At 44.6% G+C, this 115,343-nt stretch carries 103 protein-coding genes, 1 pseudogene and 1 riboswitch (1 of these 105 running past the window's edge); of the genes and pseudogenes, 22 read left to right on the top strand and 82 right to left on the bottom strand.

What is annotated here, in order from left to right; translation table 11 throughout:
• The 23 genes from J0K78_RS13345 to rpoE all read right to left on the bottom strand — a co-directional run.
• Window positions 1-616, bottom strand: partial view of a serine hydroxymethyltransferase gene (locus tag J0K78_RS13345; protein WP_206947520.1) — the 5' end (the start) only. The gene continues 641 nt to the left of window position 1, outside the view; 616 of the gene's 1,257 nt are visible here — the first part of the coding sequence; it begins with the start codon at window positions 614-616; its stop codon lies beyond the left edge, outside the window.
• Window positions 617-639: 23 nt separating this feature from the next.
• Window positions 640-1,203 (bottom strand): TIGR01440 family protein, encoded by a 564-nt coding sequence (locus J0K78_RS13340; RefSeq protein WP_206947548.1) that lies wholly within the window; start codon window positions 1,201-1,203, stop codon window positions 640-642.
• A gap of 157 nt (window positions 1,204-1,360) precedes the next feature.
• Window positions 1,361-1,801: a ribose 5-phosphate isomerase B gene (gene rpiB, locus J0K78_RS13335; protein WP_206947519.1), complete on the bottom strand. Its 441-nt coding sequence runs from the start codon at window positions 1,799-1,801 to the stop codon at window positions 1,361-1,363.
• Window positions 1,802-2,450: 649 nt separating this feature from the next.
• Window positions 2,451-3,059: a low molecular weight protein arginine phosphatase gene (locus J0K78_RS13330; RefSeq protein WP_206947518.1), complete on the bottom strand. Its 609-nt coding sequence runs from the start codon at window positions 3,057-3,059 to the stop codon at window positions 2,451-2,453.
• A 71-nt stretch (window positions 3,060-3,130) separates the two neighbouring features.
• Window positions 3,131-3,658, bottom strand: a complete 528-nt coding sequence (locus tag J0K78_RS13325) for a manganese efflux pump MntP (RefSeq protein WP_242517878.1) — start codon at window positions 3,656-3,658, stop codon at window positions 3,131-3,133.
• Window positions 3,659-3,727: 69 nt separating this feature from the next.
• Window positions 3,728-4,762, bottom strand: a complete 1,035-nt coding sequence (locus J0K78_RS13320; RefSeq protein ID WP_483300001.1) for an L-threonylcarbamoyladenylate synthase — start codon at window positions 4,760-4,762, stop codon at window positions 3,728-3,730.
• A gap of 228 nt (window positions 4,763-4,990) precedes the next feature.
• Window positions 4,991-5,302: a hypothetical protein gene (locus J0K78_RS13315; protein WP_206947515.1), complete on the bottom strand. Its 312-nt coding sequence runs from the start codon at window positions 5,300-5,302 to the stop codon at window positions 4,991-4,993.
• A gap of 54 nt (window positions 5,303-5,356) precedes the next feature.
• The gene (spoIIR, locus tag J0K78_RS13310; protein WP_160910901.1) at window positions 5,357-5,953 is read right to left on the bottom strand and encodes a stage II sporulation protein R; all 597 of its coding nucleotides are present in this window, start codon (window positions 5,951-5,953) and stop codon (window positions 5,357-5,359) included.
• A gap of 88 nt (window positions 5,954-6,041) precedes the next feature.
• Window positions 6,042-6,902: a peptide chain release factor N(5)-glutamine methyltransferase gene (gene prmC / locus J0K78_RS13305; protein WP_206947547.1), complete on the bottom strand. Its 861-nt coding sequence runs from the start codon at window positions 6,900-6,902 to the stop codon at window positions 6,042-6,044.
• 1 nt (window position 6,903) lies between these two features.
• Window positions 6,904-7,974 carry a peptide chain release factor 1 gene (gene prfA, locus J0K78_RS13300; protein ID WP_160910899.1) on the bottom strand — a complete coding sequence of 357 codons (1,071 nt, stop codon included), beginning with the start codon at window positions 7,972-7,974 and terminating at the stop codon, window positions 6,904-6,906.
• Between the two features lie 219 nt (window positions 7,975-8,193).
• A complete protein-coding gene (locus tag J0K78_RS13295; RefSeq protein WP_160910898.1) occupies window positions 8,194-8,595 on the bottom strand; it encodes a lipoprotein in 402 nt (133 codons plus the stop codon).
• A gap of 870 nt (window positions 8,596-9,465) precedes the next feature.
• Window positions 9,466-9,753 carry a four-helix bundle copper-binding protein gene (locus tag J0K78_RS13290; protein ID WP_206947514.1) on the bottom strand — a complete coding sequence of 96 codons (288 nt, stop codon included), beginning with the start codon at window positions 9,751-9,753 and terminating at the stop codon, window positions 9,466-9,468.
• 15 nt (window positions 9,754-9,768) lie between these two features.
• The gene (locus J0K78_RS20315; RefSeq protein ID WP_206947513.1) at window positions 9,769-10,455 is read right to left on the bottom strand and encodes a Na-translocating system protein MpsC family protein; all 687 of its coding nucleotides are present in this window, start codon (window positions 10,453-10,455) and stop codon (window positions 9,769-9,771) included.
• Window positions 10,456-11,148: 693 nt separating this feature from the next.
• Window positions 11,149-11,772 (bottom strand): thymidine kinase, encoded by a 624-nt coding sequence (locus J0K78_RS13280; RefSeq protein ID WP_160910892.1) that lies wholly within the window; start codon window positions 11,770-11,772, stop codon window positions 11,149-11,151.
• 298 nt (window positions 11,773-12,070) lie between these two features.
• Entirely contained in the window at window positions 12,071-12,316 is a 246-nt protein-coding gene (locus tag J0K78_RS13275; RefSeq protein ID WP_160910891.1) for a type B 50S ribosomal protein L31, read from the bottom strand.
• 177 nt (window positions 12,317-12,493) lie between these two features.
• Window positions 12,494-13,780: a transcription termination factor Rho gene (gene rho, locus J0K78_RS13270; protein ID WP_160910889.1), complete on the bottom strand. Its 1,287-nt coding sequence runs from the start codon at window positions 13,778-13,780 to the stop codon at window positions 12,494-12,496.
• 463 nt (window positions 13,781-14,243) lie between these two features.
• A complete protein-coding gene (glpX, locus tag J0K78_RS13265) occupies window positions 14,244-15,212 on the bottom strand; it encodes a class II fructose-bisphosphatase (RefSeq protein ID WP_206947512.1) in 969 nt (322 codons plus the stop codon).
• A gap of 57 nt (window positions 15,213-15,269) precedes the next feature.
• On the bottom strand, window positions 15,270-16,556 hold the full coding sequence (locus J0K78_RS13260) for a UDP-N-acetylglucosamine 1-carboxyvinyltransferase (RefSeq protein WP_160910886.1): 1,287 nt from the start codon (window positions 16,554-16,556) through the stop codon (window positions 15,270-15,272).
• A 68-nt stretch (window positions 16,557-16,624) separates the two neighbouring features.
• Window positions 16,625-17,266 (bottom strand): fructose-6-phosphate aldolase, encoded by a 642-nt coding sequence (gene fsa, locus J0K78_RS13255; RefSeq protein ID WP_160910884.1) that lies wholly within the window; start codon window positions 17,264-17,266, stop codon window positions 16,625-16,627.
• A 121-nt stretch (window positions 17,267-17,387) separates the two neighbouring features.
• Entirely contained in the window at window positions 17,388-18,251 is an 864-nt protein-coding gene (gene fba, locus J0K78_RS13250; RefSeq protein ID WP_075037173.1) for a class II fructose-1,6-bisphosphate aldolase, read from the bottom strand.
• A 158-nt stretch (window positions 18,252-18,409) separates the two neighbouring features.
• Window positions 18,410-18,781: a response regulator gene (locus J0K78_RS13245; protein ID WP_206947511.1), complete on the bottom strand. Its 372-nt coding sequence runs from the start codon at window positions 18,779-18,781 to the stop codon at window positions 18,410-18,412.
• Between the two features lie 688 nt (window positions 18,782-19,469).
• Complete coding sequence (locus J0K78_RS13240) at window positions 19,470-21,074, bottom strand: CTP synthase (RefSeq protein WP_160910880.1); 1,605 nt, start codon at window positions 21,072-21,074, stop codon at window positions 19,470-19,472.
• 314 nt (window positions 21,075-21,388) lie between these two features.
• Entirely contained in the window at window positions 21,389-21,937 is a 549-nt protein-coding gene (gene rpoE / locus J0K78_RS13235; protein ID WP_206947510.1) for a DNA-directed RNA polymerase subunit delta, read from the bottom strand.
• 251 nt (window positions 21,938-22,188) lie between these two features.
• Between rpoE and J0K78_RS13230 the strand changes: the two genes are divergently transcribed.
• Complete coding sequence (locus J0K78_RS13230) at window positions 22,189-22,503, top strand: hypothetical protein (protein WP_160910876.1); 315 nt, start codon at window positions 22,189-22,191, stop codon at window positions 22,501-22,503.
• A 138-nt stretch (window positions 22,504-22,641) separates the two neighbouring features.
• Here the strand turns inward: J0K78_RS13230 and icmF are convergent, their stop codons facing one another.
• The 8 genes from icmF to J0K78_RS13190 all read right to left on the bottom strand — a co-directional run bounded on the left by icmF (window position 22,642) and on the right by J0K78_RS13190 (window position 34,158).
• Entirely contained in the window at window positions 22,642-25,887 is a 3,246-nt protein-coding gene (gene icmF, locus J0K78_RS13225; protein ID WP_206947509.1) for a fused isobutyryl-CoA mutase/GTPase IcmF, read from the bottom strand.
• Window positions 25,888-25,902: 15 nt separating this feature from the next.
• Entirely contained in the window at window positions 25,903-26,529 is a 627-nt protein-coding gene (locus J0K78_RS13220) for a TetR/AcrR family transcriptional regulator (protein WP_160910872.1), read from the bottom strand.
• 2 nt (window positions 26,530-26,531) lie between these two features.
• Window positions 26,532-27,470, bottom strand: coding sequence for a methylmalonyl Co-A mutase-associated GTPase MeaB (gene meaB / locus J0K78_RS13215; RefSeq protein WP_206947508.1), 939 nt, complete (start codon window positions 27,468-27,470; stop codon window positions 26,532-26,534).
• A 12-nt stretch (window positions 27,471-27,482) separates the two neighbouring features.
• Window positions 27,483-28,622, bottom strand: a complete 1,140-nt coding sequence (locus J0K78_RS13210) for an acyl-CoA dehydrogenase (RefSeq protein WP_089654847.1) — start codon at window positions 28,620-28,622, stop codon at window positions 27,483-27,485.
• Window positions 28,623-28,634: 12 nt separating this feature from the next.
• Window positions 28,635-29,780: an acyl-CoA dehydrogenase gene (locus J0K78_RS13205; protein ID WP_206947507.1), complete on the bottom strand. Its 1,146-nt coding sequence runs from the start codon at window positions 29,778-29,780 to the stop codon at window positions 28,635-28,637.
• 21 nt (window positions 29,781-29,801) lie between these two features.
• Entirely contained in the window at window positions 29,802-30,653 is an 852-nt protein-coding gene (locus tag J0K78_RS13200; RefSeq protein WP_206947506.1) for a 3-hydroxybutyryl-CoA dehydrogenase, read from the bottom strand.
• Between the two features lie 13 nt (window positions 30,654-30,666).
• Complete coding sequence (locus J0K78_RS13195; RefSeq protein WP_206947505.1) at window positions 30,667-31,854, bottom strand: acetyl-CoA C-acetyltransferase; 1,188 nt, start codon at window positions 31,852-31,854, stop codon at window positions 30,667-30,669.
• A 171-nt stretch (window positions 31,855-32,025) separates the two neighbouring features.
• Window positions 32,026-34,158, bottom strand: a complete 2,133-nt coding sequence (locus tag J0K78_RS13190; protein ID WP_160910863.1) for a heterodisulfide reductase-related iron-sulfur binding cluster — start codon at window positions 34,156-34,158, stop codon at window positions 32,026-32,028.
• 210 nt (window positions 34,159-34,368) lie between these two features.
• On the opposite strand from J0K78_RS13190, the gene cls reads away from it, so the two are divergent.
• Window positions 34,369-35,553 (top strand): cardiolipin synthase, encoded by a 1,185-nt coding sequence (gene cls / locus J0K78_RS13185; RefSeq protein ID WP_206947504.1) that lies wholly within the window; start codon window positions 34,369-34,371, stop codon window positions 35,551-35,553.
• Window positions 35,554-35,558: 5 nt separating this feature from the next.
• Here the strand turns inward: cls and J0K78_RS13180 are convergent, their stop codons facing one another.
• The 6 genes from J0K78_RS13180 to speE form a co-directional block, all read right to left on the bottom strand.
• Window positions 35,559-35,738 carry a XapX domain-containing protein gene (locus J0K78_RS13180; protein ID WP_206947503.1) on the bottom strand — a complete coding sequence of 60 codons (180 nt, stop codon included), beginning with the start codon at window positions 35,736-35,738 and terminating at the stop codon, window positions 35,559-35,561.
• A gap of 812 nt (window positions 35,739-36,550) precedes the next feature.
• A complete protein-coding gene (gene argS, locus J0K78_RS13175; protein ID WP_206947502.1) occupies window positions 36,551-38,218 on the bottom strand; it encodes an arginine--tRNA ligase in 1,668 nt (555 codons plus the stop codon).
• Window positions 38,215-38,655 carry a YwiB family protein gene (locus J0K78_RS13170; RefSeq protein WP_206947501.1) on the bottom strand — a complete coding sequence of 147 codons (441 nt, stop codon included), beginning with the start codon at window positions 38,653-38,655 and terminating at the stop codon, window positions 38,215-38,217. The genes argS and J0K78_RS13170 overlap by 4 nt, the downstream gene beginning before the upstream one ends.
• 84 nt (window positions 38,656-38,739) lie before the next feature.
• Entirely contained in the window at window positions 38,740-39,186 is a 447-nt protein-coding gene (locus tag J0K78_RS13165) for a hypothetical protein (protein ID WP_206947500.1), read from the bottom strand.
• 100 nt (window positions 39,187-39,286) lie between these two features.
• The gene (speB, locus tag J0K78_RS13160; protein ID WP_206947499.1) at window positions 39,287-40,159 is read right to left on the bottom strand and encodes an agmatinase; all 873 of its coding nucleotides are present in this window, start codon (window positions 40,157-40,159) and stop codon (window positions 39,287-39,289) included.
• Window positions 40,160-40,164: 5 nt separating this feature from the next.
• On the bottom strand, window positions 40,165-40,995 hold the full coding sequence (gene speE / locus J0K78_RS13155) for a spermidine synthase (RefSeq protein WP_206947498.1): 831 nt from the start codon (window positions 40,993-40,995) through the stop codon (window positions 40,165-40,167).
• A 139-nt stretch (window positions 40,996-41,134) separates the two neighbouring features.
• Here speE and J0K78_RS13150 point away from each other — a divergent pair, with 139 nt between their 5' ends.
• Window positions 41,135-43,186: a transglycosylase domain-containing protein gene (locus J0K78_RS13150; protein ID WP_206947497.1), complete on the top strand. Its 2,052-nt coding sequence runs from the start codon at window positions 41,135-41,137 to the stop codon at window positions 43,184-43,186.
• A 368-nt stretch (window positions 43,187-43,554) separates the two neighbouring features.
• Here the strand turns inward: J0K78_RS13150 and J0K78_RS13145 are convergent, their stop codons facing one another.
• From J0K78_RS13145 to J0K78_RS13115, 7 genes are all read right to left on the bottom strand, one after another.
• On the bottom strand, window positions 43,555-43,899 hold the full coding sequence (locus J0K78_RS13145; RefSeq protein WP_242517873.1) for a YolD-like family protein: 345 nt from the start codon (window positions 43,897-43,899) through the stop codon (window positions 43,555-43,557).
• 139 nt (window positions 43,900-44,038) lie between these two features.
• Window positions 44,039-44,266 carry a hypothetical protein gene (locus J0K78_RS13140; protein WP_206947496.1) on the bottom strand — a complete coding sequence of 76 codons (228 nt, stop codon included), beginning with the start codon at window positions 44,264-44,266 and terminating at the stop codon, window positions 44,039-44,041.
• 100 nt (window positions 44,267-44,366) lie between these two features.
• Window positions 44,367-44,909 (bottom strand): YwhD family protein, encoded by a 543-nt coding sequence (locus J0K78_RS13135; protein WP_206947495.1) that lies wholly within the window; start codon window positions 44,907-44,909, stop codon window positions 44,367-44,369.
• A gap of 79 nt (window positions 44,910-44,988) precedes the next feature.
• Window positions 44,989-45,558: a GNAT family N-acetyltransferase gene (locus J0K78_RS13130; RefSeq protein ID WP_206947494.1), complete on the bottom strand. Its 570-nt coding sequence runs from the start codon at window positions 45,556-45,558 to the stop codon at window positions 44,989-44,991.
• On the bottom strand, window positions 45,555-47,579 hold the full coding sequence (locus tag J0K78_RS13125; RefSeq protein WP_206947493.1) for an ABC transporter permease subunit: 2,025 nt from the start codon (window positions 47,577-47,579) through the stop codon (window positions 45,555-45,557). The genes J0K78_RS13130 and J0K78_RS13125 overlap by 4 nt, the downstream gene beginning before the upstream one ends.
• 101 nt (window positions 47,580-47,680) lie before the next feature.
• Window positions 47,681-48,181: a YwgA family protein gene (locus J0K78_RS13120; protein WP_206947492.1), complete on the bottom strand. Its 501-nt coding sequence runs from the start codon at window positions 48,179-48,181 to the stop codon at window positions 47,681-47,683.
• Window positions 48,182-48,194: 13 nt separating this feature from the next.
• Complete coding sequence (locus J0K78_RS13115; protein ID WP_206947545.1) at window positions 48,195-49,490, bottom strand: HD domain-containing protein; 1,296 nt, start codon at window positions 49,488-49,490, stop codon at window positions 48,195-48,197.
• Window positions 49,491-49,723: 233 nt separating this feature from the next.
• Here J0K78_RS13115 and lipL point away from each other — a divergent pair, with 233 nt between their 5' ends.
• Window positions 49,724-50,566, top strand: coding sequence for an octanoyl-[GcvH]:protein N-octanoyltransferase (gene lipL, locus J0K78_RS13110; protein WP_206947491.1), 843 nt, complete (start codon window positions 49,724-49,726; stop codon window positions 50,564-50,566).
• A gap of 82 nt (window positions 50,567-50,648) precedes the next feature.
• On the opposite strand, the gene pta is transcribed toward lipL, so the two are convergent.
• Window positions 50,649-51,620 (bottom strand): phosphate acetyltransferase, encoded by a 972-nt coding sequence (gene pta, locus J0K78_RS13105; RefSeq protein WP_206947490.1) that lies wholly within the window; start codon window positions 51,618-51,620, stop codon window positions 50,649-50,651.
• A 256-nt stretch (window positions 51,621-51,876) separates the two neighbouring features.
• On the opposite strand from pta, the gene hemQ reads away from it, so the two are divergent.
• The 4 genes and pseudogenes from hemQ to J0K78_RS13085 all read left to right on the top strand — a co-directional run bounded on the left by hemQ (window position 51,877) and on the right by J0K78_RS13085 (window position 54,609).
• Window positions 51,877-52,614, top strand: coding sequence for a hydrogen peroxide-dependent heme synthase (gene hemQ, locus J0K78_RS13100; protein ID WP_206947544.1), 738 nt, complete (start codon window positions 51,877-51,879; stop codon window positions 52,612-52,614).
• 755 nt (window positions 52,615-53,369) lie between these two features.
• Window positions 53,370-53,746, top strand: a pseudogene (locus tag J0K78_RS13095) (cell wall hydrolase).
• 42 nt (window positions 53,747-53,788) lie between these two features.
• Window positions 53,789-54,271, top strand: coding sequence for a spore coat protein GerQ (gene gerQ, locus J0K78_RS13090; RefSeq protein ID WP_370551131.1), 483 nt, complete (start codon window positions 53,789-53,791; stop codon window positions 54,269-54,271).
• An 89-nt stretch (window positions 54,272-54,360) separates the two neighbouring features.
• Complete coding sequence (locus J0K78_RS13085) at window positions 54,361-54,609, top strand: hypothetical protein (RefSeq protein WP_160910838.1); 249 nt, start codon at window positions 54,361-54,363, stop codon at window positions 54,607-54,609.
• Window positions 54,610-54,611: 2 nt separating this feature from the next.
• On the opposite strand, the gene J0K78_RS13080 is transcribed toward J0K78_RS13085, so the two are convergent.
• The 3 genes from J0K78_RS13080 to J0K78_RS13070 all read right to left on the bottom strand — a co-directional run bounded on the left by J0K78_RS13080 (window position 54,612) and on the right by J0K78_RS13070 (window position 57,406).
• Complete coding sequence (locus J0K78_RS13080) at window positions 54,612-54,980, bottom strand: DUF423 domain-containing protein (protein ID WP_206947489.1); 369 nt, start codon at window positions 54,978-54,980, stop codon at window positions 54,612-54,614.
• Window positions 54,981-54,992: 12 nt separating this feature from the next.
• The gene (locus tag J0K78_RS13075; protein ID WP_206947488.1) at window positions 54,993-55,292 is read right to left on the bottom strand and encodes a YwdI family protein; all 300 of its coding nucleotides are present in this window, start codon (window positions 55,290-55,292) and stop codon (window positions 54,993-54,995) included.
• 770 nt (window positions 55,293-56,062) lie between these two features.
• A complete protein-coding gene (locus J0K78_RS13070) occupies window positions 56,063-57,406 on the bottom strand; it encodes a sodium-dependent transporter (RefSeq protein ID WP_206947487.1) in 1,344 nt (447 codons plus the stop codon).
• A gap of 420 nt (window positions 57,407-57,826) precedes the next feature.
• Here J0K78_RS13070 and J0K78_RS13065 point away from each other — a divergent pair, with 420 nt between their 5' ends.
• On the top strand, window positions 57,827-58,543 hold the full coding sequence (locus tag J0K78_RS13065; RefSeq protein WP_206947486.1) for a YwaF family protein: 717 nt from the start codon (window positions 57,827-57,829) through the stop codon (window positions 58,541-58,543).
• A 592-nt stretch (window positions 58,544-59,135) separates the two neighbouring features.
• Here the strand turns inward: J0K78_RS13065 and J0K78_RS13060 are convergent.
• From J0K78_RS13060 to J0K78_RS13040, 5 genes are all read right to left on the bottom strand, one after another.
• The gene (locus J0K78_RS13060) at window positions 59,136-59,708 is read right to left on the bottom strand and encodes a cytochrome c oxidase subunit 3 (RefSeq protein ID WP_206947485.1); all 573 of its coding nucleotides are present in this window, start codon (window positions 59,706-59,708) and stop codon (window positions 59,136-59,138) included.
• Window positions 59,705-61,612, bottom strand: a complete 1,908-nt coding sequence (ctaD, locus tag J0K78_RS13055; RefSeq protein ID WP_206947542.1) for a cytochrome c oxidase subunit I — start codon at window positions 61,610-61,612, stop codon at window positions 59,705-59,707. Before ctaD ends, J0K78_RS13060 begins: the two co-directional genes overlap by 4 nt.
• Before the next feature lie 24 nt (window positions 61,613-61,636).
• On the bottom strand, window positions 61,637-62,335 hold the full coding sequence (gene coxB / locus J0K78_RS13050; RefSeq protein WP_206947484.1) for a cytochrome c oxidase subunit II: 699 nt from the start codon (window positions 62,333-62,335) through the stop codon (window positions 61,637-61,639).
• Window positions 62,336-62,625: 290 nt separating this feature from the next.
• Window positions 62,626-62,934, bottom strand: coding sequence for a phasin family protein (locus J0K78_RS13045; RefSeq protein WP_160910830.1), 309 nt, complete (start codon window positions 62,932-62,934; stop codon window positions 62,626-62,628).
• Window positions 62,931-64,595 (bottom strand): ABC1 kinase family protein, encoded by a 1,665-nt coding sequence (locus J0K78_RS13040; protein WP_206947483.1) that lies wholly within the window; start codon window positions 64,593-64,595, stop codon window positions 62,931-62,933. Before J0K78_RS13040 ends, J0K78_RS13045 begins: the two co-directional genes overlap by 4 nt.
• Window positions 64,596-64,819: 224 nt before the next feature.
• On the opposite strand from J0K78_RS13040, the gene J0K78_RS13035 reads away from it, so the two are divergent.
• From J0K78_RS13035 to J0K78_RS13025, 3 genes are all read left to right on the top strand, one after another.
• Window positions 64,820-66,937: a choice-of-anchor J domain-containing protein gene (locus J0K78_RS13035; protein ID WP_206947482.1), complete on the top strand. Its 2,118-nt coding sequence runs from the start codon at window positions 64,820-64,822 to the stop codon at window positions 66,935-66,937.
• Window positions 66,938-67,134: 197 nt separating this feature from the next.
• Window positions 67,135-68,034, top strand: a complete 900-nt coding sequence (locus J0K78_RS13030) for a GNAT family N-acetyltransferase (protein WP_206947481.1) — start codon at window positions 67,135-67,137, stop codon at window positions 68,032-68,034.
• 13 nt (window positions 68,035-68,047) lie between these two features.
• Window positions 68,048-68,914: a fructosamine kinase family protein gene (locus J0K78_RS13025; protein ID WP_206947480.1), complete on the top strand. Its 867-nt coding sequence runs from the start codon at window positions 68,048-68,050 to the stop codon at window positions 68,912-68,914.
• A gap of 1 nt (window position 68,915) precedes the next feature.
• Here J0K78_RS13025 and J0K78_RS13020 read toward each other — a convergent pair whose 3' ends face one another.
• Entirely contained in the window at window positions 68,916-69,884 is a 969-nt protein-coding gene (locus tag J0K78_RS13020) for a YbgA family protein (RefSeq protein WP_206947479.1), read from the bottom strand.
• A 195-nt stretch (window positions 69,885-70,079) separates the two neighbouring features.
• Between J0K78_RS13020 and J0K78_RS13015 the strand changes: the two genes are divergently transcribed.
• Window positions 70,080-71,432, top strand: a complete 1,353-nt coding sequence (locus J0K78_RS13015) for a YjiH family protein (protein WP_206947478.1) — start codon at window positions 70,080-70,082, stop codon at window positions 71,430-71,432.
• A 656-nt stretch (window positions 71,433-72,088) separates the two neighbouring features.
• On the opposite strand, the gene J0K78_RS13010 is transcribed toward J0K78_RS13015, so the two are convergent.
• From J0K78_RS13010 to ribD, 9 genes are all read right to left on the bottom strand, one after another.
• Window positions 72,089-72,754 carry a type 1 glutamine amidotransferase domain-containing protein gene (locus J0K78_RS13010; RefSeq protein WP_206947477.1) on the bottom strand — a complete coding sequence of 222 codons (666 nt, stop codon included), beginning with the start codon at window positions 72,752-72,754 and terminating at the stop codon, window positions 72,089-72,091.
• Window positions 72,755-72,811: 57 nt separating this feature from the next.
• Window positions 72,812-73,624 carry a GNAT family N-acetyltransferase gene (locus J0K78_RS13005; RefSeq protein ID WP_206947476.1) on the bottom strand — a complete coding sequence of 271 codons (813 nt, stop codon included), beginning with the start codon at window positions 73,622-73,624 and terminating at the stop codon, window positions 72,812-72,814.
• Between the two features lie 55 nt (window positions 73,625-73,679).
• Entirely contained in the window at window positions 73,680-74,696 is a 1,017-nt protein-coding gene (locus J0K78_RS13000) for an acyltransferase family protein (protein ID WP_206947475.1), read from the bottom strand.
• Window positions 74,697-74,867: 171 nt separating this feature from the next.
• Window positions 74,868-76,109 carry an aminopeptidase gene (locus J0K78_RS12995; RefSeq protein WP_206947474.1) on the bottom strand — a complete coding sequence of 414 codons (1,242 nt, stop codon included), beginning with the start codon at window positions 76,107-76,109 and terminating at the stop codon, window positions 74,868-74,870.
• Between the two features lie 74 nt (window positions 76,110-76,183).
• Window positions 76,184-77,608 (bottom strand): cryptochrome/photolyase family protein, encoded by a 1,425-nt coding sequence (locus J0K78_RS12990; protein WP_206947473.1) that lies wholly within the window; start codon window positions 77,606-77,608, stop codon window positions 76,184-76,186.
• 174 nt (window positions 77,609-77,782) lie between these two features.
• Window positions 77,783-78,250, bottom strand: a complete 468-nt coding sequence (ribH, locus tag J0K78_RS12985; protein ID WP_206947472.1) for a 6,7-dimethyl-8-ribityllumazine synthase — start codon at window positions 78,248-78,250, stop codon at window positions 77,783-77,785.
• A 16-nt stretch (window positions 78,251-78,266) separates the two neighbouring features.
• Window positions 78,267-79,460, bottom strand: coding sequence for a bifunctional 3,4-dihydroxy-2-butanone-4-phosphate synthase/GTP cyclohydrolase II (locus J0K78_RS12980; RefSeq protein ID WP_206947471.1), 1,194 nt, complete (start codon window positions 79,458-79,460; stop codon window positions 78,267-78,269).
• A 12-nt stretch (window positions 79,461-79,472) separates the two neighbouring features.
• Window positions 79,473-80,123 carry a riboflavin synthase gene (gene ribE / locus J0K78_RS12975; RefSeq protein ID WP_160910817.1) on the bottom strand — a complete coding sequence of 217 codons (651 nt, stop codon included), beginning with the start codon at window positions 80,121-80,123 and terminating at the stop codon, window positions 79,473-79,475.
• Complete coding sequence (gene ribD / locus J0K78_RS12970) at window positions 80,123-81,199, bottom strand: bifunctional diaminohydroxyphosphoribosylaminopyrimidine deaminase/5-amino-6-(5-phosphoribosylamino)uracil reductase RibD (protein WP_206947541.1); 1,077 nt, start codon at window positions 81,197-81,199, stop codon at window positions 80,123-80,125. Before ribD ends, ribE begins: the two co-directional genes overlap by 1 nt.
• Window positions 81,200-81,370: 171 nt before the next feature.
• A riboswitch (FMN riboswitch) is annotated at window positions 81,371-81,520 on the bottom strand.
• A gap of 295 nt (window positions 81,521-81,815) precedes the next feature.
• Between ribD and J0K78_RS12965 the strand changes: the two genes are divergently transcribed.
• Window positions 81,816-83,477: a glycoside hydrolase family 13 protein gene (locus J0K78_RS12965; protein WP_206947470.1), complete on the top strand. Its 1,662-nt coding sequence runs from the start codon at window positions 81,816-81,818 to the stop codon at window positions 83,475-83,477.
• A gap of 67 nt (window positions 83,478-83,544) precedes the next feature.
• Here the strand turns inward: J0K78_RS12965 and J0K78_RS12960 are convergent, their stop codons facing one another.
• The 5 genes from J0K78_RS12960 to pepT form a co-directional block, all read right to left on the bottom strand.
• Window positions 83,545-83,994 carry an OsmC family protein gene (locus J0K78_RS12960; protein ID WP_206947469.1) on the bottom strand — a complete coding sequence of 150 codons (450 nt, stop codon included), beginning with the start codon at window positions 83,992-83,994 and terminating at the stop codon, window positions 83,545-83,547.
• 17 nt (window positions 83,995-84,011) lie between these two features.
• Complete coding sequence (locus J0K78_RS12955; RefSeq protein WP_206947468.1) at window positions 84,012-84,467, bottom strand: GNAT family N-acetyltransferase; 456 nt, start codon at window positions 84,465-84,467, stop codon at window positions 84,012-84,014.
• Window positions 84,464-84,658 carry an SE1561 family protein gene (locus tag J0K78_RS12950; protein WP_160910813.1) on the bottom strand — a complete coding sequence of 65 codons (195 nt, stop codon included), beginning with the start codon at window positions 84,656-84,658 and terminating at the stop codon, window positions 84,464-84,466. Before J0K78_RS12950 ends, J0K78_RS12955 begins: the two co-directional genes overlap by 4 nt.
• A gap of 106 nt (window positions 84,659-84,764) precedes the next feature.
• Window positions 84,765-85,541, bottom strand: coding sequence for a TerC family protein (locus J0K78_RS12945; protein WP_206947540.1), 777 nt, complete (start codon window positions 85,539-85,541; stop codon window positions 84,765-84,767).
• Window positions 85,542-85,857: 316 nt separating this feature from the next.
• A complete protein-coding gene (gene pepT, locus J0K78_RS12940) occupies window positions 85,858-87,090 on the bottom strand; it encodes a peptidase T (RefSeq protein WP_206947467.1) in 1,233 nt (410 codons plus the stop codon).
• Between the two features lie 137 nt (window positions 87,091-87,227).
• Here pepT and J0K78_RS12935 point away from each other — a divergent pair, with 137 nt between their 5' ends.
• Together J0K78_RS12935 and J0K78_RS12930 are read left to right on the top strand one after the other, a co-directional pair.
• Complete coding sequence (locus tag J0K78_RS12935) at window positions 87,228-88,304, top strand: AI-2E family transporter (RefSeq protein WP_206947466.1); 1,077 nt, start codon at window positions 87,228-87,230, stop codon at window positions 88,302-88,304.
• 85 nt (window positions 88,305-88,389) lie between these two features.
• On the top strand, window positions 88,390-89,574 hold the full coding sequence (locus tag J0K78_RS12930) for an MFS transporter (RefSeq protein WP_206947465.1): 1,185 nt from the start codon (window positions 88,390-88,392) through the stop codon (window positions 89,572-89,574).
• Window positions 89,575-90,228: 654 nt separating this feature from the next.
• Here the strand turns inward: J0K78_RS12930 and J0K78_RS12925 are convergent.
• The 4 genes from J0K78_RS12925 to J0K78_RS12910 form a co-directional block, all read right to left on the bottom strand.
• The gene (locus J0K78_RS12925; protein WP_206947464.1) at window positions 90,229-91,248 is read right to left on the bottom strand and encodes a DctP family TRAP transporter solute-binding subunit; all 1,020 of its coding nucleotides are present in this window, start codon (window positions 91,246-91,248) and stop codon (window positions 90,229-90,231) included.
• Window positions 91,249-91,335: 87 nt separating this feature from the next.
• Window positions 91,336-92,601, bottom strand: a complete 1,266-nt coding sequence (locus J0K78_RS12920) for a TRAP transporter large permease (RefSeq protein WP_206947463.1) — start codon at window positions 92,599-92,601, stop codon at window positions 91,336-91,338.
• A 28-nt stretch (window positions 92,602-92,629) separates the two neighbouring features.
• Window positions 92,630-93,184: a TRAP transporter small permease gene (locus tag J0K78_RS12915; RefSeq protein ID WP_206947462.1), complete on the bottom strand. Its 555-nt coding sequence runs from the start codon at window positions 93,182-93,184 to the stop codon at window positions 92,630-92,632.
• Window positions 93,185-93,403: 219 nt separating this feature from the next.
• A complete protein-coding gene (locus J0K78_RS12910) occupies window positions 93,404-94,249 on the bottom strand; it encodes a GNAT family N-acetyltransferase (protein ID WP_206947461.1) in 846 nt (281 codons plus the stop codon).
• A 128-nt stretch (window positions 94,250-94,377) separates the two neighbouring features.
• Between J0K78_RS12910 and J0K78_RS12905 the strand changes: the two genes are divergently transcribed.
• Window positions 94,378-94,560: an SE1832 family protein gene (locus tag J0K78_RS12905; protein ID WP_089653638.1), complete on the top strand. Its 183-nt coding sequence runs from the start codon at window positions 94,378-94,380 to the stop codon at window positions 94,558-94,560.
• Between the two features lie 38 nt (window positions 94,561-94,598).
• On the opposite strand, the gene J0K78_RS12900 is transcribed toward J0K78_RS12905, so the two are convergent.
• A complete protein-coding gene (locus J0K78_RS12900) occupies window positions 94,599-96,464 on the bottom strand; it encodes a cation:proton antiporter (RefSeq protein WP_206947460.1) in 1,866 nt (621 codons plus the stop codon).
• A 552-nt stretch (window positions 96,465-97,016) separates the two neighbouring features.
• On the opposite strand from J0K78_RS12900, the gene brnQ reads away from it, so the two are divergent.
• Window positions 97,017-98,336 carry a branched-chain amino acid transport system II carrier protein gene (gene brnQ, locus J0K78_RS12895; RefSeq protein ID WP_206947459.1) on the top strand — a complete coding sequence of 440 codons (1,320 nt, stop codon included), beginning with the start codon at window positions 97,017-97,019 and terminating at the stop codon, window positions 98,334-98,336.
• Window positions 98,337-98,374: 38 nt separating this feature from the next.
• Here brnQ and J0K78_RS12890 read toward each other — a convergent pair whose 3' ends face one another.
• The 4 genes from J0K78_RS12890 to J0K78_RS12875 all read right to left on the bottom strand — a co-directional run bounded on the left by J0K78_RS12890 (window position 98,375) and on the right by J0K78_RS12875 (window position 103,351).
• Complete coding sequence (locus J0K78_RS12890; protein WP_160910802.1) at window positions 98,375-99,226, bottom strand: transglutaminase family protein; 852 nt, start codon at window positions 99,224-99,226, stop codon at window positions 98,375-98,377.
• Between the two features lie 23 nt (window positions 99,227-99,249).
• Window positions 99,250-100,212, bottom strand: a complete 963-nt coding sequence (locus J0K78_RS12885; protein WP_160910801.1) for an alpha-E domain-containing protein — start codon at window positions 100,210-100,212, stop codon at window positions 99,250-99,252.
• Window positions 100,205-101,665: a circularly permuted type 2 ATP-grasp protein gene (locus tag J0K78_RS12880; RefSeq protein WP_206947458.1), complete on the bottom strand. Its 1,461-nt coding sequence runs from the start codon at window positions 101,663-101,665 to the stop codon at window positions 100,205-100,207. Before J0K78_RS12880 ends, J0K78_RS12885 begins: the two co-directional genes overlap by 8 nt.
• 750 nt (window positions 101,666-102,415) lie before the next feature.
• On the bottom strand, window positions 102,416-103,351 hold the full coding sequence (locus J0K78_RS12875; RefSeq protein ID WP_206947457.1) for an NADP-dependent oxidoreductase: 936 nt from the start codon (window positions 103,349-103,351) through the stop codon (window positions 102,416-102,418).
• Between the two features lie 114 nt (window positions 103,352-103,465).
• Between J0K78_RS12875 and recQ the strand changes: the two genes are divergently transcribed.
• From recQ to kynB, 3 genes are read left to right on the top strand one after another with little or no spacing between them, the layout of a single operon-like run.
• Window positions 103,466-105,607, top strand: a complete 2,142-nt coding sequence (gene recQ, locus J0K78_RS12870; RefSeq protein ID WP_206947456.1) for a DNA helicase RecQ — start codon at window positions 103,466-103,468, stop codon at window positions 105,605-105,607.
• 19 nt (window positions 105,608-105,626) lie between these two features.
• Complete coding sequence (gene kynU / locus J0K78_RS12865; RefSeq protein WP_206947455.1) at window positions 105,627-106,904, top strand: kynureninase; 1,278 nt, start codon at window positions 105,627-105,629, stop codon at window positions 106,902-106,904.
• Between the two features lie 11 nt (window positions 106,905-106,915).
• On the top strand, window positions 106,916-107,548 hold the full coding sequence (gene kynB / locus J0K78_RS12860) for an arylformamidase (protein ID WP_370551126.1): 633 nt from the start codon (window positions 106,916-106,918) through the stop codon (window positions 107,546-107,548).
• Between the two features lie 92 nt (window positions 107,549-107,640).
• Here kynB and J0K78_RS12855 read toward each other — a convergent pair whose 3' ends face one another.
• The 3 genes from J0K78_RS12855 to J0K78_RS12845 form a co-directional block, all read right to left on the bottom strand.
• Entirely contained in the window at window positions 107,641-109,170 is a 1,530-nt protein-coding gene (locus J0K78_RS12855; protein WP_206947454.1) for a BCCT family transporter, read from the bottom strand.
• 158 nt (window positions 109,171-109,328) lie between these two features.
• Entirely contained in the window at window positions 109,329-109,502 is a 174-nt protein-coding gene (locus tag J0K78_RS12850) for a hypothetical protein (protein WP_206947453.1), read from the bottom strand.
• A 62-nt stretch (window positions 109,503-109,564) separates the two neighbouring features.
• A complete protein-coding gene (locus J0K78_RS12845; RefSeq protein WP_206947452.1) occupies window positions 109,565-111,043 on the bottom strand; it encodes a phytoene desaturase family protein in 1,479 nt (492 codons plus the stop codon).
• 298 nt (window positions 111,044-111,341) lie between these two features.
• Between J0K78_RS12845 and J0K78_RS12840 the strand changes: the two genes are divergently transcribed.
• A complete protein-coding gene (locus J0K78_RS12840; RefSeq protein WP_242517871.1) occupies window positions 111,342-111,887 on the top strand; it encodes an asparagine synthase-related protein in 546 nt (181 codons plus the stop codon).
• Window positions 111,888-111,935: 48 nt separating this feature from the next.
• On the opposite strand, the gene J0K78_RS12835 is transcribed toward J0K78_RS12840, so the two are convergent.
• Complete coding sequence (locus J0K78_RS12835) at window positions 111,936-113,183, bottom strand: aminopeptidase (protein ID WP_206947450.1); 1,248 nt, start codon at window positions 113,181-113,183, stop codon at window positions 111,936-111,938.
• Window positions 113,184-113,313: 130 nt separating this feature from the next.
• Complete coding sequence (locus tag J0K78_RS12830) at window positions 113,314-115,209, bottom strand: ABC-F family ATP-binding cassette domain-containing protein (RefSeq protein WP_206947449.1); 1,896 nt, start codon at window positions 115,207-115,209, stop codon at window positions 113,314-113,316.
• Window positions 115,210-115,343: the final 134 nt, after the last annotated feature.

The following is a 115,343-nucleotide window of genomic DNA, read 5'->3' as shown; positions in this document are numbered from 1 at the left end:
CAACCAGCCCTGCGATATGGGCCATATCGACCATGAGGTAAGCCCCCACCTCATCAGCAATTTCACGGAATTTAGCAAAATCAATTTCTCGCGGATAGGCGCTTGCACCTGCAACGATTAGTTTAGGTTGCACTTCCTTGGCCTTCTGAAGCACGGCCTCATAATCAATCGTTTCATCTTTTTCGTCTACACCGTATTCCTCAAAATTATACAACTTCCCACTAAAGTTGACGGGGCTGCCATGGGTCAAGTGACCACCGTGATTCAAATTCATACCGAGGACTGTGTCTCCATGCTCAAGCACAGTGAAATATACGGCCATGTTCGCTTGCGCACCAGAGTGTGGCTGAACATTAGCGTGATCGGCTCCAAAGAGTTCTTTTGCGCGGTCGCGGGCTAAGTTTTCCACAACGTCTACGTGTTCACAACCACCATAGTAACGACGGCCCGGATAGCCTTCCGCATATTTATTCGTAAGCACAGAACCCATCGTTTCCATTACTGCTTCTGAAACGAAGTTTTCTGAAGCAATTAATTCAATATTATCCTGCTGGCGTTGTCTTTCATCCTGGACGGCTGCAAAAATTTCTGCATCTGCTGATTTTACATGATTCATGGTCTAGCTTCCCCTTTCCATTCCTAATGATCACAAGAACCTGCTTCTTCTTGACTTACATAAACCGCACGTGCCCCACCGATGAGAGGAGGTCGAGTTTTCGCTGCCGTAATGTGGGCGTGACCGATGTTTTTTTGAGCGATACGAAGCGGTACGGCTACACGTTTTAAATGCATCCCGATGAGGGTGTCACCGATATCAAGCCCACCCTTCGCTTCAACCCTCTCCACTAGCACAGGATCTTTCATATGCTTATAAGCGAAGGATGCCATCGATCCGCCTGCTGTGGGCACAGGAATAGCCGAAACTTCTGTTAAACGTTGATCTTCCATTACTGCACGGTCGACAACTAATGAACGATTCAAATGTTCACAGCACTGGAACGCAAGTGAAACGCCGGAGCGCTCTGAAAGATTTTGCAGCTCACTGAAAACTACTTCAGCAATAGCTTCACTTCCTGAAGTGCCGATTCTTTCCCCTGCAATCTCGCTTGTTGAACAGCCAATGACAAAAACACCTGGTTGTAGGCTGTCTGTTTCCATAAGCTGATCGACCACAGCGCGAACATCCGCTTGAATCCTTTTCACATCCGTCACTTTCCTACCTCCTCTATGTGTCAGCACAAATAGGGAAATAACTCCCTATAAGCGGTTTATTTACAAAAAAAGGAGAAGCATCAGGCTCCTCCTTCAATTGTCAGCATCAGCTATTAAAAAAGCTTCAGCTTTTCTATATCCCATTGTATTACTTATTTTCATATTCGGCAATCTTACTTACACGTCTTTTGTGACGACCTGCTTCGAAGTCAGTAGACACCCATGTTCTAGCGATTTCACGCGCTAAACCTGGGCCGATGACGCGTTCACCCATACATAATACATTCGAATCGTTATGTTCACGAGTGACTTTGGCTGTGAAAAGATCATGCACCAATGCGGCACGAATTCCCTTTACTTTATTAGCCGAGATCGACATCCCGATTCCTGTTCCACAGATGAGGATCGCTTTATCAAATTCTCCATTCGCTACACGTTCTGCTGCAGGGATTGCGTAGTCAGGATAGTCGACGGAATCTTCACAATCACACCCGATGTCTTCGAATTCTACTTCAAGCTCATTCAAAACGTCTGCTACTTCTTTTCGTAAGTTCACTCCGCCATGGTCGGAGGCAAGGATCACTTTCATCTATAGACACTCCCGTCTTCTAATATCAATCTTATCGTGACAGTTTCCCTCTCCCCTGTCAATGCTCTCCATCCGACTCTTTTCATCTACCTGCCCTTCTGTTTTTATTGAAGAATTTGGCAGGATTGCGGAAGACTCAGTATCGAGATATTTTCGGGGTTCGTTATGCTATTGGGCGTCAGGGGTGGCTGGGAAATACGAACCCCTGTACAAAGTTGGAGGGTCTTCCACCGTCCAACTGTTAGAGGTATAAAGCGCTCTGGATCAAGCTTTTCAGTACTGGGGGAGATGTTCTATCATCCATTTCTCATAATCAAACGAACTCACCTTATAGTAATGGTTTCGAGAATCTTCCACATAGCAAAGGGGCGGAGGGGAATGGCGAGACTCCTGCGGGAAAAAAGTGCTTGGTGAGACCCCACAGGACGCAGTCCGAGGAGGCTCACCGCGCTCCCGCGGAAAGCGAGCTATTCCCCGCAGTCCCCATCCACCCAACAAAAGTCTCGAAACTGAGTCTTCCACAAACGGGAGCTTTTCTGGAATAGGAGGAATAAAAAATCCCAGAGGGGTCTCTGGGATTTTTAGATATGTATTAATGATGCCATAGAACAGCGAGACGACGAGGATGGTACGTCTGATAGAAACCCATTTATTCCTCGTCGCGAAGTTTTTCTACGAGACGTTCAATATAATGATTGAGCTCGTCACGGGTATTCCTGTAGATGGTGATGTTCCCGCCAAAAGGATCTATGATATTCAAATCAGGCAATTCTTTCTCCCGCTGATCGATTTCTTTGATTTCATCCTCCAGTTCGTCGAACAATTTTTGCTCAAGATCCTGGTCATCGATCTTGCCTTTATATTCATTCAAGATAGACAAACGTTTCTCTTCAAAGGCTGCATACAGTTTCTTTAGGTGTCGCCATTGATTTTCATCAATGAGTACATATTCCTTCAGCGTATAGTATTTTTCTTGATCGTCCGGGTACTGAAGGGCGAGGGTTTGTTTATGGCGGTCTGTCATGGTGAGAACAAGATCCGCCCATTCCAGAAGGTCACGATCGATAGGTTTGGTCTGGTGGTCCAGGTCCAAATCGATCTCACGAAGAACAAGTTCTGAATTCTCTGCCAGAGGTTCCCCTTTCCCTGCGAAAATTCCTGCGGATTGAACATTTCCTTCTTCATACTTCGATTTTAGCAATGCTTCTGCCATCGGACTTCGGCATGTATTTCCTGTACAGACAAATAATATATTCATAGCCACTCTTCCCCTCATCAATAGTCCATTTTCTCTATAGTACCATAGGTAAAGATCAGGTGAAAAACATGTCAAAAAATAGCATTTAACCCCAAGGCGCACAATATGCTTCCTCCAAGAAGTTCACTATATACCCCCAGTAAACCTCCTGCCCGGCGACCTATGATGAAGCCTGTCCATGTCAAAGTCATACTGAATACTCCGAAAGATAGGACGGATATGAACATTTCCGCTTCTCTTAAGCCTAAGCTGAAACCCACGGGGAAACTGTCAATGCTCACGCTTAGTGCGAATAACCACAAGCCGATGCCCGTCATTCGATATGAAATCGAGTGCTTTTCCGTGAACGAGGCAAAGACCGCATAAGCGCCTAAGCCGAACAACATTACTCCTCCAGCCAATTCAGCCCATTCAGCTGCACTATCAGACAGCCATTTACCAAGCAGGATGCCCAACCCCGGCATGACCATATGAAAAACCCCGATGACAATCCCGGCGAAAAAAGCGTGCTTTAACCTTATTGCCTGTAATCCCATTCCTAATGAAACAGAGAATGCATCAAGACCTAAAGCAATCGATAACAAAATTAGTGAAGTCATATGCTCCAACTGAATCTTCCCCTCCCCGGACATGCTATATCATCGTATGCATGAGTGGAGGGGCGTATGTCAGAAGGTCTGGATTCTTTTGACAGCGGCTTTATTCAATCGGTTCATAATGGCCGCTCCTACACCTTCTTCAGAAAAAGTTTCACATAAAATAAGATCTACATCCGACTCTTTAAATTCTCTTAAGGCACCGTAAAGTTTTTCTGCTACTTGATGAAGCTGAGATCTTGAACCACAACGTATAAGAGGATAGTGATCAAGTTTTTCAGCTAGTTCATCACTTGCAATGACCCCAACTCTGTTTCCATCCCCCTTCAATTCATGAAGTTGCCTGGAAAAGAAGTCATCATTACCCTCCACCAGCCAAAGCGGTGATTCCGGTGCATAGTGGGTGTACTTCATCCCGGGTGATTTAGGCTTCTGCTTTTCATCAGCGAGAGCAGGGTCCATCATGACTTGCTGGAGAACCCGTTCTAAATCTTCTTTCGTTACCCCACCCGGTCTTAAAATGATCGGCATTTCCGTCGTGCAGTCCACAACAGTAGACTCCACGCCAACACCTGTGGGGCCTCCGTCTAGTATGCCGGCAATTTTACCGTCCAGGTCTTGATAGACGTGCTCGGCCGTTGTAGGGCTTGGTCGACCTGAACGATTGGCACTTGGAGCTGCTAATGGTTTTCCTGTCTCTCGAAGCAAGGTTAGAGCAAGTGGATGATCAGGCATTCGAATGCCAATTGTGGATAATCCCGCCGTCACATTAACAGCGGCTGTTCCATTACTCTTCAGAACAAGCGTCAACGGACCGGGCCAGAATTCGTCCATCAGTTTCCGCGCAACAGGGGGAATCTCTGCCACTAATTGACCCACCTGCTCCTCATCTGCCACATGAACAATTAAAGGATTGTCTGCTGGCCGGCCTTTGGCTTCAAAAATCCGCTGTACCGCTTCTTCTTCCGTTGCATCCGCACCTAAACCGTAGACCGTTTCTGTAGGAAAAGCGACAACCTGCTTTTCTTTCAGAAGAGTCGAAGCTTCTTGGACTTGAGCATCCAAATCCCTTGTGTTTTCCGTTTGTTTCCACCATTTCGTTTCCATACTCATCGTACGAACCCCTTTATTCCGTATCTGCTGTCATTTTTATTATGATTAATTCTACAAAATATCGCAAATTTAGACATTATTCACAAGATGTCCTCAAGTTATCCACATTTTTACCCACATATCCAAAGAATCCGTTAGTAAATATGAGAATGAAATTTTTCTATTCACAACTTATTAACAATTAATACCCGTTTTGTGAGTAACTAAGCGACTTATACACAATTAACTGTGATTAACTTCATAAATCCACAACCTTTTTTCGACATCCTTTTTCTTGAACTGTTGATGCTGCAAAAGAAAGTCGAGTGTATCGGAATGACTTTCCACATGCAGCTCTCTTAAACCTACTTTCTCCACATAGGTCTGAATCACTTCAAACACCTCTAAAATTCTACCGGGAGAAATATGGTCTTTCACTTGGAGTTGTTCAAGCTTCCCCGCCCCCTTTGATAATTGGATCAGACGGAAGGATCCGATCGGCTGGTCAGCTTTTTTCAACTGATACAACTCATCTTCTATTTGTTCGATATACATAATAGAATCCACACCCCTTTGTTCTACTCTATGAAAAGGGGTGTGGATTCTATGCTAGGAAAAGATGCTTTCCCATATTTTTACGACAAAGAACTGTACTTCCTCTTCCTCTTCTTTCTCTACTTCTTCTTCTGTTACTTCTTCCGCTTCTGCTACACTCGTCCCATTAGAGAAATCAAGGAAACATAGTGGCGGGAACAGGACGCACCACCAGTTATCGCCCTCACCTTCTCCCAGTGTGATGAGAATGGCTTCATATTCCCCGGCTGGATAGATAAAGGAACCATACAACTTCGTCGGAAATTGAACATTGGAGTCGTAGTCGACCGTGTAATCCTGTTGGATCCCTTCCTTTTCAAGGGTTTGCCCTACAATCTCCTGAAGCTCGGGAAGACGCCCCTGAATCAATTCCCTCGCCGCTTCAATCGAAGTCAATTCAGCTACCCACTCGGTAATTTCAGCATTGACCTCGTCTCTTACCATACGTTTAACTTTCTGATCCGCTTGATCATTACTATCTGCTAATATGCGAAGACGAATGGCTTCATCCGGAATGACTTGAAATTCAGGTTGTGCTTGCGATTGTTGTCCCCACGGGAGGACCGCAATAATAATAGATAAGGATAAAAATAAGAGCCAACTGTTTTTCATTTTCATTTCCTCCCTGTCACTCTACTAGTCGCTAGTATGGACAGGGAGCCTACACTTTAAACCATAAATCTATCAATCTTCTATTTGGTTACTTGACAAAGGCAAAGACCATGCGATCCTTCCCGTTTATATCTGGACGTATCTCCGTATGAAATTCCGGCAGCATCTCCTGAATGAGTGCCGAAACCGAGCGGCCTTGCTCATGACCAATTTCGAATGCGATGCATTTGGGTTTTTGTTTCATATGTGAGATTTGAGTAAGGATGGTTTTGTATGCAGCCAACCCTTCCTCCTCAGCAAATAGAGCAAGCGCCGGATCGAAATCCACCACGGTATCGTCCATTTTATCTTTTTCTGAAAAAGCAATATAAGGGGGGTTGGAAACAATGATGTCGAACGGCTCTTCAAGCAGTGATTCCAGAAAGTTCCCTCGATACAAGCGAACATCAGCCCCATGCTGAGCAGCATTATTTTCAGCTATTTCAAGAGCTTCCTCCGAGAGATCCACACCACTAACCTCACTCCCCGGAAGTTCGGTAGCAAGTGTAATCGCAATGACACCACTTCCTGTGCCAAGGTCAATAATTCTTGGTGTCTGCAAATTTTCATCACGGACATAATCCATAACACTAAGGACCAGCTCTTCCGTCTCAGGCCTTGGAATCAGAACGTTTTCATTGACTTGAAATTCCCGTCCATAAAAGTGACCGACTCCTGTAAGGTGCTGGACAGGGATCCCTGTCTCCGCATGCTGTCTGACTGCCTGGACGAAACCCTTCTCCGCTTCATCAGGTAACCGTTGATCGTCAAAAGCAAGAAGTTGGGAGGGTGTCCATTTTAAAAAATGTTCGAGTAATAAAACAGCCACCCTCGGTTCCCGTTGATGTTGTTGTAAAAAAAGAGAAGCCCAGCGGCGGGCTTCCCGAATCGACGTAAAAGTAGGCTGCATACTATTCACCAATCTGCTCCATTTTTTTCGTTTGCTCTTCAATCAATAGAGCATCAATGATTTCATCCATATTTCCCTGGAGAATCTGATCAAGCTTTTGTAACGTTAGACCGATTCGGTGATCCGTCACACGTGTTTGCGGGAAGTTGTACGTACGGATCCGCTCGGAGCGGTCCCCTGTACCTACAGCAGACTTACGATTTTCATCGTATTCTGCCTGGGCTTCCTGTTGGAACTTATCATAAACACGAGCCCGAAGAACTTTCATCGCCTTTTCTTTGTTCTTAATTTGTGATTTTTCATCCTGACACGATACAACGGTACCCGTCGGTTCATGGGTCAGGCGTACAGCGGACATGGTCGTGTTGACACTCTGCCCTCCTGGTCCACTTGAAGCAAAGGTATCGACTCGAATATCCTTATCATGCAATTCCACCTCAACTTCTTCAGCTTCAGGCATGACAACGACAGTCGCAGTAGACGTATGAATACGCCCCCCCGATTCTGTTTCAGGTACACGTTGGACACGGTGAGCGCCATTTTCAAACTTCAGCTTGGAATAAGCCATATTCCCAGACACCATAAAGATGATTTCTTTATAACCACCAACGTCACTGGCATTCGCTTCAATGACTTCTGTTTTCCAGCCTTGCGCCTCAGCATACCGTGCGTACATTCGATATAGGTCACCAGCGAATAAAGCAGCTTCATCTCCTCCCGCTGCCCCGCGCACTTCCATGATGACGTTCTTATCATCATTCGGGTCTTTCGGAAGCATAAGAACCTTCAACCGTTCTTCAAGGTCTTGTTTGCGTGTGGAAAGTTCATGAATCTCTTCTTTGACCATTTCCACCATATCCGCATCCATTTTGTCGTCAAGCATCGCCTTCGCATCATCCAGCTGCTCTGCCACTTCTTTATACTCACGATAAGCGGTCACTGTTTCCTGCAGGCCGGATTGTTCTTTGGAATACTCACGCAGTTTATTCGTATCAGAAATAATTTCAGGATCACTAAGTAATTCGTTCAATTTTTCATAACGATCTTCTAATGTTTGTAAACGTTCGATCAATGGTATGCACCTCTTTCTCCATAACATTCTAATTATATTATAGAGAGGTCATGGATACAACCGCCCAACCCATTCCTCAAAAAAGATGTCTTCAACTGCGCTACTTTGGTAACCGTATCTCCATAGAGGCAGGAAAAGGGAAACAACTTTGGTCCACGGAATTTTCCGCAGACACTTAGTCATTCCCCTACCTATAGGACGGAGAGGCCATCCAAAAAGTTATTTGATTCTTACATGAATGTCATAGCGGGGGACAGCCTGGTAAACAGCTTCTTGAACTTGAGCTTTCCATTCGGCTTTTTCTTCTTTGGAGAGATCTTCATCCCCTTCGATGTGTACCGTCACCCATGCTTGGTTTGCTTCAAGCGTAACCCTCTTCACTTCGACTCCGGGTAGTTGTTGGGCTGCTGCTTTCATATTCTCCCTGTCCTGTTTCAGCCCCCATGTATATCCGACTTTGTTCATGGAACGTGGGCTCTCTTCTCCTCGAGTCACTTCATTATTGTAGCCCATGTTCTCTACATCATCACGACTGGTCATCCCTTGGTATTTATCTCCCTGCAACCCACATGCACTCAACAAAACGGCAGCCATTGCGGCCATTAGTAAGAAACTTCTCATCTCTAGCACCTCTTCTCTTTTTACCGTTATTGTCTCCGAAACCACCCCACTTATGCCCCATTCATTATTCAACATAATGGCAGGTTTCTTTAAGACTCAGTTTCGAGATGTTTTTTGAGTGGATGGGGGCTGCGGGGAATAACTCGCTTTCCGCCGGAGCGCGGTGAGCCTCCTCGGACTGCGTAGCCTGAGGAGGCTCACCGCCCGCCCCATGGAAAGTGTTCAAATGCGGAATCGTCCTGGTAGACACGACTGTCATAAGCAGAACAGCAATAGAATGTGCTTTTCATTCCTTTGCTGTTCTGCTTATGACGCGAGTGTCTGGACAATGGAGCAAGACGAACCTTTCCCGGAGCCCCTAGAATCACACGAACATCTCGAAACTGAATCTTCAAGAAAAGGGAGCTTTAGTGAAACAAGCATAAAAAAACCAAGCGGCAGGACCGCTTGGTTTGGTGAATTACTCCTGGATGAGTAACTGATATTTATTAGGAATGATATTTTCCTGTTTAATTTTCTTCAAATACTCTTCAGCATCTGCATATTTTTCAAAAACCAAATCCTTGTCATCTTTTCTAAACTCAATAACGACACGGTGGCTATCAAATCCAACTATACGATACAGAGCGCATACTCCTTTCGTTGAGCATAATCAGCTCAAAAAACGCAAAAAAGCCGAAAAGTATCCACTTGTCGAAAGAAAGATACTTTTCGGCTTTTGTCCAGCTCTATTGTCCAGATCAGTGTTACCGAATAATATATTAACATGTTATCAGCGTTCAATGGTTAAGCACGAGTAAGGATCAAACGTCTTCGTTTCATCCCAATTACTATTATAGTACAGAATGGACGATATGAAAACAGGTCTGCCTAAACTGATTTCTTCACGTCCTCTTGTTCAATCCTTTGATACTTTTCAAGCTCTTCACACAACTGGACATATTCTAAACACATGAGGTAGATTTTGTCGTTTTCCATGGTACCGAGAGTCAAGCATTCTTCTGCAGCCTTTTTACAAACTTCCGCACATGAAGCAGCCATGTCCTCCACTAGCAGGCTTTTTTTCTGTGCAGTTTCTACAGCATACTTATAAGCATTCATGCATTCTTCAAGTAATAATGTCTTCTCCAGCAAAGTGGTATCCTTTTCGCCGATCATTCTATGTCCCCCTCTTTAAGGTTTCAATATCAGAACCATGTAACTACGGTCTTTATCGAAATCCCAGTCTATAAAGACATCTTCTATGCTTGTACCAAGGATTGTTTCGAAAGAGGCATGATTTAGAAGACGCTTTTCCAACCTTCTTTTGGAAATTTTCAAAGGCTGTTCATATCCTGCACTGATCATTTCTTTTTCAATAGCGACCAATATTCCATTACGCTCGATCAATAACGTTCGATTGTTCAGCAAAAACGACCGAATGGAGGCAGGTGCTTTTTCCGCTTTCTGGCTCAGTTTTTCCACTTCTTCGTGTACCGCATCTTTGTGTTCATAAGATATTAACTCTTCACCTTCATCAGGGGTATCCGTAGTAATGACTCCAACAAGCACACCAGTCCGCCTGGATAAAGACCAGTCATAATATAAATGGTCCACATGGATACCCGAAGTGGCACGAAACGTTGCTTTTATATCAGGAATTAATTCTCTCATCATGAGATCCCGCGTTTCTTCCACTTTTTTATCATTTCTCTGCCCGACTAAAACACGTTCCATGGGTGCAAGAAAATCTTTCAAATAGATGGTAAGAAATTTCCCTTCGATGGAGACGAACACAGAGGAGGGTCCTTTTCCAAAGTGGTCACGTAACAGCTTACCAATATAGCTCGACATGTCTGACTGAATGGAACGCTTATCCACTTCTATCCCTCCATACCAAACGTTGTTTATCTATATTTAAAGTATCACAAAACACAGGTATTTAAACGAAACCAAGCACATCGAGTATATAAGAGAGCACATACATACATTCATTCAACTAACTGACAGGTTTCTTGAAGACTCAGTTTCGAGATGTTTGTTGAGTGGATGGGGGCTGCCGGGAATGACTCGCTTTCCGCGGGAGCGCGGTGAGCCTCCTCGGACTGCGTCCTGTGGGGTCTCACCCTGCACTTTTTTCCCGCAGGAGTCTCGCCATTCCCCTCCGCCCACTTACCCAAAGAAGATACTCGAAACTACTACTTAAAAAACAGCTTGTATGGTTGAGGGAAGTGGAAAATTAGAACACCTCCAAAGTACGAAAAGGCTGATCCAGAGCGCATTTAACCTATACATTTAAATAAGGTTTCAAATCTCGAGTTGTTTCGAGACACTTATAAGGTCAAGGGGCGGAGGGAAACGGTGAGACTCCTATGGGACGTGTGGGACAGGTGAGACCCCGGAAGGCGTAGCCTGAGGAGGCTCACCGCCCGCCCCATGGAAAGCGAGTCATCCCCCGCAGCCCCAACCCACCGCACAAACATCTCGAAACCAAATCTTCAAGAATAGGGAGATTCTATTTAGGATTAGCGAAAAAGAAAAAGACAGCTGGGGATCAGCTGCCTGAGTAGTGGTTTATGTTGTTTTTTCAGCGTAAACCTTTTTCACTTCGTGTTGCCTGGGCTTATTAGGTACTTCGTGATGATGGCGGCAACGCGGTTCGTATGATTCCGATGCACCGACTAAGATGATTGGATCGTCATAGGAAGCGGGTGCTCCATCGATCAAACGTTGAGTACGGCTGGCCGGTGAACCACAAATAGGGCAGATGGCGTTTAACTTTGTAACACTTTCACTTAATGCCATCATTTCCGGCATTTTGCCAAAAGGTTCACCTCTGAAGTCGGTATCCAGTCCAGCGACGATGACGCGTATGCCTTTGTCTGCCAAACACTCAACGACCTCTACGATATGCTCGTCAAAAAACTGCAATTCATCGATTCCTACGACATCCACTTCATCCGTCACATGCTGAAGGATATCCAACGAGCTTTTTACAGGACGAGCCATTACAGAAGTGCCGTTATGAGATACAACCGCATCTTCTTTGTACCGGTCATCAATCGCAGGTTTATAGACACGGACCGTCAAATTACCAAAAGTCGCACGCCTGACACGGCGGATCAACTCTTCTGATTTCCCGCTGAACATACTTCCGCAGATGAGTTCGACCCATCCACTCTGTTTCATTACATACACGTCTACTGTCGCTCCCTTCTCACTCAATCAAGCTTCAAAATATGGGGGGATCATCCGGTATCCTCCCCTTTATTTCAACAAAAAAGAGCTCCCTTGATGACGCCGGTCTAACGGCGGCTTCAATCACCAAGGACAGCTCCCCTTATTGATAAGTCCTTTAAAGAGTATAATTAGCACCTTTCCAACAAAGGCTTTTTACACCCCTATTTTTTGACAAAAAAACAGGCAAACATCTGAGACAATTTGCCTGTTTTTGTTCAAAATGATGAAGTCCCCCTCAGGAGAGAGGGTATCATAATTATGAAAGGTTATATTTCTTCTTGAAGCGATCCACACGGCCGCCAGCTTTGTCAGCTTTCTGCTTACCTGTGTAGAACGGGTGAGACGCAGAACTAATCTCTACGCGGATCAATGGATACGTGTTTCCATCTTCCCACTCGATTGTTTCTTCAGAAGACTGAGTAGACCCTGTTAGAAACTTGAAATTAGAACTTGTGTCTAGGAATACAACTTTACGGTATTCTGGATGAATTCCTGCTTTCATGTTCTTCCACTCCTTTTTGCCCTGAATCCTTTGGAAACAGAGTTATTGTAAGAGCCGTCGAAGGTTCGTGATAACACCTTGTACTGAAACTCACATAGAATGATTATAACAGGGGCTCCCCCCTGATGCAACATCCAGTTTCAAGAAACATACAATCGTTATAACCATTTCACCTTTTTAACGACGGGCGGCTGTTGCCTTCCCTTTCATATCTTTATCCATCAGATCGAAAAACTCTTCATTATTTTTCGATGCCCTTAAGCGACGCAGGAATCTGTCTGTGAAGTCCTGCGAATCAGACATCGATTTCCGGATGGCCCAGATTTTATCCAGGTGGGTTTGAGGAAGAAGCAATTCTTCTTTCCTTGTTCCTGAACGAAGAATATCTATCGCAGGGAAGATTCGACGCTCAGCAAGACTACGGTCAAGATGAAGCTCCATGTTCCCGGTTCCCTTGAACTCCTCATAAATGACGTCATCCATACGTGAACCTGTATCCACAAGGGCGGTAGCAAGAATCGTCAAGCTTCCTCCTTCTTCAATGTTACGAGCAGCACCGAAGAATCGTTTCGGACGGTGGAAGGCAGCTGGGTCGATTCCTCCTGATAATGTACGGCCACTTGGAGGAATGACCAGGTTGTAAGCGCGAGCTAAACGAGTGATGCTATCCATGAGAACAATCACATCACGTTTATGTTCAACAAGACGCATCGCTCTTTCAAGCACCAGTTCAGAAACCTTGATGTGATTTTCAGGAACTTCATCAAACGTGGAACTGACAACATCCACATCTGGTGCCACTGAGCGCTCAATATCTGTTACCTCTTCCGGACGTTCATCAACAAGCAAAATGATGAGTTTCGCGTCTGGATGGTTTGTTGAGATGCTGTTAGCCATCTGTTTTAAAAGCATCGTCTTTCCTGCTTTTGGTGGAGCAACAATCAAACCACGTTGACCATAACCGACGGGCGCCATCAAATCCATGATTCTTGTAGAAAGCTTTTTCGTGTCTGTTTCAAGCTTCATTTGACGATCCGGATACAACGGGGTCAATGCAGGGAAGTGGACTCTTTCCTTTGCTGAGTCTGGATCTTCTCCGTTTACGGCATCGACGTGTAAGAGTCCATAATAACGTTCGTTTTCTTTAGGCGGACGTACCTTACCAGATACCTTGTCCCCATTTCTCAAGTCAAAACGACGGATTTGAGAGGCAGAAATATAAATATCTTCTGCACTTGGAGAATAATTGATCGGTCTTAAAAAGCCAAAACCTTCTGAAGGAATAATTTCAAGAATTCCGTCCATGAACAGAAAACCATCTTTTTCAGCCTGGGCTTTCAAAATCGCAAATATTAATTCGCGCTTTGTCAGTTTTGCATAGTAAGAGACTTTATATTGCCTTGCTTTCGCATAAAGCCCTTTCAATGTCATTGTTTCTAAATTGGAGATTGTTAAATCCGCCACGTGATCACCACTTTTTATTAGTTTTCTTTATTTTTTTAGTCATTCAAAGGCAAGCATGAAAATCTTGGTGAGATATTTTTTCCCATTCTTAAAGATGGAAAAGCTGAAAAAACACCGCACATAACGCCCTTTTTACATATAGAATTAAAAACTTCTCTAAAGGATTAATTGAATAGATCTGCTTGAATAGAAGATCTGCTCCCTCACAAAGGAGGACATTTCTTCAGCAGAACTTTTTTATTAGAAGGTTGAGAAGAAGTTAAGTTAAATGAAGTATATAAATAGAAGCATTTGGAGACGTGTGTCATGATCTTCTATCCTAATCAAACAATCTTTATTGTACTCCTGTCTTTCTTTAGTTTCAATGTTAATTTGAGAAATGTTAAAGAAGGTGGGTTATTGTAGATGAAGAGGAAGCTGATTTTACTGCAGCTTCCTCTCTCTTTGATGAAGGATGTTTTCATTATGGTTTCATGACTAAGTTTGGCTTTTTCTTCAGGCTGTGGTCCCCGTCAATGAAACGGACGGTTCCGGATTTAGCTCTCATAACTAACGTTTGAGTTGTCGCTTTCTGTCCTTTAAATTGCACGCCTTTGAGAAGTTCGCCATCGGTGACACCGGTAGCGGCGAAAATGGCATCGTCCCCTCCACAGAAATCTTCCATATAAAGGACTTTGTCGACATCTTCAATCCCCATCTGTTCACAACGGAGACGTTCCTCGTCATTTGCTGGAAGAAGTTTGCCCTGGATTTCACCACCAAGACACTTCAGGGCGACGGCTGCGAGTACCCCCTCAGGGGCACCACCTATTCCGAACAGAATATCGACACCTGTATGATCGAAGGCTGTATTGATAGCAGCAGCGACATCACCGTCAGGGATCAGCTTGATTCTTGCACCAGCCTCGCGGATCTCCTCAATGATCCTCTGGTGGCGGTCACGATTCAAGACAACGGCAACGACATCTTCCACATCTTTCTCTTTCGCCTCAGCGACGGCTAGCAGGTTTTCAGCAATGGAGGCGTTGATATCCACTTTCCCTACGGCCTCCGGACCGACAGCTATTTTATTCATATACATGTCAGGGGCATGTAAAAGCTGCTTATGATCAGCGATTGCTAAGACAGCAAGGGCATTCCACGTTCCTTGAGCCACGATGTTTGTACCTTCGAGTGGATCGACAGCTACATCCACCCTGGCTCCGTACCCATTGCCGAGTTTCTCACCGATATAAAGCATAGGCGCTTCATCCATTTCCCCTTCTCCGATCACGACAGTCCCTTTCATCGGGATCGTATCAAACACATCGCGCATGGCTGAGGTTGCCGCATCATCGGCTTCCTCTTTCTTTCCTCTCCCCATCCAACGCGCTGATGATAATGCTGCTGCTTCTGTGACTCTAACTAATTCCATCGATAGACTTCTTTCCATGGTGATCTCCCCGATCAATCAAAGATTTTTCCTCATCTCCCCATGGAAATCATGAACCTACGAATTTTGGAATTGCTCAATCTCTTCGTCTGACATCTCCTCATACCAGACTTTTGCACCTAAATCGATCAGCTTGTTTGTAATATTTTCATACCCTCGTTCAATGTGATCGACTCCTGTGATCTCGGTCACACCATCAGCCATCAATCCAGCAATGACAAGGGCAGCCCCGGCACGAAGGTCTGTCGCTTTCACTTTTGCTCCCTGCAGCTTAGAAGGGCCTGTCACAATAGCCGAACCACCTTCGACTTTGATCGAAGCATTCATACGTCTCAATTCATCGACATGCTTGAAACGAGCCTGATAGATGGTATCTGTGACGACACCTGTACCCTGGGTCTGTGTAAGTAAGGAAGTGAACGGCTGTTGTAAATCTGTCGGGAAGCCTGGATAAACGAGTGTCTTAATATCGACACTCCTCAACTCTTTCCCAGGTTTGACGTACAACTGCTCATCATTTTCTTCAATGGTGACACCCATCTCTCTCAGCTTCGCTAACAGAGACTCCAAGTGTTGCGGGATGACGTTATCAATGATCATCTCCTCACCTTGTGCAGCAGCCATAATCGTGTAAGTGCCTGCTTCTATCCGGTCCGGGATAATCGTGTGAAGGCAGCCTTTCAGTGTATCCACACCTTCAATACGGATGACGTCTGTTCCTGCCCCTTTGATTTTCGCTCCCATACTTGTCAAAAGGGTGGCCACATCAATGATTTCAGGTTCTTTCGCTGCATTCTCAATGACTGTCTTCCCTTTTGCACGAACGGCAGCCAGCATGATATTGATTGTAGCTCCAACACTGACAACGTCTAAATAAATCCGGGCACCCTTCAGTTCTTTGGCGCGAAGGTAAATCGCACCCTGTTCATTTGTCACTTTAGCACCAAGAGCTTCGAACCCTTTAATATGCTGGTCGATTGGCCTCGGACCTAAGTGACAGCCTCCAGGCAAACCGATGACAGCTTTATTAAAGCGGCCAAGCATCGCTCCCATAAAATAATAGGAAGCTCTCAACTTTTTAACTTTCCCATTCGGCAAGGGCATGTCTACCATTTCAGAAGGATCGATATGCACGGTTCTTCCGTCTTTACGCACCGAGCCACCGATCTCTTCCAATAAGTCCGACAAGATCCCAACATCAGAAATGTCCGGAAGACCTTCAATCGTTACAGGGGTTTCCGCCAAAATTGCCGCTGGCAGAAGGGCTACAGCACTGTTTTTAGCACCACTGACCCGAACCTGTCCACGTAATGGTCTTCCGCCTTCCACTAATAGTTTATGCATGTGAAACTCCTCGCTTTAAGGTGAAGATTATGGTTTTTAGTATGTGCAATATTTTCCAAAACACACGACTATTTTTGATTATTCCAGTCATTCAGGAATTTTTCAATCCCCTGATCCGTCAATGGGTGTTTAACAATCTGGCTCAGAACTTTGAAAGGAATCGTAGCAATGTGCGCTCCGTGAATAGCCGCTTCCGTTACGTGAACAGGATGACGGACAGATGCTGCGATGATTTCCGTGTCAATGGCATGTCGGTCAAAGATTTCTGAAATCTGTGCCACGAGTTCCATTCCGTTATGACCGATATCATCCAGTCTACCAAGGAATGGCGATACGTAGGAGGCACCGGCACGGGCTGCCATCAACGCCTGATTGGCTGAGAAAACCAAGGTCACATTTGTTTTGATATTCAAATCACTGAAAGCTTTCACTGCTTTCAGGCCTTCCAGCGTCATCGGAACTTTCACTGTAATGTTCGGCGCAATCGCAGCAAGCTCCTTCCCTTCCCGAATCATCCCTTCTGAATCTTCAGAGATGACTTCTGCACTGACTGAACCATCCACTTCATCTGTGATTTCTTTCAGACGGTCATGAAAGGATACTCCTTCTTTCGCTACAAGGCTCGGGTTTGTCGTTACCCCAGCTAAAAGCCCTAGTGCATTTGCTTCCCGAATGTCTTCTATGTTTGCCGTATCAATAAAAAATTTCATATCCCCACTCCTCTTCGCTTCATTTGGTTGCTCCAAGTTGATGAAAATAGTCGAATGATGGCGTTTTCATACATGATGAAAAGGAAACCGCTACAGTGTAGCGGCTTCCTTCAAACTATTATTACGCTTTTTGAGAAGATCCGAATTCACGCATCTTGCCAATAACTGTTTCCTTGATCGCATCACGACCAGGTCCAAGATATTTACGTGGATCGTACTGCTCAGGTTGTTCAGCAAGAACCTGGCGAACAGCTTTACCTTGTGCCATTTGGTTCTCAGTGTTTACATTGATTTTAGCTGTACCGAAAGAAATAGCTTTCTTGATATCAGCTGTCGGGATACCTGTACCACCGTGAAGAACAAGTGGCTTGTCAACAAGTCCCATGATTTCTTCCATGCGGTCAAAGCCAAGGTTCGGCTCACCTTTGTATGGTCCGTGTACAGAACCAAGCGCTGGTGCGAATACGTCAACGTTTGTTTCGTCAACCAATTGCTTACACTCAGATGGGATCGCGTATGCTGCTTCCGCATCGTCAACGATGATGTCATCTTCTTGTCCACCTACACGGCCAAGCTCTGCTTCAACAGATACACCGTGGATATGTGCAAGTTCAACAACTTTACGAGTGACTGCAATGTTCTCTTCAAGTGGATCGTGGGAAGCATCGATCATTACAGAAGTGAATCCAGCGTGGATCGCTTCTGCACATTTTTCAAAGCTTGAACCATGGTCCAAGTGAATAGCAACAGGTACCGTTGTACCATAAGACTTCATAAGTGCTTTTACCATGTCGACAACAACGTTGAAGCCGCCCATGTAACGTCCTGCACCTTCAGATACACCCAGGATTACTGGAGACTGCTCTTCTTCAGCAGCCTGAAGAATCGCTTGAGCATATTCTAAGTTATTAAGGTTGAACTGACCTACGCCGTAGCGTTCTTCCTTAGCTTTTTCTAGCATTTCTTTCATTGATACTAGTGGCATGAAAGAATCCTCCTTTAGTTAGCGTACTGCATTGTATTTACAAGTCTGTTTCCATACGAAAACACACCATGTAAGTTTGGTTACAGTATTAGAATACCAATACCCTTTCTATGGTGCAACAGCAGGAGGATTATATAGCGCTTACATCAAGAAAAAAGTCATGAACGGCTGTGAACAAGGGTTCCATTAACCATTTCTTTCAATTTATGGATGTCAAATGGCTTAGCTATGATATCTGTGACGAAAGGAAAATCTGCTTCCTTTTCGATTGATTCCTTAGATGCCCCTGTAATGATGATGACAGGTGAATCAAAGTGCATTTCTTCTAAGTAGAGCAATACTTCTTTGCCGTGCATGACAGGAAGATTATAATCCATAATAATAAGATCCATGTCCTGTTCTTCCACAAGGTCACATGCTTCCCGGCCAGTTTTTGCACTTACAGTTTCGTATCCTTCTGTTTTGAGAATCTCTTCTAACAGGAGCCGTATCCCTGGCTGGTCGTCCACGATAAGGATTCGATTTGCCATGCTTTTTACCTTCCCTTCTATCATCTTAAAATTTTTTAATTCTTCTCACTATCTCTCTATCCATGTATTTTCTATACTTTAATGATGTATTCCTGCGCACGTACGTTCTATTTGTCATATTTTCTGTAAAAATTTCTCTTCCCACTAAAGCTCCCTATTCTTGAAGGCTCAGTTTCGAGAGGTGCTCCGGGAAAAGGTTCGTCTTGCTCCATCGTCCCATAGGAGTCTCACCGATTCCCTCCGCCCCTTTACCTTATAAGTGTCTCGAAACCACTTCTAAAAGGGGCAGATTGAATGGTTGAGGGAAGTGGATGATTGGAAAACCTGTATTCATAAGTAAGGTTCCAATCCTTCTCCCCTGGGCGGGCATTTAGTGCGTTGTATCAAGCATTTGCGTATGCTAAACGTCAATGGAGTAAAGTTTATATTATTAACTTCTTATAACCATACCAGCTGATTTTTTTAAGTAGTGGTTTCGAGACTCCTGCGGGAAAAAAGGGCATGGTGAGACCCTACAGGACGCAGTCCGAGGAGGCTCACCGCGCTCCCGCGGAAAGCGAGCTATTCCCCGCAGCCCCATCCACTTAACAAAAGTCTCAAAACTGAGTCTTCAACAAACCTGCCATATACTTAAAGAACTCTAAAAAAGAGCCGATACCCTTTCAGGGACATCGGCTCTTTTTATTTATTATTGATTGGTTTTCATTGCTGCGCCGACGAAGCCGTGGAATAGCTCCTGTGGGCGGGTCGGGCGTGACTTGAATTCCGGGTGGAACTGGCTGGCTACGAACCATGGGTGATCTTCCACCTCGATGATTTCAACAAGACGGCCGTCCGGGCTTGTACCGGAGAATTTGAATCCTGCCGCTTCCATTTGTTCACGGTAATGATTGTTGAATTCGAAACGGTGACGGTGACGCTCGTACACGACTTCTTCTCCGTAAGCTTCCATCGCTTTGGTGCCTGGCTGCAGACGGGATGGATAGATTCCAAGACGAAGGGTACCACCAAGATCAGACACTTCTTTTTGTTCTGGAAGAAGGTCGATGATCGGGTGCTCCGTGGAAGGATCAATTTCTGCGGAATGCGCACCTTTCAGGCCTAGGACGTTACGGGCAAATTCAACGGTTGCGAGCTGCATACCAAGGCAGATTCCGAGGAATGGTACGTGGTTTTCACGCGCATAACGAATCGCATCGATTTTCCCTTCAATTCCTCGGTCTCCAAAGCCTCCAGGAACAAGGATTCCGTCTACACCCTGCAGTGCATCTGCAACATTTTGTGCGTTCAAGTGTTCAGAGTTCACCCATTTTACGTCTACATCGGAATCGTAGCTGTAACCGGCATGTTTTAGTGCTTCTACTACGGAGATGTAAGCATCCGGAAGCTCTACATACTTACCGACAAGCGCAATGGTTGTTTTATGCTGAAGGTTTTTCACTTGGTCAATCAGCTTGTTCCACTCTGTCATGTCCGCTGGTGGTAAATCTAAACCGAAGTGCTGACATGTCAGCTCATCCAGTTTTTGTTCCTGCAAAGTAATCGGAACGTTGTAAAGGGTATCAGCATCTCGAGCTTCAATCACTGCATCTTTATTAATGTCGCAGAACAGAGCGATTTTTTCTTTCATATCTTCAGAAATCGCCATTTCTGTACGAAGGACGATGACATCCGGCTGAATACCCAGGGAGCGAAGTTCCTTCACACTATGCTGCGTCGGTTTTGTCTTCATTTCCCCTGCTGCATTCAAGTAAGGAACAAGCGTACAGTGCAGGTACATGACATGTTCACGGCCAATGTCACTTTTGATTTGGCGAATCGCTTCAAGGAATGGAAGGGACTCGATATCCCCGACCGTACCACCAATTTCCGTGATGACGACATCTGCGTTCGTTTCGTGACCCGCACGGAAGACACGTTCTTTGATTTCGTTCGTAATGTGAGGGATGACTTGGACCGTCCCTCCCAAATAATCACCACGACGCTCTTTTTTAATGACGTTGGAATAGACTTTACCTGTCGTCACGTTGCTGAATTTATTCAGGTTGATATCAATGAAACGCTCATAGTGACCAAGGTCAAGGTCTGTTTCAGCTCCATCATCAGTTACGAATACTTCGCCGTGTTGATAAGGGCTCATGGTCCCCGGGTCTACGTTAATGTACGGGTCGAATTTTTGGATCGTTACCTTCATGCCTCGATTTTTTAATAAACGACCTAGAGATGCTGCCGTAATTCCTTTACCCAAAGATGATACGACACCGCCAGTTACGAAAATGTATTTTGTTGCCACGTTGAATCCCTCTTTCTCTATTTGTCTTATTTAGTTATTCACTAATCCTTGCGATTTGATAAGGGCCATTTACATAAAAGCACAAGCGCCCAGGATGGGCTCCATGGCGAAACTTCATGCCAGAAGGAGGAGCTTGGACGCTGAATGATACAAAAGCACAGGCGCCTTAGCCATAACCAAGGCGCCTCTTGTGATATCGTATATAAAAAACAAAAAACGCTCCCCTCTCTCGGGGAGCGTTTGGAAATTTCGTTTAAGGAAATTAAAGAGCCCAAATAAGATTCTACTGATTTGACTTTTAAAAGTCAACCACCTTATTTATCTTCTTCTTCTTCGTCGTCATCTCCGATGAAACTGATGTCATCTTCTACGATTTCTTCCTCTTCTTCATCCAGGTCATCCTCTTCATAATCACCTTCGAAGTCATCGTCATCATCAAGATCTAAATCTTCATCTGTCAGCTCAAGGTCATCCTCAAGCTCGTCATCTTCTGCATCATCAAATTCAGATACACCCAACTCATCTTCAAGCAGCTTGGAAGGCTTTTTCTTCTTTTTCTTTTTCTTTTTACGTTTTTGTGGAAGGTTGGCAATCTCTTCTTCCATTTGCTCTACCGGGTACCACTTCTTCAAGCCCCAACGGTTCGTCCCGATAGTCATGAATTGACCGTCGATATTCATGTCCGTATAGAACTGGGCGATGTATTGTTCTCTCTGTGCATCAGTAAAACCTTTCATGTCTGCGATGCGCTTGAAGATTTCATTAAAGTCAATCGCTTCACGTTCTTCTTCTAGGATTTTAGTAGCCAGTACAATCATGGAAGTTTCTTGAATTTGCTCTCGGCTCATTTCTTTTAAGCTCACGGTCCAGCACTCCTTTATATAAACAAAATAGAATAAGTGACCTCATGGGCATACGAATCACATTTAATCATACCATCCATTATATGATTTGGCCTTATAAAAATCAAATAGAGTCTTCCTTACCTTTTCTAGCCAAACCTACATGAATTTAAACTTTCGATATAAAATAGAGGATAGACATATATGTTGGTGTTCCAGCTATTTTAATTTAAAATAAAAGTAGAATTGATCGAGAGAAGGAGAGACGAACTGTGCAAAATCATCCTTTTAACTGGGTGGCCTCCATTATCGCCGCCTTAGCCATAGGCATCTGGCTATTTACAAGCTTCGGCATGATCCATGAGGAACATAAAGAAGAAGCAGAAATCACGTCCAAAACTCATAATGATGAAGGTTATTTTGTAGAAGTGGATGACAAGAAAATCCACGTCAAAGATACGAGTACATGGATGCTGTTAAAAGAAGGCGAAACGTATAACCTTACTTATGAATGGTATGGAATGAAAAAACCTTATGTAACTGAAGTGAATCAGGCCCATGACGATGATCAGGTCGGTGGTCACTAAAAGAATGGCCCTCGCTAGCATTTTAGCGAGGGCTAATTTTTTTATTAGCAGGTTCAGACAATATATTAGCGACTTTCTACTATATATTAGCAGGTATCATCATTATTTTAGCGACTTCGCTCCATATATTAGCAACCGCTACATATTCCTTCTGTACTGACCGCCAACTTCATAAAGCGCGTTCGTAATTTGACCGAGGCTCGCGACTTTGACAGTTTCCATTAATTCTTCAAAAATGTTTCCTCCGCCTGAGGCCGCTTGTTTCAAACGATTCAATGCTTCCCCGGCTTCACTCTCATGGGACGATTGGAAGTTGCGTAATTCTGTAATCTGGTGCTCTTTTTCTTCTTTGGATGCACGTGCGAGTTCCATGGAGTCGATTTCCTCTTCGGAAGGCGGATTCGGATTCAAGTACGTGTTCACACCGATGATTGGAAGTTCACCGGAGTGCTTTTTCCCTTCATAATATAGAGATTCTTCCTGGATTTTACCTCGTTGATACTGGCGTTCCATCGCACCGAGAACTCCGCCGCGGTCATTGATGCGCTCAAACTCCTGCAATACGGCTTCTTCGACTAGGTCGGTCAGCTCTCTAATGATATAAGAACCTTGCAGGGAGTTTTCGTTTTTCGTCAGACCGAACTCTTTGCTGATGATCATCTGAATGGCCATCGCTCTTCGAACAGATTCCTCTGTTGGTGTCGTGATTGCTTCATCATAGGAGTTCGTATGCAGGGAGTTACAGTTATCCTGGATGGCGATCAGCGCCTGCAATGTTGTCCGGATGTCATTAAAGTCAATTTCCTGCGCGTGCAGGGAACGGCCGGAGGTTTGAATGTGATACTTCAACTTCTGGCTTCGCTCGTTAGCTCCGTATTTATCCCGCATCACGATCGCCCAAATACGGCGTGCTACACGACCGAGGACCGTATATTCTGGATCCAAACCGTTGGAGAAGAAAAACGACAGGTTGGGTGCGAACTTGTTGATGTCCATACCTCGACTCAAGTAATACTCGACATACGTGAACCCGTTGGCTAATGTAAAGGCCAACTGTGTAATCGGATTGGCACCTGCTTCCGCGATATGATAGCCAGAAATGGATACGGAATAATAATTGCGTACTTCATTGTCGATAAAGTACTGCTGAATATCGCCCATCATACGAAGCGCGAACTCAGTGGAGAAGATGCATGTGTTCTGTCCTTGATCTTCTTTTAAAATATCTGCCTGTACCGTACCGCGGACAACATTGATGGTCTGATTCTTGATGGACGCCGCTTCTTCAGCATTCGGCTCACGGCCGTTTTCTTCCTTGAACTTTTCAAGCTGCTGATCGATGGCAGTGTTGAAGAACATAGCAAGAATGATCGGTGCCGGACCGTTGATGGTCATGGAAACAGAGGTGGACGGATCAACGAGGTCAAATCCATCGTAGAGTTTCTTCATATCTTCCAGCGTACAAATGTTGACACCGCTCTCTCCGACTTTTCCGTAGATATCCGGGCGTTCATCCGGATCCTCTCCATATAAGGTGACAGAATCAAAAGCTGTACTCAGCCGTTTCGCTTCGTCTCCTTCCGATAAATAATGGAAGCGTCGGTTAGTCCGTTCCGGCGTTCCTTCCCCAGCGAACTGACGCTTCGGATCTTCCCCTTTGCGCTTGAATGGAAAGACTCCAGCGGTAAACGGGAACGCACCCGGAACATTTTCACGTAGCAGCCACGACAGACGGTCACCCCAGTCGGTATATTTCGGAAGCGCGACTTTCGGAACCTTCGTTCCACTCAGGCTCTCTGTCGTAATATCCATGGTGATTTCTTTATCACGCACTTTGAAGGTGTACGTATCTCCGCTATAACGGTCGTGAAGGGCATCCCAGTCTTCCAGCTTCTCTTTTGCATCACGAGAAAGGTGGCGTTCGTAATCTTCAATCAAGCGCTGCAGACTTTCTTTTGTTGCCTCATCCTCTACGAGCTCAACCGTACCTTTCAGCTGATAGAGTTTGCGCGCTTTTTCTGCCTGGTCTTCTGTTTCGTTATGGTAATTGCGGACGGCCAGGGCAATATCTCGCAAATATTGCTTGCGCTCATTAGGAATGATGACATTCTGCTTTTCTACCTTCTCAAGGCCGGAAAAAGAGGTTTCATCTTCCCAGGAGAATCTTTCGTTCAACTGATCGACGATCGCCGCAAACAACGTATTGGTTCCAGGATCATTGAACTGGCTTGCAATCGTCCCATAAACCGGGAACTTGCTGTCGTCTTCATGGAAAAGCATATGGCTGCGCTGGTACTGCTTTTTCACTTGATTAAAAGCGTCTTCCGATCCTTTTTGTTCAAATTTATTGATGACAATAAAATCAGCAAAGTCGATCATATCTATTTTCTCAAGCTGTGATGGCGCACCGAATTCTGCTGTCATGACATACATCGATAAATCGGTGATGTCAGTAATGGCTGCATCCCCCTGGCCGATCCCACTCGTTTCAACGATGATAAAATCAACACCGGCCGCTTTGACGACTTGAATGGCTTCTTCCACGGCTGTGGAAAGTTCGGAACGGGCATCCCTCGTTGCAAGAGAACGCATATAAACGCGCGGGTTGAAGATCGCGTTCATACGGATACGGTCACCGAGTAGGGCCCCGCCTGTTTTCTTTTTCGTAGGATCGACAGATAAGATCGCGATTTTCTTATCGGGAATTTCATTGATGAAGCGGCGGATCAATTCATCTGTAAGTGAGCTCTTTCCCGCTCCCCCTGTACCTGTGATTCCAAGAACGGGAATCGTTTTTTCCTGTATTTTCTCAACAGCCGTCTCAAATGCCGCCACGGCTTCCCTTTCTTTCTTCGGCGTATTCTCAACATAAGTAATGAAACGCGCGATGGACTGATGGTCTCCGGATGAAAGGCCCTCGACACCTTTTTCTACATCAAGAGGTGGCAGGAAATCGCATTCTTCGATCATTAAATTGATCATGCCCTGAAGGCCTAGTGTGCGACCATCTTCAGGCGAAAACACGCGCGCTACGCCGTACTCATGAAGTTCTTTGATTTCACGAGGGATGATGACACCTCCGCCACCACCGTAAACGCGAATGTGTCCTGCTCCCTTCTGCTCCAACAGGTCGACCATGTATTTAAAGTATTCCACATGTCCTCCCTGATACGAAGATATCGCAATCCCTTGAGCGTCTTCCTGAATGGCCGCATTGACTACTTCCTCCACGGAACGGTTGTGACCAAGGTGAATGACCTCTGCCCCTGTCGCTTGAAGAATCCGCCTCATAATATTGATGGATGCATCATGACCGTCAAAGAGACTCGAGGACGTCACGAAACGGACAGGGTTTTTCGGCTTATAGACTGTCGGTTGTTCCATATCCGATCTTCCTTTCTATTGGAGTGTTTCTTCTTTATCGAGACCTTTTAACAACAATTGAATCTGTGTATCGGTGTAGCTTTCAATGGTGAACGTGCGTTGAAGAATCCAGCGGCGGAATCCCCACATCTGCCCCTGGACAAAAATATTGTTGGCGATCAGCTTGATTTCTTCCTCCGGGTGTTCTCCCGGAAGACTGTTGATGATGACTTGTTCGAGCATCGCCACCATATCGCGCTCCTTTTGCAACACGTAATCCTGAGCGTCCCGTGGCAGCGACTTGACTTCCTGATACATGACGAGTACTTCATCCTGCATATCATCCATCAATTGAAAGTAGGAGCGAATGGCATGGACCAGGCTTTGCACACTCGTCTGGTGAGGATCAATCGCATCTTCCATTCGCTCTTTGACCCGCTGATAAATGGAGTCACAGACGAGAAACAGAACATCCTCTTTCTTTCGAATGTACTCATAAAGGGTCCCGATACTGAATCCAGAAGCCTTGGCGATTTCGCGGGTCGTCGTCTTATGGAACCCTTTTTCTATAAAAAGAGTGACCGCACCCTTGATCATCTGGTTTCTACGCTTAGAAACGAGCGCTTCATCTTTAATGGTTGAAGGTACTTGTTTTTCAGCCAAACTTACTCCCCCTTCCTTACCCATTCACGAAACCAGGACCGGGCCAATTCATAAGGATCCGCATCCGGGTTTTGAAAAACTTCGAGCTTCTGTTCATCTTTTTCTATCTCACCCTTGACGTCCCGCCAGATCTCTTCCCGAATCAAATCATACACTTCCAGCTGAAGCTGCTGTTTGCGTCGTTCCGCCCCTTTGTTCGTCTCATACAGAAACTCACGGTGGCTTTTCATGCTTTCATAGAGTTCTTCCATCCCTTTGGCTTCGGTTGAAATCGTTTGAACGATGGGCGGTTCCCATCCTTCTGGTTGAACGATCATCATGTATTCTTCAAGGGTGGACTTAAGCTTCCTCACTCCTGGCAAGTCTGCTTTGTTGATGATAAAGAGGTCCGCGATTTCCATAATTCCTGCCTTGAAAATCTGAAGGACGTCTCCACTATTAGGAGTCAGCACCAGCCCTGTCGTATCCACAACTTTCATAATATCGAGCTCAGACTGACCGACACCGACCGTTTCAACGAGAACGACATCAAAACCGTAAGCATCACACACACGAATGCTGTCTTTAGTCGCCCGGGCTAAACCACCGAGGCTCCCTCTTGTCGCCATGCTTCTTATGAAGATGCCGGGGTCGAGGAAATGCTGGTTCATCCTCGTACGATCTCCAAGCAGTGCCCCTCCACTGAATGGACTGGTAGGATCGACCGCTATGACAGCGACGGTGAGATTCTGCTTTCTTAAAAAGGTGAGCAATTGATTGATCAGCGAGCTCTTCCCTGCTCCCGGTGAACCTGTTATGCCAATGTAATGCGCTTGTTTTTGTATAGAAAAAACATCACTCATCAGCGAAAGTTTTTCTTCATCTTCGTTCTCGATCAACGTAATCGCTCGGGCAAGCGCCCTCATATCCTGCTTTTGGATTCGTTCAGCCAGTGGATGCATAACGCTGACCTTCTATTGAGTAACCATGCGGCCGACAACGAGCCTTTGGATTTCCTGTGTTCCTTCATAGATTTGGGTGATTTTCGCATCACGCATGTAACGCTCGACCGGATAATCTTTCGTGTAGCCATAACCTCCGTGGACCTGTACGGCTTCTGTCGTCACTTTCATTGCTGTGTCTCCAGCAAACAATTTAGCCATGGCCGATGCTTTTGAGTAAGGCAGTCCCTCTGATTCTAAATAAGCCGCCTGGTAAGTAAGCAAACGAGAGGCTTCAATTTCTGTTGCCATATCGGCGAGCTTGAAAGAAATTCCCTGCAAATGAGCAATCGGCTTCCCGAACTGTTCACGCTCTTTCGCATAGTTTACAGATTCATCCAGCGCTCCTTGCGCAATTCCAACCGCCTGAGCAGCGATTCCGTTACGACCTCCATCGAGGGTCATCATCGCCACTTTGAATCCTTTACCTTCTTCACCGAGCAAGTTCTCTTTCGGAATCTTACAATCTTCGAAGATTAGTTCTGTCGTTGGTGAGGAACGAATACCGAGCTTTTTCTCTTTCTTGCCGGTCGTGAATCCTGGTGTATCTTTCTCCACGATAAACGCACTGATGCCACGATTGCCCTCATTCGGATCTGTTTTTGCAAAGACGACATAGATGTCCGCGACTCCTCCATTGGTGATCCACACTTTGCTTCCGTTCAGCACATAATGGTCTCCGTCAAGTTTCGCTTGTGTCCTCATGGAAGAAACATCACTGCCTGCTCCTGGTTCAGACAAGGCATAAGCTCCAAGAGCTTCACCTGAAGCGAGTTGAGTCAAATACTTCTGCTTCTGTTCTTCTGTTCCGAATTTATAGATTGGCCAGCTCGCTAGAGAAATGTGCGCAGATAGGGTGACCCCCGTGGAAGCACAGACGCGTGAAAGTTCTTCAACCGCGATGACATAGCTGACAAAATCCGATCCAATGCCGCCATATTCTTCAGGCCATGGAATTCCCGTCAAACCAAGCTCCGCCATCTTATCGAAAATTTCACGATCGAAGCGTTCCTCTTCATCCCTTTCGGCAGCTGTTGGTTCCACTTCATTTTTAGCAAAATCACGCACCATTTTTCTGAGCATTTCCTGTTCTTCTGTTAAAGTAAAATTCATTCTGTCATCCTCCTAGTCTCTGATCAGATGATTGCCTATGACGATTTTCTGGATCTCACTTGTACCTTCATAAATTTCACAAACTTTGGCGTCCCTGAAAAAGCGCTCAACGGCATAATCTTCTGTATAACCGTATCCGCCATGGACCTGCACAGCTTCAATGGACGCTTTCACTGCTGTTTTGGAAGCCATCAGTTTGGCCATTGACACTTCTTTCCCACACTTTTTCCCGGCCGCCTGGAGGGAAGCTGCGTTGTAGACGAGAAGCTTCGAAGCTTCTACTTCCGTCGCCATATCGGCGAGTTTGAAAGAAACACCTTGCAAATGCGCAATCGGGCGCCCGAACTGCTCGCGCTCTTTGGCATAAGAGACCGCATGCTCAAGCGCTGCTTCCGCGATACCAAGGGACTGAGCGGCAATACCGATTCGTCCGATGTTCAAATTGGCAAGCGCAATTTTATACCCTTCCCCCTCTTCTCCAAGTCGCTGTGAAACAGGAACCTCACATTGGTCAAAATTCAGGGAAACGGTACTGGACCCGTGAAGTCCCATCTTTTTCTCTGCCTTCCCTACGGAAAAGCCGGGGGTCTCCCGCTCTACAATAAACGCACTCAATCCTCTCTTTGTTTCCACATCCGGATTCGTACGGGCGAAAACGATGAATGTATCTGCATTTCCTCCGTTGGTGATGAACACTTTAGAACCGTTGAGAATGTAATGATCCCCTTGCTTTACCGCTCGTGTTTTCAGACTGCTCGCATCAGAACCCGCACTCGGTTCTGTCAGGGCGAATGCTCCTAAATATTCACCTGATGCCAGTTTCGGAATATATTTGTTTTTCTGTTCTTCTGTACCGAAGTATAAGATAGGGTTCGTACCGACAGATGTGTGGACAGATAAAATGACACCGAGCGTCGCACTCACCTTAGAAAGTTCGTGAATCGCGATGATATAGGAGATGTAATCCATCTCAGCTCCGCCGTATTTTTCCGGAATCGGTACACCCATCAACCCGAGTTCGCCCATTTTCGGTAGCAGCTCGGAAGGGAACCGATCCTCCCGCTCCATACGCTCAACAGCAGGAGCCACCTCTTTTTCCGCAAAATCGCGAACCATTTTTCTCATCATTTCCTGTTCATCCGTGAACTGCAAATTCATTCTCGTTCTCCCCTTTATACGTTAATCGTAGGTGTAAAAACCACGTCCAGATTTCTTCCCAAGCCATCCTGCTTTGACATACTTGCGTAAAAGCGGACATGGACGGTATTTGCTGTCACCAAATCCTTCATGAAGGACTTCCATAATGTATAAACACGTATCCAGGCCGATAAAGTCAGCAAGCGTAAGTGGTCCCATCGGGTGATTCATCCCGAGTTTCATGACCGCATCCACATCTTCAGGCGATGCTACTCCTTCGTGAACCGTATAGATTGCCTCGTTAATCATTGGCATTAAAATACGATTGGAGACGAACCCTGGAAAGTCCTCGACTTCGACAGGCGTTTTCTCCAGTTTCTTCGTCATATCTTCAATCGCCTGATATGTTTCATCACTCGTTTGGATGGCACGAATGATTTCCACTAACTTCATGACCGGTACAGGGTTCATAAAGTGCATACCGATGACCTGATCTGGACGTTTGGTCGCCGCAGCAATCTCCGTAATCGGTAAGGATGATGTATTCGTTGCCAAAATGGCATGTGAAGGGGTAATCTCATCCAGTTGTTGGAAAACGCTCACCTTCACATCCATGTTCTCAACGACAGCCTCCACAACAAGGTCACAGTCCGAGGCGTCCTTCAAGTTGGTCGTTGTCTCTAAGCGTCCATATGCTGCCTTTTGATCTTCTTCGGTCATTTTTCCTTTTTCAACCGCCCGCTTCAGGCGCTTTTCAATGCCTGCAAGGCCTTGATCCAAGGCATCCTGGCTCATGTCATTCATTTTTACGTGCAATCCGGCCTGAGCAAAAACCTGGGCAATTCCAGCCCCCATCTGGCCTGCTCCTATGACCATGACTTGATTGATTGTCATCCCGCATTCCCCCTTATTGTTTCGGTACTTCGATCAATACAGCGTCTCCTTGACCTCCACCTGAACAAATCGCTGCGATTCCAAGTCCACCGCCGCGTCGTTTTAATTCGTGAGCAAGGGTGAGAAGAATACGCGCACCACTGGCTCCAATCGGGTGTCCAAGCGCTACAGCTCCACCGTTGACGTTCACTTTCTCGTGATCCAGCCCTGCAATTTTGCCACTGGCTAAGGAAACGGCAGCAAACGCTTCGTTCACTTCAAATAGATCGATCTCTTCCATGTCTTTCCCTGCTTTTTTCAGCAATTTATTAATGACAAGTCCTGGCGTCTGTGGGAAATCCTGAGCTTCAACAGCAATTTCATCGTGTGCAAGAATCGTAGCCAGTGTCTCCGCACCTAATTCTTGCGCTTTTTCATCAGACATGAGCAGCATGGCACAGGCTCCGTCGTTGACTCCTGGAGCATTTCCTGCCGTGATCGTTCCCGTCTTGTCGAAAACAGGACGAAGTTTTGCCAAGGCTTCCACCGTAGTACCTTTACGTGGAGCCTCATCTGTATCAACGACTTTCGGATCGCCTTTTCTTTGTGGCACTTCGACTGCTGTAATTTCTTCACCAAGCGTTCCTTCTTCTATGGCTCTCACGGCTCTCTGATGGCTGCGATAAGCCCATTCATCCTGCGCTTCTCTTGTTAATTCAAATTCTTCAGCCGTCCGGTTACCGTAGTTGCCCATATGGACATTCTCGAACGAACAAGTCAACCCATCATGCACCATCATATCTTTAACGGCACCATCACCCATGCGGAATCCAAAGCGTGCTTTCGGCATGAAATAAGGGGCATTGCTCATGCTCTCCATACCACCTGCAACGATGATATCCTCTTCACCTAAACGGATGAACTGATCACCCATCGTCACACTTCGCATACCAGAGGCACAAACTTTATTGACGGTTTCTGTTTTTACATCCCAAGGGATACCTGCTTCTCTGGAGGCCTGTCGGGAAGGAAGCTGTCCCTGACCGCCTTGAAGAACGGTCCCCATAATGACTTCATCCACATCTTCTGCTTTCACATTCGCACGTTCCAAAGCTGCCTTAATGGCGATTCCCCCAAGCTGTGCAGCTGTCAAAGGTGCAAGGGATCCTCCGAGTTTTCCAAAAGGGGTACGGGCTCCAGCAACAATTACAGTTTTACGCATGTTTATTCCTCCTCTTATTGATAACGCTTTCAAAATTGACGATTGAACGCTCGCTCAAAATCGTCCCATAAGGAAAGTGTACATAAAATGCTGTACACTTTCCACAATTTTCATACTATTTTTTCTTTTAACGGGAGACTTCGACGGTCAACATATTGGTCAAACGTTTGATTAAGCGGTTTTCTCTTCTGTTTTATCAAACATGGATTTTGCGAGGATTTCGGCGATATCCATTGTGCTGACTTCCTCTTCCACTTCTTTCGCTTTCGTTCCATCGGAAAGCATCGTCAGGCAGAACGGACATCCACTTGAGATCATTGTCGGCTCCACTTCTAGCGCCTGTTCGGTCCGGGCGACGTTGACACGGTTTCCGGATTTCTCTTCCATCCACATCATCCCGCCTCCGGCTCCACAGCACATGCCGTTGGAACGGTTACGCTTCATTTCCACCACTTCGACACCAGGAATCATTTCAAGTACTTCACGCGGCGGCTGATACACTTCGTTGTAGCGGCCGAGGTAGCAGCTGTCGTGATAGGTGATCTTCTCTTTCACGACTCCTTCTGGTTTTAAGCGTCCCTCTTTCAACCATTCGGCAAGCATTTCCGTATGGTGATAAACCTCTGCTTCAAGTCCGAAGTCCGGATACTCATTTTTGAAAATATTGTAGGCGTGTGGATCGATCGTAATGATTTTCTTCACGTTATGTTTTTCGAATTCTTTCATGTTCTTTTCAGCAAGCTCCTGGAAAAGGAATTCGTTCCCCATACGGCGAGCCGTGTCTCCGGAGTTTTGCTCTTTGTTACCAAGAATCGCGAATTTGATACCCGCGGCATTCATCAGTTTCGCAAAAGCCATGGCGATTTTCTGGCTGCGGTTATCGTAAGAGCCCATAGAGCTGACCCAGAATAAGTATTCGAATTCTTCACCTGATTTCTTCAGTTCTTTCACGGTAGGGATTTGAACATCCTCATCCAACTGTCTCCAGTCTTCACGTTCTTTCTTAGAAAGTCCCCACGGGTTTCCTTGACGTTCGATGTTCATCATCGCACGCTGTCCATCGGCATCCATCTTTCCTTCTGTCAAAACCAAGTAACGGCGAAGGTCAATGATTTTGTCAACGTGTTCATTCATGACCGGGCAGGCATCTTCACAGTTACGACAAGTGGTACAAGCCCAAAGTTCTTCTTCTGTAATGACATCACCAATCAGACTCTTATTGTTGACTGCATCAAGTGTAGCTGCCGCTTCATCTGATCCTTGGGAGCGTGACATCTGTGCGAGCGTATTTCCTTCTGTTCCAGAAAACGCATAAGCAGGCACCCATGGAGATTGGCCGGTCACAGCCGCCCCTTTTTCCGTCAGATGATCTCTCAACTTAACGATCAAATCCATCGGTGAAAGCATTTTACCGGAGCCTGAAGCAGGACACACATTCGTACAACGTCCACATTCGACACAGGCATAAAAATCAATCATCTGTAGTTGGTTGAAGTCTTCGATTTTTCCAACTCCGAAGGATACGTCTTCTTCATCCGCATCTTCGTCCATTTCAAAATCAATCGGTTTCAGTTTACCTGGTGGTTCTTCACGGCTCAGAAACACATTGACCGGTGCAGCAATCAGGTGTGCGTGCTTCGATTGAGGTACATAAACCATGAATGTAAGCAGGATAAGCAGGTGAATCCACCACATGATGAAGAACACAGTCGCAGCAGCTGCAGGAGGCAGCCAACCGAAAGCGCTTGCAATTCCGGACGCAACAGGTTCTGTCCATGCTCCTTCATGGCCATGCCAGATGAGACCCATACCATTTCCTACAAGTACCGTAACCATCAATGTTCCGATAAAGATAAGGACAAGTCCTGCTTTAAAGCCACGCTTCAAGCGAACTAACTTTTCAATATAACGGCGGTAAAACGCCCATATGACAGCGACAAGGATGGTCAGTGTCACAATTTCCTGGAAGAATGTAAAACCTGGATAGAAAGGTCCTAAAGGCAGATGAGAATCTGGGGCCAGTCCCTTCCAAATAAAGTCGATCGCCCCGAATTGGACGAGGATGAATCCATAAAACATCATGACGTGAATGATGCCCGACTTTTTATCTTTCAATAGCTTCTTTTGTCCGAATACGTAAATCCAAATCTTCTGCAAACGCCTCTTCAGCTGTCTGTCATACTCGAATTTTTTCCCCAGTTTAATGTAAGCGACGCGGGTCTGAACGACACGGACGAATAAGTACAGGCCGTAGACAAGGACGCCAAGGAATAAAATCCAGTTTGCCACCAACAACGGATTCATTGGTTCTCCCCCTCTTTGTTGTTGTCGCTCGATGGCGACTTCCCTTTTCTCCGATCAGAAAATCGACAATTAATCTTATAATTTTCTGAATCTTATAGCTTTACTATAAATTATGAATGAGCATTCAGTCAACATCTTTTCTTGTTTTTCCTTTTGAAACCTGTAAAAACGGGGAAACTATCAGGAAGATATTTTTAGGAGGGAAGAAAGATGCTCGTCACAATCATTCTATTCATCATTTTGTTTATCTTTTTCCTGTATATCGACTTCAAAATGGGACGGGCAAACCACGAAAAAAACCATAGGCCCCTACCTTTGCCGGAAACCAGCGGCAACTATAAATTATATAAAAATGGTTCGGTCTTGTATGAGCAGATGTTCCAGGAAATTTCTGAAGCGAAAGAACAGGTCGACGTTTATTTCTACTTAATCGATAACGATTATATTAGCGAAAACTTTTTAGATGTGTTGAAGAACAAGGCTCGAAACGGTGTTCCTGTCCGTCTGCTTGTCGACAGGCTTGGAGGGTACAAAATAAATAAGTCAGCCAGAAAGAAATTGAAGGATGCAGGTGTTGACTTCTATTTCGCCGAAACTCCAGGATTCCCCTTCTTTTTTTATCGAATAAATAGGAGAAATCATCGAAAAATTACAGTTATTGACGGAAAAATTGGATATGTAGGTGGATTCAACATCGGAAAGAATTACATTGGAGAGTCAGCAAAATTCGGCGATTGGAGAGATTATCACCTCCGTCTGACAGGCCCCGTGGTTTGTGAAATCCATAAAGTGATGCTGGATGACTGGTACCTGGCTTCAGGAGAAACACTTCCTCCTTGTGAGCCTTCCGGTGAAGGAGATTTTAAGATGAACATGATGGCGACGGACGGGATTGAGCTGGAAGAGGAATTTGCGAAAATGATCAATTCTGCCGAAAGAGAAATTTTGATCGGATCGCCTTATTTCATCCCGACAGAAAAGTTACAAACAGGCTTAAAACAGGCGATCGCAAGAGGGGTCGATCTTCACATTATGGTACCGATGAAGGCGGACCATCCATTTGTAAAACCAGCAGCCATTCCTTATTTAAAAGAATTATACGACTTGGGAGCTTCCATCCGATTGTTTGATGCAGGATTTTACCATTCGAAGGTCGTCATGGTTGATGGAACATTTGCCGATATCGGCACCGCCAATTTCGACCGACGTAGCTTCTTCCTAAACAAAGAAATCAACACTTATGTGTATGATGAGGAGTTCATTGGTGATTTGAGAACGGCTTACTTTGAGGATGCCGCTGATGCCATTCCCTTCGATGACCACTGGCTAAAAAGGCGGTCATTCACTACCCGCCTGAATCAGAGAATCGCCGTATGGTTAAGGCCTTTCTTATAATGTATTCACTTGAAAAATTCAGCAAACATCGGGCCCGCCCATGCCATGACTTTAAAACCAAGGTAGATCCCGATGATCCCTGCCACTCCGGCAAAAGCAGGCGGAGCTGGAATTGGTAACTTGAACCCTGCAAAAACAAGACCTACAATGAACCCTGTAATCAATGCAAAAATGACTTCTTTCATTTTTCCCACAACCTTTCGATATGTATGATACAGAAATAGTTTTTGCTTGCATGCGTCTTGTCATGCAAGCTTCTTTTTATGTTACGATACCCCTCCTCTATTGATTCACCTAAAAAGCCACCCGATCCCCCATATAATCTTCCTTTAGTTGAAGACTCAGTTTCAAGACTTTTGTTGAGTGGATGGGGGCTACGGGGAATGACTCGCTTTCCGCGGGATCGCGGTGAGCCTCCTCGGACTGCGTCCTGCGGGGTCTCACCCTGCACTTTTTTCCCGCAGGAGTCTCGCCATTCCCCTCCGCCCCTTTGCCATATAAGTATCTCGAAACCACTACTTAAAAAATCAGCTCGTATGGTTATGGGAAGTGGATGATCTAAACTCTACCCAATGGACGTTTAGAAAACGTAAATACTTGATACAAAGCCCTTTACGCCTGCCTAGGTGGGAAGGATGAGATCCTTACTTATAAGTGCAGGGGTTCTATAATCCACCTATCAAAATCATAAGATCTGCCCTTTTAGTGTTGGTTTCGAGAATCTATTTCATGGGAAAGGGGCGGAGGGAAACGGTGAGACTCCTATGGGACGTGTGGGACAGGTGAGACCCCGGAAGGCGTAGCCTGAGGAGGCTCACCGCCCGCCCCATGGAAAGCGAACCTTTTCCCGGAGCTCCTAGAACCACACAAAAGTCTCGAAACTGAGTCTTCAAGAAACCTGCCATATACTTCAATAATATACTACCTCTGCATCTAAATATAAAAAAAGAGCGCCCCTGCTCTATTAGCAAAGACACCCTTTTCCTAGTATATGGAATTACATTTGGTTTGGTGCAGAAACTCCGATCAATCGAAGTGCGTTATTCAGCGTGATACGGACCGCTTTCATCAAGGCGATTCTCGCCGCTGTCAGCTCTGGATTTTCATCGTCAAGCACTTTGACAGCATTGTAAAAGCTGTGCAGGTTGGATGCAAGATCGAACGCATATTGCGTCACACGGTGTGGCGTGCGTTTTTCTGCAGCATCTGCTACCACTTGCGGGAATTCTCCAAGACGCTTGAGGAGGTCCTCTTCTTTCTCAGCTGTGAGATGGCTTCCGTCATAAGAATCGTTCACTAGACCCTTTTCTTCTGCCTGCTTAAGCATCGTACAAATGCGGGCATGCGCGTACTGCACGTAATACACAGGGTTCTCATTCGACTCTGAACGGGCAAGGTCCATGTCAAAGTCCAGGTGGGAATCACTGGAACGCATGGAGAAGAAATAACGCATGGCGTCGATTCCGACCTCTTCCATCAGTTCACGAAGAGTGACCGCTTTACCTGTACGCTTACTCATTTTCACCTTTTCGCCGTCCTGGAACAGGTTCACCATTTGGATGATTTCTACTTCCAGTGTATCTTTCTCATAACCAAGTGCCTGGATGGCCGCTTTCATACGTGGAATATAACCATGGTGATCGGCTCCCCAGATGTTGATCAGCGTATCAAATCCACGGTCCAATTTATTTTTATGGTAAGCGATATCCGGCGTCAAGTACGTGTACGTACCGTCATTTTTTATGAGGACGCGATCCTTGTCATCTCCGAACTTCGTCGTTTCAAACCATGTCGCATCATCTTTTTCGAATACATAGCCCTGATCTTTCAATACGGCAAGAGCGTCTGTGATCTGGTCGTCGTTATAAAGAGAAGTTTCAGAGAACCATTCATCAAATGGAACACGGAATTCTTCCAGGTCTGTTTTGATTTTATCCAAAAGGAACTTCAATCCATACTCACGGAAGAACTGAAGGCGCTCTTCTTCCGCAACATCGACCCATTTCTCGCCATCTTCACTGACGAGCTTTTCAGCCAAACCGATAATATCCTGACCATGATAGCCATCTTCCGGCATGCTCCACTCTTTTCCGAGATTCTGCATATAGCGGGCTTCCAAGGATTTCGCAAGGTTCGCCATTTGGTTACCGGCATCATTAATGTAATATTCACGGGAAACATCGTACCCTGCCGCATCCAAAACGTTGCATAGGGAATCCCCAACAGCGGCGCCTCGTGCATGACCTAGGTGAAGGGTCCCTGTCGGATTCGCAGATACGAACTCCACCTGGATTTTGTGGCCTTCCCCACTATCGCTGCGGCCATATTTTTCTCCAGTATTCAGAATCGTAGGTACCAATTCGGTCAAATACTGATTGTTCATGTAAAAGTTTATGAATCCTGGTCCAGCAATTTCAATTTTCTCAATGGATGCTTTGGACTTGTCGAACTGCTCCACGAGGTCTGTTGCGATGGCACGTGGATTCTTTTTGGCTACACGCGCCAGCTGCATCGCCATGTTTGTGGCATAATCTCCGTGCGCCTTGTCTTTTGGCTGCTCAAGGATTACTTCCGGCATCTCTTCTTCTGATGCCAGTTCGGCAGCAAGGACTGAGCGTACGATTTCATCCTTCAGTTTTTGTTCCATTTGTTCAACGATATTCATGAATCGCTCTCCTCCTCAAACGTCAACGTCAAGCGGTGGGCTTGAGTCACTTCATGGTTTAAAGTCATGGTATAACTCACATACAGTCGGCCTTGTGTGGATTCTTCCAAAGAACGGTATTCCACTTTATCTGTTCTTGTCTTCATATGAAAATCACCATACGTATGATGATACAAATTTTCCGTTTCCGTGGATGTCTGGAAAACCTGGCGCATTTCGACGCCTCCGCTTCGCTTGATGCTGACATGTTCCGGCTTGATTGTCACCATCGTACTGACCGGTTCACCATCTTCCGGGTGCTCGATAAAGGTGAGCACTTGCGTATCGCCTCGTTTAAAAAACTGTCCCGGTTCCTGGATCTTCATCGTCTCTTTACGATCCCCATCCTGTATTTCCGTTACAAGCTGCACCTGGACATCTTTTGCGTGACTCGGCATCTTTCCCCCACCTTTTCTATCGCCAATTTTACGTACAAGATATAACTAATATATTATAAGAATTCAAACAGAAAAACGCAAGCATCATTGTAGAAGAAGGTTGACGTACTCATGGACTTCCTTCACTTGAACGGCGTGATTTGGAATTGAATAAGCCGCGTATAGAACTAGGATAGCCAAAACAATCGTCAAGTACCACTTGAATGATAGATTTTTTTTGAACGGACGACGGTCCGGAACAATCGCGAAAAGTAAAAACGGCAGGAGAAGACCGATCGCCCATATGTCTGTCCTCCACTGTTTGTTTTCCATAGAGACAGCTAGCGTGAACTGCAGAAGGTCATTCATGCGGTCTTCCACATTCACTTCAGCCACCTCTTCTTTCCCAATCCCTTCAAGTATGACGAGTGTATCTCCATTCAGCTCATACGAGATGTTGGAAGGGTTCCAATTTGCTCCGTAAGTGAGAAGCAGCAGAGGGAGCATAATCAACACATAAATCCCCGCTACTCCCATGGTTTTTTTATTCAAAACAAAAGCTCCTTTGTATCTTGTCTTTTTGTCTATTGCTCGATCCATATAGAAAAGCCACTATGAAGACTTCTCACAGTGGCTGGCTCTATTCTATCATTTATTTGACGAACCCTAAAAGCATTTCGCGGATAAACTTGCTCGCAGCAATCTGCGTCTTCTCTGTCGGGTCATAAGCAGGAGCAACTTCAACAAGGTCCGCTCCTACGATGTTCAACTCACTGCCGGCTATGGCGTGGATGCTTGCAAGCAGTTCTTTCGACGAGATGCCGCCCGCTTCTGCTGTGCCTGTTCCAGGTGCAAAGGCAGGATCGAGCACATCGATATCAATCGTGACATAGACCGGACGGCCGGCAAGATCAGGCAGCACTTTTTTCAAAGGTTCCAACACTTCGAACCTCGACATATGCATGCCGGATTCTTTGGCATATTGAAATTCTTCACGCATGCCCGAGCGAATGCCGAATGAATAGACATTTTCTGCTCCCAGCAGTTCACACGATTTACGAATTGGTGTCGAGTGAGACAACACCTCTCCTTCATATTCCTCACGCAGATCCGCGTGGGCATCCATATGAATAATGGCGAGGTCGGGGTGTTTTTTGTACATGGCCTGAATGACAGGCCATGTGACGAGGTGCTCCCCTCCAAGACCGAGGGGGAATTTACCTTTTTCCAGCAATTCATCCAAATACCCTTCAATAATATCCAGACTCCGAGCCGCATTTCCAAAAGGCAGCATCAGGTCGCCGGCATCATGATAGTTCACTTCTTCCAGGTGACGATCCAAGTATGGGCTGTACTCTTCCAGCCCAATGGATGCTTCACGAATACGGTTCGGGCCGAAGCGTGATCCAGGGCGGAAGCTCACTGTCCAGTCCATCGGCATGCCGTAAATGACAGCATCCGCTTGCTCCTCCGTCGCCCGGCTCATGATAAATACTTTTCCAGAGTAGGATTCATCAAAACGCATACGGGTCACTCCTTCGTGAGATCTTTGACGAACTTCGGCAAGGCAAAGCATGCCCGGTGGATGTCGTCTGTGTAATATTTCGTATCGATATCCGTAAAGCGGTCCTCCGCGACTTGCAGGGGATCATGAACTTTACTTCCCATCGTGAAGGTCCACAGCCCGCTTGGGTAAGTCGGGATGTTCGCTGTGTACACTTTTGTAATCGTGAATGTTTCTTTTACGTCGCTATACACCTGACGGATGAGATCTGCCTTAAACCATGGGTTATCCGTCTGGGCTACGAAGATGCCATCTTCTTTTAAAGCTTTAGCAATGCCTTCATAGAACCCTTTTGAAAATAGATTGACTGCCGGGCCTACGGGTTCGGTGGAATCCACCATGATGACATCATACTCATTTTCACTCTGAGCGATGTGCATGAAACCGTCGTCCACCTTCACTTCCACTCGTTCATCTTCCAGTGCCCCTGCAATGGAAGGCAGGTACTTCTTCGAATACTCGATGACTTTTCCGTCGATCTCTACAAGTGTTGCTTTCTCTACACTGTCATGTTTCAAAACTTCACGAATGACACCACCGTCACCGCCACCGACAACAAGAACGTTTTTCGGATCCGGGTGGGTAAACAATGGAACATGGGCTACCATTTCGTGATAGACGAATTCATCCTTCTCTGTTGTCATGACCATGTCATCAAGAACGAGCATATTCCCCCACTCCGCTGTTTCCAGCATCTCTAAATCTTGAAAGTCTGTTTTCTCACTATGCAGGGAGCGATTGACCTTCGCCGTAATCCCGAAATGATCGGTCTGTTTCTCAGTAAACCATGTACCCATGTTGCATTTCTCCTTTTTCATCTATGAAATATCTTTCCGCACATATGCGTTTGTTTTACTCAAGAAGTTTATTTTACTACGTATTCTCACATAATAATAGCAGTCTTTATACATTCGTAACAGTTAGGAGTATAAAAGAATGCGATCATTTTTCAGAACCACTTATAGATGGACGATCCGCGGGATGAAGCTCGCCGTCTTTGGCACAATCGTAGGGATAGTCGGAATAATCGGCGTGCTGATCTTCGCCATCACTCAAGGACCTCCATCGTTGATGACTGAACAGAATACCGTCTTTTATGGCACGGATGGAGAAATCATAGGCGAAGAACAAGGGGCGGAAGAACGCTACTGGATTAATATAGAGGAAATGCCCGAATCTATTAAAGACGCGACACTTGCCATTGAAGACAGGCGTTTCTACAACCACTTCGGTTTTGACTTGAAACGTATTGGGGCAGCTGTGCTTACGGACCTTAAGCAGATGCGAATGGCTGAAGGGGCCAGCACCATCACCCAACAGTATGCAAGAAACTTATACCTTTCCCATGATAAAACATGGAAGAGGAAACTCAACGAAGCACTCTATGCCTTACGTTTGGAAATTTTTTATAACAAAGATGAAATATTAGAAGGTTACTTGAACACGATCTACTATGGTCACGGCGCCTACGGAATTGAGGCGGCAAGCCGGCAGTATTTCAATAAACATGCCGAGGACTTAACTTTGACAGAAGCCTCTATGTTAGCCGGAATCCCAAAAGGACCAACCTATTACTCGCCACTCGCCAATGCTGAACGAGCAGAAGCAAGACAACAGCAGATTTTAGCTGAAATGGAAGAGAACGGCTATATTACTTCCTCTGAAAAGAGAGCAGCGGTAGAAGCAAGCATCTCTTATGCAGACGATGAAGAAGAAGAAACCCGGGAGGTTGCTCCTTATTTCCAGGACCAAGTTGTTACAGAAGCCGCTCAACTGCTTGATGTAGACAGAGAAAGTATCCAGACAGGCGGCTACCATATTCACACTACTTTGATTGAAGAGCATCAACGGATTTTAGAAGAGCAGGTAAAGAGGAATATTCCAACGAGTGAAGAGATCCAAGTCGCATCTGCTGTAATGGATGGCCATTCTGGCGCAATTACGGCTCTTGTCGGTGGTAAAGATTATGGGGAAAGCCCGTTCAACAGAGCTACACAAGCGAAACGCTCCGTCGGTTCAACCATCAAACCTTTCCTGTATTATGCAGCGCTCGCGGAAGGATACTCGCCTGTCACGATGAAAGAGACACAGCCTATTGAAATTGAAGTAAAAGGAAAAACAGAACCATATATTCCATCGAATTTCAACGACCAATATTCAGAAGAACCGATTACCATGGCTCAAGCGCTCGCTGTTTCCGATAATATTTATGCGGTGCAGACCCACATGGATATCGGACCAGAAAAACTAGGAAAAACGATGAAGACGTTCGGCGTTGAAGGAACCTTCAAACCTCATCCTTCCCTGGCTCTCGGGTACTCCTCCATATCCCTTTTCGATATGGTCAGTGCCTATGGAAAAATGGTGAAAGGAACGGAATCCATTGAAGGCCATACAATCGCTAAAATCACAGATCGACATGGGAATGTCTTGTATGAATACCAACCGGCATACAATAAAGACGATGCTGTCGATCGGGTACGAGCGTTCACTGTTACCCACATGATGACAGGGATGTTCGATCCGGTCTTAGATGCCGATTATGCCTCTGTCACAGGTACTCCGATTAAAGGGAAGCTGACACGCATGTATGGAGGGAAATCCGGAACCACTGACAACGACAGCTGGATGATCGGATTCAGCCCTCAATATGTCTCCGGGGTATGGGTCGGATATGATGAAGGCAGTAAGCCACTCGCAGATTTCAACGACCACCGGTATGCCAAAGCCATATGGGCCGATACGATGGAGAAAATACATGAGAAAGAGCCTACCGCAGCCTTCATACCACCTCCAGGTGTGAAAGGGGTCTACATCGACCCGGAAACCGGCTACGTAGCAGGCCCCAACTGCCCGCAGGAACGATTAGTGTACATGGAGGAATCCGATATTCCTAAGGATGTTTGCGGCGGCGACGAAAGCAAAGATGTTGATGATGAATTCAAAGATGATCCGTGGTTCAAAGATGTAGTGGACTGGTTCTTCTAATGTGTTTTGGATCGCTTTGGCGTGATTTGTGCTTCCTTTGGCGCGATCCATGCCTCCTTTGGCGCGATCCATGCCTCCTTTGGCGCGATCCATGCCTCCTTTGGCGCGATCCATGCCTCCTTTGGCGCGAAAGGTCATCCTCACAACGGATGACCTTTCGCTTTTTCTTTACCAAACTATGGCTCAGTTTTCAAAATAAAAAAAGACAGAGAAAACGACCGGGGGAACCGGTCGCTTTCTCTGTCCTAGTAAACATGTATAACCCATGTGTTACTTAATATATTACCCTTATCGCTGATTCGTCAAGATTGGGCGTCTGAATTCTTACACTTTTTTCATGAACATTTTGTGAACAAAAAGTGAACAACTTACAAAATGGCAAGGTCAGCGATGTCATCCAAACGGATACGGACCCTCTCCTTCGTCTGTCCATCAACCCCTGCTACCGTGTGACTGCTTCGATTCACATGGGTCACCTTCATCCTTATGTCTTCATATTCGAAACCATTGTGAACCCTAACCTGGACAGTAAGATTGTCTGTTAGCGCCCTCTGCAAAAGAAAGTCAATTTCGACAGCTTTCTGTTCATCCATGATTCCCTTTTCTACCCGCTGATCTTCTTTCCAAAGTTTTTTCACCATCTCCACATGCTCCGGTAACATGAGCGATGTCCATTTGATCGTCCCGCGATCACGATTCCGGTTATCCATCATTGGTTCCCTCCACCACGAACATTTGTTCTTATTCTATCATAAAAGAGGGAAACGTAAACTGGAATTTTCATACTTAGTCAAACCGTCCCATATCCACATGCGTGTCTCTTATCCAGGTGAGAAGGAGGGTATGCTTCACCTACTCCCTTTCTTTGTTTCCTGCATTCGCTTTTCTTTGATTTCCGAATACGAATATACAACTCACATAGATCACGAAGGCGCCTGAAACAAACCATAGACCTGATGTTAAATATTCATGATCTGCATAAAAAGACCATTTAAACAGGAAATGCAGAATTCCTGACACCAATCCCACAAGGGCAATCACAAAATGAAACACCACATCATCTTCTAAAATCCTTTTCATATGATCTCCTCCTTTCTTCTACAAAAAATCAAATGAGAAAGAGGGAAACCCCGCAGATTCCCCTCTCACTGTAACGACGCTATAAACTTGCAAACATCAATTATTGTACATCTAGAGAGTCTTTCAATTCCTGAGCCGTGTTCTCCCATAATTCTGGTTTAAAGTCACGTAAGTATCCACCGAGCAGCTTCTTCGACTTCTCATCAAGGTGATCGACCACAAAGCGACCCTTCAAGGACTTATCCATGTGGTTCACATGTTCAGGCATCAACTTGTACCCGCGCTTGATGGACCTGTCCACAATAATCTCACTTGCAGCTACGCCGTGGTAACACGGTTTTCCTTCCTGGTGATCGACCGTTACCCAAGCGATCCAATATTTCAGTCCGTTTTTAACGACTTCACGATCAGTAATGAATTTGATGCGTTTTTCCACTTTACTACGCGCGTGAAGAGCCCCCATATCGACATAGGCTTCGTCTTCATTAGGGTCCACAATAACCGGGGTCATATTCTCTAAACTGATGGAACCGACACCATAACCTCCGTGTCCATCCGTGGAATCATCTTTAATGATTGTGAATTGGTTCTTCTTTTTATCGCTGCTTTCGCCTTTGTTTTTAAATTGATCGAATTCTCTCATAAAGCGATCCTCCTCTTCAATCGTCCTCTTATTTTGTCCCATTTTAACATACAAAACAGTTCTTGTTAGAACAGACGCTTCATGAATGATTGATCAAACGTTTGTTTAATCTTTCATATTCCCTTTTCAACATGGAAAACACCACAGTATCCTGGAAGCTCTCCCCATCAAAATCTGTTTCCCTTAATACTCCCTCTTCCTGGAACCCAAATTTATTCAAGAGCCTTCGTGATCCCTCATTTTCAGCAAAGATGTCTCCGACAATCCGATTGAGGTGCAGCGAATCAAATCCATAAGGGAGAACTGTAAGAAGGCCTTGTGTCATAATCCCTTTCTTTTGGTAATCCGGGTGAATGACGGCCCCCATTTCTGCTTTCCTATGCCAAAGATTCAGTTTATGAAAACGGAACAGGCCCATACATTTCCCTCTTTCATCCTCAATCACCCATGGAATTTCTTCTTGCTTATGAAACCCGTCCAGCCTTTCTTCTACATAAACTTCCATCTCCTCCAAAGACAACACAGGGCAGGGAGTGGTGTACTTCATCGTATCCTGCCGGCTCATGAACTGGAACAAAGGAGAAGCGTCGGAAGTTTTCAGTTCTCGTAACTTTATCTTTTCCATTTTAAAGACAGGAATATGATTCATATTGACTTTCTCCTATACCCATGGTCATCCCGTGATTCATCAATCCTCTTCTGTTCTGGCACAAACTCAAAATCCGCTTCCTTAAGGGATTCAGGCATTCCTCCGAGCGTTTCTTTTCTACGGAAAATTTTCTTGACCCATGTATTCTGCTCTACCGGTACACCGACACGCCGCTGTTGAACTTCCTTAATCCCCTGTACAATCAACTGCATCGCGACAATCATCGCCATGAAGCAGAAAAGTGTAGGGATTATGAGCCACCAACGCCCTGTCATCAATGAATCTTTGGCGGCCCCGATCATCCCGGACCATTCATAGGTGGTACTCGTTGGTGGGTCTGCCACAAAATCATAGCTTACCTTTGTCCCTCCAAAATATATATCAAACACGCCCAGATGGATGAAAATAAGCAGCGTTTGGATGAACTGCTGACCAAAAATAATCCCCATACGTGCACTCAAGTGCGGCATTAAGTGCTTCCACAACAAATGAACAGAGCTGCCACCAAGCACTTTTGTACTCGTGACGAACTCTTCTTTCATAATCAGCTTCATCTCGTTGCCGAACAATGTTATGACAAGCGGAACAGCTAAAAGTGTCAAAATGATCCCCTGATAAAGGATTCTCTCTGTTTCCGTCGTCGTAAACCCGCCAGGAGGCATCCATAACACCGGCTTCAATAGTAAAAACGCGATGATCGTCATCGGTAGAAAGTGCATGCTGTCCACCAGTTTTTCAAAAACAAGCTGCACCTTCTTCGGTAGAAAGAAAGCATAGGGAATAGCTAAAAGAAACCCGAGAGCCATTCGCAGGAAAGCAATAACAAGACCGAAAATGATCGTGTATTTCGCACCGACAAGGATTTGGTCGAGTACGCTAAAACCAAGAGCATCGGTTCCCAGAAACACATACTCCGGTGTGTGGGGCATTGAACTGACTAATTTCCCTTCATCATTATAGATCAGTCGAAACTGATCGATCAGCGGTTCTGCGGTCATCGTATAAATGATACTTACGATGAGGGCTCCCGCAATAACCGTAAAACCTAAGAGAAACTTTATGTTCTTAAAATGAGCACCGATTTCTGATATTGCATGAGCAAGCCATCCACCGCCCCCTTTTAAGGAGATAGATCCCATAAAGCTGTTCATACGGGTAGCGACTTCTTCCGACTTCTTCTCATCCTTAAACAGGAACAGTTCTGTTCCTTGATAGATGACATAAAAAGGGGTAAACAGCATGAGAAGAATAAAGCTTGACACAATCGGTCGAAAATCATTAAGAAAGGCTGTTGTAATCCCATTCATATTGAAAATATATTCAATGATCAACAGACTCGACAACGCGCCCCAAACAATGATTTTGGAGTGGTAAAACGTGCTTTTTCCAATGTTCCGAAAGATATGTACACATAAAATTCCGATTTTCTCCAACCCTTTCCCCCTAGCCATCTGTACATACGACTTCGTCCATTCTTCTTCGATCAACGCGAGAAGGATTTTGTACATCGTCACCATAGGCAGGACAGCGATTGCTAACATTGGAAGCAAATAGACTTGATCACCCTGCCCAAGGGAAGCAAAGGAAATAAGCAAAATTTCCGTTTGTTTATAGAACCAAACAATGAACAACTGGATAGAGAAAGCCAGCAATAAATCAGGTACGCTCTCGAGCACGCCAAGAGTACGGTCAACGACCGAACGCAGCCACTTCGGTAAAAATACGGTAAAGAAGGCGCCTGCGAATGCAAGAACGAAACCTAATAAAATGCCACCAAAGAAAACAGTCATGGAGTATTGGTAAGGGTCCCACAGATGTTCAAAAATCGGCACAGGGCGTCCTTTGTATAAGTAGTTCCAATCTCCCAGGTTCACGACAGAACCAACCAGTTGACTCAACTCTTTTATGTAATTTCCTACATCTAAAAATGCTCCTCCCCTGAATAACGCGGGAGAAGTGCTGATCAATAGAATACCGACTATCCCGAACAGATAATACGCAAAAAATTTAAGGACCCTCATATCTGTAGACCTCCACTCTACTTTCGGATTATGTTTTTTCAATTATCTGACATCACTGCGCAATAAAAAAGGTGTACATCATCGTACACCTACATTTTATCTTAATGAATGGAACGTAAATGTTCAATAAATTTCCATCCTTCATCGATATCATCTTGTGTGTAATTTTGAGCACTTTTTACCGTAAATACTTTTTCAGTGATTTCATCTTTCGGTAAATGTTCAAAGAAAAGCATGGTGGAAACAAGCTCGAGGAAGCGCGAGCTGCGCCCGTTCATTTCTTCGATGTGCAGATTCAATGGCGGTAGATCCATCTCATAGTGGGTCAGAAAATCTCTGCCGCTATCAGTCAGTTGATAACGGTATTGATAATAATTCTTCTTTTCTTCCTTCGTTTCACTAATAAAACCAAGATTACACATTTCTTCGACTCTCAGTGTCAATTCCTCCGAATAAGGGCCGTAAAAATGGAACTGGTAACGCTCTTCAAAAGGGATTTCACACTTTTTCAGTATGTAAATCATCTTTTGCAACTTCTTTCGACCTACAACTTCATGGGTGCTTGAGAAAAACTGCATCAACTTCGCATGATTCTCCAACATGGAGGTTCACTCCTTATCCAAACAAAATTTCCATAATCCGCTTCTTCGTTTTACTTCGATTCGACATTTCCTCCAGCCGATCTAGAGGGATGTACAATTTATGATCCGTCCTTTTTTTACCAGAAATCGATTCGACAATATCAGAAAGCCTGGATAGTTCCTTCAGCTCGTCATTTGGCTGCAGCAGATGAATCGGCAGCCTCTCCCCTTCTTCACCCGGGCGGTAAAAGTCATAGGGAAGGTCTGAACTTGAATCAACGACTAAATAATAATCAGGATTCAAACCGGCTTTTGTGAACAGTTTATATAGCTCCATCCATTCATTCATCTGCGAATTCGGATTGAACTCGATGTATTTAAAAAGTTTACGGTTCACGAAACGGTGGCATAAATCACTCAACACCTCGTCTTCCTCTTTCATCCACGTTTGGAAGTAATAAAGGACGACCGCTTCATCCAGCGCCAAATATTCTTCAAGTGACGGCTCACCGGAAAAGAAGGACAGGAAATGCTCTGGTTTCAACTTGAAGCTGTATCCTTCTTCGTACAATTCCTTCGCACGGTGAAGTATTTTAGTTAAAATGACTTCTGCACTTCTCGTTACAGGATGAAAATAGACCTGCCAGTACATTTGGTAACGACTCATAATGTAATCTTCGATGGCATGCATGCCGCTCTCTTTGACCACGACCTGATCTTCCATCGGCCGCATTACCCGAAGAATCCGTTCCATGTCAAAATGTCCATAGCTGACCCCTGTGAAATAAGCATCCCGCTGCAGGTAATCCATTCGATCCGCATCAATTTGACTGGATATTAAGCTGACGACGAGCTTGTTTTCGTAGGTCTTGTTGATGACGTCGGCTACTTTTTTAGGAAAACCTTTTTCAACTTTACTGAGGACCTGGTTCACTTCGGTATCACCCAGTAAAATCGCCTGGGTGAAATCTTCATGATCAAGCTTGTACACTTTTTCGAAGGAATGCGAAAAAGGTCCATGACCAAGATCATGCAAAAGTGCAGCACAAAGACAAAGCAGCCGTTCCTCCTGATTCCAGTTCGGACGGTCTTTGAAGTTCTCGATGATCCTTCTTACAATCTCATAAACACCTAAGGAGTGGTTGAAGCGGCTGTGTTCGGCTCCATGAAACGTCAAATAAGAGGTGCCGAGCTGTTTGATTCTACGGAGCCTCTGAAATTCGGACGTTCCGATCAAATCCCAAATCACCCGTTCTCGAACATGGACATAACGATGTACGGGGTCTTTAAAAACCTTTTCTTCACTTAACTTCTCATCACGATAGGCCATCATTTTGTCCTTTCTACACGACATTTTTATCTATTATATACCTTAAATTACGACAAAAAAACATCTTGACAGACAGAAATTGACAGGTACCCAATTTAAAACCTGTCTATAGCGCTCTAACATTTCATATGAATTTTTTATCCAACAGAGAATTTTACAAGCGATCCTCCATTCATGCAAGAGGCGACTTTTGGTATAATGGACGTTGCTACCCGAAAAGGAGAACGAATGCTATGAATGAACTACATCCATTATTAAAACCAGATACGTATCGCTTCATAGACCAAAGCAATTTAGGTCCAGGATTTTCTGCTCTACAGTCTTTTGCTATGGACGATGCGTTATCCATAAGTGTCGGTGAACGCATCAGCCCGACAACGGCAAGGCTCTGGGTCCACCACGATACAATCGTACTCGGAATTCCCGATGCCCGCCTTCCTTATATAAAAGAAGCCATCCAACATTTGAAATCGAACGGTTATGATGTGATCGTCCGTAATTCCGGAGGACTTGCCGTTGTGTTGGATGACGGCGTTTTGAACCTTTCCCTCATCTTCCCTGATTCTAAACAGGTAAATATCCACGACGGCTATGAAGCGATGGTTTCGTTTATACGCCAACTCTTTTCCGATTTGACGGACGGGATTGAAGCTTATGAAATCACGCAATCCTATTGTCCTGGAACCTATGATTTGAGTATTGATGGTAAAAAGTTCGCTGGTATTTCCCAACGCCGGGTCAAAAACGGATCCGCAGTCCAAATTTATCTTGACGTAAGTGGCAGCGGGGCAGAACGCGCCGCTCTTTTGAAACGGTTCTATGAACTCGGCAGGCGCAGTGAAGAAACACGCTTCAGCTATCCTGATATCGATCCAGACGTTATGGCATCTTTAAATGAATTACTGGGGACGAACCTCAGCGTTGCCGACGTACGTGACCGTATCCTGATAAAATTACATGAACTTTCCGGTCACCTTGTCACCCACGCTTTAGAAGGAGACGAAATCGACTGGTTTCATAAGCGGTTTGAGCAAATGATCAAACGAAACGAAAAAGCGCTCGACAACCTGGAATAAGGATGTCGAGCGCTTTTCTATTTCTTCTACCAGGTTGAGCAAAAAAGCTCGCTGGACGTTGTCCTCGAGCTTTTCCTCTTCCTTATAGAGCTTGAGCAGCAGTAATGATGGCGAGCTTATACACATCATCAGAATTACAGCCACGGGATAGATCGTTTACCGGCTGGTTCAAGCCTTGTAGAATCGGACCGACGGCATCAAAGTTACCCAGGCGCTGGGCAATTTTGTAACCGATATTCCCTGCTTCAAGACTTGGGAATACAAACGTGTTCGCTTCACCCATTAATGGAGAATCCGGCGCTTTTTTCTCTGCTACCGATGGAACGAACGCCGCATCAAATTGGAATTCACCATCAATTAATAGGTCATTATTTTGTTCTTTGGCGATCTCAAGCGCTTGTGTCACTTTCTCCGTTTCAGGGGACTGAGCAGATCCTTTCGTTGAGAAGCTTAACATAGCAACTTTTGGATGGATGTCGAATAGCTGAGCTGTTTCTGCACTTGCCAAAGCGATTTCTGCTAAATCCTGACTGTCAGGGTTGATGTTGATGGCACAGTCAGCAAAGACATATTTCTCTTCGTCACGAACCATGATGAATACACCGGACGTTTTCTTAATACCAGGCTTCGTTTTAATGATTTGAAGAGCTGGACGAACAGTATCCGCTGTTGAGTGAGCGGCACCACTCACAAGACCATCTGCTTTGCCCATGTAGACAAGCATGGTACCAAAGTAGTTTCCACCTTGAAGGATTTCACGTGCTTTTTCTTCTGTCGCTTTTCCTTTACGGCGCTCAACAAAGCTTGCGACCATTTCATCAAACTCATCGTAGTTTGCAGGGTCAAGGATTTCCGCTGCAGAAATATCCACACTCAATTCAGAGGCTTTCTGTTCTACTTTTTCTTTATTACCGACTAATACAGGTGTCAACATTCCGTCAGCACCCAATTGACTTACTGCTGTCAGGATTCTTTCATCTAAAGCTTCTGGAAATACGACTTTCTTGCCTTTTCCATCAATTTTAGATTTCAACGTATCAAATAGGTTACTCATGATTAACCCTCCATTTTTTCATTCTGTTATACATGATAAGACCTTTTGTGTTTAAATGAAAGTGGTTCGAACCAAGTTTTCCGTTTGAAGCGATTTCATTTTATAACTTTACCCTATTTCTCTATAGATGATACTTCTTAAACTGTTCACTCTTTTGTCATACCCGCATCGTTATCTATCCAAATGTAAATGTGTTATATTTATGGAGGATGTTTTATTAGTACAATACTTCAATGTAAAAGGAGCGATCGATCCCATGCCAGAAGCAGTAGTTACCATGGACGGCTGGTATTGTCTGCATGATTTTCGTTCTGTCGACTGGACAGCATGGAAGTATGCATCAACCGAAGACCGTGAAGAAGCGATCAATGAATTCAAAGAATTGATCGGTCAATGGGAAGAAACAGAACGCAGCAAAGAAGGTAGTCATGCTTTATATACAATTGTCGGTCAAAAAGCAGATTTCATGATGATGATTTTACGTCCGACAATGGAAGAGCTGAATGAAATCGAAACGACCTTCAATAAATCTAAACTGGCAGAATTCACAAAGCCTTCCTATTCGTACGTCTCTGTCGTAGAGCTTTCCAATTACATGGGGAATGCGAGCGAGGATGATCCTGAAATTCAAGCGCGTCTGCGCCCTACTCTTCCGAAGTGGAATCACATTTGTTTCTACCCGATGGACAAGCGCCGTCAGGGTAATGACAACTGGTATGTCCTTGAAAAAGATGAACGTGCCAAACTCATGTATGCCCACGGAATGACAGGACGCCAATACGCCGGAAAAATCCGTCAGATCATTACCGGTTCCATCGGTTTTGATGACTGGGAATGGGGCGTTACATTATTTGCTCATGATGTGCTTCAGTTCAAAAAGCTCGTATATGAAATGCGCTTTGATGAAGTAACTTCACGTTATGGCGATTTTGGATCTTTCTATATTGGAAACATCCTCAAGCCAGACGCTGTCGAACAATTTTTACAAGTTTAAAGAAAAAAGCTGCCAGCTCATCTGGCAGCTTTTTTTATACCCAATATCCCCCACTAACTCTCCCTTTTCTTGAAGACTCAGTTTCGAGACTTTTGTTAGGTGGATGGGGCTGCGGGGAATAGCTCGCTTTCCGCGGGAGCGCGGTGAGCCTCCTCGGACTGCGTCCTGTGGGGTCTCACCATGCACTTTTTTCCCGCAGGAGTCTCACCATTCCCCTCCGCCCCTTTGCTATATCAGTGTCTCGAAACCACTTCATGAATAATCAGCTATTCTATTTGATGAGAGTATAAGGATAATACTCCCAAGCCGAGGTACTTGAACCCTGAAAGCTTGATACAGAGCGTTTTATGCCTACAACAACCGGGATAGTGGAAGACCATCCAACTTTGGTGAAGGGGATCGTTTACCCCCTCTTTGAATGGGGATTGGGAAGCTGGGAGACTTCCGTGGGACAAAGGAGATCGGCGAGATCCCGCAGGGCGTAGCCCGAGGAAGCTCGGCACTCCCCCACAGGAAAGCGAGTAGCTTCCCAACCACCCCTGACGCCCAACCCTGGCAACGAACCCCGGAAAGTCTCGAAACTGAGTCTTCAAGAAACCTGCCATATTGTTGAAGAACAGTAAAAGGACTATCCCTTCTAGGGAGGTCCTTTTTTGTTGTCCATCAGAAAATATTTTTAATCATATCTCCCCGGGCGTCCAACATATAGTGTTAAAGAACATGCAATCATGCCTTTATTAAAGTGAGGTGACCGCATGGCCGTTGTCCCCTTCGAGCAGGCCGATGGGAGATTATTATCGATACTTATGAGGACAAAGGCTGAAGGAGAAGGTAAACGAGGCATGCTTATGGTCGGAAATACAGAAGTCAACCGTGTGCGAGGAGATGGCACTGCTTTAAGGCTGCTCACTAGGGCTAGTTCTACCACAGGGCTCAGGAAAAAGACAAACGGCTTGCAAAAAGGACGATCAACGGTGAGCGGTTCCACCCTGCCACGAATTCACTTTGGTTTGTCAAGCCTTCTTCAGACTGCCGAGCTCAGTGGTTTGGGTCCAATCAATGGAATACGGGCAGGTTCAAACCCCACTGCTTCTATTCTCCGTCTCGGTCTGTCTGTCCTACTGTTTATTAATTCCAATAAGGAGTGATTGAATTGGCACAAAAGAAACCGCAAATGGGCGGGCAAGGTCAGGGACAGCCGATGTACGGCGGCCAATCCTCCCCCTATTACGGCCAAAACCCGTATATGAATTACTATCCGGTTTCACCAATGCAAGGCCAGGGAACCCAGCCTCCGAGTCAACAAGGTGGCTTTCAATTTCCGCAAATGCAGCAAGGACAATCTAAAGGGGGCGTCAATCCCCCGAATATGTTACCTTCTGAAGAATCCTACATTGAAAATATTTTACGGCTGAATTCAGGGAAACCTGCAACCGTATATATGACTTTTGAAAACAATGACCAGTGGAACGCTAAGGTTTTCAAAGGCATTATTGAAGCCGCAGGAAGAGACCACATCATACTTAGCGATCCTCAAACCGGGAAACGTTATTTACTCTTGATGGTTTACCTTGATTACATTACATTCGACGAGGAAATCAACTACAATTACCCCTTCGGCACCGGCCAGGGTATGACCAATCCTCAATCCCGTTAATGAAGCAAAAAACTCGCTATTTCGGTAGCGAGTTTTTCATTTCCATATTCAAAAGTAATGGCTAAACGCCAAAAGAAAAGGGTGTACAAATGCGACCTCCATATGAGAGTTACCAAAGAGCCCAGTTAGGTGCCCTTTTGTTAGCTGTAATCCTTGCCGTGGTCGGTTTATTTCAGCTCGAACACCAATGGATCATCTTACTCATGTTCTACGTTCTAGCCGGGAGCTTCGCCTTGGAAGGGATGCTCGAGATGAAACGCCAGCAAAAAGTAAATGCCATCATTCAACTTTTGAGGGCGGTTATTCTTCTGTTTTTCACGACCATCCTCTACTTCTAGTATTATAGATTCTTAATAATCGCATAACCCAGCAAAATCCAGCCGATCAAAAATGAAAGGCCACCGAACGGAGTTATCATAGCAAATACTTTAATTCCAGATGTCGCATAGATGTAAAGACTTCCGGAAAAAAGAAGAATTCCGACTAAGAAAAACCAACCTGCACCCGTCATAGCACCGGCCTGGATTTTGCTCATCAATAGAGCTGTGACAAACAAAGCCATCGTATGGAACATTTGGTAATCAACGGCTTTCCCCCATTGATCCAATCCTTTTTCGGAGACTTTGCCTTCGAGTCCATGAGCCCCGAAGGCACCTAAAGCGACAGCTGAAAATCCATTAATGACGGCTAAAATTAAAAATATCTTCATTTCTTCTCCCCCTTAAAAATCGAAAATGGAAGAGCCATTGGCCTCGTCATGATCGATTTTCGTTTCTTTATTCTCTTTCTGGACGGGCTCAGGATTGCCTGCTCCCATCATCTTGCGTATTTCTTCAACGGTTGGTTCCTGGGCTGCAGCCGGTGAAGTTTGCGTGCTTGTCTCCTCTTCCAACAGTAAATCAGCAAGCAATTTAACTGAACGCACATGCTCCCTCACTTTTTGCCCATCTCCATGCTGGAGCATCGCTTCCTGTATCTCACTAGACATCTTTTTCAAGACCGTTTTGTTGGTGATTGCCATAAATCGTTTTCTCCTTTTCCATAAAAGATGGTTCTCTGTCGTAGTTTAACATGTTCCCCTCCCCCCTGTCCTTTTCTCTTCAGCAGTTTCATCAAATGTTAAAAAGTTACCTTGCAAAATCCCTCTAACCAATATTCCAAATAAGCCCCCTTTTGTGGAAGACTCAGTTTCGAGATGTTTCCAGGGTTCGTTGCCTAGTTAAGCGTTAGGGGTGGCTGGGAAGCAACTCGCTTTCCTGTGGGGGAGCGCCGAGATTCCTCGGACTGCGTACTGCGGGATCTCGCCTACCTCCTTCTCCCACGGGAGTCTCGCAGCTTCCCAACCACCCCATTTGTGGAGAAGTGGAACGAACCCCTATACCGAGAGTGAGTGTCTCTTATTCCTATATCCTAAGTAGGCATAAAACGCTCTATATCAAGCCTTAAGTTCTGGCAGCCCGCAGTAAAAAATTTTATATGATTCATTTCTCTTCATTATTCAAGGTGATCTTTTAGAAGTGGTTTCGAGAATCAACCTAGGTAAAGGGCGAAGGGGAGTGGCGAGACTCCTGCGGGAAAAAAGTGCTTGGTGAGACCCCACAGGACGCAGTCCGAGGAGGCTCACCGCGCTCCCGCGGAAAGCGAGCTATTCCCCGTAGCCCCCGTCCACTCAGCATAAGTCTCGAAACTGAGTCTTCAAAAAACCTGCCATATTCTTTAGTAAGTAGCTATGATAATTCAAGCATGTAAAAAAGAACCCCGACGGGTGGTCGAGGTTCTTAAGTTTTGAAACTATAGGGAGATGACTCCGATTTGGTTTAAGAAGATGACAATGATCATGATTGGCGCTACGAACTTGATGATTGTAAACCATACGTTGCCAAGCATCCCATTTTTCATATCCGTAGCTTCCAATGCTTCGGATTTTTTGAAGTACCAGCCTACAAGAAGGGCCATGGATAGGCCTCCAAGAGGAAGCAGGATATTGGAGGCGATATAATCCATCGAGTCAAGGATATTCAAGTCTCCAATCGGTGTGACGCCGGACCATAAGCCAAAGCCTAGGGATACGCCAATTCCGAGCACAAACATAATCGATCCTACCAACACACTCGTAGCAAATCGCGTCCAACCAAAAGCTCTCATAAAGTAAGCGGTCGGTACTTCCAGAATAGAGACAGATGATGATAAGGAGGCTAAAATCAAAGCGAAGAAGAACACCAGCCCGATTATTCCGCCAAACGGCATCTGCTCAAAAATACTTGGTAGTGTAATAAATACAAGCGGCGGGCCTGAACTTGGGTCAATACCAAAAGCAAATACAGCTGGGAAAATCACCACACCTGATATCACGGCGAAAAAGGTATCCATGATGCCTATGCCAAGCGTCGCACTCGGTAGCTTGTTTTCTTTTTTCAAATAACTACCGTACGTCAGCATGGCTCCCATTCCAAGGCTTAAGGAGAAAAAAGCCTGCCCCAAAGCCGCTATATATATGGAAGGATTACTAAACGCCGTCCAGTCCGGCTGGAATAAGAATTTCAAACCTTCTGATGCCCCATCCAAAGAAAGGCTGAAGAACGCAAGACCAATTAAAATGATGGCCAGTAAAGGCATGAAAATTTTGTTCGCCGCTTCGATCCCTTTCTTAACACCGCTCAATACAATAACAATCGTCAGAATCATGAAGAGTGCCGTCCAGGCAATCGGATGCCATGAGTGGCTGATAAATTGACCAAAAGCGCCATCATAACCAACTTCAGGCGAAGTAAAGAATGAACCATTGATATAATTCCAGAAATAAAAGATCGCCCATCCTGCTACTACAGCATAAAACCCTAAAATCAAGAAAGCACTGGCTATACCAAAGAACCCAGTCAAAAACCAGGGTGTCTTAGGTGCAAGCTTTTGGAATGAGCCGACAACATCGCTCTCTGCTTTCCTTCCAATACTAACTTCAGTCAATAACAGGGGTACGCCAATTAAGAGTACAAATAATAAATACAAGATTAAAAAAGCGCCTCCGCCATTATTACCTGCTACGAAGGAGAATCTCCATATATTTCCGAGTCCGACAGCTGACCCCATTGCGGCAAGCATAAAGCCCAGCTTCGTCCCCCATTGTTCTCTCGCCATACTTTCTACACTCCTCTCACTCATTCACCTTTTTCAGCCGCTCTCTATTGTATTCGGCTTAGTGAAATATTCATCAGCATACCATAGAATAAGCGAGTGTACATACATATTCTGAAATTTCATTTAATTTACAGTCGGTAATCAATCATGGAGGGGTTCCCGGCTTTATTATTCTTCTTTTTTTGGTTCTTTTCAGCAAATTGCAAGCATTCGGAGCCCGTCGATTTCAAAACAAATGCGGAGGGCATTTCTTTCGTTTTGAAACCGTAAGCCTCGCAAGCTCTCGGAAATGCCGGGTTCCATGTTGTACGAAAATGCTTGCAGCGAAAGCAATTGATCTTTTTCATATCGACCCTCTCTTCAGCCAAATGATATGGTAGAATCATAGCACAGCTAAAGCCCGTTCTCTAGGAGGCTATTATGGAAGCATGGTTCAGTGAACGAATTGACCAAACCTTTATTACATTCGGAACCAGCCATACATGGATGCTCTCCATTTACTTGGTGGTTTCTATCGGTATCCTTGTGATGCATCAAACTTTAAAGAATTCCAATGTACTACATAACCTTGTGCGTTTCAGTCTATTATTGTTGTTAATCCTTTCTGAGATCAGCTATCAAACCTGGACGATCATACACGGTCTTTGGATGGAAGGGAGCCATCTCCCCCTGCATTTATGCGGAATTGCTTCTTTATTGGGGGTGGCCGCACTCCTTACCTATCATCCGAAACTAATTAAAATCACTTTTTTCATAGGTATTCTGCCAGCAGCCATTGCCTTAATCACTCCCGATATTCCTCATGGATATGAGCACTTCCGCTTTTGGAAGTTCTTTGTGCATCACATGGCTATCTCCTGGACCAGTCTATTTTTGATTGTATCGACAAAAGTCACGATCAGGGGTAAAGACTTGTTGGAAACCTTCTTCTACTTAATCATATACAGTGTGTTCATCTTCATTTTCAATACTTTTTTCCAAACCAATTATCTGTACTTGAAGGGTCCTCCCATTGCCGGTACTCCTCTTGATTGGATGGGAGATGGGGTCCTGTATTATATCAGCCTGGTTCTAACAGCCTTCTTTGTTTTTTCCCTTATGTATTTCCTTTACAAGCTCATCAAGAAAACTAGATAGCCTCTTGTTATTCAATATAATGGCAGGATTGTTGAAGACTCAGTTTCGAGATGTTTTTGAGTGAATGGGGCTGCAGGGAATAGCTCGCTTTCCGCGGCAGCGCGGTGAGCCTCCTCGGACTGCGTCCTGTGGGGTCTCACCAAGCACTTTTTTCCCGCAGGAGTCTCGCCATTCCCCTCCGCCCCTTTGCCAAGGAAGATTCTCGAAACCACTACTTGAAAATCAGCTTCTATGGTTATGGTAAGTGGATGATATGTACTCTACCCAATGGACATTTAGGAAACGTAAATGCTTGATACAAAGCACTTTATACCTGCCTTGGTGGGGATAATTAGAGTCTTACTTATAAGTACAGGGGTTCGTTTTCTCTTACATGATATGGGGTGGTTGGGAAGCTGCGAGACTCCCGCGGGAATGGATGGGCTGGAGAGACCCCGCAGAGCTTTAGCTCGAGGAGGCTCTCCGTCATCCCCGCAGGAAAGCGAGTAGCTTCCCAGCCACCCCTGACGCTCATCATAGGCAACGAACCCCGAAACATCTCGAAACTGAGTCTTCAACTAAAGGGAGCTTATCTGTAAAGGTGGCTTTGATATCAGAATAGGTAGGGTGCATAGACGATGAGGATGATGAGTACCCAGATGACATCGACGAAGTGCCAGTAATAGTTGAAGATCTTGTGTTTTTCTTTGAATAAAGACTTCGGCATCGTCTGCTTGAGCTGGACCATTAAAAGAATCATCCATACCAGCCCAAACGCAACATGTGACGCATGAAGCCCAACGAGTACATAAAAGGAAGCAAGGAAGTTGTTCATCGTAAGGGTGTAGCCTTCACTCCAGTACTTGTAAAATTCATGAACTTCCAACCCCATAAAAATGCTCCCGAGCAGAAAGGTCGTACCCAGTCCAATCCAAACCTTAAGCCGGTTCCAATTTTCCAATCCACTCTCCGCTATTAGTAATGTACCGCTGCTTGAAAGGAGGAAAACGGATGTTAATACGACGGTTCGGAGCTCGTACACTTCTGCAGGATCCGCTCCCCGAGATGAAGGGGTGTAAAGGATATAGGTAGCGAACAACGTTGCAAACATGATGGCTTCGACAACTAAGTAGAGGAAGAAACCGAGTCGTTTGTCATTGAATAACACCTCCGACGTCTGTTTCATGACTCTTCCTCCTTTCGATACACAGCTTTCCTTTCATCATTAAACACACGGTGGATAAAGAAACCCAGTGCAGCGATTCCACCTATGATCTGCATCCAAACCCATCCATATATAAAACCCACACTCATGACAATCAAAACACCTGCAAGCAGAACAGGAGCGACCGTTTGAATAGCGATAGGAGAAGGTCTGGCCTCTTTGGATTCTGGCAGCCTCTTCCTTTCTACTTTGCTGTACCAGTAAGCATCGATAGAATTGATTTGCGGAACAGGATGAAATGGATGTTCAGGCGCCGGTGATCCGACGGTCCATTCCAATGTCCGTCCGTCCCACGGATCCGCCCCCACAGGGTCAGTCAGTCGATGAGTCTTGTACAAATTCCATGCAACAAACAGCATACTCGCTCCCATCAAAAACGCTCCGATCGTACTGACGAAATTCAATAGGAATACACCATCTTCCCACGTATAGGTATATACGCGGCGCGGCATCCCATTTAAGCCCGCAAAGTGCTGAGGCATAAATGTTAAATGAAATCCGATGATAAAGAGCCAGAAATGCCATTTTCCCAGTTTTTCATCAAACATCTTCCCGGTCATTTTCGGATACCAATAATAAATGCCTGCAAATGCCCCGAGAATCGTTCCACCTATCATCGTATAGTGAAAATGGGCAACAACGAAATACGAATCATGATACTGGTAGTCTGCCGCTGCAACGGCCAGCATGACCCCTGTCACTCCTCCAATGACGAATGTAGGGATAAAGCCTAATGAAAACAGCATAGGAGTCGTTATTCTCACTACCCCTTTTCGCATCGTAAACAACCAGTTGAATACTTTGATGCCGGTGGGAACGGCAATTAACATCGTAGTGATGGCAAAAATCGAATTGGCCAATGCACCAAGTCCCACTGTAAACATGTGGTGTGCCCATACCATAAACCCTAGTAATCCAATCAACGCAATCGCAACCACCATGGATGTGTACCCATACACTCTTTTTCTTGAAAAAGTTGAGATGACATCCGAAAAGATTCCGAAGGCAGGCAGAATCAAAATATACACTTCCGGATGACCAAAAATCCAGAACAAGTGCTGCCAGTACACAGGATCTCCGTATTCCCCCAGAAAGAAGCTCGTTCCGTAAATCCGGTCAAACATCAATAACAACAGCGCTATTGTTAAAACCGGAAAAGCAATCATGATAAGAAAAGATGTGACGAGGGTAGCCCAGGAAAATAAGGGCATTCTTGTCATCTTCATCCCTGGTGCACGGAGACGAAAGATGGTGACAATCATATTGATGGCTGTAAAAATTGTACCCATTCCTGAGACTTGGAGGCCGAATATGTAGTAGTTGTTATTAGGGCCAGTCGTGAACGTATCTGTCGCGAGAGGCGCATAGGAAGTCCAACCCGCATTTGGGGCAGCATTAAAGAAGAAAGCCATATTGAAAATGACACCCCCGGCCACAAACAACCAAAAACTGATCGCATTCAAATAAGGAAAAGCCAGATCATTGGCCCCCAATTGAAGAGGTACCGCGATATTCATTAAACCAATTAACAAAGGCATGGAGACGAAGAAAATCATTACTGTCCCATGCGTCGTGAAAACTTCGTTATACTTTTGAGATTGGAAGACCCAAAAATCATTTTCCGGTATAGCCAGCTGGGTCCGGATAAACATGGCATCGATGCCTCCACGGATAAAGAAAACCATGGAAAGCAAAATGTACATCGTTCCAATTTTCCGGTTGTCCGTCGTCGTCATATAATCCCAAACCAATGGCCATTTCCTTCTCGTCGTCAACCACCAAAACAAGGCTGCGCCCAAAAGAATGGTTACAATCCAGGACACCACGATATCTGAAGGAACTTCCCCTATAAAAGGTACGTTCATCCCATTCACCCCACCCTCTCCTGTTTACTCTTCCTGCACCCAGTTCTCAAACGATTCCTGACTCATCACTTTTGTCTCAAACCTCATCAGCGTATGTTCCGCCCCGCAAAACTCTGCACATTTCCCCTGATACGCCCCCTCTACACGTGGCTTAAACGATAATTTCGTCACTTTACCCGGGAGAACATCGATTTTCCCTGATAAGTTCGGAATCCAGAAGGAATGGATGACATCATTTGAGGTAAGGCGGAACTGAACTTCCTGATCTACAGGTAGAACGAGTTCATCATAAGATTCTTTTCCGTTCTCATAAGTGAATTTCCAATTGTATTGCTGGCCGACCACTTCGACAATCATGGCGTCGCCTTTTGATCCTCCCGCTGAACCTGACACTTTCGAGGTTAGGTCATATGTAGCCTTTACCGTTGGAACGGCTAAGATGGCAAGCAATAAAACAGGAACAATTGTCCATGTGATCTCCAGCCACTTGTTCTCCTTTTCATCTGGTGGAATATTAAATTTGGCCTCCCCTTTTTCCCGGAATTTCCTAAGAAAGTAGACGAATAAAACAAATACGATGATCAGCACAAGCATCATAATGCCAAAACTCAGGTAGATTAAGTTCGTCAATGTATCAGCTGTATCGCTTTTTGGATTGAGTACTCTCATTTGACACCCAGTTAAGAAAGCGATTACGAAAAAGGACAATACTCGTTTATTCACCGACTCTTCCCTCCCCTTCGGTTGGAAATCCGTAGATATAGAACTGCCTAGTTATGCTCTATTACCTAATCTTTACAGAACAAAACTCCCTCTCTAAAAAACAGCTTCTCCCCTTCAAGACTTCGTTTAAATATGTGTATGAGAGGATAGTGGTCAGTAAAGCGAGTCACTCCCCAGAATCTTTTCTTCTATAAAAATGAGTTACAACTGCGCTACAACACTGCTATCATACGTATATACATAACCAAAAAGCCTCCGCTTCTGATGAATTCAGAAACGGAGGCTTTTGGTTATCTTCCATGAAGATTTTCAAGTCTTTCTATTCGGGCTTCCAGTTTTTCATACTCCTCTTTTGAGACAAAACCCAGTTCCTTCATCTGGTCCTGAAACCTGGCTTTCGCCTGTTCATTCCATTCTTTATCTTTGCTCTGCCCTTTTGCAATCCACTGGTTCATCCAATTATTGACCATTGTTTTCGCTTGTGAAGGGCTGATTTCTCCGCGCTTCACCATTTCATTGACCATCTTTTCAAAACGTTCCTTGCCACTGATGGCAGCACCTAAACCAAGATGAAACCCTTTCTTCAATAAATCACTCATCCTTCATTCCTCCTATTGTGATGGATGCGCTTCAACATCCTCAAATGATTGAACGAACTTACGAGAAACCCAAGTACACCTACTCCTGATACGATACTCCCGATCCATATCGTCGGGAGGACAGGAACAATCAGTGTGTAATATAAAGAAACAGCACCGATTCCTGCGATTACGAGCGAAAGGAAAGTATAAAATAAATAATATTGATGAAATAAATGGTTTTTTTGATGATAACTCTTCCATTCCCTTTCTTTATCTCCGTCCTCGAGATATTCCACCAGAGCTCGGGGCAGGGATAGAAGCGGTCTGGCCGTCTCTTTCGCGATTTCTTTGTATAAAGAAAAACTGGAAGCTTCCCCTGACATCCATTCCTTAATTACGGGTCTGCCCCACTTAATTAAATCGATTTGAGGATACACACTTGTTAGAACTCCAACGATGATTGAAGTCGCACGCCCTAAAAAGGCATAATCAGCAGGAAGCTGAATCGGCTGTTCTTTCACGAACTCTTGCAAATCGCCCAGCATATCATTCATCATATGCGCATCCAACTTGTCAAAGTTCCCATCCAGGTACATGTCGGTCGTCTGCTTCAAGAGTTTCTTCACTTTTTCTGTGTCTGCATCAGGAAGCAGGAAGTCCATTTCCTGCAGTGATTCAATGACTCTGTCATAGTCATCTAATATGAATCCTTGAATCATTTTACGAATCGAATTCGCATCTTCGTTCTTAATTTCCCCGACCATCCCGAAGTCAATGACAACCACTGTACCATCTTCTTTTAACATCAAGTTTCCAGGGTGAGGGTCGGAGTGAAACATTCCCGCATACAGAAACTGTTCCACACACAAATCGAACAGCGTCCGAGCAATCTTTTCGCGGTCAATGTTATTTTTCTTAATAAAAGATAAGTCCGTAATTTTTGTTCCTTCAATCCATTCCATGACAAGCACACGCTTTGTTGATAGATCGGAATAATAATCAGGGATGTAGACATCTTCAAAATCTGCAAATCTCTTTTTGAAATGATTGCCGTTGTCAAGTTCCATAGTGAAATCCAATTCGTTGCTGATTACTCGGACGACTTCCCGGTATAAAGCAGGCAGATCCGCTTTCTTCCCGTAAACAGTAAATTTATTGAGCATCCAGAAGACGATTTTCAATGCTTTGAAGTCCATCCGGAACGTGTCGCGAACCCGGTATCGTTGGACCTTAACCGCAACGGGGGTACCGTCTTTCAAATGAGCTTTATAAACCTCGCCGATTGACGCTGACGCAATGGAATCTTCCTTGATGTTTGAAAGGTATGCATCGAGAGGTGCATTCCAATCTTCTTCCATGGTCTGTTTCGAATACTTAAATGGAACCGGTTCGACTCTGTCAACGAGCCCCTCTAATTCTTTAATGAAAGATTGGGGTAATAAATCTCCTCTGGAGCTTAAGAACTGGCCGAATTTAATGAGCAGACCACCTAATAGCACGGCCTTCCTGCGGTATTCTTCTGCTTGCTTTGCCAGCATTTCCTCCCATTTCCGTTTTGTATCCTGATCCCAGATCCGGTGTCTTTTTTCAAACCAGAAGATTTGTATAAGAAATTTCAACGCCATCCAGACGATGATGGATATTCTATAGATGGATATGTATTTCAACCGTTTTCCCATTTTCCTCCCCCTCCATACTTCTGTTCTTCATTCTTCCCTTCTCTTATTCTCGTCAATCATGAAAATTCTCACACCAATAAGGATTATATACCTAAAACTTTTTATTCATTGAATTTGTTTCGTGTTACGAAATTCAATACAAAATAACTATTCTAATTTTTTAGAATATTCTTCATAATAAAATATAGATATTTTTACAAATTTTTCATTAGGGGGATCTTATTTTGAAGAATAAGAAACTAACAGCTTTACTGTCAGCAGGTGCTTTGACCCTGTCATTGCTCTCTCCAGCTGCAGTAACAGAAGTAAGTGCAAGCAAAGTACAGGAAAATTGGAATGTCGAACGGTATAGCGAAAAAATAGATATCGATGGTCAATTGCAGCGCTTGGACGAAAGCGAAAGCTTCCAGCGAGAAGCGAAACAGACGATCAAGGATAATGCATCCAAAGTAAACTTTAATGGGGAAGAAGGAAACGAATCTGAATCAAATGCTGAAGCTTCAAGTACTTCTGCCGCAGGTGAAACGAAACAATTCCTCACTCGGGATTTAGCTTTTAAAGAGTTTACTCTTCAAAGTGTGGGAGATCATGCAGAAGTATGGGTAGCCAATGACCTTTCCTTCCCTGAAGGAGACGATCGTCCAGCTCATGTGGTCACACAAGAGCAAGCGGACAAGATGGCCAATGAATTCGATAAAAACATGTATCCAGTAGCAACTGATTTCTTTGGTTCCCCTGATACATTGGACGGAACAAATGCTCAACTTGAGGACTTAGGAATTGTTCCGGAGGGTTACTATCAAGGGGACGGCGACAAAGTCATCATCCTTGTCGATAACGTTCAGGATGACAATTATGAAGACCCGACCTATCCTTTCTTTGTTGCTGGATTCTTCTGGCAGACACTAGAAAACTATATGGATCGTAACATCATCACGATCGATTCAAGAGACTGGGACAAACGTCTGGAAAGCACGTTCTTTGGAACGACAATTCACGAGTTACAGCACCTCATTCATGCGGATAATGACGGGGATGAGACTTCATGGTTGAACGAAGGAATGTCCACTTTCTCTGAATACTTAGGTGGATACGGAATGGATTCAGGATCTATCAACTTCCTGCTTGATCACCCGGAAAACTCGTTAACAAACTGGGACGAGCATGTAGACGCTGAAACCGGTCCTGAAACCATTGCTGACTATGGCCTGGTTCAACTCTTCACCCTGTATAACTACGAGAGATTTGGCCAAGAGTTCATCCGCCACGTTGCAAAAGATGAACTGAACAGTATTGAAAGTTTCGAAAGCGCCTATAAAGACTTTGGTTTGAACGTAACATTCAATGAAGTTTACCAAGACTTCTCTACAGCCTTAGTTGTTGATGATCCGAAGTTCAAAGGCGGAAAATATGGTTTTGAAAACATCGATCTACGCGAGCTTCCTGTTGGAGATGGCGAAACACGCGGGAAAACGGTCAACTTTGAAAAAGCAGAAGACTATGAAAAAGAAGGCGTCCCTGCCTGGGGTACTGACTTTAAAGAGTTCAACTTTGAGCCTGGACAAAACGTAGAGTCCTTCAAGTTTAATGGCGTAGATTTTGAAGATAACACGTGGGAATCTGTTACTGATCCTTTAGGAAGCGATAATGAAGTGCTTTCTGCAGGCACAGGAGATGAATTAGACAACAATTTGATCTTTAAAGCGGATTTAACAGATGTTGAAGATGCGACATTGAACTTCGACCATTATGTAGACATTGAAGAGAGCTGGGATTATGGTGTCGTTCAAGTTTCCACAGACAATGGACAAACATGGACGTCCCTCGAAAATGAAAACACGCGTTCAGATGTCGTGGAAGAAGGGTATCCGAAGATCAAAGAAAATGTTCCTGGGTTCACAGGACATTTTGAGGATTACCAGTCTGAAAGCTTCGATCTTTCCGAGTATGCAGGACAGGAAGTCCACATCTCCTTCCGTTACTTGACGGACTGGGGATACAATGACACAGGATGGTTCATTGATAACATCGAAATTCCAGAAGTAGGAATAAGTTATGATGGCACGACAAAAGAGCCATTCATGTCTAAAGCAGAACTTCTCGGAAATTATGTAGACTATGGCGTTACGTTCATTAAAGAGAAAAACAACGGGAAGTATCAAGTCGTGGAAGTCGACCCATTCAATGTGACGGAAGAAGAGGCATTGGAGCTTCAACAAGTATTCCGCCCTGGTAAGACCTACATGACGACTTACTATGCGGCTCCACAGGATAGCTTGAACCCTGTTGAATTCGAATATGAAGTGGATTACAAAGAAAAAGGACCTGAAAAGAATAAATAAGATTCCCCCCCAATCAGATGATTGGGGGGTTCTTTAATGATGTAATCAGGTGGAGTTTAACCGATTTCCAACTGAATGGATGGGATAACTCGAGAGACCCCCCTCCCCTAATTCATCGATTTACCCTCACCTCTCCCTAACAGTTGCGCCTGCTATACCAACTGTGTGAAAATTTACTATACAAAGGAGTGTTGCTGATGCATATTCGTGAATTGGAAGTCAAAGAGTTACATACCGTTGCCGCATGGTTGTTCAAAATGAACGAACAAGATCACCATTACGTTGCTTGGATGGCTTCAGAACAAAATGAAATATTTGAACAGATTTGGACGTTAACCCAGTTCAAAGAACCTCTCGCCTATGTCGCCTGGGAAGGAGAAGAGATCATCGGATTCCTCGGCATCCTTCCTTTTTTTGAGCAGAAACTATGCCGGCTTCTGGGACCTTTCGCTATTAAGGATCAGGAGGAGGTCATTGAACGTTTATGGGACAAAGCTTCTCTAACGGCACAGCTGCACTTTGATGTTGTAAAGGTAGCCTGTTTTGCTGCCAATCAAGCACTCGTTTCCTTTGCAGAAAGGCATCAGTTTCAGATGTACAATATGGAACGTACGTTAGCCGCTTTTAAATCTTCCTATGAAATGAGTGAGACAAAAAACACCTCCATCGTCGGGCTTAGTCAGGAAGACTACGAGACCTTGGATGACATTCACCCCTCGGCTGCTTACTACACGACAAAGGAAATGCTGCATTTATCCGGGGATGAGGGCAATTACCTTTGGGGTTACCAGCAAAACGGAGAGTTAATCGGGTACATTTATTTCGAAACGATTACCTCCGGACATGAAGGAGAAATCTGCTTTGTAAATGTAGCTGCTGATCACCGAAGCAGCGGTGTTGGCTCAGAGCTTATTCATCATGCGTTACAGTATGCCTTCTTTGCTCTTGAACTGGATGTGGTCACAATCTCGGTCAGAACAGAGAATCAGCAGGCAGAAGCCTTATATAAACAATTCGGGTTCAAAGAAATCCATACCATTTATGCGTATCAAAAAGAAATGAAACCAGAGCCACCTCTTTCCACTACCATTCATTAAAAGGAGGGATTCCATGGAACGTTTTATTCGGGAGACATTAGAAAAAGTCAACGACACTTCAACCGTACACTCCATCCAACCTGTAAGCGGAGGAGACATCAATCAGTCGTTTTATGTAGAAACGGACCGACGACCTTATTTTATTAAAATCAACGAAAAAGTTGCGAGTCATTTTTTCCAAGCAGAGGCAGAGGGTTTACGCCTTATAAAGGAAACAGAAGCTGTACGAGTGCCTGCTGTCTATCATTACGACATCCCTGATGGTGATGAAAAAGCTGCGCTTGTGATGGAATGGATTGAAAAAGGGCGTTCAGATTCTTCCCATTCCCTCGGAAAGTGCTTAGCTCACATGCATCAGCATACATCAGAAAAGTACGGATACGGAAAGCCGACCTTTGTTGGTGAGCTGAATCAAACCAATGAGTGGTGTGCAGCCTGGACAGACTATTACCGCCGTTATCGTTTAGGTGGACAATTGGAAATAGGAGTGACAAAAGGTTCAATCTCAGGTCTTCGCGAAGAACGCTTGAAAAAACTGATGGAAAGCGTCGATGAATTTATTCCCCAAAGACCAAAAGCCTCTCTCCTGCACGGTGATTTATGGGGTGGAAATTGGATGGCCACAAGTGAGGGCGAACCTGTTTTAATTGATCCGTCCATCCTATACGGAGACCATGCATTTGAACTTGCTTTCACAGAGCTGTTTGGAGGATTCCCGCCAAACTTTTTAAATCAGTACAACACACATTTCGAGCTACCCGAGAACTATCAGGATACAAAACCCATCTACCAGCTCTTTTATCTGCTCGTCCATCTGAATATCTTCGGGGAAATGTATGGATCACAGGTCGACCGGATTTTGAAACATTATGTCGGGTGATTCAGGAATAGGCCCTTCCCTTTCCTGAATCCGATATTTCAACAAGCTCCAGCGGATAGGGTTCAAAATAGGTCTGTTGCTTCAGGTATTCACTTTGGAAACGGGCGATCCAGCAATTTAATACACTCAACACAGCACTCAAGGGTACTTTCTCTTCTTTATATTGTTCCAGAAGGCTTTGAAAGCTTTCTTTCTCTTCTTTAGACAAATCCTTTTTGAAGTATCCTGCAATATGCTGACATACGTTCACGTGGGCACTCGGTTTTGCCGGCTTCTCCATAAGTTCATGAAGCAAAGGTTCATAGCTTTCTATGACCTGTTCAAAATCAAGGTGATCATGATTCGCAACCGTTTGCCCCATTTTCTTGAGCGTTCCAGGGTGATAAGCCATGAAGAGATATTTGTTACGTGCATGGAATTGCTGCAACCCTTTCATTCCATTAAACTTCTTCACCTCACGAAAGTCAGCGAGCGTAAACAATTTCGTTAAAAAATGGTGTCTCAGTGTATAGTTCTTAAGTCTCCCCTCTTCTTCAATAGCAAGCCCTCCATGACGATGAAGGATTTCCTTGGCAAAAAAGCCTGATGTTTTTCCGACAACTTGAGAGTTTCCTTCACTGTGATAAACTTTCACATCATGCATGCCGCACGTTGGTGATCGGTTTTTCAATAAAAAACCGTCCACGTCAGTCAAATGATCCAGAAAACCTTCCGAGAACTCTTTCATTGTATCCGTTAGATTTTCTCCAGTTTTCGGCTGGACGAGCTGTTCTTCTTCGCCATCAATAATACGAATAACTTCACGTGGTACGCCGAGTCCGATTTCAACCTCTGGACATACGGGGATGAAATCCACATGAGCCTGCATACGCTGAACGGCCTTATCTGGAATTACAGCTCCATTATAGCGGACTTCTGCAAATTCTAAACAACGGCTGACCACGACTTTTGGTGTAGGAAAATGCCGCAATTTCTTATCCCCTTTCTGACAATTACAAGTACTAGCAAACGTTCCTCAATTTCTACTTCCATAAACACAAACCGCATATCATCTACAAATTTCCTATTGGTTTTTTACGGAAAACGTAATAGAATAAATAGTGTTGCATAATTATTCTCAAGCATTTATAAATAAAAAAATCAGACAAGTCAGGAGAGATTTTGGATGAGAGCGAAAGACTTCAATGCATCATCACACTTAAAGTTCATAATTCCATCCTTGATCGGAATTTTCCTATTCATGTTTCCGATCTTCGGGGATGACGGTGCCGTCACCATTCCAATTGCGATTCTTGCCGGTTGGGTGGAAACGTGGCTTGCCGACTATTTATCCTTGATCATGACGATCATTATCACCATTACAGCTATAGGAACGGTTATAGCTAAGGCAGCAGGCAAAGAAGCCCTCAATGGATCACCATTTTTCCAGTCTTTATTTAATGTTCCACGGGTATGGGTGGTTACTCGCCTTTTAGGTATGATTTTCGCCATCATGGTATACTTTCAAATTGGACCTGAAGCGATCACAAGTGAAAATACAGGCGGTTTGCTTCTTGATTCCCTTCTGCATGTTCTTTTCGCCGTTTTTCTATTTGCAGGACTGTTTTTACCACTGCTTTTGAACTACGGACTGCTTGAACTGTTCGGGGTGGTCTTAACAAAAATCATGCGTCCACTCTTCCGTTTGCCTGGACGTTCTTCTATTGATTCCTTAGCCTCCTGGTTAGGAGATGGGACCATCGGTGTCCTTCTCACGAGTAAACAATACGAAGAAGGTTATTATACGAAGCGTGAAGCGGCTGTCATCGGGACAACCTTCTCTGTCGTATCCATCACCTTCAGCCTTGTAGTCATTCAAGAGGTCGGTCTTGGCGATATGTTCGGCCAGTTTTACTTAACTGTAGCTATTGCAGGTTTCATCGCTGCTTTGATCATGCCAAGAATTCCACCTCTTTCTAGGAAACCAGATACGTATGTAACAGAAGAGCCTAGCGATCAAAAAGAAGAAGTTCCGGAAAATCACAACTTGATTACCTACGGCTATACAAAAGCCGTAGAACGAGGCAGCAAAGCAAGCGGAATCGGCAATTTTCTGAAGCAGGGTACGCAAAACATTCTGGACATGTGGATGGGTGTAGCTCCGATCGTTATGGCGCTTGGTACTATTGCACTCGTAATTGCTGAATTTACTCCATTTTTCACATGGATTGGCATGCCGTTCATTCCACTTCTTGAGCTGATGCAGGTTCCTTATGCACAGGAAGCGTCTGAAACCATCCTTGTTGGTTTCGCGGACATGTTCCTTCCTGCGATTATCGGATCCTCTATCGAAAGTGAAATGACCCGATTTATCATCGCATCTCTATCTGTAACGCAGCTGATCTATATGTCTGAAGTTGGTGGTCTATTGCTTGGCTCTAAAGTTCCAGTCAACATCAAAGACCTATTTATTATTTTCCTTCTAAGGACTATCATTACGCTGCCAATCATCACTCTTATTGCTCATCTATTATTCTAAAGCCAAAGCACTTCCTCCAACGAGGAAGTGCTTTTTTGTCTCCCACTACTTAAATCCTACTCCTTATTGAAGTAAATGACAGGATTGTTGAAGACTCAGTTTCGAGGTGTTTGTTGAGTGGATGGAGGCTGCGGGGAATGACTCGCTTTCCGCGGGAGCGCGATGAGCCTCCTCAGGCTGACGCCTTCCGGGGTCTCACCTAGCACTCTTTTCCCGCAGGAGTCTCGCCATTCCCCTCCGCCCCTTTACCATGGAAGGTTCTCGAAACCACTACTTAAAAAATTATCTCGTATGGTTATGGGAGTGAATGATATAAACTCTACCCCGTTGACGCTCAGAATACGCAAATGCTTGATACAACGAACCATATGCCCGCTTGGAGGAGAAGAATTAAAACCTTACTAATGGAATTCAAGCAGCCCCTTTTAGAAGTAGTTTCGAGACACTTATAAGGTAAAGGGGCGGAGGGAAACGGTGAGACTCCTATGGGACGTGTGGGACAGGTGAGACCCCGGAAGGCAAAGCCTGAGGAGGCTCACCGCCCGCCCCATGGAAAGCGAACCTTTTCCCGTAGCCCTAGAACCACCCAATCGTCTCGAAACTGGGGCTTCAACTAAAGGGAGCTTATATAAAAAAACCGCTAAGCTATTGGGGGCTTAGCGGTTTTTTAGGAGTTCTAGCATTTTTTGTGCTGTTGAGAGGCTTGACTGTGGATTTTGTCCGGTGACGAAGGGATCATCACTGACGACGTGATCCGAGAAGGCATCGCCAGAGTCAAACTCTGCCCCCGCTTCCTTTAAGCGGTCCTCCAGCATAAAAGAAACAACGGAATCGAGACCAGTCTCTTTTTCTTCCTCATTCGTAAAGCCGGTGATCGTTTTACCTTCTACGAGCGGCTGTCCATTATGATCCTCCACTCCTACAAATCCTGCAGGCCCATGACATACAGCCCCGATGACTTTACCTTCTGTCAGGAAGTGCCGGAGTAATTCTTCAAGCTCATCATTTTCCGGGAAGTCGACCATCGTACCATGTCCTCCGCAAAGAAAGATACCTGAGAATTCTGTTGGGTCTACTTCGGCTAGAGGAACCGTTTTATCGATGGGTTCCATGACGCCGTCCCAAACTTTTGGCAGTCTATTGCTATAGCTGTTCGGGTCGATAGGTGGGCGCCCACCTTTGGGACTCGCCGCTACGACTTCATAACCCGCTTCCTGAAATTCTGTTGCAGGCTCGACAAATTCCTGAAGCCACAATCCTGTTTCATGTTTTCCGTTCAATTGGTCCGCATTCGTCACAATCATTAATATCTTTTGATCCATGATCAGCAACCTCCTTGTCCATATCCCTCCTATTATTTACAAAGGATAGCATTTCAATCACAATAGTTTTTTCATCCAAACCTGCTGTAATCGGGTTTCGAATCCTTCTTCCTTCAATGCTCTATAAGTAGGACTTTTTTCAGGTATGTTGAAAGCAGTGATGACTGCATCCGGATATGTTGAACGAAGAGTTTTCAGGCACTCCTTTCCCTTGTTTTCAGATTGTACCTGAAATAATGTGAGGTGTTCGTTATCATGTCGGGTGAAGACCATATGCCCAATGGTTGCTTCTCCATCTGTGACTTTGAAAAACTCTCCCTTCTCTATGGAGAAGGGTTGATTCTGCCATGGGTAATCCCCGTTGGACATTCGCTCCTTCCCATCGCCTTCATCCATGAACTCTAAATAGGTCATATTTTTTTCCGTGTAACCTCCGGGAGTGGATTTCATGATATGTAAATGATCCACAACCTGATATCCATATCGTTCGTATAAAGCGATCGCGCCGTGGTTATCTGAGATCGCTTCTAATGTAGCTACAGATGCCTTTTCTTTTTCATACATAGACAAAGAGGAGTGAACAAGCAAGCGTCCCACTCCTCTTTTACGAAACGAAGGGTGTACAGCTGTCCCTCCGTTATAGGCTGTTTTTATTCCGTCTACTTCTTGAATACCATTTAAAACGATTCCTACAGGCTTCTCCCCATCATAAGCGAGAAATGAAAAAGCAGGAGATAGCCGTTTTGAACTCATCATTTGAATCAAACCATCCAAATCAAACTGCATCTGGACTTGATAATCTTGAAAACCTTCGTTTAAAGATGTCAGGGCATCCTTGAACGGACAATCCTTCATGGGCAAAATTTTCATAACCATTCCCTCCTCTACCTTTCATAACTTTCTCTACAAAGGAGGGAATCCCTGCTTAGGACTGAAAAGAAGAATCTTTATGATTTACCCGGTGCCACCATTTTTTCAAAAGCTGAATGCGTCCTTCAATGAAGGGCTGGGTAAGGGTGCGGATGATTCCGCTCGATAACACGTACACAATGGCAGCGGCTACGATAGCTAGACCTAAGACATCAAATACGTGGTCGACTTTGAACCAGTCGGCCTGACGGAAGAATTGAATGAAGAACCCGTGCAGCAGGTAAACGTATAACGTCCTTCCACCAAGGTACGTCAAACGGTACTGCGTATTCGGGACCCACGCAAAGACACTGATGGTCATGACAGCAGCCAGTACATAGACACCTAATCGGAACACGCCGCCCATTTCGGGGCTTCCAAGCACTTCATACGACTTAGAGCCTAGCAGCCAGCCTGAACTGAACTCCGGAAATAGGGCGATGACGGAGGCAACGACAGCCATCACGACAAGGCTTGCTTCTTTCACTCGGCGAGTTCTCCATTTATGGACATGCTCTTTCGTCAACCAGTACCCTACAAGGAAGAAGGGAAAGAAAACGAATGTCCGGGACAAGCTGAAATGATGCCCAATATCATTGAAATACCCGACAAGAACGCCAATTTGCACGGCAATTGCCACCCCAAGGAATGGAGGGATTTTTTTGAACCAGTAAAGCAGGATGTGCCAGCAGAACAAACTGAACAAGAACCACAGAGACCAGTGAGGGTAGAAAATCCCACTTAAGGTCGCTCCTTTTCCAATGAAGAAGTAGTATCCTGTGTAAACAAGCTGGAAAATGAGATAAGGCAGGATCAATTTTTTAGCTAATTGTAAGATGTAGTCTTTTTCTCCAGACCCTTTCGCAAAGAACCCGGCAAGAAAAATAAATGCAGGCATGTGGAACGTATAAATCCAAGTATATAATGTGTACATCGGCCTTGATCCGTCTGTAAACGGCTGAATGATATGACCAAAGACGACGAGAAAAATAAGAACGAGTTTGGCATTATCAAAAAAGGCATCACGTTTCATGTTGTCTCACCCTTCTTTATCGATTAATCCTCTACCTCATGTTTACCACATTCCTGTACTTTTTAAGGCACTTTTATTCATTTTTAAACCATATGTAAACCAATTGTCATCTTCTGTTATGAATGGTTATGTCTAAAAAAAGAGACACCCTCTACGGATGCCTCGCTGGAATCACTCAAAGTCGATGGCCCATGACCCTTTACGGAAAATCGCTTCAAACTCTCCTTCTTTTGTTTCACCATCAATGTCCAACTCCTCGGAACCCATCATGAAATCTTCATGAATCAAGCTGTCATTGACCCCATGGGAATCCATTTGTTCTTTATTAAAAGATGATCCTCCGCGGATATTGGTCGGGTAGGCTTTTCCTAAAGCCAGGTGACAGGAAGCATTTTCATCATAAAGCGTGTTATAGAAAATGTGCCCTGATTTAGAGATTGGGGATTCGTTTGGAACAAGTGCAACCTCTCCCAGACGTTTGGCTCCATCATCACTTTCAAGCAGATGTTTTAACGTCTCTTCTCCAGATTCTGCTTGATAATCAACGACTTTCCCATTTTCGAACGTCAGCGTGAAGTTCTCGATCAGGTTTCCGCCATAATTGAGAGGTTTCGTACTTGTGACTTTGCCTTGCACCCCTGTTTTATGAGGCATGGTGAACACTTCTTCTGTAGGAATGTTCGGGTTGAATTCCGTCCCTTTCTCTGAAGTCGTTGAACCACCATGCCAAATGTGGTTCTGGACGAGCTCGATCGACAACTCAGTGCCCGGGGCCTTATAGTGAAGTTTTTTATATTGCTTTTGATTCAAATACTCTCGAGCCTGACGAAGCTTTTCGTTATGCTCTTCCCATGCTTTGATCGGGTCTTCCTGATCGATTCGTGTAATTTGGAAAATTTGTTCCCACAACTTGTCCTGTGCTTTCTCAGGGGAATCGTCCGGAAATACCTTTTGAGCCCAGGCTTCCTGAGGATAGGCAATAATCGACCATGTGGTTTTATCATTCATTATATAGTCTCTATATTTGGTGAGAGCTTCGCCGCTTGCTTTATTCGCCTTGGCGATCCTTTCTGAATCGATGCCCTTGAATAAATCAGGATTAGGTCCGTAAATGGATAAAAGCGCATAGCCATCTTTGACCATCTCTTCCAAGCCTTCTGCTTTCCATTTAGGGAAATTCTCGAGCACATCCATCGGAGCATTCTTCATCTTCATGTAACTGAGCACTTCATCATTCCATTCCAAGTGAACATTCTTCGCGCCCCTGCCATAAGCTTTCGCTGAAATCGTACGTACGAGCTCAGCCGCTTCAATTGGCGCATTGATAATCAGGCCCTGACCTCTTTGTAGATTCACACCTTTTTTCAAAGCAAGATCTGCATACTTTTCCATTTGTTTCTGATGTTTATTCAATATCCAAACCTCCAACTTCTTCATTCTCTATCTATTATTTCATATCCCGGCCATGTTTCCTAGAACGAACGCTGTTATGTTTTATCTTTGAATATTTCAATCGCCCGTTCTCTCATCGTTTTATGGTCGACGATCGGTTCAGGGTAGTCTTCCCCGATGATACACCCTGCTTCCTTCTGCTCTTCTTCTGTCATTTTGGATGGTTCATGGATGTGCTTCCTTTTCACATTTTCAAGTTCAGGAAGCCATTCTTTTATGAAACGGCCGTGGGGATCAAACCGCTCGGACTGCCGTGTCGGATTAAAGACACGGAAGTACGGGACAGGATCGGTGCCTGTAGAGGCCGCCCATTGCCATCCCCCTATGTTTGAAGCAGGATCATAATCCACCAGCCGTTCAGAAAAGTACCTTTCCCCTTCACGCCAATCCATAAGCAGGTCTTTCGTCAAGAAGGAAGCGACCGCCATGCGCAGGCGGTTATGCATCCACCCTGTTTCATTCAGCTGGCGCATCGCTGCATCAATCAGTGGAAACCCTGTCTGACCTTCTTTCCATTTCCCAAGTAAGTCTTCATCATTGTTCCACGGAATCCCTCGGTATTTTTCCACCATTTCTGTTGTATTAGCATCCGGGTAAAAATGATAAATCATGTTATAAAAATCCCGCCAGGCAAGCTCAGAAATGTACGTATCGACTCCAGAGGTGTTTTTTCTGAAATCGACATCCTCTTCGATTTTATGGTAGATGGTTCTGATGGATATCGCTCCTGTACGAAGAAAACGGGACATTAGACTCGTCCCATCGAGAGCAGGGAAATCCCGCTGATCATTGTAGTCGTAAATATCCTCATCAAGAAAATGATTCAGTCGCTCCAGTGCATCTTTTTCTCCGACGCCTTCATACGTGCCACCGGTTTTCTTGATCAAATCATCATATGCTCGCTGGCCATCAGAAAATGCCTTCCTCTCATCCAGGGCAGCAGAAGATAACTGATCCACATCGACTCTTTGAATGGCCGGCTTCTGAAGCTTCTTCCACTTCTTAAGATAGGGAGAGAAAACCTTGTAAAATCCACCGTCGTTCTTCTGCACTTCATCAGCCCCATGAAGATGGTGGTCGATGTAGGAATAGACATCTACATCTTGACCGCTTAAGTACTCGATAATCGAAGCATCGCGCTCTTTTCCAAATCCGACTTCATCTCTGTTGAAATAAACCATCTCCACATTTAACTCCTCGATCAGATGCTGAAACGCTTTTTCCGTTTCTCCATGAATGAAATGGACAGGGGCCTTTAATTCTTCCGCCCTGTCTACGACACTCTTTAATGTTTGGAAAAAATAATCATGCCTTGGCGTAAATGATTCATTTAATGATGGGTGGATATGGAAGAACAGTACGATTTGATCATCGTTTTTTGTATCTTCTAACGCTTTAGCTAAAGCGGTGTGGTCGTTCAACCTTAAATCACGCCTAAACCATACAGCTCTCCTTGTCATCCTTCCCCCTCCTTCCTCCTTTACCCTTCCTTTTTACTTGTGGATATAAACTACGGAAAGCCACTTATCCACATGTGGACACTTTTTAATACTAGTTTTTCCTTTTATCAAGGAATTTTCATCGTCCATTAACAAAAAAAAAGAGCTGACCTGTCCCTGGTCAGCTCTTTATCATTATTCGAAGTTTTTAAGCAGGGTAGCCATTTCAATGGCTGCCGTAGCTGCTTCCCAGCCTTTGTTTCCTGCCTTCGTACCGGCGCGCTCAATCGCCTGTTCAATAGTATCTGTCGTAATGACTCCGAAGATGACCGGTATGCCGCTTTGTTGAGAGGCGTTCGATACACCTTTAGCCGCTTCACTACATACATAGTCGAAGTGAGGAGTAGAACCGCGAATAACCGCTCCAAGTGTAACGACAGCATCGTATTTTCCTGAGTTCGCCATTTTGCTTGCCACCAGTGGGATTTCAAAAGCACCTGGTACATATGCCACTTCAACGTCATTCAATTCAATACCATGACGCTTGAACGCATCAACCGCGCCTTCATATAACTTTCCTGTAATGAAATCGTTGAAACGACCGACAACGATTCCCACTTTCAATCCTGTGCCTACGAGATTACCTTCTATTGTTTTTACCATGTTTCTTTCATCCCTTCTAGTAGTGAAATAAGTGTCCCATTTTCGATTGCTTTGTTTTTAGGTATCTTTCGTTTTCTTCTCTCGATTCCATTTGGATGGGAACGCGATCAACGACTTCCAGCCCAAAACCTCCAAGGCCTGAGATCTTTTTCGGATTGTTCGTAAGAAGTCGCAATTTAGTAATGCCGAGATCCTTAAGGATTTGGGCACCTACGCCGTAATCTCTTAAATCAGGTCCGAACCCAAGCTTCTCATTCGCTTCTACTGTATCCAGACCTTCTTCTTGAAGTTTGTATGCTTGAAGTTTATTCATGAGTCCGATTCCGCGGCCTTCCTGTCTCATATAGAGAAGGACGCCGCTTCCGTTCTCCGAAATCTGCCTCAGCGCATTGTGCAGCTGCGGACCACAGTCACAGCGGTAAGAACCGAACACATCTCCTGTCAAACACTCAGAGTGCACACGGACAAGCGTCGGTTCATCAGGATTGATTTCCCCTTTGACCAGTGCTATATGATCTTTGAAATCAATATCATTGGAAAAACCGACCGCACGGAAATCTCCGTATTCTGTCGGCATTTTCACTTCCACTTCGCGTTTGACGTGATTCTCCTTTTTATGACGGTATTGGATAAGATCTGCAATCGTGATCATAGGAAGGTCAAACTCATCCGCCATTTTTCTAAGGTCAGGCACACGTGCCATCGTTCCATCGTCTTTAATGATCTCGCAAATGACACCAGCCGGTCGTGCTCCCGCAAGCTTGGCAAGGTCTACAGACGCTTCCGTATGCCCTGCCCGTCGCAGGACGCCGCCTTCTTTCGCAATTAAAGGAAAAATATGCCCAGGCTTCTGGAAGTCCGCTGCTGTCGTTTCCGGGTTCAACATTTCCTTAATCGTCAATGCCCGTTCATCCGCAGATATTCCCGTCGTTGTATCTTTGTGATCGATACTTACAGTAAAGGCCGTCTGATTGGGATCCGAATTGTTATCGACCATCGGCACAAGTTCTAAATCCTGAGCCAGATCATTCGTGATCGGGGCGCAGACAAGTCCGCGTCCGTGTTTGATCATAAAATTGATCATTTCAGAAGAAGCATACTCAGCAATCCCAATTAAATCTCCTTCATTTTCACGATCTTCGTCATCACATACAATGACAAGTTTTCCCTGCTTTAAATCTTCAATGGCTTTTTCAACTGAATCAAACATCATTTCACCCTCTTATGCAAAGCCGTTGTCAGAAAGAAACTGTTTGGACAGCCTCGACTTCGGCTCTTCTTTATTTTGTCCGCTCAAAAAATGAGCCACGTATTTTCCGATCATGTCGCACTCAATATTGACACTGTCACCAGGTCCTTTTGCACCGAGCACCGTGTGCTCCATCGTATGAGGAATAAGGGAAATTGTCACTTTGGAGTCATCGACACCAAAAACCGTCAGAGAAGTGCCGTCCACAGCAATGGACCCTTTATATACGAAATATTGGATAAGTTCATCAGGTAGTTCAATTTCATAATAAACGGCATTGGATTCAGGCTTTTTCGAAACGATTTTACCCGTTCCATCAATATGTCCGGAAACTAAATGTCCTCCGAAACGTCCGCCTGCAGCCATCGCCCTTTCCAGGTTCACCGGGTCACCCTGCTGAAGTTCATGAATGTTCGTAGCTCTGTAAGTTTCAGGCATGACGTCAAAAGAAACCGTCTGCTCCGAAAAGTTTGTTACAGTCAGACACACGCCATTGACGGAAATGCTGTCGCCTAATTTGACGTCTGTTAAAATTTCTTTGGCTGAAAGGTTCACTTCGAGTGCTTCGGTTTTATTTTTTACTGATTTTAATGTTCCTATTTCTTCAACGATCCCCGTAAACATTAAGATTCTCCTTTTCTAACGGAAACAATTTTCATGTCATCCCCTATTTTTTCAGTCGAAACGATTTCAAAGGTGCTTACATTCTTTAATTGTTGAATGCCTTTTCCGCCCACAGGTGTTAAGGCTTCTTTTCCTCCGATTAACTTCGGTGCCATATACGTCACGGTTTCATCCACTTTTCCCGCACGTACGAAGGCATCCGCAATCGTCGCTCCTCCTTCAACAAGCAAAGAAGTGACTTTTCGTTCTCCTAAATACCGCAGGACTTCTTCTATGGAAACCTCTTCACCATGAAGTGGGATGATGGTGACATGTTCATAGTTTTCAAAGGTATCCATCGCTTCTTTTTTCACATGATTCCCTGTGAACACCCATGTTGGCGCTGAGTCGTCCTGGATCAACTGAGAGGAAGGCGGTATCCTGAGATGGGTATCAAGGACGATCCTTTTTGGATGACGGCCTTCTCCCTCTATTCGCGTTGTCAGCTTAGGGTTATCCATCAGCACTGTATTGATTCCAACTAAGATGCCATCAGAGCGATGCCGATAGTGGTGACCATCACGGCGCGCTTCTTCACCCGTAATCCACTGGCTTTCTCCTGTGGATGTGGCGATCTTTCCATCCAAACTCATAGCCGTCTTCAAACGGACATAAGGTTCTTTCTTTTGGATGAAGTGAAAAAAGGAAGCATTGATTTCATCTGCCTCTTCTTTCAGCACCTCTGTCTTCACCTCAAGACCATGCTCTCTCATCATCCGAATACCTCTGCCGGATACTTTAGGATTGGGGTCATTCGATGCAACCACCACTCTTTTTATGCCAGCTTCCAAGATGGCTTCTGCACATGGGGGGGTCTGCCCATAGTGACTGCACGGTTCGAGTGTGACATAAATTTCTGCATCCCTCGCCTTCTCTCCTGCCATGCGGAGTGCATGGACTTCGGCATGAGGTTCTCCTGCCTTGACGTGAACACCTACGCCGACCATCTGATTATGCTTAACGACAATCGCAGCCACGGAAGGATTCGGACTTGTCTGACCAACCGTTTCCCGCGCCATATCTACAGCCATTCTCATATATCTTTCATCCCGATCCAAGACCTTCACCACCTTTTCCAACCGGCATGCTTTGCCGAAAAAAATAAAAAACCCTGAAGAAGACAGACTTCTCCAGGGTCGTTGAACGTAAATCGCATACACTTAAAAAAGGGTACACGTATTGCTTTGATTTTAGTACCTTTACGTTTCTACAACCTTCTCCCATCCAGACTTTAACTGTCGGCTTTGGAGTTTCACCAAATCAGGGAGAACCGTGCCTAACACTGATTCTCCGTCGCGGGCTCGGAGCATATGCTCATTACCGCCGGCTGGGATTTTCACCCGACCCCGAAGGTTTACGTTATTCAATTTTTCGTTACAATATGAATCATATCGGATTTATTTATAAAGTGCAATTCAAATGAACTCCTCTATTTTCATTTTTCACTACAATTCCTATTGTAAAAACAGATAAAATCGGATAAGATAGATTACATTAAGAAAACGTTTGCACAAACCTTGAAAGAACTTATGAAAATATTAATCCATTAAAAGCTTGGGAAGTAATCAAGTTTTTATTTTTTCACAAAATGCGCAATCGGTTGCATATATCTGGAATAGGCAACTGTAATTGTAATGAAATGAGGGAAATCTTATGGAACGTGTATGGTGGAAGGAAGCGGTTGGATACCAAGTCTATCCTCGCAGTTTCCAAGATTCGAACGGTGACGGAATCGGGGATTTGCAAGGTATGATCGACAGGCTTGATTATTTAAAAGAAATGGGCATTGATTTTATTTGGATCTGCCCGATGTACAAGTCTCCCAAAGATGACAATGGCTACGATATCTCTGATTATCAGGACATTCTAGAGGAATTCGGGACGATGGCAGATTTCGATCGATTGCTTCAGGAAGTTCACAAACGGGACATGAAACTGATCATTGATCTTGTGCTCAACCATACAAGTGATGAGCACCCATGGTTCATCGAATCTAGAAGATCTAAAGACAATCCGAAGCGTGACTGGTACATTTGGCGGGACGGAAAAAACGGTGCCGAACCAAACAACTGGGAAAGTATCTTTGATGGTTCTGCCTGGCAGTACGATGAAGAAACAGAGCAATATTATTTGCACGTGTTCTCCACCAAGCAGCCGGATCTGAACTGGGAAAACCCTGAAGTCCGTGAAGCTTTGTATGACACCGTCAACTGGTGGCTTGAGAAAGGCATTGATGGTTTCCGTATCGATGCCATTAGTCACATTAAAAAGCGACCGAACTTTCCTGATATGCCAAATCCGAAGAAAGAGAAATACGTATCTTCCTTCGATATGCACATGAACCAGAAAGGCATCCATGAATTCTTACAGGAATTCAAAGACGAAACATACAGTAATTATGACGTCATGACCGTCGGCGAAGCGAATGGTGTTAGTGCCGACGAAGCCGATCTTTGGGTTGGAGACAACGGGAAAATGGACATGATTTTCCAATTTGAACATTTGGATCTCTGGGATCAGGATGCAGAGCAACAGCTCGATATCCCTGGGTTGAAAGAAGTACTTACACGCTGGCAGAAAGCTTTGGAGGGTGACGGATGGAACGCTCTATTCGTAGAAAACCACGATAAAGCCCGTGTTGTATCTACGTGGGGAGACGACGAAGTCTATTGGAGGGAAAGTGCAACATCCATTGCAACGATGTATTTCTTCATGCAAGGAACACCGTACATCTATCAGGGACAGGAAATCGGTATGACAAATGTGGCCTTCCCTTCTATCGAAGATTATGATGATGTCGCAGCGAAGAATTTATACAAGGCAAAAAAAGAAAAAGGCATGTCTCACGAAGAAATCATGCAGATTCTTTGGAATACCTCCAGGGATAATAGCCGGACGCCTATGCAGTGGAGCCATGAGGAAAATGCCGGATTCACAAGCGGAACGCCTTGGATGAAAATCAATCCGAACTACAAGGTCATCAATGTCGCAGACCAGCAGGACGACCCTCATTCAATTCTGAATCATTATAAAGAAATGATTCGTCTGAAGAAACACTATGACCTCTTCACCTATGGGACGTATGAGTTGATTCTTCCAGATGACAAACAGATTTATGCTTATACGAGAACACTTGGCGATCAGACAGCTCTAGTGATCTCGAACCTGACTAAAAAGACAGCAGCATTCAAGTCTTCTTATAAACTAAATTCGAACGACTTAATCCTCTCAAACCTGATTGTTGATAAACATGTGGATGAAAATCGTTTTACACTTAAACCTTTCGAAGCACGAGTCTATTTATTAACCCAATAACTCCTGATTCTCCATCAGCTTGAAGGTAACAAAAAAGGACGGCCACCTCACAGGGCCGTCCTTTTTGTCATTTAGCAATGCTTGTGGCTGCTTCCATTTCAAGGTCAACATTCCCTTGAATGGCTTTTGAGATCATACAGCTCTTTTCAGCCTTTTCAATGAGGCGGTTCAGTTTGGATAAATCTTTTTCGTCCGCTTCCGCGCGCAGGACTACTCTCGGTCTGTGAATGATCTTTTGATAGGTGAAAATTCCATCGGTCACATCCACGATCCCTTCTGACTCCATATCCATTTCTTCTAGAGGTAATTCAGCCCTTTCAATCAAAGCTGCGAGGCTGATGATGTAACAAGTGGACGCCGCTCCTAGAAGCATCTCGTCTGGGTTGGTTCCTACATCCGGACCATCCATCTCTTTTGGTATGGATATTTTCGTTTTCAGCTTTTCGGATTCAATGTAGCCGACTTCATTCCTGCCTCCCGGCCAGTCGGCTTTTAAATGAAAATGATGCAAAGCCATGATGTCACTCTCCTTGTTTATTTCTCCATCGAAAGGAACTCATAATGTCCCCCATTTGTTGCCTGCGTAAACGTGTGCTTCTTTTTGAAGCCTAGACGTTCGTAGACAGAAATCGCACGTTCATTGAATGTAGCAACAGAAAGTGTAAAAGCTGTAGCTACATACCTTTTTGCTGCAAATTCAAGACAGGCTTGCACGAAGCTTCCTCCTTCTCCTTTTCCTGTTTCATCCGGGTGTATACCTAAACCAAGATCAACAGTGGGATGTTTTTCTAAATCCACCGTCAGGAAACCGATCAACTCTTCGTCCTTGTGTGCACTAAACGTATGGGGACTCCGCTTTTCAGGATTAATGAACAGCTTTAAATCTTCCTCATCAGCCGTCATATCATAAAAATTATAGGGTTCAGGATATTTCCATCCTGCAATTTCTTCTGCGTCTTGCTGAGTGATAGGTGTCCAATGAATGTTCATGATTCCTGCTCCCAATCTTTTTTAAAGCGGGACATTTTCACCTGAAGCTGCTCAATCATATCCAAAACACGGTTGAAGTCCTGGATGTCCACATTTTCTGCATCCATACTGGATACGACTTGATTGAGCATTTGTATTCTATTCTTTATATAATGAAACTGTTGTGAAGGATGCTGAGCTGCCTTGCCCATTTGTTAGCCCTCCTTTGTCTCCCTTTTCTTTATCTTAACTTTCTCATAAGGAAAGTAAAAGAATTTACCCATAAGAAAAGCTGCGGCGAAGGCCACAGCTTTTTTGTTATTCTTCTTCCACTTCTTTTTTCTCTGATAAGAACCATCCTAATGCTGCGATCAGGACAAGGACAGAATAGAAGATAATTTTCCATAAGGCTGAATGAGCGAAGTGCTCATCCAAAATTTGTATGTTCGGGTGAGCAAGTGTAGAGACAACTAATTTGACACCGACCCAGCCGACAATAACAAAAGCCGCTACTTCTAAACCTGGACGGGATTTCAGAAGTTTCACAAAGTAACCGGCCGCAAAACGCATGATGATAATACCGATCATACCTCCGGTGAGAATAACGGCGAACTGTGCACCATCCAAGCTTCCGACTTCCGGTAGATCTGTTTCAGGCAAAGCGACAGCAAGAGCGACGGCAGCCAATATAGAGTCCACGGCGAAAGCGAGGTCGGCAAGCTCTACTTTAAGGACAGTCGTCCAAAAGCCTTTACCACGCTGATCTCCTGCATCTTCTTCCATTTCTTCCTCATAATCATCCCCTCTGGTCCGCCACCGGTCAAAGAGGTGTTTTCCTGAAATGAAAAGTAAGTAGGCAGCTCCCAATGCTTGAACCTGCCACACGTCGACAAGGAAGGAAATGATAAATAGAGATCCGAATCTAAGTATAAATGCACCCGCTAAACCGTAAAATAACGCCTTTTTCCTTTTTTCTTCCGGCAGGTGTTTGACCATGATTGCTAGTACAAGGGCATTGTCTGCTGCAAGAATCCCTTCCAATCCGACAAGCACAATCAAAACCCAACCGTATTCAATCAATAATTGAGCATCCAATTCTATTCTCTCCTTTTCCATAAAAAATGGCCCCCACCACTATGGTAAGGACCAAAAGAATAGACCTTTACCACAGTGGGTAAAGGTCTCGCTAACAACTTCCGTTGCCAATAAAGCCGGGGAATGTTTCCCGAAATGACGACTTTATTGTCCCAGCTACTCCCCTTTAGGAATGCTACATCTATCCTTAATCATAGCACGCAACGTTGTTTTGTCAACGACTTTCCTGCCCACTGTATATAATAATTCTAGTATGAGAACAGGAAGGTTCCCTTATGCAATATTGAACGAACGTTTGAGCTATTCGCGTCTTCTCTTACTTTTCTGCCTGATCTTCAAATAACCGGGCAATCTCGACAATGACCTCGGTCGCTTTTTCCATACTTTCAAGCGAAATATATTCATACTTCCCATGAAAATTCTCTCCACCTGTGAATAGGTTTGGAGTCGGCAGTCCCATATAGGAAAGTTGAGAGCCATCCGTTCCTCCCCTGATCGGTTTCACAAGTGGTTCCACACCCTTATTCAACATAGCAGCGTGAGCAATATCCACAATATGTTTCACCGGTTTGATTTTATCCCCCATGTTGTAATATTGATCTTCGATGGTCAGTTCCACTCGTTTCCTGCCATATTGTTCACGGATGGTTTCTGCTGTTTGCTGCATCTTTTCTTTTTTCTGCTGAAACGCATCTTTGTTGTGGTCACGAATCAAATATGTCAATTCAGCTTTCTCAACATCTCCCTGTATCGAGTGAAGGTGGAAAAAGCCTTCATATTCTTCCGTATGCTCAGGAGCCTCATGTTCGGGTAAGGAATGGTGAAAAGCCATCGCAAGCTTCCCTGCATTCACCATTTTATTCTTGGCTGTTCCCGGGTGAACGCTATGACCATGGAAGACCACTTTAGCTGTTGCCGCATTGAAGCTTTCATATTGAAGTTCACCCAGCGGGCCACCATCGACCGTATAAGCATAAGCCGCTCCAAACCGCTCCACGTCAAATTTATGTGGGCCTCTTCCAATTTCCTCGTCAGGAGTAAAAGCTACCCGGATTTTCCCATGTTTAATATCCGGGTTCTTAATCAAATGATTCAGGGCTGTCATGATTTCCGTAATCCCCGCTTTGTTATCTGCTCCAAGAAGTGTCGTACCGTCTGTTGTAATTAAAGTCTGCCCTTTATATGTAGGTAGTTCTGGGAATTCGTCTGGTGACAGCACCACATCCTTGTTCAATTCAATCGTCCCACCGTCGTAATCCTCGACGACTTGCGGGTTCACTCCAGCCCCTGTAAAGTCGGTGGCTGTATCGATGTGCGCAAGAAAACCGATGACCGGGACTTCTTTATCCGTATTGGCCGGGAGTGTTGCCATTACATACGCGTGGTCATCCACTGTGACCTCCTGCATCCCAATCTCCTTCAGTTCCTTCACCAATTTATCAGCGAGCTCCCATTGTTTTTCGGTGGAAGGAGTGACCGGGCTGTTTTCATCCGATTGCGTATCGATTTTCACATAAGAAGTAAAGCGTTCCAGTAGTTCATTCTTCATTCAAGTTCCTCCTTCAAATTCATGCTTCTTTTTTCAGTTTATTCTTACTAAGATTAAAAGTAAATGTATTGCTTCACCGGCAAACTTTGGTATTCTTAACATAGTGATTAAACTCTTACAAAAAGGTGTGTCCGCTTTTGATTCATAAACGTTGGTTCCAAGTAATTGTTACCGCCATCCTTCTCTCCCTGTTGGTTTTATTATTAAACCAAATCCATTTTTTCTTTGAACCCATTCTGACCTATATTGCAGCCATCGCTGTTCCTCTCATTGGCGGAGGGATTCTTTTTTATATTTCCCGTCCGATGCTGCAGCTATTAGAAAAATACAGGGTCCCACGTATACTGGGAATTCTGATCATCTTTCTTTTCTACATATTCATTGGATTCCTGATCACCCGTTTCATTGCTCCGATTGCGCAGGAGCAGTTCACAAAACTTGTGGATAACATCCCTGAGATGGCTGATATGCTGAGTGAAACCGTCACGTACTGGCAGCAAAATCAGGACATTATTCCAAGTGAATTCAACAGCACCATTGATAATGTAGTCAATAACTTAGAAACCTATTTACAAGGAGCACCAACGGTCATTATCAATGTCGTCAGTCAGCTGATTGGTTTTGTCTTTGCGCTTGTGCTTATTCCTTTCTTCCTTTTCTTCATGTTAAAAGATGGAGATAAGCTTGTGCCATTCATTAAGAAGTTTTTAAGTGATCGTGCTGCGAAGAGCTTCGAGAAGCTTGCCCGTTCTGTGGATTACACGCTCAACGCTTTTATCCTGGGACAAATGACGGTAAGTATCGTCGTTGGACTTTTGCTTTTGATCGGCTACATGATCATAGATTTAAGGTACGCCCTCACCCTGGCCTTATTCGCCATGGTTATGAATGTCATTCCTTTTGTCGGTCCATTTTTAGCTGTGATTCCAGCTCTGCTCGTAGGACTGTTCCAGGACCCGATCCTTGCTGTCTGGGTAGCCGTGATTACAATTATCGCGCAACAGCTAGAAGGAAACTTTGTCTCCCCTAACGTCATGGGGAAAGCGCTCAGCATCCACCCACTGACCATCATCACCTTGATTCTGGCAGCAGGAAGTCTCGCAGGATTCCTGGGATTGCTGTTCGCAATCCCGACCTATGCGGTACTGAAAGCCATCATCAGTCATTTTTACGAAGAATGGCTCGAGAGAAGGGCATCCACGAATCCAGAATAATAGTAGAGGAAACCCGCTATTTATAGTGGGTTTCCTTTTTTGGACACATGACGAATCATACTTGAAATGAAAGCGGGGAAAAGAAATGCCACAACCGAAACTTTGGACATGGCCGTTCATATTTTTGATCTTAGCCAACCTATTCACATTCATGAGCTTTCAAATGCTTCTTCCAAACCTCCCTCCCTATATTGAATCCATTGGAGGATCGGGTTTACAAGTAGGACTGATTACGACAACGTTTGCCTTTGCAGCCATCGCCATACGACCCTTCATCGGCCACCTGTTAATGACCCGTCCACGCAAAATCCTTGTACTAATCGGAGCCATTTCCTTGCTCATCATGACCGCCCTTTACCCGATTACCCAAGTGGTTGTCATTCTCTTAATCATTCGTTTCATTCACGGGATCGCGTGGGGTTGGTCAACAACGGTAAACGGAACGGCTGCTGTCGATCTCGTTCCAAGAAGACGTGTTGGCGAAGGTATGGGGTATTTCGGCCTTTCCGTAACGGTCGGGATGATTATGGCCCCGAGCCTCGGTATCTACCTTTACCAGAACTATTCCTTCGACCTACTCGTCGGCATTGCTGCGGCCTTAGGTATGATTGCCATTGTGCTCTTCTCCGTAACAAGTTTTGTAACACCGGATCAAGTATATAAAAACCAGGAAGATCCTCCACGCTTCTCTTTTACTGGTTCGCTCATTGAAAAAAGAAGCTGGTACCCGGCCCTTGTTACGATATTGAATACCTTCGGTTACGGTTCTGTCGTCACCTATATCGTCATTTTCGGTAATGAACAGGGCCTTTCCGGGACCTTCCTTTTCTACTTTTTCAATGCTGTATTTGCAACCATAACGAGACCCATCACGGGCCGCTACTTTGATAAACACGGCCCGTGGAAATTGATCATGATTTGTTCTGTTCTTTCGTTTAGCGCGATGTGGGTCCTTGCTCTAGCCAGTTCGAACGTCCACCTGGTCATTGCAGGGGCTATATTCGGGATTGGGTTCGGGTCCATGATGCCGGCTCTTCAAGCATGGGTCATCTCTAAAACGACGACAGAGCGAAGCGGGATTGCTAATGGGATGTATTATTCATCCATTGATCTTGGTATCGGTTCAAGCGCATTCATTCTCGGGTTTATTTATCAATTCGTGGAAACAGCTACGTTATTCAAGCTGTCCAGCTTCCTTTTCCTACTTGTCCTACTACTCACGATTTTGGACTACAAAAAACAAACCGAACCCTGGTCAGCTCCCGAATAAGGTTTTACCCACCGTTTATTAAACAATATGACAGGATTGTGGAAGACTTGATTTCGAGGCTTTTTTGTGTGTTTAGGGACTCCGGGAAAGGTTCGCTTTCCGTGGGCGAGTGATGAGCCTCCTCGAGCTAACGCTCTGCGGGGTCTCATCTACCACGCACTTCCCACAGGAGTCTCACCGTTTCCCTCCACCCCTTTACCATAAGAGGTTCTCGAAATCCCTCTACCAGTAACCTGCCGAGCTCTGGAATAAATCCCTATTCACGTACGCCGTTATAGAGTTTAGTAAACCAAGGATACTGCACGAATAAGGCGTGAGAACAGGGTCTGGGAAACGTCCGCATGAAAAGCGAGCGGGTATGTTTATCTACTGACTGTTCCAAAGCATTGCAAGTCGTCGTTTCCCTGACCCCGGATCCCGTATCCATGGCCAGGGATTGTCATTCATTATTTCAATGAGACAAGGCTTCTTTTAACGATTCGCGGTATGTGTTCCTTGTGCTCCCGCGGAAAGCGAGCTATTCCCCGCAGCCCCAACCTACCGATCAAATATCTCGGAACTGAGTCTTCCACAATCGGGAGCTTTAGTTGGAGTAGAGTGATTAAGAGCATAAAAAAAGTCCAGAGCGCTAGGCTCTGGACTTTTTTATGTTCTTTATTCTCCTGATGCTTCGATTTCTTCAAGAAGCTTATCAAGGACTTGGCCGTCTACTGTAGATACATCACTACGGTAAAAGTCGCGGACAGGAAGCGCTTTTTCTTTGAACGCTTCACGCTGTTCGTCAGTCAATTCGATAATTTCTGTTGGGGTTTCCGTATCATTTTTGATCGTTTCCAGGTACTCTTCATTTTGTTTCTTCTGTTCGTCGAATACCCAGTCCTGCATTTCTTTAACGGTTTCATCCACCATTGTTTTCATTTCTTCGTCGAGCTCAGCATACCAGTCTGTGTTGACTGTCGTCATGGCTACATAATTGTTGTGTTTAGACAGTGTCATGTAATCCTGTACCTCATTGAAAGATGCATCCCCAATGAAGAAGATCGGATTTTCCTGCCCTTCCACTGTACCTCTATCCAATGCCGTATAAAGCTCTGACCAACTCATCGGAGTAGGATCTGCTCCATACGCCTCGTATGATTTAAGGATCAAAGGAGACGTTTGGGTACGCATTTTAAAGTTTTCAAAATCTGCAGGTTTTTCAATCGGCTTGCTGGATGTCCACTGCATCGCACCCTCGGTCCAGTAAGCTAATGGCGAAATGCTGTGTTCTTCATACAATTCGCGTAGATCTGTATTCAGGGCTTCACTATCATTTAAGATTTGTTGTGTCTTTTCTACACTATCAGGGAAAAGGAAATGCAAAGCAAAGATTTGCCCCTCTTTTACCATGTTCCCTGTAAAACCAGGAGACATAATCGCCATCTGTACGGTTCCGTTTTGAAGCTGCTCTACTTGGTCTGTCTCACTCCCAAGTCCACCAAATTCATAAACATCAATGTTTACGGCACCATCAGATTTTTCGTTCATACGTTTAGCGAATTCTTCTGCGTATTCATATTGGACCTGTCCATCCACTTCTTCCGTTACGAACTTCCAATTGTAGGTTTCTCCACCATCACCATCGGCACTGCCGTCGTCACTTCCACCACAGGCAGCAAGAATCAGACTGAGCATGATTAGCGATAGGATTGTTAGTAAACTACTTTTTCTAAAGATAACAATGACCTCCCCTATTTTTGTATATCAGCTTCCACTCTCACTTTAAAGAAGGATGAGTGAAAGTTCCTCAAAGAATATTAATAATACTGAAATGGCAAACATCATCAGAATATATGGCGGTGTGCCTTTGATGACCTCTAAATACGGTTTATTGAATACCGCACTGGCTGTAAAGATATCCACTCCGAATGGAGGCGTAGCTGATCCTAAGGCCGCTTGGAATGTAATCACAACACCCAAATGGATAGGGTCTACTCCGGCACTCATAGCTGCAGGGTAGAAAATCGGAGTCAATATCAAAATAACCACGATTGGATCCACAAACATACATCCAATGAAGAAAAAGATCGTTACCATCAAGAGAACATAAACAGCACTAGGATCTGAGCCAAGAACAGTTTCTGTAATCATTTGCGGAATTCGCGCGAATGATATGACCCACGTGAAAGCTTGTCCACCGGCAACAAGTACAAAGACGGCAGATGTTACTAAACCAGTAGAACGTGCAATTTTGGGCAGTTCTTTTAAATGTACAGAACGGTAAACCAGCACTTCCAGAACAAAGGCATAAAGTACAGACATACCCGCTGCCTCTGTCGGGCTAAATACGCCCGTATAGATTCCCCCGATAATTAAAACAGGGAATCCCAATGGAAGCAGAGCTTTTTTAGTCATGTGCAGCCTCTCGCTCCATGAGGCTTTGTTAGCCAATGGAATATCCGCCATCTTTGCATAGATGACACTGTAGATGGAAAAACACAAGAAGACGATCACGCCCGGGATAATTCCTGCGATAAACAAATCTCCCACGGATGTTCCGGATACCAATCCGTATATAATCATCCCGATACTCGGTGGGACTAGTAAAGCGACATCACTGGAATTGATGATCAAGGCCATCGCTGTCGGATCTTTGTAGCCGATTTTCAGCAGGCGCTCTCTCATCGGTTTACCGATGGCTACCACAGTCGCCTGTGTAGATCCGGATATCGCACCGAACAGGGTACATGCAGCTGCCGTTGTAACTGCATAACCTCCTCGTATATGGCCAATAAAAGATCCGATAAAATCCAACAATCGATTGGAAGTTTTTCCTGTCGTCATAATATCCGCTGCAAAAATGAACAACGGTACAGCAAGAAGTACATAAGGTTCTATACCTGTAGAAAACTGTTGCATTAAAATCATAGGATCCAAATTCGGAAAGTATATGAACATTATGACCAATGGTGCCACCATCAATGGAATCATCATTGGAAAGTTCAATAAAAGAAGGATCACCATAATTATGAGCATTGTCGCTATCATATCGTTACCCTTTCTTCATCATAATTTTTCACAAGTGCGTTCCTTCTAGTTCATTTGTTTTTTCATCGTTATAATCCTTTGCATCCGTTCCTAAATACACTTCATCCCGGTGCTTAATATTGATCCATGCATTTCTCAGAAACTGAATGCCCCCAAGTAAAAATCCGATGGGGATGAAAAGATACAAATAGTACGCAGGCATCTCCAATGCAGATGTCACTCTGCCAGATTCATAGACATCAAGGACGTACAACCCTGAATAATAGGCAAGTACAAATAATACGGCTGCGGTCCCTAAAGGAATAAACACAGCTAGTATCTTTCTCACTTTGAAAGGGGCCAGGTCATAGAAAGCGGACATGCTTATATGGCGTCCTTTCCTTGCTGCGTAACTGATCCCCATGAATGTCGCTACTACAATCGCTATTTGACTTACTTCGTCTGCGAAAGGGGGTGAATAGCTGAATAGCGCCCTGCTTAACGCTTTCCCTACGACCATTAAAGCAATGATGATGACCGCATAACTTAATATGAATTCTTCGATCTTCAGAATGATTTTGTCTACTACCTTTAATACATTCAACTATGTAATCCTCCTAAATGATTGATGTAGTAGTTTTTGGGTCAATTACTAAATATAATACCGAAATCGACCCCATTCACTCAAATCAGTTTACACAGAATTTTTCGTCTATTTTATGTAAATTTTACAGTCTAAGGAAGTTGTAATAGTGGGATGCTGATATCTTCCATATAGCTCACTATTGATGCAGAATGCTCCAATTTCACTATTACATTATCCTTATTTTGTAAAATGATAAACGATCGAATCCCCGATTCTTTCATATCCGATTTTTTTATAAATCGAATTCGATGTAGAATTTGCGAGGTCCGTGTACAAAGAACAAAAAGAGTAGCCACTTTTCAACAGTTTATCTGTCAGATGCCAAACGGCCTGGGAGGCATATCCATTCCTTTTGTACTGATCCGGTGTAAACACAGCATTGATTGTGGCGCCATTTTTCGTTGTTCGTGCCCGGCTTGCCATGGAAACAGCTTTTCCATCAACGATCCATAAATGAAGACGTTGATCCTCAATCAGACTTTCAGTCAGTTCTTTTGCGCGGCCACCCACATGGTCCTCTCCTGTTTCCTTTCCATACTGCTCCAACCATTTTTCCACAAGAGACTGATGAGAAGCATCGGCTTCAATCAAGTGACCCCTTTGTTTGCGGATCATCTTCAACTGATCCAATCTGAATATTCCTTGCTCCATCTGCAGTTCCGCTTCCTGTCCAGTAAGGCGCTTCCATTCTCTTATGAAAAATTCGACCGCCTTCCGTTCACCAAGTACACCAGGGACCTCATGCCCTTCTTCAAGCAAATAATGGACAAATGTACCGATATGAACTGGATCCCAATGGTCGAGCGAAGGAATAATCCATAAATGCGGTGGCGTTCTCATAGACATGAACGCAGCCTTTCCATTCTCCTGAAAGCTGATTAAGTGACAAACTTCTTTCCCATAAGAATTTTTCAGGCGTTCTAAAATCCCTAAAGGCAGGTTATTTTCCGACTCCTTAGCCATTAGCAATGGCTCCACTCGTTCAAGGAACTTGCCTGGGTCATGTTCATACATTATAGTCATCTAAGAGTCCCCCTTTTCTTTTTTGCTTTAAAACCTTTTTTTGATAAAATTCAGAATAAGATGAATTTTTCTTAACATTATACGTCTTTGTGACAAGGAGAACAACATTAAGAAAGGAAGAATGAACCATGACTAAAAAAGAGATCCAAGACCAAATTGCCTTCTTAAAATCTGATTATATTCGTATTCAAGGAGATTTAGATAAGCTTGAAGCTGCCGGAGGTAATATTCAAAATGCCGAGAAACAGCTAGCTAGGATGGAAGAAGAGTTAAAAGAATTAAATAAGCAATTAGCTCAGGCAGAGCAATAAAAAAGACGGAGGAAACTGGTTTCCTCCGTCTTTTCCTATTAAGATTTCTTTTGATTTTCTTTGTTTTCTTTATCTTTTCGCTGTCCTTCCAGTTTTTCCTGAATTTTTTCAAATTCTTTACTTGGGGGCATTAAAGAAACGATGACATCGCTGCTTTCTGCCTTATACTCCATATCCGGAGTGAAGAATTCCACTTTTCCTGAGGCTCTTTTCGCAAATAGAAGCATCGCGTGTTGATCCATATTCTTCATATAGTCTTTGAAAGTGTACTGTTCTGTGATCGTGGTCTTTCGGAATACGTAGCCATTTTCTACTCTAGCGTTCAATTCTTCCCAGGAAGCCCCTTCTTCAAATAGGACCCTCCCCCCGATCGTATGCACAAGATCCTCCAAATCATCCCCTTCTCTATTACTTAAACTAAGTTGGAAGGAGTTGTTTCGCCCGAATTCCGGTACGAAAGTCGTACAAACGAGGGCATTGTAAGAATCTAATTCTGTAGCGGCAACGAGATACTCATAAGGAGTCATATCCAAATAATACTCGGTCTGTTCAGATAAGATTTCCCCGTGGTAGGATTCAATGCCTCGGGAACGAGCACGAGATAACCTTTCCCAGGAAGAGTCCGTAAGAAGTACGGGAATTTTAAGCTCCTCCAAAGTCTTGGCAAGGCCTGTGGTAAATACACTTCCTCCTGCGATGAGGACTCCCGGAGGCCCCTCCATGGATAGTCCTAACTTTTTCGCCAGCCAGCCAATAGAGAATCCATGAGCCACAACGGTAGTGAATACAAGCGCGAAGGTCAATGAAATGAGAATCGAAGCATCCTCGAACCCTTCCTCCAAAAGCACACTCGCGAAATAACTGGCAACAGTAAGCGCGACAATCCCTCTTGGTGCAATCCATCCAACAAGGAGCTTCTCTGATTTAGATAAATCCGTGCCCATAGTAGATAGAAAAATCGACAACGGGCGGACGATAAACAGCATTAAAGCTACAAATCCGATAATTCGTATGTTGAAAATTTCTACCAAGGTCTCGACTGTCAGGGAAGCGGTCAACATGACAAAAATGGTAGAGATCAATAATAAGGATATATTCTCTTTAAAATGTCGCATATCTGCAATGGACGAGATATGCATATTCGCCAACGTCATCCCCATAGCTGTAACTGATAACAGACCTGTTTCATGCATGATTTCATCAGCAATCGTAAAACAAGCAATAACCACAGCAAAGACGGCTGGTGATTTAAGGAACTCAGGGATGTACCCTGTTTCGAACATCCAGCCGACGCCCTTTCCGCAAACCCAACCCAGGAATACAGCAAAGGCAGAAGCGGCAAAGAACATCAATAAAGCAGAAGGATCATTGTTGGTCAGGAACAGGATAATCTCGAATGCAAAAACCGCCAGCAAGGCGCCAATCGGATCGACAATAATTCCTTCCCATTTCAGGATTTTAGCTGGGCGCGGTTTTAACTTTGCCTGACGTAATAAAGGCAGAATCACTGTCGGACCGGTAACAATGAATAATCCCCCGATTGTAAAAGCGACAGCCCATGACAAACCCGCCACATAATGAGCGGCCAACGAACCTAATATCCAGCTTAAAAATGCCCCGAATGTGACAATCCTGAACACAGGCCGACCTAAGCCTTTCACTTCCTTCATATCCAGATTCAAACTTCCTTCAAAAAGGATGACGGCAACAGCTAGTGATATTATTGGTTTATAAAGTTCTCCGAAGTCCTGCTCAGGGTTCATGAGGCCCAGTACCGGTCCAGCTAAGAGACCGGCGATAGACATGACCACAATCGCAGGCAGTCGAAAGCGCCAGGCGACCCATTGAGAACCTACGCCGAGAAACCCCACTAACATCAGTTGTAATAGTAACGAATCTATCATTAAACAGTCTCCTTCTGTAAGGTGTATGTACGACCCTCAAGTAATATAGACATATTCTATATGCCTCTCCCTCATCTGTAAACTAAATTGTCTGTAAAATATTCCCCTTACATGAAACCTTTTACCAATTAGCTCCCGATTGTGGAAGAGTCTGTTTCAAGATAACTGGTGTTCGTTGCCCGAATGAGCGTAGGGGTGGAGGTCGAGGAGGCTCACCGCGCTCCCGAGGAACGCGAGTTATTCCCCCAGCCCCCCATCGACATAACAAAAGTCTCGAAACTGGACCGTCAATAATCCTGCCATAGTTTTGGATAAATCCTTATTTTGTCAGGGAATCACACAAAAAATGGGATGGTAATCATAACCTTTTAAATTTTCTAAAAAAATAATTGACAGAAAGGTGTGACATTGATAGTATTACGGCGGTGCGTTAATCTCATTCACTTTTTAACAATGAAAATCATGCAAAATATTAGATTATTGCCGCTCATCTTTTGGATAAGAGCGCTTTTTTTACGCAAAATATACAGACATCTATGAGGAGGAGCCAGTATGAAAGCAAGAGACACCATTTTTATTGGATTCACGTTGTTCGCTTTGTTTTTCGGTGCTGGAAACTTGATCTATCCTGTTTCCCTCGGTATTGAATCAGGAACATCCTACTTTCCTGCTATTTTCGGTTTTGTCATTACTGGTGTAGGGTTACCTATTGTAACAGTAGCTGCTATATCACTTGTACGTAACGGTGCTGTACAATTAGCTGGACGTGTACACCCGATGTTCGGAATATTATTTACATCGATGGTCTACCTTGTCATTGGACCTTTCTTTGCCATCCCAAGGGCAGCAAACGTCGCCTTTGAAACAGGCATCGTTCCATTTACGAACGGGAAACCGTTGACATTATTCATCTTTACGGTCTTATTTTTTATACTCGTTTATTGGCTCAGCCGCAATCCATCTAAACTCGTGGATCGCGTAGGACAAATTTTGACCCCAACTTTGTTCCTGGCCATCCTTGGTCTTGTCATTGGAAGCTTCTTTCTGCTTGATGGTCCCATCCAACCAGCAGGTGAAAAGTATCAGGCACAACCTTTCTTTACGGGATTTATTGAAGGTTACTTGACCATGGACGCCATTGCTTCTCTTGCTTTCGGTATTATCGTTGTTTCATCCTTCCGTGATCGCGGAGTTACGGATCCTAAAACGTTAACCACCCGAACATTAAAAGCAGGTTTAGTAACAGCCATCGGCCTGACCACTGTCTATGTAGCCATTGGTTGGATCGGTGCTAGAATGGCAACAGAAGGATCTTATGATAATGGAAGTGCCATCCTTGCCGGTGCTGCACAAATCATGTATGGAAATATAGGAACGCTCTTACTTGGTTTAATTGTAGGACTTGCCTGTTTGACGACCTGTATCGGTTTGACTGTCGCCTGTGGGCAGTTCTTTTCAAAACGTGTACCAGGGCTTACTTATAAGCACGTCACCATTATAGTTACGCTGATCAGTTTCGCTATATCCAATATCGGATTGAATCAAATCATCGCTTATTCTGTCCCAGTGCTTGTGTTCGTTTATCCAATCACGATTGTTCTCGTTGCCCTTACATTCATGAGCCCACTCTTTAACCATTCTCCTTATGTGTATAGAGGAGCTATTTTGTTGACTGCGGTCATAGGGGTATATGACGGACTCGTCGCTTTTGGAGCCGATGTTTCTGCCATCGAGCCATTGATTAGTCAACTTCCTTTATTCGAATTGAATTTAAGCTGGGTCCTCCCTGCCTTTATCGGGGGAGTCATCGGACTTCTTTTGGATTATTTTAAAGGACAGCCTCGTCATAAAGAAAGTTTTCAGAACGGTTAACGTATGAAAATCCCTCTCCAAGCTGGAGAGGGATTTTTTTAATGGTCCAGAAGCGTCACACTGACTTTCACATCAAGGTTCTGGCCGCCGCCTCGATATACTCCTTGAAGTGGACTGACATCAGCATAATCTCTTCCTGTACCAATTCTAATGTGCTGTTCTAATGCTTCGACATTGTTGGTAGGATCCAAACCAATCCATCCGATTCCTGGAACCATCACTTCCACCCACGCGTGCGTGGCCGCATCTCCCACAAGCGCTGAATCTTCTCCAACATAAAGATAACCACTCACATAACGGGCAGGTACTCCCTGCGATCTTAAGACCCCAATCATAATATGGGCAAAGTCCTGGCACACCCCAGACCTTAACGGCCATGATTCGTAGGCCTTAGTATTGACCTGGGTCGTGGTTGTATCATAGCGGATCAATTGATTGATATACTCCATCAACCTTAAAGAAAAGCGGATAGGGTCCTTTGCGTCCCCGACTTCATTGATAATTTCCTCATGTTGTTCTTTATACAGGAAAGTGTACGGGGTTTCGTTTAAGTAAGCCAGATAGTGATGACGAAAAAGCTCCGAATGAAAGATTGTCTGCATTTCCTCCGAACATTCAATCATACGTATAAATGGACTTTTTTGTATACTGACCGTCGATATTGTTTTTAATGTTAAATGTTCATGCTTCTCCGGTATAAAGAAGGTTTCCACATGGTTCCCCCAGAGATCAATATGTTCCTTCGTCATCGAGCCTGGAGTAATTTCAGTCCGGTAAGCCAGGAGCCTCTGACATTCATCCGTCCTTGGTTTCAGGCGAATATGATTCATGCTCTGATCGACAAAATTTTCATAATAAAACGTATTCGTGTGCTCAATTTGAAATTTCACTGCTTATTCCTCCTGGATAGCCTTTACTTGACGTGTACAGGTTCAATCAAATAGTACGTCTGGGAGAACATGCGGCTGAGCGTCATGCACCGATCCTGGAAATGATCGAGAAATGACATCAGCTCATTCATATCCATTTCCTCTATATTTGTGCTGGTAATTTCATCTTGGATGAGCTCAAGCATTTGAAAAAGATCTTCAGAATAATGGGATATTTTCCCACTTTCCAGTTTGTTGACCGCTTCAAGTACATGGTTCATGCAATAACGAATGGACCTTGGGAACGTCCCTTCTTTAATCAAAAAGCTCAGGACGTGCTTGGATTCCATCGTAGGCGGGTGTTCCTTAATATAGGCATCATAACCGTTTAAGAACTGTAGAGCTGTCAGCCAATAATAATAGTGATCTGTCGGAACATCCGCCTCTTTTCTGTTCTTCTCACACGTCACATTCAATATTCTGGCCGTTTTTTCAGCTCGCTCCAACCATTTCCCCACTTTAATGAACGTGTAGGGAGTGCCGCGGCTCATACTGGACTCAATGACTCCTTGAGATGTCATCGAAGTTTTAATCACACGATCCAGGTAGTCCTGTGTATGCTGCCTCGTATTCGGAAGCTCCTGCCATTCTTTTTGATCCAAATGGAAAGCATTTAACACTTCCCAAAGTTCTTCAGGAAGGATATCTCTTGTCGAACGGGCATTCTCCCGGGCAAAGTTCATGCAATTCATCAGAGAATTCACGTTAAATGGACTAATGGTCAAGTACTGAATCAAGGTCTCCCTGTCCATACGGTCATACAGATTGTAGTAATCTTTTGCAGAAGCACACACTTCCACAATTTCTTCCCAATCACGATCTGCGGACTCCTGATTTTGAGCCTCCAGCATATGAATGAGCTGAACACGGAGTACCCTGGCATTGTTTTCGGCTCTTTCTATGTTTCGCGACATCCAGTAAAGAGAATCGGCTACACGACTAAGCATGTTGATCACCACTTTCTGTCAAAATCCACGTATCTTTTCCTCCTCCTCCTTGAGAGGAGTTCACTACAAGAGAGCCTTCTTTGAGTGCTACCCGGGATAATCCTCCAGGAAGGACATTCGTCTTTTCTCCATTCATTACAAACACGCGTAAATCCACATGACATGGATAAAATCTACCTTCCTGATAAGCAGGAGCCCTTGATAGTTTAATGGTCGGTTGAGCGATATATTGATGAGGGTTCTCTATGATTTTCTTCTTGAACGCCTCCCGTTCACTTTCGTCCGACTGTGGACCAATCAACATATCATATCCACCTGAAGCACCAACATTTTTCACAACCAGTTCATGGATGTGCTCCAGCACATAATCCAGACGTTCAGGATCACTGAGGAAGTAAGTTTCAACGTTCGGAATGATCGGATCTTCGTCGAGGTAGAAGCGAATCATGTCTGGAACATACACATACATCGCTTTATCATCCGCCACACCATTGCCTATCCCGTTAAGTATCGATACATTTCCTTTTCGATAAGCCCTTAGCAAACCTGAAACTCCGAGAGCAGAGTCAGGGCGGAACGCTTCCGGATCAAGGAAATCATCGTCGATTCTTCTATAAATGATATCTACACGTTTCAACCCTTTGATGGTTTTCATGTAGACAACATCATCTTTGACAATTAAATCTCTTCCTTCTACCAGTTCAATCCCCATCTGTTGAGCAAGAAAGACATGATCATAATATGCAGAATTATAAATCCCCGGCGTTAATAAAACGGCCGTCGGCGACTTATGAGGGTCCGCATTGTCCGGCAAGTGGCTGGTGACTGCCTGGTGAAGTTCTGACAACTGGTGCTCCAATGTCTCAATGGAGTGTTGGAAGAACAATTCCGGGTACACTTGTCTCATGACATAACGATTCTGAAAAACATAGGACATCCCTGATGGATTACGCAAATTATCCTCCAGAACACGATACTGACCTTTTTCATCTCTAATTAAATCGACTCCTGCGAGGAAAATATGATTCTTTAGAGGGATGTCTATCCCACTGACCTGCTTGTTGTAGTAATAGGGATTATTTTCAATCAATTCTCTTGGGATGATTCCCGCTTCTACAATTTCCTGGTCATGATAAATATCCTCTAAAAAATGATTGAGCGCAGTCATTCGCTGCCTCATCCCTTTTTCAATCTCATCCCAATCCTGTCTTGGGATGATGATCGGAACGAAGTCAAATGGCATCGTTCTCTCTGTGCCTCCTGTGTGGTTGTAAACAGTAAATGTAATCCCTTGCCTAAGAAAATTCAGTTGAGCTGTTTCATGCTTATTCATCAAATCACGTTCTGTAAATTGATTGACCAGCTGATAAAACCATTGGTAGTGTCTTTTCGGAGCACCATCCTGTTTCATCATTTCATCAAAATAAACTCCCGTTTGATAATTAGTTAGCACGACCTCTCCTCCATTTCCTCTTACTACAAATCCTTTACCCTTAGTTTACTCCACTCACTCATAAATTGTAAGAAAATTTACACAACAATTGTCGATTCTTATTAGAGTTACTAAAGTAACTGGCAGGATTGTTGAAGACTCAGTTTCGAGACTTTCCAGGGTTCGTTGTCCGGGTTGAGCGTCAGGGGTGGCTGGGAAGCTACTCGCTTTCCTGTGGGGGAGCGCCGAGCTTCCTCGGACTGCGTCCTGTGGGATCTCGCCTATCTCCTTCTCCCACGGGAGTCTCGCAACTTCCCAACCACCCCATTCGACGAAGGGGATAACGAACCCTTATACCAAGTTGGAAGGTCTTCCACTGTCCTGATTGTTGTAGGCAGAAAACGCTCTGTATCAAACTTTCAGTGTTCCAAAGTTCCTTGACTTGGGAGTATTATCCTTATACTCTTTTCACACAGAATAGCTGATTATTAAAGAAGTGGTTTCGAGAACCTTCTATGGTAAAGGGGCGGAGGGGAATGGCGAGACTCCTGCGGGATAAAAGTGCTTGGTGAGACCCCACAGGACGAAGTCCGAGGAGGCTCACCGCGCTCCCGCGGAAAGCGAGCTATTCCCCGCAGCCCACCCACTCAACAAAAGTCTCGAAACTGAGTCTTCCACTAAAGGGAGCTTTTGTGAAGGTTGTATTTGGGTAAAAAAACGGACCAGGTCATCCTTTTTGGGGTGACCTGGTCCTGTGTAAAGATATAGATCCTATTTAATGTTGATGACAATTTTACCTTTGGCATGGTGAGTTTCGCTGACGCTGTGGGCTTCTTTCAACCCTTCCTCACTAAGGTCAAAGCGGTGCCCGATGACGGATACTAAATTTCCATCTTCCATCATGGAAGCAAGCTTGGCCAATTTCTCTCCGCTCGGCTCAAGCCAGACAAATCCGCCCTTCACTCTATGTTTGGCAGCGAGCTCTTCATCCGGTGGCTGTACAATGGACGGAAGACGTCCGCCTTCTTTCAAGACAGAAAAGCTTTTTTCCTGAATTTCTCCACCAAGGGTATCGAGGACAATATCGTAGTCACTCAATACTTCTGAGAAATCCTCTTCTTTATAGTTAATAAAACGATCAACACCCAGCTTCTCTACCCACTCCTGGTTCTTTCCGCTGGCTGTCGCTGCCACATAAGCCCCTTTTTGTTTTGCAATTTGAATGGCATAGTGGCCGACGCCTCCTGAACCTGCATGGATGAGTACATGATCCCCTTCTTGAATGTCACTAAAGTCCACTAAGCATTGCCAAGCAGTAAGACCTGCCAATGGCACGGCAGCCGCTTCCTCAAAAGAGACATTCTCAGGAAGATGGGCCAGCAGGTGTTCATCCACTGCTGTGTATTCTGCATACGTTCCTTCTCGTGTTGTATCGGGACGGGCAAAAACACGATCGCCTACTTTGAATTTATCTACTGAGGAACCAACCTCTGCGACGACCCCTGCAGCATCCCATCCTAAAATGATAGGAAATTCAAAGTCCAGCATCTCTTTCAAGTAACCTTCCCGAAGCTTCCAGTCAATCGGGTTGATGGATGTGGCGTGCAATTCCACAAGGACCTGGTTCTCCTTTGGAACCGGGCGTTCCACATCTTTTTCTACTAATTGTTCTTTATCTCCATATTGCTCAATAACAATGGCCTTCATCTTACAATCGCTCCTTTATTTAGAGGTATGACTTCTATAGTTTTCCCCACAGTTTTCACGTGAAACATGATAAGATGTGGGAGAAAGAAGATTATGTATAAAAGGATGATCACGATGATTCAACAGGCCGAAAAAATTCTCCAACAATACTACGGTTATCCCTCCTTCCGTCCTGGCCAAAAAGAGGCCATCACTCATGTGTTAGATCAAAAAAATACGTTGGCTGTCATGCCGACAGGAGGCGGAAAATCCCTCTGTTACCAAATCCCCGGACTCACTCTTCAAGGAACAGCGATCATCATATCCCCATTGATCTCTTTGATGAAAGACCAAGTGGATGCCCTCCTTTCCTATGGGGTAGCCGCTACTTATATCAACAGCTCCCTTTCTCATACAGAGCAGCAACAAAGGCTCAGAGATATGGAAAAAGGTCGCTATTCCTTCGTGTATGTCGCTCCTGAGCGGTTCGACTCACCCAACTTCCTGGCGGCAATCAACAGCATATCTCTTTCCTTAATTGCTTTCGATGAAGCCCATTGTATTTCCCAATGGGGGCATGACTTTCGTCCAAGCTACCGGTCGATTGTCCCCACCCTGAAGAAGGTCGCAAACCTCCCTGTCCTTATGGCACTAACGGCTACAGCCACCCAGGAAGTAATCAGAGACATTAAACAGTTGATTGATGTCGAAGATGAAAATGTCATTAATACAGGTTTCGCAAGAGAAAACTTGTCTTTCCGTATTATTAAAGGCCGTGACAAACGAGAATTCATCAGCGAATACTTGACCCAGATTCCCAATGAATCCGGCATTATTTATACGGCTACACGAAAAGATGCCGACCAGCTTCATTATCTTTTAACCAAAAAAGGGTTTGCGGCTGGAAAATACCACGCAGGGATGACAGAGAACCAAAGAAAACAGGCACAGATGGATTTCGTTCAAGATGAAGTGACCACGATGATTGCCACCAATGCATTCGGGATGGGCATTGATAAATCAAACGTCCGTTACGTGATTCACTATTCCATGCCAATGAATATTGAATCTTATTATCAGGAAGCTGGTCGTGCCGGACGTGATGGGGAGCCCGGTGATTGCGTATTGCTTTTCTCCAGTCAGGATATCAACCTGCAACGGTTTTTGATCGACCAGTCACCCAATGAAGAAAAGAAAAAGGATGAGTACACAAAGCTACAGGCAATGGTGAATTACTGCCATACTCACTCCTGCCTGCAGCAATACATCCTCGACTACTTTGATGATCCGACAGACACTGAGCCATGTGGAAAGTGTACGAACTGCACCCACGATGGTGAAGAACAGGATATGACAAAAGAAGCGCAAATGGTATTGTCCTGTGTAAAACGTATGGGCGAAAGATTCGGAGCCGGTCTAACAGCTAAGGTGCTCAAAGGATCTGCTGATCAAAAGGTGAAGCAGTTCCGTTTCCAACAATTATCCACCTATGGCATTATGCCGAATTATACAGAAAAAGAATTGACTCGATTCATTCAGTTTTTAACGGCAGAAGGCTACTTATCCACAGGCGAAGGACGTTATCCTTCATTAAAGCTGACAAATGAAGCCATCTCTGTCATTAAAGGAAGCCAGCCTGTCCTTATGCTTGTTGAATCCACAACGAAAAAACAGAAAACAGAATATAATGAGCAATACTTCGAAGAATTGCGACAGTTACGTAAAACAATTGCCGATGAAAGCAACCTTCCCCCTTACGTCATCTTCTCGGATGCCACACTTAAAGACTTGACCATCTATCTCCCGGAAAGTAAAGAAGAGATGATGAACATCAAAGGAATTGGAGAGCAGAAATTCGAGAAGTATGGGGAACCTTTCCTGGAGAAATTACGGCCGTGGGCCCAAGAAACAGACAGAAGACCCAAGCCGGTTCGTTCGACCGAACCTTCTATTCAACAAAAGGATCCGTTTGATGACCGCCCCAGCCACATCATTTCTTACGATCTTTGGAAAAAAGGAAATGATGTACAAGACATCTCTAAAGAAAGAGGCATAGGCAAACAAACGATTGAGAACCATATATTCCGAGCTGGAAAAGAAGGAAATGAAATTGATTGGAACCGTTGGTTTGATAAAGAACAGGAAGGTAACATTTTGAAAGTCTATGATCAAATGGAGGAGCATAAATTGAAACCCTTGAAAGAGGCTCTCCCAGAAGGGTATTCCTACTCTATGATCAAGGCTGTCCTTGTGAAGCATAACTTAATTGATGAATGAGAGTTGAGGAGGAAGATTCATGACTAAGCCTGTAATCTCAAGAGAAGATGTAAGAGCAATGGACCAGCAAGACACGCTTCAAGCGTTCAAACGTGAATTTTACCAGGAAGGTTTTTACTATATGGATGGAAATTCCCTCGGTTTGCTTTCAAGACGTTCCGAGGAAACTCTCTCCACATCCCTGAATGATTGGAAAAAACATGCGATCGGCGGATGGACCGAAGGAGAAGAACCCTGGTTTTACATGTCAGAGAAAATCGGAGCTCTGACCGCTCCTCTCATCGGGGCAAAACCGGAAGAAGTGATTAATACCGGTTCTATTACATCAAATATCCATCAGTTGCTGGCAACCTTCTATAAGCCAGAAGGAAAACGTACGAAAATCCTTGCAGATGAACTAAACTTTCCGTCTGATATTCATGCGATCAAGAGCCAGATCCATTGGCACGGGTTAGCGCCTGAAGAACACTTGATCCGTGTGCAAAGTGAAGATGGCTATACATTATCAGAAGATACCATCATTAAAGAAATGGACGAAGACATCGCTGTTCTTCTCCTGCCTTCCGTTTTGTATCGCAGCGGTCAACTACTCGATATTGAAAAAATAACAAAGGCCGCTCACGAATATGGCATCATCGTCGGCTTTGATCTTGCCCACTCGATCGGAGCTCTTCCTCACCGCTTGAATGAATGGGGCGTCGACTTTGCCGTCTGGTGTACGTATAAGTATTTAAACAGTGGACCTGGAGGCGTCGGCGGACTGTATGTGAACGAAAAGCATCTCGGCAAGAGTCCAGGTCTTGCGGGGTGGTTCAGTTCAGACAAAGACAAACAGTTCGATATGAGCCATGAACTAACACCAGCAGAATCCGCAGGAGCTTTTCAAATCGGCACCCCTCATGTACTCAGTTCTGCACCTCTCTTAGGATCACTTGAGCTTTTTGAAGAAGCAGGGATCGAACGAATTAGAGAAAAATCATTGCAGCTTACCCGTTTGTTGATGGACCTTGTCCACCAGGAACTATCAGGGTACGGCTTCAAAATCGGCAATCCTTTGAACGATGAACACCGTGGTGGCCATATCTGTCTCATCCATGACGAGGCCGCAAGCATCTGTAAGGCTTTAAAACAAGAAGCCATCATCCCGGACTTCCGTTCACCGAACGTCATCCGCCTTGCCCCGATTGCTTTTTATACATCATATGAAGATGTATATGAGGTGGTCTCACGCTTGAAAGACATCCTGGAGAATGACAAACAAAAGCAGTTTAAAAATGAAAGAGATACCATCGCCTAAGGAGGTTTTTAATGATGAAATTCATTGATATTACAATGATATTGAACAACGAAACGCCTCCCTGGCCGGGAGACGAGCCCTTTGAATACAAGCTGACGTGGTCCATGGAGGATACGGGCTCTGTCAATGTTGGCCAATTCAAAGGCAGTAATCATATTGGGACCCACGTGGATGCCCCCTATCACTATGATTCCGCCGGCTTAAAAATTGCAGACCTGCCCGTCGACCGATTTTCGGGACAAGCTCTGGTTGTTCACCTAAAAGATAAACCGGTCATCACGAAAGAGCTCCTGGAAGACGTCGACTTGAGTAAGGTAAGTAAAGTGTTATTCCGAACGGACAGCTGGACAGACCGCACCCGCTTCCCTGATCCATACACGGTCATCGGTGATGATGTAGGTCCATTTTTAAAACAACATGGCATCGACCTCATCGGCATCGATACTCCTTCTGTTGACCCTGAAACGAGTAAAGAGTTAAAAGGACACCACACCCTGTACCGAAATGACATCTTGATTCTTGAAGGGATCGACCTTTCTCAAGTATCATCAGGAGTTTATGAGCTCTTTGCTTTTCCATTAAAAATGGAGCAGGCTGATGGCAGTCCCGTCCGCGCCGTCCTGCGACCTGTCGAGGCTATCTGATTCCCCACTCCGCTTGTGTGGGCGTTTGTTTGGTTCTATATAAATAAAAATGCCCAGGAGGATTTCCTGGGCATTTTTGTATGAGAAAATATTTATTTTTTGGTGATTCGCTGGTCAATAGCCATCTTCTTCGCTACTTTTGGTGCAAGCCAGATCATTGGCAGTAGAAGAATGGATACTGGAACAGCTGTGACGACAATGAAGTTTTGCAGCTGAGTAATTCCACTGTCTCCAGTGATTAACAGAATGACAGCGATCGCGCCCATCAATACGGCCCAGAACACTCTAAGCCAGCTTTGAGGGTTCCCTTCTCCTGTGACGGCCATGGCAATTGTGTAAGACATGGAGTCACTCGTCGTTACAACGAAGAGAATCGTTAATAACAAGAATAACGGAGAAATGATACTTGCTAACGGGAATTGTTCAGTAATGGCGAACATAGCTGCTGGATTACCTGCTTCATTCAATGCGTTGGATACAGATCCAGGGTTGTTCAATTCAAAGAAGATTCCTGATCCGCCAAGGACCGTAAACCAGAACGTTGAAATAACTGGTGCAAAGACAGATACAGCAATGATAATCTCTCTGATCGTCCGGCCTCGTGAAATACGGCTGACAAGTATCGCCATCATCGGTCCATACCCGATGAACCATCCCCAGAAGAATACTGTCCATAGTGACAGCCAACCTTCATCGCCTCGGTACGTACTCATCGGAATGAATTGATCGACATAATACCCGAAGCCTGCCAGGAAGTGATCAATGATAAAGCCACCAGGTCCAAAGATGACAATGAAGGCCATCAGCGCAATCGCCATTCGGACGTTGAAGCTACTTAAAATCTGTATTCCCTTATATAAACCTGTAACTGCTGAAATCGTCGATATAACCACAACAGCAAAAATAATGGAAAACTGTGTGCTGAACTGATTAGGGATTCCGAAAATTTCCTGAAGTCCGTAACTAGCCTGAAGACCAAGGAAGCCAATCGGTCCGATCGTCCCTGCTGCTACAGCAATAACAGAGAAAGCATCAATAATCGTACCTAACCAGCTGTGACGCAATTTTTCACCGAAAATCGGATAAAGCAAGGTTCTAGGTTTCATCGGCATGCCTTTATGATAGTGACCATACATCATGACGACAGCACTGATTGTACCAAGAATGGCCCATGCCAGGAAGCCCCAGTGCATAAAGCTTTGTGCCAATGCTGGATTGATCGCTGCTTCTGTCCCAGCCTCAATTCCATCAGCCTGGGATGGAGGCACAGTAAGGAAGTGCCACATCGGTTCAGCAGCAGCCCAGAAAACACCTCCGCCGGCCAACAGGGTTGCCATTATGATGGATAGCCATTTGTATAATCCTATTTCTGGCTTCTCCATATCACCCATTCTGATTTTTCCATAACGTGAAAAAGCTAAATATAACCCAACAAAGAACGTAGCAAGCATGAGCACCTGCCAGAAAGCACCGAAGTACTTGGCTGACCATGCAAAGCTGTCGCTGACGATCATTTCAATCAAATCAATATCAATAAGTGCAAGAATAACGAAAAGGACTAATAGTCCTCCGCTTATTACAAATACCGGCCAGTCGATACGGCCTGTGTTTTTATTTTCCATAGTTGTCTCCTTTAATTCATAGTGTGTTGGAATGCACAATGTACAACTTTATCACTCTTATTATTATGGTGTAAAGCTATATCCTTTATCCTTTAGTGGTTTGTTTTTTTAAAAGAAAGACATGAAAAAGGCGACCCCTTGAAAGAGATCGCTTCTCTTTAATCTTCTGTGGACTCGACTTTATGATCTTCCTGTCTGTTCTGGCATTCCTTGCAAAGATTGATTTCCCTCTCTTCTTTGATCTGAAGCGGTTTGCCACAGCGCTGACACTCATCGTAGTTATTCGGGTTGGTTTGGAATCCCGGCATTTCATTACTTCCATCGTTATACATGCAAATTCATCTCCTTTATCTTTCACCTTTTCACTTCTTATTCCCTAAACACTTTTCATTAATCATCTCGTTATTTCCTTTGCGGCTGTCATTCCTGACAAAGTTACTCCAAGTGTTCCGGCCCCTGGAAAAACTGTATCCCCGCATTGATAAACGTCTGGAATTCCGGTGCGGATGGAGTAGCTGTTTAGCCAGCTATATTTCCCCCTCGGTGTGTACCCTCCTACCTTTCCACCTTTTCTTCTCAACCACTTTTGAAAAGTAACCGGCGTACCAGGAAGAACGATGTCTAACTTTTCTTTAAATCTCGGGAAGTAAAAATCCGCCGTGTTCAGAAGGCGGTTTTTCATGTGTTCCTTATCCGCTTCATATTGTTCCGAGTTCCACCAGTTAGAAATGGATGTGTGAGTAGAAATGGTCAATGATCGCTTTCCATAAGGGGCCATCGTCAAATCCTTGGGATGGGATAAGGACATTAAGAACTGTCCCCCATCATGGAGTTCCTCCGGGTGGTCAGGGTCAATAAACTGATGATACAAAACCTCAGACTCTTCAAAAACCGTCCCATCCACACCTCCATGAATGATAAAAGCTCCCCATGCATCCCTTTTTTCTTCTTTTAATGATTGTATATAAGATTGTTCACCTAACTCGTCTGATACCGTATCATGGAAATTATGAACAGAATTGTTTAACAGAACCTTTTGAGCTCGAAAGACTCGGTCACGCTTCGTATGAAATTCAAAATGACTGCCGCTTTTCTCTACTTTGTGGATAGGGTGACGCATATAAATATCGTTCCCTGATTCCTTGATGAATGACGCCAAACGCTCGGCAACCGAAGCAAGACCTCCATGTACAGCATAAGCACCTTTATGAAACGTTTGTAACGCAGCATAGCCTAAAAATGCAGGGCAATATTCAACGCTTGTTTGAACACTATCCATTAGTTCACCATTCAGAAACACTCGAAAAAGGCGATGATTATGAAGCCCATACTTCTTCAGGCGATCTTCTATCGTCTGTTTCATGAATGGGAGAAGTTGCATTGAATTCTTGTTTACTAAAGGGGCGAAACGCGTAATGTCTTTCATTGTTCGTGGAGGAAATACTGGAAGGTCTTCCGTTAAACGATCAACCATTGCTCCCACTCTATACACTTCATCATAGAACGATTGGATGGCAGAAGATTGATCTGGAAAAATTCGTTGTATCTCTTCATACCAACGGCTTCGCTCACGATAATAATGGATGGTGCGGTCCGGCATGTGGATATCCATGATGGTATCTAATAAGGTCATGGCAGGAGGATCAATTTTTAATTGATCGAAGAGTCGGCGAAGAACCCCTCCTTCTTCAAATCCCATACCAAGGGTGGCACCAGACTGAAAACGGTATCCGTTTCTTTCAAATTTCCCTGCACTACCCCCAAGTTCATTGGAAGCTTCAAAGACGGCCACTTTCATTCCTTTTTCCGCTAGGGAAGCTGCAGCTGCCAGCCCTCCGAAGCCTGCACCTACAACTCCAACATCATAAATCATCCGCACACCTCCCTCCTCTTCTTTTCCCCCAACTCCATGATTTTAGGCGTGGCTGATGTTCTTGAAGTATATGGCAGGATTGTGGAAGACTCAGTTTCGAGATGCTTTATAAGTGGAAGGGGGCTGCGGGGAATAACTCGCTTTCCGCGGGAGTGCGGAAGCTCGCCACTCCCCACAGAAAAGCGAGTAGCGTCCCAGCAACCCCTGACGCTCAACTCGGGCAACGAACCCCGTGTATCTGGAAAATGAGTTTTACAACCGGGAGCTTTAGGGAGCTTTAGGGAGATTAATGGATTTTTTGAAGGAATTTGTATTTTTGCAGAGAGTTTCCGGTGCGAATGATTCTACGAAAATGCAATATGCCGATCTTCATCATTGGCTCCCTGGGGACATCCTTCAAAAAGCTGATAAAATGAGTTCCGCTCACTCCCTTGAATTACGCGTTCCTTTTTTAGATCCAAAGGTAATGGAAGTCGCTTCCTCCCTCGCTCCTTCTTTAAGGGCGAATGGCAAGGACACGAAATATGCCCTGAGGGAAGCCGCTAAGTCTGTACTCCCTGAAGAATGGGCAGACCGTAAAAAAGTCGGCTTTCCTGTCCCAATCCGGGATTGGTTAAGACAGAAAAAGTACTATGACTTAGTAAAAACCTCTTTAACTTCCGAAGCTGCTCAGCAATTTTTCCATACGGATGTATTAGTGCAGTATTTGAACGACCATTATGAGGGGAAAGGAAATCATCATCGCTACATTTGGACCGTCTATGTGTTTCTTCAATGGTATGACATTTACTTTGAAAAAGAGGTGCACTTCCACGAAGAAGAAATTCAACTCGCTTATGCATAAGGCCTAAGAAAACCGGCAGCTTCTCAACGCTTCCGGTTTTTGTTATTTTTATTCAAATGTAATAGCCCAGCTTCCCTGGCGCATGACGGGTTCTGTCGTTCCGTCAGCTCGTACACCATCGATGTCAAGCTCACCGGATCCCATCATGAAATCTACGTGAGATAGACTATCATTCACACCATTCTGATCAAGTTCCTTCGCGCTCATGTCTGACCCGCCTGTCATGTTATTCGGATACGCTTTTCCGAGGGCAAGGTGGCAAGAAGCATTTTCATCATAAAGGGTGTTATAAAAAATTAATCCAGACTGAGAAATCGGTGACTCATGCGGCACAAGTGCCAATTCTCCAAGTCTGCGTGAACCTTCGTCTGTTTCCAGAAGGTGCTTCAGCGTTTCTTCGCCTTCTTCTGCTGTGAAATCCACAACTTTCCCTTCTTTAAATGTCAACGTGAAGTTGTCAATGACGTTCCCCCCGTAGTTCAACGGTTTCGTGCTGGAAACTTTCCCATCTACTCCATATTTATGAGGAGCTGTAAATACTTCTTCCGTCGGCATGTTCGGGTTGAATTGGATTTTTCCTTCAACGGTCTTCGAAGGTCCACCCTTCCAAATGTGTCCTTCAGGCAGCGCCACTTCAAGGTCCGTACCTGGAGCTTTATAAATCAACTTCTGATACTGTTTTTCATTCAAGTATTCACGAGCTTTAATCAGCGTTTGATTATGCTCTTCCCATGCAGCAACCGGGTCTTCACGGTCGACACGGACGATGCTGAAGATTTGCTCCCAAAGCTTTTCAACTGCTGTATCTTCCTCTTCTCCAGGGAAGATCTTTTGTGCCCACTTAGGAATCGGGATGCTCACAATCGACCATTGGATGCGGTCATTCATCGTATAATCACGGAACTTGGACATCGCTTCTGATCTCGCTTTTGTAGCAGCTGCCACTTTACTTGCATCGATACCTTTCAGAAGATCAGGGTCTGTTGAGCGAATGGAAAGAATGGCTGCTCCCTGCTCAGCAAAGTACGTGTATTGCTGTTTCTGCCATTCAGGGACGTCCGATAATGTCTCCTGATCTGCATGTTCATATTTCATGCGTGTCAGTTCATCGTCACCCCAGTTAATATGTACATCTTTCGCTCCCATTTCGAAAGCTTTTCGTGCTACGATGCGTGTGAAATCCGCTCCAGCAATCGTAGAATTAATCATTAACAATTGATCCTTCTGCAAATTGACGCCTGTGCGTAAGGCTAACTCTGCGTATTTTTCCAAGTTTTCTTTGCTTGGCATTTTCATGATTACATTCCTCCTGTCAATGCTTGTATCCGTATTCATTATTCCATAAAACGCACGGGACTACAAAAATAAGGGGGTGATCTTTATATAAAAAAGAGTGGAAAGCAAACGCTCCCCACTCTCCTTGTCATTATTCATCCTCTACTCCCTCTACAATCAAGGAAAGCTCTTCCCACCGCTCCATTTTCGTTTCTAATTCTGTCTCGGCTTCCTCTTTTTCTTTAGAAAGTTCCTGTACACGGTCGTAGTTGGTCGCTTCTGCGGCAAGTTGTTCATCAAGACGCTCTATCTTTTCCTCCAAAGCAGAAATTTCATCTTCGATCGTCTCCCATTCCTGCTTTTCTCGATAGGATAACTTTCGCTTTCGATTCGACCGGCGTGTATCTTCCTGAGTGGATGGCTTTTTGTTTACCTGTACCACTTTCTTCTCATCTTTTCTCTTTTCAAGATATTCCGTGTAATTGCCGTAAAACTTCCGGACGTTTCCATCTCCTTCAAAAGCTAACAGGCGTTCAACCACTCGATCCAGGAAATAACGGTCGTGGGAAACCGTGATGACAACACCTGGGAACTGATCCAGGTAGTCTTCCAGCACACTAAGCGTCTCTGTATCCAAGTCGTTGGTCGGTTCGTCTAAGAAAAGAACATTCGGTTCGCTCATGAGAACCCTTAGTAAATATAATCGACGTCGCTCTCCACCAGAAAGACGCTTAATATACGTCCACTGCTGCGGGCGTGGGAATAAGAAACGCTCCAGCATCTGTTCCGCAGTAATTTCATCCCCCTCCGCTGTCGTAATGACTTCCGCGACCTCTTTTATATATTCAATGACTTTTAAATTCTCATCGAGCTCTCCATGATCCTGCGTGTAATAGCCAATTTTGACGGTGGAACCGATGTGGACACTTCCAGTTTCCGGTTGAATGCGTTCAGCCATAACGTTCAGCAACGTTGTTTTACCGGAGCCATTCGGGCCGATGATCCCGAGTCTTTCTCCCGGCACGACAAGGTAATCCAGATTATCAATCAGCGGTTGATTCCCAAAACCGTGGGTAATCCCCTCTAACTCTATGACCTGATTTCCTAATCTCGTAGAACCGATCGCCATATCCACGTTTTCCTTCTTCGTATCAAAGGTCTCTTCCTTCATAGCTTCCACACGTTGTTTACGAGCCTTCTGCTTTGTCGTCCTCGCTTTCACACCGGCCTTCAACCAGGCAAGCTCTCTACGGAGGGTATTTTGGTGTTTTTGTTCAGCCTGACGTTCCCATTCTTCTCTTTCTGCTTTTTTCTCAAGGAATGTTTCATAGTTTCCTTCATAAATATACAAGCGGCTTTTATCCAGTTCATAGATCAAGTTCGTCACACGATTCAGGAAATACCTGTCGTGCGTGACGATGACAAGTGATCCTCTATAAGAAGCCAAATATTCTTCAAGCCACTCAATGGTTTCATTGTCCAGATGGTTCGTTGGCTCATCTAGTAGAAGCAAATCCGCCGGCTGGATCAGAGCTTTCGCAATAGCGACCCTTTTTTTCTGTCCTCCTGAAAGTTCACTGATCTTCTTATCAAAAAACTCGATCCCTAACTTGGACAGAATCGTTTTGGCAACTGTGTTTGCTTCCCAGGCCCCTTTCTCATCCATTTTTTGCTGAAGGTCAAGCATACGTTCCTGGACTTTTGGATCCTCAGGATGAGCCGCTAAGTCCAATAGAACTTTTTCATAGGCTCTCATAACGACCATAATCTCTGCGTCCCCATGATAGATTTGCTCAAGAACGGTATTTCTCTCGTCTAGTTCTGGTTCCTGCGGCAAATATTCCACCGTAAAGTCCTTCGCATGATCCATATCTCCTGAATCACCACTCTCTATGCCTGCGAGAATCTTCATAAGCGTGGATTTCCCCGTACCATTCACTCCAATCAGGCCGATTCGCTGTTGATTGGAAATGGTGAAAGTAAGGTCATCGAACAGATCTTTATCTCCATAACTTTTACTCAATTGATTGACTGATAGTAAACTCATTCCGCTCATTCCTTTTACTAAATATCTCTGTCCATCATATCACATATGAAAGCGTGAGAACTGATGCAGCGTATCTACTCTCGTTTGGCGCGATTCTGGCCTCGTTTGGCGCGATTCTGGCCTCGTTTGGCGCG

Origin of the sequence: Halobacillus sp. GSS1 (assembly GCF_017307035.1) — a bacterium.
GTDB classification, from domain to species: domain Bacteria; phylum Bacillota; class Bacilli; order Bacillales; family Halobacillaceae; genus Halobacillus; species Halobacillus litoralis.
The sequence above is the reverse complement of the archived record's forward strand: the minus strand, read 5'-3'. Positions and strand labels throughout refer to the sequence as shown.

Excerpts from the sequence above, each read along its gene's own strand:
- rpiB (WP_206947519.1), bottom strand. The coding sequence starts at position 1,801 with ATGAAAGTGATCCTTGCCTCCGACCATGGCGGAGTGAACTTACGAAAA.
- J0K78_RS13330 (WP_206947518.1), bottom strand. The coding sequence starts at position 3,059 with ATGAATATATTATTTGTCTGTACAGGAAATACATGCCGAAGTCCGATG.
- J0K78_RS13325 (WP_242517878.1), bottom strand. The coding sequence starts at position 3,658 with ATGACTTCACTAATTTTGTTATCGATTGCTTTAGGTCTTGATGCATTC.
- J0K78_RS13320 (WP_483300001.1), bottom strand. The coding sequence starts at position 4,762 with ATGGAAACGAAATGGTGGAAACAAACGGAAAACACAAGGGATTTGGAT.
- J0K78_RS13315 (WP_206947515.1), bottom strand. The coding sequence starts at position 5,302 with ATGTATATCGAACAAATAGAAGATGAGTTGTATCAGTTGAAAAAAGCT.
- spoIIR (WP_160910901.1), bottom strand. The coding sequence starts at position 5,953 with ATGAAAAACAGTTGGCTCTTATTTTTATCCTTATCTATTATTATTGCG.
- prmC (WP_206947547.1), bottom strand. The coding sequence starts at position 6,902 with ATGCAGCCTACTTTTACGTCGATTCGGGAAGCCCGCCGCTGGGCTTCT.
- J0K78_RS13295 (WP_160910898.1), bottom strand. The coding sequence starts at position 8,595 with ATGAGAAGTTTCTTACTAATGGCCGCAATGGCTGCCGTTTTGTTGAGT.
- J0K78_RS13290 (WP_206947514.1), bottom strand. The coding sequence starts at position 9,753 with ATGATCGGCGAAAAGGATACCACTTTGCTGGAGAAGACATTATTACTT.
- J0K78_RS13275 (WP_160910891.1), bottom strand. The coding sequence starts at position 12,316 with ATGAAAGCAGGAATTCATCCAGAATACCGTAAAGTTGTATTCCTAGAC.
- glpX (WP_206947512.1), bottom strand. The coding sequence starts at position 15,212 with ATGGAAAGAAGTCTATCGATGGAATTAGTTAGAGTCACAGAAGCAGCA.
- J0K78_RS13260 (WP_160910886.1), bottom strand. The coding sequence starts at position 16,556 with ATGCATAAACTATTAGTGGAAGGCGGAAGACCATTACGTGGACAGGTT.
- fsa (WP_160910884.1), bottom strand. The coding sequence starts at position 17,266 with ATGAAATTTTTTATTGATACGGCAAACATAGAAGACATTCGGGAAGCA.
- fba (WP_075037173.1), bottom strand. The coding sequence starts at position 18,251 with ATGCCACTAGTATCAATGAAAGAAATGCTAGAAAAAGCTAAGGAAGAA.
- J0K78_RS13245 (WP_206947511.1), bottom strand. The coding sequence starts at position 18,781 with ATGGCAAATCGAATCCTTATCGTGGACGACCAGCCAGGGATACGGCTC.
- icmF (WP_206947509.1), bottom strand. The coding sequence starts at position 25,887 with ATGGAACAACCGACAGTCTATAAGCCGAAAAACCCTGTCCGTTTCGTG.
- meaB (WP_206947508.1), bottom strand. The coding sequence starts at position 27,470 with ATGCATCCACTGGCTGAACGAATCCAAAAGCAGGATATGAGGGCGCTT.
- J0K78_RS13210 (WP_089654847.1), bottom strand. The coding sequence starts at position 28,622 with ATGAATTTTACTTTAACAGAAGAACAGGAAATGCTCAGAAAAATGGTG.
- J0K78_RS13205 (WP_206947507.1), bottom strand. The coding sequence starts at position 29,780 with ATGAATTTGCAGTTCACGGATGAACAGGAAATGATGAGAAAAATGGTT.
- J0K78_RS13200 (WP_206947506.1), bottom strand. The coding sequence starts at position 30,653 with ATGACAATCAATCAAGTCATGGTCATAGGAGCAGGCCAGATGGGGGCT.
- J0K78_RS13195 (WP_206947505.1), bottom strand. The coding sequence starts at position 31,854 with ATGCGTAAAACTGTAATTGTTGCTGGAGCCCGTACCCCTTTTGGAAAA.
- J0K78_RS13190 (WP_160910863.1), bottom strand. The coding sequence starts at position 34,158 with ATGAATCCGTTGTTGGTGGCAAACTGGATTTTATTCCTTGGCGTCCTT.
- cls (WP_206947504.1), top strand. The coding sequence starts at position 34,369 with ATGCTCGTCACAATCATTCTATTCATCATTTTGTTTATCTTTTTCCTG.
- J0K78_RS13180 (WP_206947503.1), bottom strand. The coding sequence starts at position 35,738 with ATGAAAGAAGTCATTTTTGCATTGATTACAGGGTTCATTGTAGGTCTT.
- argS (WP_206947502.1), bottom strand. The coding sequence starts at position 38,218 with ATGAATATCGTTGAACAAATGGAACAAAAACTGAAGGATGAAATCGTA.
- J0K78_RS13170 (WP_206947501.1), bottom strand. The coding sequence starts at position 38,655 with ATGCCGAGTCACGCAAAAGATGTCCAGGTGCAGCTTGTAACGGAAATA.
- speB (WP_206947499.1), bottom strand. The coding sequence starts at position 40,159 with ATGCGTTTTGATGAATCCTACTCTGGAAAAGTATTTATCATGAGCCGG.
- speE (WP_206947498.1), bottom strand. The coding sequence starts at position 40,995 with ATGGGTACATGGTTTACTGAGAAACAGACCGATCATTTCGGGATTACG.
- J0K78_RS13150 (WP_206947497.1), top strand. The coding sequence starts at position 41,135 with ATGCGATCATTTTTCAGAACCACTTATAGATGGACGATCCGCGGGATG.
- J0K78_RS13145 (WP_242517873.1), bottom strand. The coding sequence starts at position 43,899 with ATGATGGATAACCGGAATCGTGATCGCGGGACGATCAAATGGACATCG.
- J0K78_RS13140 (WP_206947496.1), bottom strand. The coding sequence starts at position 44,266 with ATGAAAAGGATTTTAGAAGATGATGTGGTGTTTCATTTTGTGATTGCC.
- J0K78_RS13135 (WP_206947495.1), bottom strand. The coding sequence starts at position 44,909 with ATGAGAGAATTCGATCAATTTAAAAACAAAGGCGAAAGCAGCGATAAA.
- J0K78_RS13130 (WP_206947494.1), bottom strand. The coding sequence starts at position 45,558 with ATGAATCATATTCCTGTCTTTAAAATGGAAAAGATAAAGTTACGAGAA.
- J0K78_RS13125 (WP_206947493.1), bottom strand. The coding sequence starts at position 47,579 with ATGAGGGTCCTTAAATTTTTTGCGTATTATCTGTTCGGGATAGTCGGT.
- J0K78_RS13120 (WP_206947492.1), bottom strand. The coding sequence starts at position 48,181 with ATGTTGGAGAATCATGCGAAGTTGATGCAGTTTTTCTCAAGCACCCAT.
- J0K78_RS13115 (WP_206947545.1), bottom strand. The coding sequence starts at position 49,490 with ATGGCCTATCGTGATGAGAAGTTAAGTGAAGAAAAGGTTTTTAAAGAC.
- lipL (WP_206947491.1), top strand. The coding sequence starts at position 49,724 with ATGAATGAACTACATCCATTATTAAAACCAGATACGTATCGCTTCATA.
- pta (WP_206947490.1), bottom strand. The coding sequence starts at position 51,620 with ATGAGTAACCTATTTGATACGTTGAAATCTAAAATTGATGGAAAAGGC.
- hemQ (WP_206947544.1), top strand. The coding sequence starts at position 51,877 with ATGCCAGAAGCAGTAGTTACCATGGACGGCTGGTATTGTCTGCATGAT.
- gerQ (WP_370551131.1), top strand. The coding sequence starts at position 53,789 with ATGGGCGGGCAAGGTCAGGGACAGCCGATGTACGGCGGCCAATCCTCC.
- J0K78_RS13085 (WP_160910838.1), top strand. The coding sequence starts at position 54,361 with ATGCGACCTCCATATGAGAGTTACCAAAGAGCCCAGTTAGGTGCCCTT.
- J0K78_RS13080 (WP_206947489.1), bottom strand. The coding sequence starts at position 54,980 with ATGAAGATATTTTTAATTTTAGCCGTCATTAATGGATTTTCAGCTGTC.
- J0K78_RS13075 (WP_206947488.1), bottom strand. The coding sequence starts at position 55,292 with ATGGCAATCACCAACAAAACGGTCTTGAAAAAGATGTCTAGTGAGATA.
- J0K78_RS13070 (WP_206947487.1), bottom strand. The coding sequence starts at position 57,406 with ATGGCGAGAGAACAATGGGGGACGAAGCTGGGCTTTATGCTTGCCGCA.
- J0K78_RS13065 (WP_206947486.1), top strand. The coding sequence starts at position 57,827 with ATGGAAGCATGGTTCAGTGAACGAATTGACCAAACCTTTATTACATTC.
- J0K78_RS13060 (WP_206947485.1), bottom strand. The coding sequence starts at position 59,708 with ATGAAACAGACGTCGGAGGTGTTATTCAATGACAAACGACTCGGTTTC.
- ctaD (WP_206947542.1), bottom strand. The coding sequence starts at position 61,612 with ATGAACGTACCTTTTATAGGGGAAGTTCCTTCAGATATCGTGGTGTCC.
- J0K78_RS13045 (WP_160910830.1), bottom strand. The coding sequence starts at position 62,934 with ATGAGTGATTTATTGAAGAAAGGGTTTCATCTTGGTTTAGGTGCTGCC.
- J0K78_RS13040 (WP_206947483.1), bottom strand. The coding sequence starts at position 64,595 with ATGGGAAAACGGTTGAAATACATATCCATCTATAGAATATCCATCATC.
- J0K78_RS13030 (WP_206947481.1), top strand. The coding sequence starts at position 67,135 with ATGCATATTCGTGAATTGGAAGTCAAAGAGTTACATACCGTTGCCGCA.
- J0K78_RS13025 (WP_206947480.1), top strand. The coding sequence starts at position 68,048 with ATGGAACGTTTTATTCGGGAGACATTAGAAAAAGTCAACGACACTTCA.
- J0K78_RS13015 (WP_206947478.1), top strand. The coding sequence starts at position 70,080 with ATGAGAGCGAAAGACTTCAATGCATCATCACACTTAAAGTTCATAATT.
- J0K78_RS13010 (WP_206947477.1), bottom strand. The coding sequence starts at position 72,754 with ATGGATCAAAAGATATTAATGATTGTGACGAATGCGGACCAATTGAAC.
- J0K78_RS13005 (WP_206947476.1), bottom strand. The coding sequence starts at position 73,624 with ATGAAAATTTTGCCCATGAAGGATTGTCCGTTCAAGGATGCCCTGACA.
- J0K78_RS13000 (WP_206947475.1), bottom strand. The coding sequence starts at position 74,696 with ATGAAACGTGATGCCTTTTTTGATAATGCCAAACTCGTTCTTATTTTT.
- J0K78_RS12990 (WP_206947473.1), bottom strand. The coding sequence starts at position 77,608 with ATGACAAGGAGAGCTGTATGGTTTAGGCGTGATTTAAGGTTGAACGAC.
- ribH (WP_206947472.1), bottom strand. The coding sequence starts at position 78,250 with ATGGTAAAAACAATAGAAGGTAATCTCGTAGGCACAGGATTGAAAGTG.
- J0K78_RS12980 (WP_206947471.1), bottom strand. The coding sequence starts at position 79,460 with ATGTTTGATTCAGTTGAAAAAGCCATTGAAGATTTAAAGCAGGGAAAA.
- ribE (WP_160910817.1), bottom strand. The coding sequence starts at position 80,123 with ATGTTTACGGGGATCGTTGAAGAAATAGGAACATTAAAATCAGTAAAA.
- ribD (WP_206947541.1), bottom strand. The coding sequence starts at position 81,199 with ATGAGAATGGCTGTAGATATGGCGCGGGAAACGGTTGGTCAGACAAGT.
- J0K78_RS12965 (WP_206947470.1), top strand. The coding sequence starts at position 81,816 with ATGGAACGTGTATGGTGGAAGGAAGCGGTTGGATACCAAGTCTATCCT.
- J0K78_RS12960 (WP_206947469.1), bottom strand. The coding sequence starts at position 83,994 with ATGGCTTTGCATCATTTTCATTTAAAAGCCGACTGGCCGGGAGGCAGG.
- J0K78_RS12955 (WP_206947468.1), bottom strand. The coding sequence starts at position 84,467 with ATGAACATTCATTGGACACCTATCACTCAGCAAGACGCAGAAGAAATT.
- J0K78_RS12950 (WP_160910813.1), bottom strand. The coding sequence starts at position 84,658 with ATGGGCAAGGCAGCTCAGCATCCTTCACAACAGTTTCATTATATAAAG.
- pepT (WP_206947467.1), bottom strand. The coding sequence starts at position 87,090 with ATGAAGAATGAACTACTGGAACGCTTTACTTCTTATGTGAAAATCGAT.
- J0K78_RS12930 (WP_206947465.1), top strand. The coding sequence starts at position 88,390 with ATGCCACAACCGAAACTTTGGACATGGCCGTTCATATTTTTGATCTTA.
- J0K78_RS12925 (WP_206947464.1), bottom strand. The coding sequence starts at position 91,248 with ATGCTCAGTCTGATTCTTGCTGCCTGTGGTGGAAGTGACGACGGCAGT.
- J0K78_RS12920 (WP_206947463.1), bottom strand. The coding sequence starts at position 92,601 with ATGATAGCGACAATGCTCATAATTATGGTGATCCTTCTTTTATTGAAC.
- J0K78_RS12910 (WP_206947461.1), bottom strand. The coding sequence starts at position 94,249 with ATGACTATAATGTATGAACATGACCCAGGCAAGTTCCTTGAACGAGTG.
- J0K78_RS12905 (WP_089653638.1), top strand. The coding sequence starts at position 94,378 with ATGACTAAAAAAGAGATCCAAGACCAAATTGCCTTCTTAAAATCTGAT.
- J0K78_RS12900 (WP_206947460.1), bottom strand. The coding sequence starts at position 96,464 with ATGATAGATTCGTTACTATTACAACTGATGTTAGTGGGGTTTCTCGGC.
- brnQ (WP_206947459.1), top strand. The coding sequence starts at position 97,017 with ATGAAAGCAAGAGACACCATTTTTATTGGATTCACGTTGTTCGCTTTG.
- J0K78_RS12885 (WP_160910801.1), bottom strand. The coding sequence starts at position 100,212 with ATGCTTAGTCGTGTAGCCGATTCTCTTTACTGGATGTCGCGAAACATA.
- J0K78_RS12875 (WP_206947457.1), bottom strand. The coding sequence starts at position 103,351 with ATGAAGGCCATTGTTATTGAGCAATATGGAGATAAAGAACAATTAGTA.
- recQ (WP_206947456.1), top strand. The coding sequence starts at position 103,466 with ATGATTCAACAGGCCGAAAAAATTCTCCAACAATACTACGGTTATCCC.
- kynU (WP_206947455.1), top strand. The coding sequence starts at position 105,627 with ATGACTAAGCCTGTAATCTCAAGAGAAGATGTAAGAGCAATGGACCAG.
- kynB (WP_370551126.1), top strand. The coding sequence starts at position 106,916 with ATGATGAAATTCATTGATATTACAATGATATTGAACAACGAAACGCCT.
- J0K78_RS12855 (WP_206947454.1), bottom strand. The coding sequence starts at position 109,170 with ATGGAAAATAAAAACACAGGCCGTATCGACTGGCCGGTATTTGTAATA.
- J0K78_RS12850 (WP_206947453.1), bottom strand. The coding sequence starts at position 109,502 with ATGTATAACGATGGAAGTAATGAAATGCCGGGATTCCAAACCAACCCG.
- J0K78_RS12845 (WP_206947452.1), bottom strand. The coding sequence starts at position 111,043 with ATGATTTATGATGTTGGAGTTGTAGGTGCAGGCTTCGGAGGGCTGGCA.
- J0K78_RS12835 (WP_206947450.1), bottom strand. The coding sequence starts at position 113,183 with ATGAAAATGCCAAGCAAAGAAAACTTGGAAAAATACGCAGAGTTAGCC.
- J0K78_RS12830 (WP_206947449.1), bottom strand. The coding sequence starts at position 115,209 with ATGAGTTTACTATCAGTCAATCAATTGAGTAAAAGTTATGGAGATAAA.